We start from the raw sequence: 113,313 nt of genomic DNA, 5'->3' as shown, positions 1-113,313 counted from the left end.
CCGACCGTTGCCGGGGTCTGATGACCGTTGCGGTGAGTTTCGGGAATTACCTCGTGCGAGACCACGAAAATCATCGCGCCAGCAGCCAATCCGAGACTGATCGGATACGCGACGGCTAGACCACTGGATATTCCCAGTCCCACCAACGAGCCGAGCGGCTCCATCAAGCCGGATGCTGCAGCGACCAATATCGAGCGCCCTGGGGAGAGACCGGTGGTCCGCAAAGCCAACGCGACGGCCAGCCCCTCAGGAATGTCTTGTATGGCAATCGCCGTGGTGAGCGGCAAACCGACACCCAAATCGCCATTGGCGAAACTCACTCCGATCGCCATGCCCTCCGGAACGTTGTGAAGAATGATCGCAAACACGAACAGCCAGACCCGGCTTATGCGCTGGTGATTCGGACCAAAGGCGCCCGCGCTTTCATGCTCATGCGGCGTGAAATAGTCCAACCCAAGCATCAGCAACACGCCGATCCCGAGGCCAGCCACGACGGTCAATGCGGCGGCCGGCCCACTGCCGAACAGTTCCCTGGCGGCGGCAATGCCAGGGAGAATCAGCGAGAACGAACTGGCGGCGAGCATCATGCCGGCAGCGAAGCCAAGCATGCTGTCCTGGGTGCGCGTGGAAATATTGTTCAGCACGATGGCCATCAGCGCACCCAACGCCGTGGCAACGAAGCCCGCCGTACCGCCGAGCAACGCGTAGCGGACGTTGCTCTCGTTGCCGTTCTGAAGCGCGTTATAGCCACTCGCAATCGACAACAACAGTACGACCAGAAGTGTGCCTGCCAGGCCTAATGTAACAACGGGGTTTGCCTGCGCATGCGCGATCCATACCGAGCGTAGCGTCGCTGCTGCGCTTTGAGTGCTTGCCATGATGAAGGCCCCATATGATGTCTTTGTCGCCAATGCAGCAAGTGAGATGCGCGGACGGTCAAGCTGCGAGCGACCCACGGACACCACTATGCCAAAGGCGCGACGAGCGTCTTACGGGATATGACCATAAGCGACTCGCTGAGTTTGAATGCAAGGGCCTGGCCGATGCATGGCCTCGATCCCAACGCGCACTGACCATCCACTCGCGACGCCGGGGGAACTTAAATTGATCGAGGGGGCCCTGACGATCAGGCGCAGGACACGGGAGAACGCTGGCGTGCGTGGATTTTTACCAAGCACACTTGGCCGGTGGAAACATCGTCTCGGCGGCCCAGGATTTTAGAGCGATGCGGTCAGTCAGCGGTAAATGGAAGCAGCAATCGCCGTGTTCGTGATTGAAAACAGCGCACGCCGAACCGCATTAAGAATGCGAAAACGAAAAAAGCGACCTTAAGGTCGCTTTCTCTTCGCGCTTCAGCGCCTTTTATTTAAGGCTTGAAGCAAATTTGGAGCGGGAAACGAGACTCGAACTCGCGACCCCGACCTTGGCAAGGTCGTGCTCTACCAACTGAGCTATTCCCGCATCATTTGCAACAAAAATGGCGTCCCCTAGGGGACTCGAACCCCTGTTACCGCCGTGAAAGGGCGGTGTCCTAGGCCACTAGACGAAGGGGACGCAGCCCGGAAACTACAGCTTTCATTCCGGCTTCCAGCGTCTGCGATGTGCTTCACGCTGCAAGTGGCGCGCATTCTATGGACCCCTGATAGGGTCGTCAAGCGTCATGTGAAAATTTTTTCGAGCTTGAATCTGCTGAGGTGCATTGAGCTATCAGCTTGACATCCAACGCTCTACACTCGCCATAAAACCGCCCGAAGAGAGGTGCGTCTCGTGTCCCCAGTTCTGATTGCAGGGTTGGTCATCGCTGGCCTGTTCGTACTGATAGCAATTGGCGTCATCAACCAGATCGTCGAAAAAAACAATCTGGAAAAGGCTCGCATGCGAGCCGAGCTCAGTGATCGCATGCGCCGCTGCGCCAATCTGTCCGAGAGTTTTCCAGGGCAGATGATGACACCCGCGCTCAAGCTATTGCTGGCGCGCCTGGAGCTGCATCTAGGCGAACGGCTATTGCCGCTGGACAAGAAGAACGCGACCGTCAGCACTCGCATCGACGCGCTGCGCAAAGCTGTTGCCCAGGGCGAGGAGATTCCGTTACAGAACGCGCCGGTGAAGGTGGTCACCGAGGCCCAGGCCAAGGAAATACGCCTGCTGCTGGAAGATCTGCACGCTCAGATAATATGGGCCAACAAACAGAATCAGCTGGATTCAATAGCCGCCAAACGCTGGATTCAGCAAATCCAGCGGATGATGGTGATACTGCACGTCGAGTACTTCACCAACGTCGGTCAGCAGGCTCTGCAGCAAGGCAGTGCGCACAAGGCACGCCTAGCCTTCGAACGGGGTATTCAGCACGTACGCAAGCAACCCAACCCGGCCGAGTATCAGGCCCAGCTGGCGCAGCTCGAAGCGAGCTATGCGCATGCCAATAAGCTGGAGCAGACACAACTGCAACCAAACCTTGACGAACCCAGCGAGCTGACCGAAGGTTTGAAAAACCTCGAAAGCGAAGATGACTGGAAAAAGAACAACATTTACTAGGCGTGAGCCGGGACGTGGCTTGGCAGTGATTTGAGCTGCAAGACGCACCAGCGATCTTGCGTACCTCGCCGCAATACTGACCTTCGCACCCGGCTGCCACTATCCCTGTCGCGGAGAATCTGTATGTCGCTAACCGTTTTCGGTGCTCCCCTGTCGCCATTCGTTCGCAAAGTCCGCCTTTGCCTGCTGGAGAAAGGCTTGGATTACCAGCTCGAAGTCGTCATGCCTTTCACCCCACCCGAGTGGTATCTGCAGCTCAACCCGCTTGGCCGCATTCCGGCCATGAAGGATGGAGAGTTGTGCCTCGCCGACTCCAGCGTGATCTGCCAGTACCTTGAAGAGACCTACGAACAGACCGCGCGGCTGTACGGAAACAGCTCAGTGGAGCGCGCGCAGATTCGCTGGCTGGAGAAATATGCTGATTACGAGCTGGCGCCTCTGACCACTTTCGGAGTGTTCCGCAACCGCGTACTGAAGCCGAGCGCTGGCCATCCGTGCAATGAAGAAAGCGTGCAAATCGCACTGAACCAAAAGCTGCCACCGCACTTTGACTATCTCGAACAGCAGTTGGGCCAACGATCTTATTTTGTTGGCGATCGACTCTCGATGGCCGATATCGCCCTCACCTGCCAACTGATCAATATGGAGTATGGCGGCGAGCTGATCGATGCCAATCGCTGGCCGAAGCTGGTGGAGCATTTCGCACGGGTAAAAACGATCGCCTCAGTACAGAGCCTGCTTCCCGGCGAACAGCGAATGACCGCCAAACTCATCGAAATGGGCAAAAAGGCGGTGCAGCCCAGCTGACTCCGATGCGCGCCTGCGTGGGCAAGACCACGCGTCGCTCGGAGGCAGCGACCTCACACAAGGCCACCGTACGGCTGAAACGAGCGGCCCCTTCGCGGCAAATGGCTTATCGAGCCCCGGAGCGGGCTCAAGCGCACCATGCGCTGCCCTGTCGTTCCCTCAGAGCAGGTGGATGCCCACCCATTGCCGAGCGAACTGATAGGCACAACGACCGTTTCGATTGCCCCGTGCGGTGGCCCAGCGAATCGCGTCTTTCTCCAGCGCGTCATCCCAGCGCCAACTCAGTCCGGCCTGCTCGGCCAGCGAACCGATCCAGTGCCGCACCACGTCCAAATAGTGCTCCTGACTAAAGGGATAGAACGACAACCAAAGGCCGAAGCGATCCGACAGGGCGATCTTGTCTTCCACCGCTTCGTTGGGATGCAGTTCGCCATCGATCATTTGCCAGTTTTCATTATCGCTCTGACGCTCAGGCACGAGATGCCTGCGATTCGACGTGGCGTACAGCAGAACGTTTTCCGGCGCACGCTCCAGCGAGCCGTCCAGTACGCTTTTCAGAACGCGGTAATCGCCCTCACCCGCCTCGAATGAAAGGTCATCGCAGAACACCACGAAGTGCTGAGATTGGCTGGCGAGCTGATCGACGACTTTCGGCAGATCAGCCAGATGGTCACGTTCGATTTCGATCAGGCGCAACCCTGCTGACGCATGCTCAGCCAGCAGAGCCCGAATCAGCGAAGATTTGCCTGTCCCGCGCGCGCCCCAGAGCAGGACATGGTTCGCTGGCAAGCCGGAAACGAACTGACGGGTATTGTTCGATAGCAGCTCTCGCTGTCGATCGATACCGATCAAATCCGCCAGATTCAGATCGAGCGACACGCTCAGCGCCTGCAGATAACCGCCCTGCCCCTCGCGGTGCCAGCGCGCCGCCAAGCTACGGCTCCAATCCACTGGCTCACGTGGCGCAGGCAGCAGGGGTTCAAGGCGCGCCATCAGTGCATCGGCGCGCTGCAGAAAGGCCTTCAGCTCGGCATCCATTTCAACGACTCCATTATGGGCATGCAGACACGCCTCTTCAGGCGCTGCTGCGAAGGGTTACAGATGAGCTTCGATGTGCGCTGTCAACGCCTCCGGCGGAGTGCGCGAAGAGAAACGCTCAACCGAGCGTCCATCATCAGCGATCAGAAACTTGGTGAAATTCCACTTGATTGCCTTACTGCCGAGCAAGCCCGGGGCGCGCTTCTTGAGCTGCACGAACAACGGGTGGGCCTCGCCGCCATTGACCTTAACCTTGGCAAACAGGGGAAAACTGACGCCGAAGTTGCGCTCGCAGAAAGCAGCGATCTGTTCCTCGTCATCCGGCTCCTGGTGGCCGAACTGATCACAGGGGAAGCCGAGCACCACCAAACCTTGCTGGCGATAGCGATCCCAGAGCGCCTCCAGCCCCTTGTACTGGGGCGTGAAACCACACTTGCTGGCCGTATTGACCACCAACAACAGCTTCGCATCGAAGTCGGCAAGGGTCTTCTGCTGACCGTCAATGGTGACGCATGGAATTTCGAACAACGGATCGCGCATGGCGGTATCTCGTGGAGGCGTTGCGAAACGCCGTCAGACGACGCGCGGCTTGTGGTTGAGCGAAGCAGAATTGATGCAGTAACGCATACCGGTCGGCGCTGGGCCGTCGGGGAACACGTGACCAAGATGAGCATCGCACCGCGCGCATTTGACCTCGATACGATGCATGCCGTGGCTGAAATCATCGACGCTGGCAATCGCCGTGTAACTGACGGGCTGGAAGTAGCTCGGCCAACCACAGCCGGAATCGAATTTGGCATCCGAGTCGAACAACGGCGCATCGCAACAGGCGCAATGATAGGTGCCGGGCGTCTTGGTATCGTTGTACTTGCCGGTGAATGGGCGCTCGGTGGCTCCCAGTCGGCAGACTTGAAACTGCTCGTCGGAGAGCTCTTCACGCCAGATTTCAAGCGGTTTTTCAAGCTTGTCCATCGGTACACCTCTTAAGGGTCTGTTTCCGTTTCGTTCGCAAGCCGCGTTGCTGCAGGTAAATGGTTGTTCCTTGTCAAATCCCGCAACGCGGCATGGCGAAACTTGCCGCGCAACCCGAAGAGCCGGAGCCTGTTTTTGCGCGCTGCGGCGTTATTCGTCGTTCATTTGGAATAACCAAACTTCCCTCCTCATGCCTTGCCTCGCGCAAAAACAGGCTCCGGCGCGACCGCAAACGAAGCGGAAACAGACCCTCTCTTAAAAAGGGCGGATCTGTACCTTTTCCGGTGGTCGGGCCGCACGTATGATGCGTTGCTCTTAGACGCCTAGTCTGGCAGCGAGGTTGCAGGCTGCCAAGGCGCCGGGGTTCATGCCAAACGCCGCCTGTCATCCACAAGCCAGGCGCGTCTTCACTTCGGGACACTCAGGATCATGCAGGTCAGCAAATCGAACAAGCTCGCCAATGTCTGCTACGACATCCGTGGGCCAGTGCTCAAGCACGCCAAACGCCTGGAAGAGGAAGGCCATCGCATCCTCAAGCTGAACATCGGCAACCCGGCGCCGTTCGGTTTCGAAGCGCCGGAGGAAATCCTTCAGGACGTGATCCGCAACCTGCCAACGGCGCAAGGTTACAGCGATTCCAAAGGCTTGTTCAGCGCCCGCAAGGCGATCATGCAGTACTACCAGCAGAAGCAGGTGGAAGGCGTGACCATCGAGGATATCTACCTCGGCAATGGCGTGTCGGAGCTGATCGTGATGTCCATGCAGGCGCTGCTCAACAACGGGGACGAGGTGCTCATTCCGGCACCCGATTACCCGCTATGGACCGCAGCAGTGAGCCTGGCGGGCGGTAAACCGGTGCACTACCTGTGCGACGAGCAAGCCAACTGGTGGCCGGATCTGGCCGACATCAAGGCCAAGATCACGCCTAATACCAAGGCGCTGGTGCTGATCAATCCGAACAACCCAACCGGGGCCGTCTATCCGCGCGAAGTACTGGAGGGCATGGTCGAACTGGCTCGTCAGCACAAGCTGGTGCTGTTCTCCGACGAGATCTACGACAAGATTCTCTACGACGATGCGGTGCACGTCTGCACGGCGTCCCTGGCGCCTGACGTTCTCTGTTTGACGTTCAATGGCCTGTCCAAGTCCTACAGAATCGCCGGCTTCCGCTCCGGCTGGGTGGTGATCACAGGGCCCAAGCACAAGGCGCAGAGCTACATCGAGGGCATCGATATCCTCGCCAACATGCGCCTGTGCGCCAACGTGCCGTCGCAACATGCCATCCAGACAGCCCTCGGCGGCTATCAGAGCATCAACGACCTGGTGCTGCCGCCGGGCCGGCTGCTCGAGCAACGCAACCGAACCTGGGAACTGCTCAACGACATTCCCGGCGTCAGCTGCGTGAAGCCGATGGGCGCGCTCTATGCCTTCCCTCGGATCGACCCAAAGATCTGCCCGATTCACAACGATGAGAAGTTCGTGCTCGATTTGTTGCTCTCCGAGAAGCTATTGATCGTTCAGGGCACCGCCTTCAACTGGCCATGGCCGGATCATTTCCGCGTGGTCACCCTGCCCCGGGTCGATGATCTCGAGCAGGCGATCGGTCGCATTGGCAGCTTCCTCAAAACTTACAGCCAGTAGCTTCGATGGATTTGCAGATCGATGACTTCTACCGGGACGCTGCGGCCGGCCTCCTGATGCTCTATCAGGCCTTCCCACGGAAGATAACCCTGTATGTAGAAGACCTCATCGGTCACGAAGAGCCCGACGAGTTCGGCCTACCCAGCAAGCGGCATCAGAGTTGTCTGGGCGCGCTGCTGTGGCTGGCCGAAGAAGGCTATGTGCGATTCGAAAGCACTATTCAGTTTCTCGCTGTCGACCAGGCCGTGCTGACCGAAAAGGCATTCCTGTGCTTGACCCGTACGCTCGACGACACCGCGAATGGTGTCGAATCCCTTCCCCCCAGCGTACGCCGGGTTCACTCGAGCCTGGCTTACCAGCTCCGCCAAGCACTACAAGAGGGGCATGGCGAACGGCTCGCTCAACTGACCCGCCAGCTATTCACCAGCACCCTATCCAGCCAGCCCTGAGCGCATCGGCGGTACAGGCGACATAGCTTGAAATAGTCGCCCGGTTGAATAGCGCCGGCCCGCCCCTTATATAGCCTATCGTTCCTTATTGTTCCCCTTGGAGTCTGCCGCAACATGATGCGCATTTTCTTGTTCTTGGCCACTAACCTGGCTGTATTGGTCGTTGCCAGCATCACCCTGAAGCTACTCGGAGTGGATCGTTACACGGGTCAGAACTACGGCAGCCTGTTAGCATTCTGTGCCGTCTTCGGATTCGCCGGTGCACTGATTTCGCTGTTCATCTCCAAGTGGATGGCGAAGATGAGCACGCGCACCGAGATCATCAGCCAACCCCGCACGCGCCATGAGCAATGGCTGTTGCAAACCGTCGAGCAGCTTTCCCGCGACGCCGGCATCAAAATGCCGGAAGTGGGTATTTTCCCCGCCTACGAAGCCAACGCGTTCGCCACCGGCTGGAATAAGAACGACGCACTGGTCGCCGTCAGCCAGGGCTTGCTCGAGCGCTTTTCGCCGGACGAGGTCAAAGCCGTACTGGCTCATGAGATCGGTCATGTATCCAACGGCGACATGGTGACCCTGGCACTGATTCAGGGCGTGGTGAACACATTCGTCATGTTCTTCGCGCGGATCTTCGGTAGCTTCGTCGACCGTGTGATCCTGAAGAACGAAGATGGTCACGGTATCGGCTACTTCATTGCGACCATCTTTGCGGAACTGGTGCTGGGCATTCTTGCCAGCATCGTTGTCATGTGGTTCTCGCGCAAGCGTGAATTCCGTGCTGACGAAGCAGGCGCACAGCTGGCCGGCACTAGCGCGATGATCGGCGCGCTGCAGCGGCTGCGCGCGGAACAGGGCGTGCCGGTGGATATGCCGGACAGCCTCAAGGCTTTCAGCATCAACGGTGCCCTGCGTAACGGCCTGGCGGGATTGCTGATGACGCACCCGTCGCTGGAAGACCGCATCGAGGCCCTGCGCCAGCGCGGTTGAACGAACGGATAGAAAAAAACGAGGGCGGCGCCAGCCGCCCTCAGCCCTGGAATGCAAAAGCGACGCCCTCCTCTCAACGCTCGTACTCAGCCGGTGCCGTTCCAGTAGATGCCAACCAGGCGAATATCGAATTCAGGCTCGTGAAGCACCCAAAGCTTCTGCGAAGCGTTCGAGAACACCTCGCCAACATAGCGGGGGCGTTCTATTGCCGGCCGCCGAGCCGATAGCAACTTTCATCCAGGCGCGTTAGCCCGCGTTGGAGAAATTTCCAGTTGCCGTCGTCGTCCAGCACGTTTGCCCGTTCCTGAAGGTTCCAATGCAAGCCAAGGGACTGCCGAACTTCGGCGTCACTCACAGCGAATGGCGGGCCAGCCATTTGTTCCTGTTCGTAATCCAGGGTAATCAGCAAACCCTGACAGCTCGGCGCAAGGATATCCGTCAGGTGTTCGACGTAGCGCTGACGCATGTCTGGGGGCAACGCAATCAACGCAGCACGATCGTACAGTCCCTGGCAGTCGGCCACGTCTTGATGGCTTAGCGAGAAGAAATCGCCACAGCGGATTTCCAGCGCGCCGGCGCGATAGACCTTGAACTCGCCCTGGATGCTCACCTCGGCTGGCAGCTGTTGCTCGGCGAAAAAGTCTTCGACCGCGCGCTCGCTCAGCTCGATGCCAAGCACCGCAAAGCCCTGCTCGGACAACCAGGCCATGTCGAGACTCTTGCCGCACAGCGGCACCAGCACCCGGGCACCTTCGGCCAGCTGCAAACCGGGCCAGTGGCGGCGTAGATAAGGATTGACCTCGTTCAGGTGAAAACCGATTTCGTTGCGTGCCCAGCGTCGTTTCCAGAACCCTTCATCCATACCCAGCCCCTCATAAGCGATGATGATGGCTGGAGCTTATCAGAGCCGCCGGTAGCGATCGCATCGAAGCGGTTCAGCCGGTTCGTAAGGCTGTTTCCGGGTCCATGCCAGCATCACGCATTTGAGCCAATTTATAGCGCAGGGTGCGTGCGCTGATCCCCAGCCGGTCAGCGGTCTCCTTGCGGCGACCGCGCTCTGCTCGCAAGGTCTCGAGAATCACCTCGAACTCGCGACGACGCAGATCTTCACCCAGCGCACCAGCCGTCTCGGCAGATCCTGTCGAGGCAGCCTGAGATGGGTACACCGGCGCGATGCTGGCTGCGGAACTTCTGGCCAGCGCAGCGAAGCCGGCCGTGGACGTCAGACATAAATCCTCGGGGCGGATCAGGCCGCCTTGCTGCAGAATCAATGCGCGCTGAATGGCGTTGTCCAACTCGCGGACATTGCCCGGCCAGGCGTGACGGAGAAGACAATCACACGCCTCGGCCGTAAGCATGGCGCTTGGCTGACGCATTTTCCGCGCATGATTGGCCAGCAATCGCTCGGCCAGCGGCACGATGTCCGCCGGTCGGTCCCGCAGCGCCGGCCAGGCGAGCGGAAACACGGAGAGCCGATAGAAAAGATCCTCACGGAAACGCCCGTTACGAACCTCATCAGCCAGGTCACGGTTGGTCGTAGCGACGATACGGATATCCAACGGTATAGGTTTACGACCGCCGACACGTTCGACCTCGCGCTCCTGCAGCACGCGCAGCAACTTGGCCTGAAGCGCCAGCGGCATCTCGGAAATCTCGTCGAGCAGCAGCGTGCCGCCTTCGGCCAGCTCGAACTTGCCCGGCTGCGTGGCGATGGCGCCAGTGAAAGCACCTTTCTCGTGACCGAACAGAGTCGCCTCGAGCATATTGTCCGGTATTGCCGCACAGTTGATCGCAATGAAAGGCTTGTCGGCGCGCGCTGATTGCTGATGGATATAGCGGGCCAACACCTCTTTGCCGGTACCGGACTCACCGGAAACCAGCACGGTCGAATCGCTACGCGCGACTCGGGCCGCCAGAGCCAACAGCTGCTGACTTGTCGGTTCGACGGCCACCGGGCCATCCTCGTCGGCTGAACCAAGTTGGCCACAAGCATGGCGAGCGACCAGTCCGAGCAGAACGTGCGGCTCAAACGGCTTGACCAAATAATCCACCGCCCCCTGACGCATCGCCTCGACCGCTCGCTCCACAGCACCAAACGCCGTCATCAGCAGGACCGGTAGCTGCGGGTATCGCTGGCGGACCAGCCCCTGCAAGGCATGACCGTCCATACCAGGCATGTTCACGTCACTGACGATCAGGCCGAAGCCACCCTGCTCCAGCGCCCGAAGCGCGGCCTCGGCGCTATCGACCGCGTGATAGGAATAGCCACCGAGCTCGAGCGTATCGCCTAGCGCCTCGCGTAGAGCACGGTCGTCTTCGACCAGCAGAATCTTCGCAGCCATGGGCTTCACTCCGAAATTGCCGGCAAGGACGCCGGAAGCAACGGCAGCTGAAGGGTCGCACAGGTTCCTCTACCCGGCCGGGAACGCAACTCAAGCGCACCTGAGTGAGCCCGCGCCACCGATTTGACCACCGCCACACCCAGCCCGGTTCCAGTCGCTCGGGTGGTAAAAAAGGGTTCCCCGAGTCGGGACAGGGTTGCCGCATCCATTCCTGCACCATTGTCGCTGATGCTGATACGCAGCACTGCGTCACGCGCATAGAGATGCACTTTCAGTCTTGGCTGCTTGCCACAAGCCTGCAGCGCGTTCTCCATCAAGTTGAGCAGCGCACCGACCAGCGTGTCGCGATTACACAGAAGCGCGCCGCTCGAGACATCGCATTGCCAGCGAACAGCAACACCCTCCACTTTCGCTGCGGCCGCTGCACGCAGCGCAGCCAGCAGTTCGGTCGGAGCCAGCCGATCCTCCAGAGGCAGGTCGCCGCGAGCAAACACCAGCATGTCGCGGACCTGATGCTCCAGTTCGTTCAGGCGGTCTTTCAGGCGGCCGGCGAAGCGCTGTTGCTGCTCGATGGACAAGCCGCCCTGCTCCAGGTGGCTGGCATAAAGCAACGCGGTGGAAAGCGGCGTGCGGATCTGGTGAGCCAACGATGCCACCATCCGCCCCAGCGCCGACAAACGTTCGTGACGCGCCAGCTGTTCCTGCAATCGTCGCGTCTCGGTCAGGTCGGTCAGCAACACCAACTGTCCAGGCTCGCCATTCAACGAACGCGTAGAGATGGACACGCGACGTCCATCCTTCAGCGAGATTTCATGGCCGTCGTCCTTACGCGGAGCGAAGCTGCGGGTGATCACCTCGCGCCAGAGCGCCCCTTCGAGCGGCCCGCCTAGCAGCTCCAGCGCTACCGGATTGGCTTCGCGGACCACGCCCTGGCCGTCAATGACGATGACGCCGCCAGGCAATAGGTCCAGCAGACTCTGCAGACGATTGGCCAGGCGTTCTTTCTCTTCGAACTCGCGCCGGCGCTGCGCACTGGTTTCAGCCAGTTGGTCTTTCAATTCGGCCACACGCGTCTGCAGGAATTGCTGGGACGCGCCCAACCGACCTGACATGCGGGTAAACAGCTCAAGCGATTGCTCGAGCTCACCGCTTGCCGAGGTCTCGCTCGGGCACTGGTTTAACGCTGATGAGGAGAACGCTGAAGGCACTGGCACTCGTATCCGTCAAAAGATGGTCGGTGAAGTGACGACAGCAAGGATCATGCCCAGGGCCTGTTGCTGCCACGTCGTGCGCAGCAGAACGGAAACAAACTCTAGCGGTATTGAAGAAGGATCGGCGGGAATATCACGCCGCCGCGGTTAGCGGCGTGGGGGAAACGTTATTCGTCCGTGTCGTCTTCGCGGCGATTCATGCCGTACTTGCGCATTTTTTCGACGAGGGTCGTCCGCCGAATACGCAGGCGCTCGGCAGCGCGTGCAACCACTCCACCCGCATCCTCGAGCGCTTGCTGGATGAGCCCCTGCTCCAGATTACCCAGATAATCCTTTAGGTCGAGGCCTTCCACCGGGAGCATGGCGTGGGCGTCGGCGGCGACAATGGGCGCATTGATTGCAGCACGCTCCTCCATTTCGTCATGAACGCTGATGGCGTACTGCTCGTCATCGTCATCGACATGGCGAAACTTCTTCGGCAACTCCATCACGCCGATCACGCCATAGGGATGCATGATTGCCATGCGCTCGACGAGGTTGGCGAGCTCGCGCACGTTGCCCGGCCAATCGTGACGACAGAGCGACATGATCGCAGCCGAGTTGAAGCGAATGGAACCACGCTTTTCATGTTCCATGCGTGAGATCAGCTCGTTCATCAGCAGCGGGATGTCCTCGATGCGCTCGCGCAGCGGGGCCATTTCGATGGGGAAAACGTTAAGGCGATAATAGAGATCCTCGCGGAAGCTACCGTCCACAATCATCTTTTCCAGATCCTTGTGGGTCGCCGCGATTATCCGGACATCGGCATTCTGCGTACGATTGCTGCCCACACGTTCGAAGGTGCGCTCCTGCAGAACCCGTAGCAGCTTGACCTGCATAGGCAGCGGCATGTCACCAATTTCGTCGAGGAACAGCGTTCCGCCTTCTGCCAGTTCGAAACGACCGGCACGGGACGTGATCGCCCCGGTAAATGCGCCCTTCTCATGGCCGAACAGTTCGCTTTCCAGCAACTCGGCCGGAATCGCCCCGCAGTTGACGGGAACGAAAGGTCCACCACGGCGTTTGGAATGGTAATGAAGGTTACGCGCAACCACTTCTTTACCGGTTCCCGACTCGCCGAGGATCAATACGCTCGCTTCGGTATCGGCGACCTGTTGCATCATTTGGCGGACGTGCTGGACCGCGCGGCTCGTGCCCACCAGGCTGCGGAACAGGTTGGGCTCGCGTTGCCGTCCTCGCGCCTTCGCCTGGTCATACATTTCTCGATAGACCTGGGCCCGATGAAGCGAATCGAGCAGCTTGTTATAGCTCGGCGGCATCTCGAGGCTGGTCAACACGCGCCGACGAATCTCGTCCGGCCAGTCCGTCGGTACGGGCTCACCAATCAACATTAGCGGCAGATTTTCGTCCCACTTGCTGAGCTGCTTGAGCAACTCTACCGCGCCGCCCCTGGCCGAAACGTCACCGAGCATCACGCCGAGAATGCTGCGGCTCGACTCCAATGCCTCGACCGTACCCTGCCACTCGTTGCTGGCGCAGGCCAGATGGTCCTCGCTCAGAAAATTAAGAATGACCGCCAAATCGCGGCGACGATCCCGGTCGTCATCTATCAACAAAATTTTGGTTTCACGCCACATCTTGTTTATAGCTCTAGAGGCTGAAAGGGGGCCGCGCTCGTCTTTGTTAAAAACGGTTACGCCATCGGCAGATAGCCAGTAGTTAATTAAAAAAAACCCGCCGAGTCAAATTTATGACGTGATTCAACGACAAAAGATCAAAAATCGACTGATTGTAGGCAAGGCAGAGGGGAGCGAAGTGCAGCGATCAGCGGAGCGGTCGTTCGCCTAGTCCACGGACACGTTTCGAATGCCGTGGCCACCAAGACGAGTTGCCGGATTAAAGTTGCCGGACGTATGCGGCCACGCTGATGTTCCCCACCGACTTCTGTTCTGATGAGCAGAAGTCATCCTGATCTCAACCAAACAGCTTATATACGTTGGCGTTGCGTTGAGATTGATTGAGCTGTAGCAGTTCGTCCGCGACGCGCCGCTGCTCGGTCTGGCAGGTGACGACCAGCTCCTGGTAGAGATTTACCAGCTCTTGCAGCCGCTGCCGAAGTGCCGGCTCGTCCTCACGAGGCTCAACCATCGCTGCCTCAACGACCTGCCGGCACTGCAGATCCAGGACGCTGATCGCCGTCCAGTCCTGCTGTGCCATCGCATCGCGTAACGCGCTGCGGGTTTCTTCAAGACGTTTGACTGCTGCACTCATGAATCCGCTCCGGATGAACTGGTTACAAGGCCGAACCTACACGGCCACACGGCACTGCTGGCGGTGTCTGAACCTTTATCGGCAACCTGCGAAACGTCTTTAACGTTCTCATTGGAAATCGAGGCTGCGGCGCATCAGTGCAAGCCACGCAGCCCCGTAGGAACGCTTGGAGGCGCGACCGGCTCCCAAGGCCCATCGGGCCGGCCAGCACAATACCAGTCGCCGTCCCAGCGGTAGTAGAGCCGCTCACGGTAGAACATGTCCCGCCCTTCCACGACATAGACCCCTAGGCGATTGTCCCAATGCGCAGCGGCATGTGGCGGCGGCGCATAACGTGGATGGCTTTTTTGCGTAGCGGGCGGGCGCGGGGCCGGAGGCGTACGCACCGGCGGTGGACTCGTGACCGGTTCGCGAGGCTCCGACACCGGCGGGGTCGGTCGGCGTGCCGGCTCAGATGTTTGATAGGGATTACCCGCGCAGGCTCCCAACAGCAATGCCAGCATCACTACGCCGCCAGCCCTGGGCAAGCGATATACCGCTGTCGAAACCAAATCCGTCATTGTCACTGGCCTCCTGAACCCTGGCGATCAGGGCGTTTCAGGTTGATCGATGGTCAGCTTGACCGAGCCGCCGGTGCTCGGTGCCAGCGGTTCGCTGCTGCCCTGCCATTCGCCCTGTGTGGCGTTTCCATTTCTGGAAATACGGGCAAACAGTTTGACCTGTTCGAAGTTGGACAAGCGAAGTTGCGGAGTCATTGCATCGGCATCGCTCAAACTGACCGTAGCGGGCAGATCGGCCACGGTCAGGCGCTTCACAGCCAATGGCATTGGCGGGCCGGACAGTGCGCGAGCAAAAACGAACACGGTGTCAGTGGGCCGCACCTTATCACTCAACGCGGCGCCCAGCTGCACATCGACTGTCAGTTCGGGACCGACAGCGGCAGTGGTTTCGCTTGCCGGTTTCTTCGCGCTTGGCGAAGCCGGTTCGCCGAGCTGTTCTCGGGCTCGGGCAATGCCACTCTGAATAGCTTCACGCGAGGGGTCCTCGGCGGGCAGCGTTGCGACCAGGCGCTCCCAGAACCCTATCGCCTCATCGAAACGCTGCTCTTCGTAGGCTGCAATGCCCAGCAACCCGAGGCTGGTGACTTCGTGAGGATCGCCCTTGAGCGCTTCGTCAGTCAGCTGCTGCATCTGCGTCGACCATTGGCGGTCTTCGGCAAAATAGAGCGCCTGCGCCCATTGGCCCAAAAGCTCCGGCTGGCGACCCGCGCGCTTGATGAGCTGCTCATAGGCTGCGGCCGCATCGGCGGGACGATCCTGGCGCATATAAGTTCTAGCCAGGAAATACCAGGCCTCGGTGGACTCGGGCTGTGCCTTCACTGCGCGCTCCAGCCTCGTCGTCATTTCTTCCATGGTTCTAGGTTGCTCGGCGAATTCGCGCGCCAGCTCCAGCTTGTCGCTCGCCCCCCAATGCAAGTACAGGCCGTACCCCAGCAACGGCATGAGAATCGCCGCAATCAGCGGCACCGCTCGGCCCAGGTTGCTGCGCCGAGAAGTATCGTCACCCTCGGTGTCGTCTAGCAGCTCACGCGCCGCATCGGCTCGTCCCACCTCGAACTGCTCCGGGGTGAGCGTCCCTGCCGACTGCTGTGCGGCCAGCTCAGCGAGCCGCTCTTCGTAGAGCGCGACATTCAGGGCCGTCCGGTCCTCTTCCGCCTGTATCCGACGCCCCCGCATCAGGGGAAGCAACAGGAACGCCAGGGCGGCCAACAACAGCAGGCCTGCACCTATCCAGAAATCGATCATGGTTCTTTTTTATCCAACAACATGGCGAGACGCGCACGCTCGGCCTCGGAAAGAGTGTTCGACACCGAGCCGGCAGAGTTTCGACGGCGGCGGATCAAGATGAACGCCAGCACGCCGAAACCGAGTACCAGCAAAGCAATAGGGCCATACCAGAGCAAGAGCGTCTTGGCATTGACGGGCGGCTTGTAGCGGACGAAATCGCCGTAACGGGCGACGAGGTAATCCACTATCTGCTCGTTGCTCTGCCCCTCCTCCACCATGCGGTAGATTTCGCGACGCAGGTCCATAGCGATCGGCGCGTTGGAGTCGGCAATGTTCTGGTTCTGGCACTTGGGGCAACGCAGCTCCTCGACCAACGTGCGGTAACGCTCCCGCTCAGCATCGCTCTTGAATTCATAGGAGTCGATTGCCGCCTGCACGCCGCCAACCAGACACAGCGCCAGCACAATCCCCTGGATCAGCTGCTTCATTCGTCCACCAGTTCTTGATACAGCGCGGCGAGTTGCTCGCGCCAGACGCGCTCATCGATGACGCCGACGTATTTGTGGCGAATGATTCCCTGCTTGTCGACGATGAAGGTCTCGGGGGCGCCATACACGCCCAAGTCCAAGCCCAGACTGCCCTGCTCGTCACTGATGTTCAGCTGGTAGGGGTCGTGAAAGTCCTTAAGCCATTTCTGCGCCGCGGCATTGTCGTCCTTGTAGTTGACGCCATGAATGACCACGCCCTGCTCCGCAAGCTTGTTCAGTACCGGATGTTCGACCTTGCAGGCGACGCACCAGGTCGCCCAGACATTGACCAGTGCTGGCTTGCCCTTGATATCCGCGGCGCTGATCAGCCGCTGTGGATCCTCGACCGAAGGCAGCGTGAACGACGGTATCGGTTTACCAATCAACGCCGACGGCAGCTCGGTCGGATCGAGGAACAGCCCACGATATAGAAACACGGCGACCAGCAGGAAGATCGCCAACGGCAGCAACATCAATACTCGTTTCATTAATTAGGCTCCTTGCCGGGCCAAGCCGAGCGCGTCGCGGACGCGGGTCCTGACCTTCACCCGGTAGCGCTTGTCGCTGACCGACAGCACGCCCCCCAGCGACATCAGCAATGCGCCCATCCAGATCCAGCGAACGAACGGCTTGATATGCACCCTCACCGCCCAGGCGCCGTTATCCAGGGGCTCGCCGAGAGCCACATAGAGATCGCGAGTGAAGCCTGCATCGATGCCCGCCTCGGTCATCGGCATCTGCTGCACGGTGTAGAGACGTTTCTCCGGATGCAGCGTCGCCACCTGCTTGTCGCCCTCGAAGACGCGAATGGTGCCCTTATCGGAGGTGAAGTTGGGACCTTCGAAATGTTCGGCACCATCGAAAACGAAGCTGTAACCACCCAACTGCAGCGACTCTCCGGGAGCCAGACGCAAATCTCGCTCGTCGCTCTGCTGGCTCGTCAGCACCACTCCCAGCGCACAGACCACCAGACCGAAATGCGCCAACTGCATACCCCAGTAGCTCGGCGCCAGGCTTCTGATCCCCTTCAACAGGCCTTTATGACGGGTCTTGTCGAGTATGTCGCGCACCCCGGCGGCTACCACCCAGGCAGCCAGCAGACATACTGCCAGTACGGCCCAGTGGAAATCGCCGAATAGCATCGAGCCCAGCCCACCGAGGACGGCGCTGGTGATCAGCACCGGGATCAGCATGCCGACCAGCCATTTCACCGGCGTGTCCTTCCAACGCACCAGCACACCTACGGCGAGCGCGAGCATCAACGCGCCGATGAGCGGCAGGAACATCGCATTGAAATAAGGGGGACCGACCGAAAGCTTGGTATTCGACAGCGCATCGAGCAGCAGTGGATACAAGGTACCCAGCAAGATCATCGAGGTGGCGACGACCAGCAACAGGTTATTGACCAATAGCAGCGTTTCCCGCGACCACAGGCCGAAACCGATCTGGCTCTTTACCACCGGCGCGCGCAGGGCGAACAGCGTCAGCGAACCACCGATCACAATCAGCAGGAACGCCAGAATGAAAACACCACGCGCTGGATCGGTCGCAAACGCATGCACTGAAGTCAGCACGCCGGAGCGAACCAGGAAAGTACCCAGCAGACTGAGCGAGAAGGCTGCGATGGCCAACAGAACCGTCCAGCTCTTGAAGACACCACGCTTCTCCGTCACCGCCAGCGAATGAATCAACGCCGTGCCCACCAGCCAAGGCATGAAGGACGCATTCTCCACTGGATCCCAGAACCACCAACCGCCCCAGCCCAGTTCGTAATAGGCCCACCAGGAGCCGAGGGCGATACCGATGCCCAGGAATGCCCAGGCGATCAGCGTCCAGGGGCGCGACCAGCGTGCCCAGGCGGCATCCAGGCGACCTCCAAGCAGTGCGGCAATGGCAAACGCAAAGGCTACCGAGAAACCGACATAGCCCATGTAGAGCATCGGCGGATGAACCACCAGACCGAAATCCTGAAGCAACGGATTGAGGTCCCGTCCGTCCATCGGTGCCTGCGGTAGCAGCCGTTCGAAGGGGTTTGACGTGACAATCAGGAACAGCAGGAAGCCGATGCTGATGAGCCCCATGACGCCCAGTACCCGAGCCAGCATGTCTTCCGGCAACTGGCGCGAGAAGATCGATACCGCGAAGGTCCAGCCCGCCAGGATGAAGGCCCATAACAGCAGCGACCCCTCGTGTGCCCCCCACACCGCGCTGAATTTGTAGTACCAGGGCAAGGCGCTGTTGGAGTTCTGCGCAACATAGGCCACGGAGAAATCATCCACCATGAAAGCGTAAGTGAGGCAAGCGAAAGAGAACGCCAGGAACGAGAACTGTCCCCACGCGGCCGGTTGCGCCAGCCCCATCCATTGCTGATCACCCCGCCAGGCACCGATCAATGGAAGCGTGCCTTGTACCAAGGCCAGGCACAGCGCCAGGATCATCGCCAGATGACCGAGTTCGGGGATCATTTCGCGTACTCCTGCTCGCCACCCGCGTAAGGCTTGCTCTTGCCGCTTTTCTCAAGTGCTGCCGTGACTTCTGGCGGCATGTAATTTTCGTCATGCTTGGCCAACACCTCGTCAGCGACCAGCATGCCGTCCGCATTCATGCGCCCCAAGGCGACGATTCCTTGCCCCTCACGAAACAGGTCAGGAAGAATCCCTTGGTATTGAATGGTGACTGACTGAGCGTAGTCAGTGACACGAAAGGTCACCGTCAGCGAATCGTTGCTGCGTTGTACCGATCCCTCTTCGACCATTCCGCCCGCACGGATCCGCGTGCCTTCCGGCGCTTCGCCCGCGGCGATCTGCGTCGGCGTATAGAAGAGGTTGATGTTCTCTTGCAGAGCAGACAATGCCAGCGCCACCGCGATACCGACGCCAGCCAGAATGGCCAGTACGATGTACAGACGCTTCTTGCGCACAGGATTCACTTCATTTCCTCCCGGCGCAAACGACGCGCCTCGTCTTGCAAATAACGCCGACGCGCCATTACCGGCAACGCCACGTTGAGAATCAGGACCGCCAGGCTGATGCCATAAGAAGTCCAGACATACAGGCCATGGTTGCCCATGGCAATGAAGTCGGAAAACGAGGAAAAATTCATAAAGCTTTACCCGCCAACGCTTTCACCTCGGCTTTTACCCAGCTGCTTCGCGACTCGCGGCGCAGCACTTCCAGGCGCATGCGCATCAGTAGCACCACGGTGAAGAAGCAATAGAAGCCCAGCACCATAACCAGCAGTGGCAGCCACATCTCGGCCGGCATGGCCGGCTTCTCGGTAACGGTGAAGGTCGCCGGCTGATGGAGCGTGTTCCACCATTCCACCGAATATTTGATGATCGGAATGTTGACCACCCCGACGATGGCGAGCACCGCGCAGGCCTTGGCTGCGCTGTCACGATTGCTGATCGCCTGCCCCAGCGCAATGATGCCGAAGTACAGGAACAGAAGGATGAGCATCGAAGTAAGCCGGGCGTCCCATACCCACCAGGCGCCCCAGGTCGGCTTGCCCCACACCGCACCGGTGAGAAGCGCGATAAAGGTCATCCAGGCGCCGATCGGCGCGGCCTGCTGCAGGGCGACGTCGGCGAGTTTCATCTTCCAGACCAGGCCGACAATGCCGGCGACGGCGAGCATTACGTAGATAGATTGCGCCAGGAAAGCGGCGGGCACGTGGATATAGATGATGCGAAAGCTGTTGCCTTGTTGGTAATCCTGCGGCGCAAAGGCCAGGCCCCAGACGACACCGACACCGATCAGCAGCAACGCGGCCCAACCCAGCCAGGGCATCCAGCGGCTGCTGATCTCGTAAAACCATTTGGGTGAACCCAGTTTGTGGAACCACGTCCAGTTCATAGAACCCGCCTCACATCCACCACACAGGGCGATACTGCCTTGAAAACGGGCAGCCGCCTCTTGCCCGCGATCAGTAAACTCATCGTTATCGAAACCACTCGTCTCGCATCGGCGACTCGCGCTCCGCTATCGGATAGATCCATGGTGCAGTCCGTCATTCGCCAACGCTGATTTTCAGGCCGGCCGCTATTGCAAAGGGTGTCAGGGTAACTGCCAGAGCAGTCAGGCTGGAAAGCCATAATAGGTGTCCGAGCGCAGGTAGCCCCTGCAACGCTGCCTGCAGCGCCCCGCTGCCGAGGATCAGCACGGGGATATAGAGTGGGAGAATAAGTAGTGCCAACAGCAAGCCGCCACGCTTGAGTCCCACGGTCAACGCCGCCCCCACCGCTCCTAGCAGGCTGAGCACTGGTGTGCCCAGCAGCAACGAAATCAGCAGGACCGGCAGCGCACTGGCCGGCATTCCCAGCATGAGACCCAGTAACGGGGCGAGCAGCACCAGCGCCAGCCCGGAAAACAGCCAGTGTGCCAGCACCTTGGCGAGAACCAGAAGCGCCAACGGGTGCGGCGAAACGACCCACTGCTCGAGCGAACCATCCTCGAAATCGCTGCGAAACAGTCCGTCCAACGAGAGCAGCACCGCCAACAGCGCAGCGACCCAAATCAATCCAGGTGAAATCGTTTGCAGCAATTGCGATTCGGGGCCGACCGCCAACGGAAACAGGGCGATGACGATGGCGAAGAAAACCAGCGGGTTGGCCAGTTCCGCCGGCCGACGGAACAGCAGACGCGTTTCGCGAGCCAGCAGCAGGGTAAAAACGTTACTCATGCGGCTCGCTGCCCCAGATCTATTTCGCGGAAGCCTGCCGGCATCTCGGCGAGCGAATGATGCGTCGTCAGTACGACCATGCCGCCCTGCTCGCAGTGGGTCGCCAGATAGCGTTCGAGCTGCGCCACGCCATGCTTGTCCAGCGCTGTGAAGGGCTCATCGAGAATCCACAAGGGTGGGGGCGACAGATACAACCGAGCCAGGCCGACGCGGCGCTGCTGTCCTGCGGAAAGCGTGTGACAGGGCACATCTTCGAAACCGCGCAAGCCTACCGAATCAAGCGCTTGCCAGATCGCATCGCGCGTCGCAGGCTGATGCAATGCGCACAACCAGGAGAGATTCTCCTCGGCAGTGAGCAGCCCCTTGATACCCGCTGCATGGCCGATCCACAACAGGTTGCGGGCCAATTCATCGCGCTGGCTTTCGAGGTCTCGCCCGTTGAGCAGCACCTTGCCTGAGGTCGGCTGCATCAGACCGGAGAGCAACCGAAGCAGGCTGGTCTTGCCACTACCGTTGGGGCCGGCGATCTGCAACATTTCCCCTTTGGCGATCCGCAGGTCTAACCTCTCGAACAGAAGACGCCAGTCCCGCTCACAGGAAAGCGCTACAGCTTCTAGAAAGGGACTGGACACGCTAGGGCTACCTCAAGATGGAAGAAACCCGGCCGCTACATCGATAGCGAGCCGGGCGGCCGGAATTATACATGCCGAGCCCCTGCACCAAAGGCCACAACGGCGAAAGGTTGTAAGAGCATTTAAGTAAAAATGACCGAGATCAAGAGTACCCAGGCAATCCCCTCTTCCGGCCCGTCTCGTCCGGTAACGACTTCGGCCGAGATGGCACTGAAGCTGTTGCAGCCGATGCAGGGGTTGCTTGTCGCGGGGGAAAGTGCCGACGCCGAGGTCATCAGCATCAAGGAGGCGCTGCAAAGCTTTCAGCTGACGCTGCGACTTACACTGACCAACGGACGACAGGCGACGGTCGAAACCAGCAGTCCCAGGACCGCTGTACCCGGGACAGCCATGCTCATTACCGCCGTGTCCGACACCCGCCTGATGGCCGCGCTGCAACCCGGTAATCGCCAGCCGCAGAGCAGTATCGATCTCACTCAGCTGCCGGTAGGGAGCGTGGTGCAAGGCAAGGTGACGGCCAGCCAGCAGGCACAGCAGGACGGGAAGGCGGTATTCAAGGTCGTGATCAGCCTGCTCAACTCGCCGCTTGCCGGGCAGAAACTGAACGTCGAGTCGGCGATCCCGCTGGCGCCGGGCAATTTGGTAACGGCCCGAGTCCAGGGGGACCAGTCGCTGGCGTTCATGCCGCTGAGCGGTCGCCTCGATCAGTTGGTGCTGGGGCAGCAATTGACTGCGCAACATAGTCGTCAGGGGTCGATCGAAGGATTGCTGGGCGCACTGGGATCCGGCAGTGGACTGCCCGAACGGTTGCGCGGTGCGGCCGAACGTCTGCTCGGCCTGGTCCCAGACATGCAACAGCTCGGTGACGCCAAAACCGTTGCCCAGGCGCTGGCGCGCAGCGGTGTCTTTCTCGAAGGAAGCCTGTTGAGCAGCCACGAGAGCAGCCTGCCGACGGACATGAAGGCGGCCCTGCTGCGCCTGATCGCCCAGCTGCCCGGACTACCCGGCGGCGGACCTGTGACGGCGGCACAGGCCGGTGCCGCATTCGGACAGGCATTACCGGCCTTCGCCCGCAATGCGTTGGGTGCCTTAGGACAACCGAACACCCGCCAGATGGCGCAGACCTTTCCGTTACCGAGCCGGTTATTACCCAACGCCGAGGACGAGCCCGACCTGGAGCTGCTGCTGAAGCTCGCCGCTGCCGCCGTGTCGCGATTGCAGACTCACCAGCTGTCCAGCCTCGCCCAGACCCAGACCAGCCCGGACGGCACGCAGGTCACGACCTGGCAGATCGAGGTGCCGATGCGCGATCAGCGCGATATCGTGCCGTTGCAGGTGAAATTCCAGCGCGAAGAAGAGCCCCAGCACAACCGCAAGGAAAAGCCGGACATCCTCTGGAAAGTCGAGCTTGCGTTCGACGTAGCGCCCTTGGGCCCGCTACAGGTTCAAGCGCAACTACTCCAGGGCAGCCTGTCTAGCCAGATATGGGCAGAACGCAGCGGTACCGCAGAACTGATCTCGGCAGAACTCGATCATTTGCGTCAGCGGCTGGTCTCGGCCGGACTGAATATCGGCGAGCTCGCCTGCAGACAGGGCACGCCGCCCCAGGGGCCTCGCACATCACTGGATCAACGCTTCGTGGACGAAACCGCATGACCGCCAACACACCGCGCCAAGCCATCGCCCTTACCTACGATGGCGCCACCACGCCAACGCTGTCCGCCAAGGGCGACGACGAGCTGGCCGAAGCGATACTGGCAATAGCACGTGAGCATGAAGTGCCGATCTACGAAAATGCAGAGCTGGTGAAACTGCTGGCGCGTCTGGAGCTGGGGGATGCCATTCCAGAAGCGCTCTATCGCACCATCGCCGAAATCATCGCATTTGCCTGGTACCTGAAAGGCAAATGCCCACCAGGATTTACCGAGCGACAGGACTCTTCATCCACCCTGCGCCTCAATGGGCCTGAGCGTTAAGGGTCCTGGCATCGTCGAACCGACCCTTTTCCTGGGGGAAATCTGCCAAGGTCCAGGCGAAGTAACCCTGACGGAAATAAAACACCTGCTGGTAGCCCCACGCCACGGCCAGCCGTGCCGCCTCGGCGCTGGCTGGACAGACTTCACTGTCGCAATAGACCACCAGCGGCACGCTTCTTGGCCACTGGTTCTGCGACAACCCGAAGAATTCTCGCGCGAGCTCCATATGCACTGCGCCCTCGATATGCCCCCACTCCCATTCACGGCTCGGACGCACATCGACGAATACCGCCCCAAGCGCATGGAGCTGCCTGGCCTGGTAGACATTGACGGTCATTGCACCTTCGACTTCGATCGGTGCTTCCCCCGCGTAAAGCCAGGTAGGACTCACCAGCAGACACAGCATTAGAATGCGCAGCATCACATCCTCCTCGCCCGCCGTCGGGCACGGGCCCGCACCAGACACGGCGAAGCCTTGTCCAAATTGGAGGAAGCAATGGTCATATCGTTCACTGCCACGGCCTGACGGCCGGACAGAGGTCACGAAACCGCGAACAGACGAACGCTAGCCCGGATTGCGGCGCGACTCATGCAGCTTGCGCATCAGTTCGGCTTCGGACTGAGAAAGGCCACAGGATTGCGTCAGATCGTCGATGCTGGCCCCCATACCGACCAGCTTGGCGGCCTGGGAGAAGGTGAAATTATTCAGATCGCGTTGTTCGAGTTGGCTGAGCTTTTCCGGCAGTGGCGTAACGATCCGAGACAACTCCTGCAGGTCGTTGCCCATGCGTACGCTGCTTTCCAGATAGTTTTCCAGACGAGCCCCGAGCGCTTTGATGCGTTTGTCCCGGGCAGCATCCTCCCGCGCTTGCAGCTCGGCCTGCTGTCGCTGGCGACGGAACAGCCAGATGCAGCAGCCCAGCAGTGCCAGGCAACACAGCGCAAGCGCGACGACCGCCGCGACCAGCGACGCGATCATGTGTCAGATGCTCTCAAGTTCCGCCCATTCTTCTTCGCTCATCATCTTGTCCAACTCGACCAGAATCAGCAGCTCGTTGTTCTTGTTGCACACGCCCTGGATGAATTTCGCAGACTCATCGTTACCGACGTTGGGGGCGGTTTCGATCTCCGACTGCCGCAGGTAAACCACCTCGGCCACGCTATCGACCAGAATGCCGACCACCTGGCGATCCGCCTCGATGATGACGATGCGCGTGTTGTCGGAAACGGGCGCGGTGTCCAGGCCGAAGCGCTGACGCGTATCGATCACGGTGACCACGTTGCCACGCAGGTTGATGATGCCAAGCACGTAGCTTGGAGCGCCCGGCACCGGCGCAATTTCGGTATAGCGCAACACTTCCTGAACCTGCATCACGTTGATGCCATAGGTTTCGTTATCCAGACGGAAGGTTACCCACTGCAGGACCGGATCATCGGAACCCTGTGCGGAAGTCATCTTCATAGCCCCACCTCTTCATATACCGCTGTGGCGGTCGATTCTATCGGTTACTGGGGCGCTTGCGCGCACCCTCGGTTGTTCAATTACGACGGGACGCCCTTGAGCTGACGAGTCGCGCCGCTGGCGATCAGCTCCGCAAGTGCGGCCACGTCTACCAGCGCGCACATATGATCGATCACCGTCCCGGCCAGCCATGGCCGCTGGGTACGCTGCGAACGCCATTTGACTTCTTTCGGGTCGAGGCGGATCGAACGACTGACTTGATGCACCGCCAGTCCCCACTCATACCCTTGTACCGAAATCACGTACTGAAGGCCCTCGCGGAAATCATCGCGATAGCGCTCCGCCATGACCCAACGCGCGGTATCCAGCACTTTCAGATTGCCAGCCTGGCACGGCAATATGCCGAGAAACCAGGAGGGCTGACCGAACAGCGGGGTCAGATCGTGCCCGTCGAGCGGATAGATCGAACCGAGACTGACCAGCGGCACCGCCAGCGTCAGACCGGCCACATCGAACAATAGGCACTCGAACGGCTCCTCTCCCCATTCCGGCTGGCTGTTCCGGGCCGCCGGCGGGCCGCCTGGCGCCTGCCCCTGCAATCTGAAATTGGCAATCGGCTCGACCGGTGCCGACGATGGCTGCGCTGGTGCTTCGGGCGGTAACTCAAGCAACGCTTCCGGCTCGACTATTACCGGCACAGGAGTCACCGCCACAGGAGCCGGCGCTGGCTCAAATGCTGGTTCAGGCATCGCAACGTGCCGCAGCGGAACCACCCGCTGAATGTCGCGCTGCTGCTCTTCGAGCACTGCGGCCTGAAACTCGTCGAGGCTGACCGAATCGGCCAATTCCATGACGGCATCCTGCAAGAGCGCGTCGAGATAAGACTGCAGCGTCTGTTGCGAACGGCTTTCTGTAAGAACGGTACGGCTCATGAAACCAACTCGTGCAAACCCACTGGATAGGCTATCGGCCGCCGCCACGGCGAACTTGAACCACAATCTGATCCGTACGTCGCCATCAGGCCACCTGCGGCGAAGCTTGTGCCGCCAATAACGTCTTGAGTAGCGCCCGATAGGCGAGCACCGCGCGACTGTTGGGGTCATATTGCGAAGGTGTGACGCCTGCGCGACTGGCATCGCGCAAGCGCGTGTCGATCGGGATGAAGGCTTGCCACAGATTGGCCTGGTAGCCGTTACGCAGCACTTTCAGGGTGTTCATCGAAGCCTGGGTACGCCGGTCGAACATGGTCGGCACGATGGTGTAGGGCAATGCCTGCTTGCGCGATCGATTTATCATGCTCAACGTGCTGACCATCCGCTCCAGGCCCTTCATCGCCAAAAACTCCGTCTGCACAGGGATGATCAGTTGCTGGCTGGCCGCCAATGCATTGACCATCAATACTCCGAGCAGCGGCGGGCTATCGATGATGGCGTAATCGAAATCCTGCCAGAGCTGCGAAAGACTCTTGGCAACGACCAGGCCGAGGCCGTTCTGCCCAGGCGACTGGCGTTCCAGGGTCGCCAGCACCGTGCTCGACGGCAACAGTGACACCCGCTCATGGCTCGTCGGGAGCAGCAATTGCCACGGCAGCCCTTCGGGCACGACGCCGTGATGCTGAAACAGATCGAACACGCTGCGATCAAGATTATCCGGATCGTGACCGAAATAACTGGTCATCGAGCCATGCGGGTCGAGATCCAGCGCCACGACCCGTTTGCCTGAATCGGCCAGCAATCCGGCAAGTGCGATTGAGGTGGTGGTCTTACCCACTCCGCCTTTTTGATTGGCTACAGCCCAGACTCTCATAACTCTCTTTCCATCCGGATCGAACCAGACCGGGAACGGCCGTGTCGGCTTGGCCGACGACGGAGAATTGACGACACCGCGAGCGGCACCTAATGACCAGGAGCGGTTGCAGATTGTGTGCCAGAGTGCAAAGCCGCGCCGACTGCCTGGGCGTTGCCACTGCCGACACCACTTACGCTGCGGCGTACATCAAGGTTACGCGAGATAACCAGAATCACTCGACGATTGCGCGCCCTGCCCTCTGCGGTCGAGTTGTCCGCGATAGGTTGGAACTCACCATAGCCCACCGCCGCCAGGCGTGACGCATCGACGCCATCGGCGGCCAGCATTCGCACCACACTACCGGCGCGCGCAGCAGAAAGCTCCCAGTTGGTGGGAAACTTGTCCGTATTGATCGGCAGGTTATCGGTGAAACCTTCGACGTGGATCGGGTTATCGAAGGGCGCCAGAATCCCGGCGACTCGCTCCAGCAGGGCGAATGCATGGTCGTTGGGCAACGCATCGCCGCTGGGGAACAACAGGCTGGAATTCAGCTCAATTTCGACCCAAAGCTCATTGCCCCGAATGGTGAGCTGATTCGAGTCGATCAGATCGGCAAAAGCGGTCTGCATACTCTGCATGATGCTTTGCAGCGGATCGATCGGCTCTTGCGACGCTTGCGGGTCGTCGACTTCGGATACGTTCGGCTGGGTGGTACGAGGCCGCTCTTCGCCGACCGGAATCGGCTTGACGGCGCGGTCGGCCTGATTGAACACGCCTACCAGCGAATCGGACAGGATTTTGTACTTGCCCTCGTTAAGCGATGAGATCGAATACATCACCACGAAGAAAGCGAACAGCAAAGTGATGAAATCCGCGTAGGAAACCAGCCAGCGCTCGTAATTCTCCGGTTCCTCGTGAATTCTGCGTCTAGCCATGATCAGACGATTCCCGACAAGGACAGACACGCTGCCACGACGACCCGTGCGCTCGGCGCGCCAGCGCAGTGACGGATTGTGATGGTGACCTGAGCATTTGCCATGTTCGTTCTCGTATCCACAGCGGCGAACGTGCGCGCTGTCGGCTTGCGTCACTCAGTCTACGAAGCCCTGCAACTTCATTTCGATCGAGCGAGGATTCTCCCCTTCGGCGATCGACAGGACGCCTTCGAGCAGCATTTCACGGTAGACGGTCTGCTTCTGCACCACGCTTTTCAGCTTGTTGCCGATCGGCAGAACCAGCAGGTTCGCAAAAGCAACGCCGTAAATGGTGGCAACGAATGCAACGGCAATGCCACTGCCCAACTGACTGGGATCGGCGAGGTTGCCCATCACGTGTATCAGCCCCATCACGGCACCGATAATGCCCACCGTCGGTGAATAACCGCCCATGCTCTCGAACACCTTCGCGGCGCGCAGATCGCGGGCTTCCTGGGTATACAGATCGACCTCGAGGATGCTGCGGATCACTTCCGGCTCAGCACCATCGACCAGCAGCTGCAAGCCTTTGCGCGCGTAGGGATCAGGTTCGGTTTCTGCGATCGGCTCGAGCCCCAGCAGTCCCTCTTTGCGCGCCGTGGCACTCCAACCGGTAACCAGGCTGATGCCGTGAGCCATATCGACCCGCGGCGGGAAAAGGATCCAGCCGACCACCGACATAGCGCGCATGAACACCGCCATCGGCGTCTGCAGCAGCACGGCGCCCAGCGTCCCGCCCAGCACAATCAAGGCGGCTGGTCCATTGAGCAAGGCCGAGACATGACCGCCCTCGAGGAAGTTGCCCCCGACGATGGCGACGAACGCAAGAACCAGCCCGATTAGGCTGAGCACATCCATCAGAGGCACGCCTCACTCAGGTGGCGGCCGATCTCATCGAGGTCATAGACGGCGTCGCTGAGGTTGGCTTTCACTACCGCCATCGGCATCCCGTAGATGACACAACTGGCCTCATCCTGGGTCCAAACCTGGCTGCCGCTCTGCTTGAGCATCCGCGCGCCTTCGCGGCCATCAGCGCCCATACCGGTGAGCACCACCGCCAGCACCTTGTCGCTAAACGCCTTGGCCGCAGAGCCGAAGGTCACGTCCACGCATGGCCGATAATGCAATCGCTCGTCGCCAGGCAGGATGCGCACCGCGCCACGCCCGTCGACCATCATCTGTTTTCCACCGGGCGCCAACAGCGCAAGGCCTGGGCGCAACAGATCCCCATCCTCGGCTTCCTTGACGCGAATCTTGCAGAGTTTGTCCAATCGTTCGGCGAATGCCTTGGTGAAAGCTGCGGGCATGTGCTGAATCAATACGATGGGAGCCGGAAAATTGGCGGGAAGCTGGGTAAGCACGCGCTGGAGCGCGACCGGCCCCCCCGTCGAAGTGCCAATCGCGACCAGCCGATACGATTTGCGGCGGGGTGCCGGTGCCGCTGGCGCGGGTGCCGCCGCACGCGGCGTAGCCGTTGTCAGCCCCGCCGGAGCGGAGACGCTACGAGTCGGTGCCGCAGAAGATGTAACGCTGGGCGTACTGCCGTAGCGGCGGTTGCTGCGCGAGATCGTATTGATCTTCTCGCAGAGCAGTTGCTTGACCTTGGCTGGATTGCGGGAAATGTCCTCAAAATTCTTCGGCAAAAAGTCCACAGCCCCGGCATCCAGCGCATCGAGCGTCACTCGGGCGCCTTCGTGGGTAAGCGATGAGAACATCAGCACGGGCGTTGGACAACGCTGCATGATCTGCCGCACGGCGGTGATGCCGTCCATCATCGGCATCTCGTAATCCATGGTGATGACATCGGGCTTCAATGCCAATGCCTGATCGATTGCCTCACGCCCGTTGGTAGCGGTTCCAATCACCTGGATATTGGGGTCTGACGAAAGAATCTCCGATACACGGCGGCGGAAGAAGCCGGAATCGTCCACCACCAGGACCTTGACTGCCATAAAACACTCCTAGCGACAGCGGTCCGTATAAAACCGCTTGCTACTGATCAGATCCGGCGCGCGTAGCGCTTGAGCATGCTCGGAACATCCAGGATCAAGGCGATACGCCCGTCCCCGGTAATGGTTGCGCCGGACATGCCGGGCGTGCCCTGCAGCATCTTGCCCAATGGTTTGATCACCACCTCCTCCTGCCCCACCAGTTGATCGACGACGAAGCCGATGCTCTGGTTGCCGACGTTCAGGATCACCACATGACCCTCGCGCTGCTCCTCATGCTCGGCACCACATACCAGCCAGCGCTTGAGATAGAACAGTGGCAGCGCCTTGTCGCGCACGATGACCACTTCCTGACCGTCCACCACGTTGGTGCGGGAAAGATCGAGGTGGAATATCTCGTTGACGCTGACCAGCGGGAAGGCGAAGGCCTGGTTGCCCAGCATCACCATCAGCGTGGGCATGATCGCCAGCGTCAGCGGCACCTTGATGACCACCCGGGAGCCCTGGCCCTTGCTGGAAAAGACGTTGACCGTGCCGTTGAGTTGCGAAATCTTAGTCTTGACCACATCCATGCCGACACCGCGGCCGGACACATCGGAGATCTCCGATTTGGTGGAGAAGCCTGGTGCAAAGATCAGGTTGTAGCACTCCAGATCGCTGAGGCGATCGGCGGCATCCTTCTCCAAGAGACCCTTTTCGACCGCCTTGGCGCGTAGGATGTCGGCGTCCATTCCCTTGCCGTCATCGGTGATCAGCAGCAGGATGTGATCGCCTTCCTGTTCGGCCGAAAGCACCACCTTGCCGGTGCGCGGCTTGCCAGCGGCTTCGCGCTCCTCCGGCGTCTCGATACCGTGATCGACCGCGTTGCGCACCAAATGCACCAGCGGGTCGGCCAAGGCCTCGACGAGGTTCTTGTCCAGATCGGTCTCTTCGCCGACCAGCTCCAGGTTGATCTCTTTCTTGAGACTGCGCGCCAGATCGCGAACCAGACGCGGGAAACGACCGAACACCTTCTTGATTGGCTGCATGCGCGTTTTCATCACCGCGCTCTGCAGGTCGGCCGTCACCACATCCAGGTTGGACACGGCCTTGGACATGGCCTCGTCGCCGCTGTTGGAGCCAAGGCGGACCAGGCGGTTTCGCACCAGTACCAGCTCGCCGACCATGTTCATGATCTCGTCGAGCCGCGCCGTATCGACCCGTACGGTGGTCTCGGCTTCGCTCGCGGGTTTCTCGGGCCCCGTGGCGGCCTTGGACGCCGCTTCCGCTTTTGCCGGTGCCGCTGGCTTGCTGGGTGTCGGTGCAGCTGCAGGCTTGGCAGGTGCGCTTTTGTTCGCTGCGGGTGCGACCGCCGGCGCGGGCTTTGCTGCGGGAGTCGGCGCCGCCGCTACAGGTGCGGCCGTTTCCGGCTCGAACTTTCCTTTGCCGTGGAGTTGGTCCAACAGCGCTTCGAATTCGTCGTCGGTAATTTCATCGCCACCCGGCGCGGCAGGTTTGACCTCAGCCTCAACCTTGGCGGCGGAAGCAGCAGTCGGTTCGGCGAACTGACCTTTGCCGTGCAGCTGATCAAGCAATGCTTCGAACTCGTCGTCGGTGATCTCGTCACTGACAGGCGTTTCGGCAGCTGGCTGGGCAGGTGCCGGCTCAGCAGCAAACTGCCCTTTGCCGTGGAGTTGATCGAGCAGCGACTCGAATTCTTCGTCGGTAATCTCGTCAGAAGCCCCGACAGGCGGCGTTTCGGCGGACTGATCCAGCGCGCCGAGAAACTCCTCGAATTCATTGTCCGCCGTCACGACTTCGGGCTCGGGCTCGGCTGGCGCTTCGGCCACCGGATCTTGTGCGTCAGCCGGCTCGGCCAAACGCGCCAGTGCCGCCAGCAGCTCGGGGGTCGCAGGGGTAACAGTGGTGCGTTCGCGCACCTGGGCGAACATTTCGTTGACGGAGTCCAGTGCTTGCAGCACGACATCCATCAACTCCGAGTCGACGCGACGCTCACCCTTGCGCAGGATGTCGAAGACGTTCTCCGCGATGTGGCAGCACTCGACCAGCTCATGCAGCTGGAGAAAACCGGCACCGCCTTTTACCGTATGGAAACCGCGAAAAATCGCATTGAGCAAGGCTGTGTCATCGGGGCTGCTTTCCAGCTCCACCAGTTGCTCTGACAATAGTTCGAGAATCTCGCCGGCCTCTACCAGGAAGTCCTGGAGGATTTCTTCATCGGCGTCGAAGCTCATATTCACCTTCCCCTAAAAGCCCAGGCTCGAAAGCAGATCATCGACATCGTCCTGCCCGGATACGACATCCTCACGTATATCGGCATGCATCTGCGGACCTTCACCGTTGGAAGGCTCTTTTTCGTGTTTTTTCTTTTCCTGCTCGGCGCGCATCGCTTCACGGTCATGCTGGATGCCCGCCACACGATCGACCTGCCCGGCCATCAGCACGAGATTCAGCAGGTTGTTCTCAAGGTCGGTGATCAGCCGAGTGACACGTTTGATGACCTGACCGGTCAGATCCTGGAAGTCCTGGGCGAGCATGATCTCGCTGAGATTCTGCGACAGCTGGCTGCTGTCGTTCATCGAGCGCTGCAGGTACTGGTCAATGCGACGGACCAGATCCCTGAACTGTTCGGCATTCATCTCGCGGCGCATGAAGCGCTGCCAGTCGGCCGTCAGACTCTGGGCTTCGTAGCTGACGTAGTTCACCAGGGGCGCCGACTCTTCCACCAGATCCATCGTGCGGTTGGCGGCCTTTTCGGTCATCTCCACCACATAGGAAAGCCGATCGGTGGCGTCGGTAATCGGTGACGGATCGCCACCCGTTGCGCAGGTATCCATCTCGAGCTTGACGATGGCGTTATGCAGCTCGCGGGTGAGCTTGCCAACCTCTCGATAAAGTCCGTTATTTCGCGCCTGATTGAGCTCGTTGAACATCTGGGTCGCTTCGTCGAAGCGGCCTTGTTGCAGACTCTCGATCAACTGGGGTGCATGAGCCTTCAGAGTCGCTTCGAACTCTGCCAGGCTTTGCTCTGCTTGCGTCATAGTGCCCTCGCGGCGTTACTGCTTCAGCCGTTGACGCGCTCGAAGATTTTTTCAATCTTCTCTTTGAGCACTTGAGCCGTGAATGGCTTGACCACGTAACCGTTTACGCCTGCTTGCGCGGCCTCGATGATCTGGTCGCGCTTCGCTTCGGCAGTAACCATCAGTACCGGAAGGTGCTTCAAGCGTTCGTCGGCTCGCACGGCACGCAGCAAATCGATGCCGCTCATGCCCGGCATGTTCCAGTCGGTGACGAGGAAATCGAAACTGCCGCTTTTCAGCATCGGCAACGCGGTGGTGCCGTCGTCCGCTTCAGCGGTGTTGGTAAAGCCCAGATCGCGCAAGAGGTTCTTGATGATCCGTCTCATGGTCGAGAAGTCATCGACGATGAGGATTTTCATGTTCTTGTCCAAGTACACCTCCGTAGATCCCGAAATCCCAGAACCGGCTCACGGTCTGTTGCGGGCCTCATGAATGAAGCTCGTAAGCGGCCTCTAATACTGTTTTGCGAACCGCCCGTCAGCGGGCGCGCCACTCGCCGAGGCGAGCCCGCAGACGTGCCGCGCACTGACTGTGCAGCTGACTCACCCGCGATTCACTGACGCCCAGCACCTGGCCGATTTCCTTCAAATTCAACTCTTCGTCGTAATACAGCGAAAGCACCAGCTTCTCACGTTCGGGCAAGTTGCCGATGGCCTCGGCCAGCGCCTGTTGAAAACGCTCGTCTTCAAGATCGCGGGACGGTTCCGGATGGGTGCTGGCAGCATCCTCCTCGAACTCCCCATGCTCGCCTTCCTGCAACAGATCATCGAAGCTAAACAGGCGGCTGCCCAGGGTGTCGCCCAGAATGCCGTAGTACTCATCGAGACTCAATTTAAGTTCGGCCGCAACGTCCTGATCTTTAGCATCTCGGCCCGTTCTGGCTTCGATTGCCCGGATCGCCTCGCTGACCATACGAGAGTTGCGATGCACCGAGCGCGGCGCCCAGTCACCCTTACGGACCTCATCGAGCATGGCGCCGCGGATGCGAATGCCGGCATAGGTCTCGAAACTCGCGCCCTTGCCCGCATCGTATTTTTTTGACGCTTCCAGCAAACCGATCATCCCGGCCTGCATCAGATCATCAACCTGCACGCTCGCCGGCAAACGCGCCAGGAGGTGATAGGCGATGCGCTTGACCAACGGCGCGTACTGATCGATGAGCTGATACTGCGAATCTTTAGCCTGAGCTTTGCTGTTATACATACCGAGTCCAGCCGCTGTTATTCATGAGGCTCTGCGGCGGGCCTGACCAGGCGCTCCACAAAGAATTCCAAATGACCACGTGGCGATGCCGGCAGCGGCCAGGTGTCCACTTTCTGCGCGATGGCCTTGAAGGCCAGCGAGCACTTGGCTCGCGGATAAGCCTCGTACACGGCGCGCTGCTTCTGTACTGCCTTGCGCACCGCCTCGTCATAAGGAATGGCGCCGACGTACTGCAACGCTACATCAAGGAAGCGCTCGGTCACCTTGGTTAGCTTCGCAAACAGATTGCGGCCTTCCTGCGGCGCGTGCGCCATGTTCGCCAGCACACGGAAGCGGCTGATCCCGTAGTCGCGATTGAGGAGCTTGATCAGCGCGTAGGCATCGGTGATCGAAGTGGGTTCGTCGGTCACCACCAACAACACTTCTTGCGCGGCACGCACAAAGCTCACTACGCCGTCACCGATACCCGCCGCGGTGTCGATGATCAGCACGTCGATATCGTTGCCGATTTCGCTGAACGCCTGAATCAACCCCGAATGTTGCAGAGTAGACAACTGCACCATGCTCTGAGTGCCGGAGGCCGCGGGTACGACACGGATGCCGCCCGGCCCTTGAATCATTACGTCACGCAGATCGCACTCGCCGGCAATGACGTCTGCCAGGGTGCGCTTGGTGGTCAAACCCAGCAGTACGTCGACATTGGCCAGTCCAAGGTCGGCGTCGAGCAACACCACTCGGCGACCGAGTTCGGCCAGGGCCAGCGACAGATTGACCGACACGTTGGTCTTGCCGACGCCACCCTTGCCGCCAGTCACTGCAATAACCTGTACGGGATGAATACCCATTTTCACACGCCTATCTCTTGCTGGAGCCCTTGGGCCATCGATGCGTTCAGCCCGAACGCGCCATCTTTGTATGTGTCACGGAGCAAAGCGTTCACCCGACCTTCCGTGAAGAACCGTTGTACAGACCGGAGAACATGTCGGCCATGGTTTCCTCGCTGGGATTGTCTTCGGATTGCAGACTCACTGCACGGCTAACCAGCTGGTGGCTACGCGGCAGGTGCAGATCATCGGGGATACGCGGCCCGTCGGCGAGGTAGGCGATGGGCAGATGCTGGCTGATGGTCAGACCAAGCACATCACCCAGGCTCCCGGCTTCATCCAGTTTAGTCAGAATACAGCCCGCCAGCCCGCAACGGCGGTAGTGGTGCCAGGTCGCCTTGAGCACCTGGCTCTGGCTGGTGGCCGGCAGTACCAGGTAGTTTTTCGATTTGATGCCGCGGTCAGCCAGCGCTTCGAGCTGCACATTCATCATCGGATCACTGGCAGGCAGGCCGGCGGTATCGACGAGGATCAGACGCTTGCGAGCCATCGGTGCCAGCGTCTTGCTCAGCGGCTGGGTAGGATCGATTTGAATAACCGGTACATCGAGAATGCGGCCCAGCGTCTTCAATTGCTCATGCGCACCGATACGATAGTTGTCCATGCTCGCCAGCGCGATGCTCTGCGCGCCGTGCTTGAGCACGTAGCGCGCCGCGAGCTTGGCCAGCGTAGTGGTCTTGCCCGCACCGGCCGGACCGACCAGCGCGATGATACCGCCCTCTTCCAGCGGCTCGACCTTGCTGACCTTGATCGCTTGCGCCAGGTACGCCAGCACCATACGCCAGGCCTGGCGCGGCTCGGACACGGTCGCAACCTTCTCCAGCAAGGTACGCGACAGCTCGGCCGGCAGCCCGATACGCTGCAAACGGCGCCAGAGGCTGGCCTGCTGCGGACGACGATTCTGCTCTTGCCCCCAGGCGATGGAACCCAGCTGCATTTCGATCAGCTCACGCAGCCCCTGCAGTTCGGACTGCATGGCTTCCATCGCACGCGAATCGGCAGCTGCCGGAGCGGCGGCCGGCTTGGGCTGCGCCATTGCGGCAGGTTTCTCGTCAAGCAGTTGACGATCCTGGCCTGACTGGACGCGCGACGGTGCGCTCAATTCGGCATGAGCGTCAGCGATTCGCGCCTGAGTTTTGCGCAACTCGGCTTCGAGGGCAGGGTTTGGCTGCTTGGGCGCGGTATCCATCGGGTAATCAAGCACAGCGGTCAGCTCGACGCCGCCAGCAACACGACGGTTGCCCGTGATCACGGCATCGGCGCCCAACTCGTCACGAATCATTTTCATGGCGATACGCATGTCGGCTGCGAAGAAACGTTTGACCTGCATGGCCTATAACCCTCGGTTAATTCTGACCCACCGTGGAAACGATGGTGACCTGCTTGTTATCCGGTATTTCCTGATAGGCCAGGACATGAATGTTCGGTACCGCCAGCCGGGCGAATCGCGACAACATCGCGCGGACCGGACCCGCTACCAGCAGAATCGCCGGCTTACCTAACATTTCTTGACGCTGTGCCGCTTCTACCAGGGACCTCTGCAACTTTTCGGCCATTCCGGGCTCGAGGAGAATGCCATCTTCCGAGCCTTGTCCTGCCTTCTGAAGGCTATTGAGCAATATCTGTTCCAATCTTGGCTCAAGGGTGATCACAGGCAGCTGCGGCTCTAGTCCCACAACGTTTTGCACGATTGCACGAGAGAGCGCGACACGTACCGCCGCCACCATCGCGGCGGGATCTTGACTCTTGACGGCGACGTTGGCGATGGCCTCGGCAATGGTCCGGATGTCACGCACCGGCACCTGTTCCTGCAGCAAGGCTTGTAGCACCTTGAGCAACGTGGAAAGCGAAATCATCCCCGGCACCAGCTCTTCGGCAAGCTTCGGCGAACTCTTGGCCAGCAGTTGCATCAGTTGCTGGACTTCCTCATGACCGAGCAGCTCATGGGCGTGCTTGTGCAGCACCTGGTTCAGGTGCGTCGCCACCACGGTACTGGCGTCCACCACGGTATAGCCAAGGGACTGCGCCTGATCGCGCTGGCTGGCCTCAATCCATACCGCCTCCAGGCCGAACGCCGGATCCTTGGCTGCGATACCGTTAAGCGGGCCGAATACCTGCCCCGGATTGATCGCCAGCTCGCGATCCGGATACACCTCAGCCTCGGCCAGGCTCACCCCCATCAGCGTCAAGCGATAGGCATTGGGCAGCAGGTCGAGGTTGTCACGGATGTGAACCGATGGCATCAGGAAGCCGAGGTCTTGCGACAGCTTCTTGCGCACACCCTTGATCCGCGCCAGCAGCTGTCCACCCTGGTTGCGATCGACCAGCGGTATCAACCGATAACCGACCTCCAGACCTACCATGTCCACCGGCGTCACGTCGTCCCAGCCCAACTCCTTGGTCTCGGCGGCACGCTGAGCAGGCAGCATTTCCTGTTGCTTCTGCACCTCCTGCTCGGCTTGTTGCTTGACTTGTTTCTGACGATGCCAGATCCAATAGGCGCCACCGGCCGCAACGGCACCAAGACCGAGAAACGACATGTGCGGCATGCCAGGGACCAGGCCCATGGCGATCATGATGCCCGCCGATACCGCCAACGCCTTCGGCGAGGCGAACATCTGCCGGTTGACCTGCTGGCCCATGTCCTCGGAGCTGGTAACGCGAGTCACCATGATGGCAGCAGACGTGGACAGCAGCAGCGAAGGGATCTGTGCAACGAGGCCGTCACCGATGGTCAGCAGCGCGTAAACCTGACCAGCCTCGCTGAAGCTCATGCCATGCTGCGCCATGCCGATACCAACACCGCCAATGAGGTTGATGAACAGGATCAGCAGACCGGCAATGGCATCACCGCGGACGAACTTGCTCGCACCATCCATCGAGCCGTAGAAGTCCGCCTCGGAGGCCACTTCGACACGGCGGAGCTTGGCTTCGGCCTGATCGATCAGACCGGCGTTGAGATCGGCATCGATTGCCATCTGTTTGCCGGGCATGGCATCCAGGGTGAAGCGCGCACTGACCTCCGAGATCCGCCCGGCACCCTTAGTGACGACGACGAAGTTGATGATCATCAAAATCGCGAAGACCACGATACCCACGACGTAGTTGCCGCCAATGACCACGTTGCCGAAGGCCTCGATCACGTGACCGGCAGCAGAACCTCCTTCGTGACCATTGATCAGCACGACCCGCGTCGAGGCCACGTTCAGCGCCAGGCGCATCAGGGTGGCGACTAGCAGGATCGTCGGGAACACTGCGAAATCCAGCGGCCGCAATGCGTAGACGCTGACCAGCAACACCACGATCGAAAGGGCGATGTTGAAGGTGAACAGCAAGTCCAACAGGAACGGCGGCACCGACAACATCATCATGCCCATCATCACGAGCAACAGCAGCGGAACGCCGAGGTTGCCGCGTCCCGCGCCGGTCAGGCCGTTACGAATATTGATGAGTTGCGTGCGATCCACGTACACCCCGTCAGAACAGAACAAAGAATTGACGCAAAACGCGCCCTGCCGAGGCTATAGCAAGAAGAGGTCCAACTTCGCCGAGGGCTTACAGCTGCCGATCCAGACGCCTGCAGTGAGGCAGTGTTCGAACCGACCGGGCGCTGGGCAGTCTCACGGGAAGCATGTCGTCGCGACGTCATCGCACGACACCCCTGACGGCCACGGCCGTCGCAGACAACACAGGAGTTTTGCCATGAAACAGTGGATCATCGCGGTCTTGGCCGGCTGCACGGCCATGAGCCTACAAGCCGAAACCCTCAGCGTGCCGATGAAGGCGGTCACAGCCGAGGGTGTTGGCGAGTCCGTCGGCACCGTCAAGATCGAGAGCAGCCAGTACGGACTGGTGTTACGCCCGGAGCTGTCCGGCCTGGACTCCGGCGCGCATGGTTTCCATATCCACGCCAAGGGCAGCTGCGAACCCGCGCAGAAAGATGGCGAAACCATTGCCGCCGGGGCCGCTGGCGGTCACTGGGATCCGAAGAACACCGGCAAACATGGCGAGCCCTGGGGTGAAGGGCATATGGGCGATTTACCCGCGTTGATGGTCGACGGCGACGGCAAGGCCAATCAGCCGGTGCTGGCACCACGCCTGAAAAGCCTCGGCGACATCAAGGGCCTGGCGTTGATGGTTCACAAGGGCGGCGACAACCATTCCGACCATCCGCAGCCGCTCGGCGGCGGCGGTGCGCGGGTTGCCTGCGGGGTGATTGAATAAGAGCAGGTGAAGGCTGGAAGGCTGGAAGGCTGGAAGGCTGGAAACAGCTTCGACCGTGGGGCAAAGCCTGACGCACTGCTTTTTGTGGGAGGCCCGACCCGGGCCGAAGCTTTTGGCCTTTCAGCAGCCAGCAAGCCCGCATTCGCCGCGGGGCGCGCCTCCCACACTCAAGCTTCGGCTTCCGCTTCGGCATTAAGCCTCCGGCCTCCAGCCTCCAGCGCTTTTTTCGGCTACTCGTCCCGCCGCAGGTCCGGCGGAATCGGCAGGCTACCCAGCGGATCGGGGCGCTTGCCCTTGCCGGAACGGTACTGGCGTAGCTGATAGACGTACGCCAATACCTGCGCCACCGCCAAGTAGAGTCCCGCCGGGATTTCGTGCTCGAGCTCGGTGGAGTAGTACACCGCTCGTGCCAATGCCGGGGATTCGAGCACCGTCACCTGGTGTTCCCTGGCGATCTCACGAATTTTCAACGCGACGAAATCGCCGCCCTTGGCCACCAGCATCGGCGCACCACCTTTGGCGCCGTCATATTTCAACGCCACGGCAAAGTGGGTCGGGTTGGTGATGACCACATCGGCGTCCGGCACCGCCTGCATCATCCGTCGCTGAGCGGCATCGCGCTGCAACTGACGAATCCGCGATTTGACTTCGGGTTTACCTTCGCTGTCCTTGTATTCGTCGCGCACTTCCTGCTTGGTCATCATCAGCTTCTGCTTGTTGTCCCAAAGCTGGAATGGCACGTCCACTGCCGCGATAAGAATCAGCCCGCAGGCCATCCACAGCGCGCACCAGCCCACCACATTGACGCTGTGCATGATGGCCAGATCCAGCGGTTGCTTGGCGATCGACAACAGATCGTCCTGGTAGGCGCTGAGCACCGCCAACGCCACCAACAACACCACCAGAAACTTGCCCAACGCTTTCAGCAGTTCGACCAGCGCCTTGGTCGAAAACATGCGCTTCAAGCCGGGACCGGGATTCATCCGGCTGAACTTGGGCGCCATCGCCTTGGCCGAAAACAGCCATCCACCCAACGAAATCGGACCGACAATTGAGACGATGAGCAACACGATCAGCAGCGGCATGACCGCTTCGAGCGCGATCATGCCGCTGCTCATCAGCAGTCTCACCATAGCGGCCTCATCCAGCAGCGTCTCGCGACTGAGCTCGAAGCTGTCCTGCATCATCGCCATCAGACTCCCCGCCAGCCCACCGCCGGAGGCCAGCAGCCCGCCAATCCCTCCCAGCGTCACCGCCACGGTGCTCAATTCGCGGGAACGGGCAAGCTGGCCCTTTTCTCGGGATTCACGGATGCGTTTCTCCGTGGGTTCCTCGCTTTTATCGGCACCGCTTTCGCTTTCAGCCATGCGAGGCCTCCGGACACGGTTGAGAAGGCAATAGCATCAGCGTAGCCCGATGAGTTCGCGCAACATGCCCAGCGCTTCGCTGACGAAGGTCTGGTATTGCGCGAGGATGTCAGCCATGCCGATCCAGACGATGATCAGACCGAGCACCAGGGTCAACGGAAACCCGATGGAGAAAATATTCAGTTGAGGCGCCGCACGAGTCATCAAGCCGAACGCCAGGTTCACCACCAGCAATGCGGTGATCGCCGGCAAAACCAGCAACAATCCCGCCCCCAGCACCCAACCGAGCTTGCCCGCCACTTCCCAGAAATGGTTGGTGCCGACCAGCCAACCGCCAATCGGCAGCGTGGTGAAGCTTTCGGTGAGGATCTCCAGCACCACCAGGTGCCCGTTCATGGACAGGAAAAGCAGGATCACCAGCATGTTGAAAAACTGGCCGATCACTGGCACCGAGACGCCGTTTGCCGGATCGACCATCGACGCGAAGCCCAAGCCCATCTGCATGGCCAGCATCTGACCGGACACGATGAAAACCTGGAAGAAAAGCTGCAGGACGAACCCCAGCATCACGCCAATCAAAATCTGTTCGGCGATCAATACCAAGGCCTGCGCACTCAGTGCCTCGACGACCGGCACCGATGGCAGTGCTGGCACCAGCACCACCGCGATGGCAATCGCGAGGTACAACCGCACACGCATCGGCACCAGCTGGGTGCCGATGATCGGCATGCTCATCAACAGCGCCGCGATGCGAAACAACGGCAGCAGGAACTGCCCAACCCAGGCGCCGATCTGCGCATCGCTGAGTTCAAGCACAGGCGTGCGCCTTGCTGGATGCACTGATCATCATGACTACCCGATGATCAGCGGAATGTTCTGAATCAGGCCCTGCGTGTACTCCATCAGCTCGCGTACCAGCCAGGGGCCCGCCCAGATCAGGGTCATCAGCATGACCAGCAGACGCGGCAGAAAACTCAGGGTTTGTTCGTTGATCTGCGTGGCCGCCTGAAACATCGCTACCACCAAGCCGACCAGCAGACTCGGCACCACCAGCACGCCGACGATCATCGCAGTCATCCACAGGCCTTCTCGAAACAGGTCAACCGCGACTTCGGGTGTCATCCTGCCCTCCCCCTATAGCGTGCCGAAACTGCTGGCGAGCGTGCCGATGATCAAGCCCCAGCCATCGACCAGCACGAAGAGCATGATTTTGAACGGCAACGAGATGATCAGTGGCGACAGCATCATCATGCCCATCGCCATCAGCACGCTGGCCACCACCATATCGATGATCAGGAACGGGATGAAGATCATGAAACCGATCTGGAACGCGGTTTTCAGCTCAGAGGTTACGAACGCCGGCACCAGGATGGTCAGCGGCGCGGCGTCCGGCGTCTGGATGTCAGTCCGCCGCGAAAGCCGCACGAACAATTCGAGATCGCTTTCACGGGTCTGCGCGAGCATGAAGTTTTTCAACGGCACCTCGGCCCGCGCGATCGCATCCGGCGCCGACAGTTGCTCATTCAAATAGGGTTGCAGCGCGTCGTTGTTTATCCGCTCGAACACCGGCGCCATGATGAACAGCGTGAGGAAAATCGTTAGACCGACTAGGAGTTGGTTTGAAGGCGTCTGTTGCAGACCCAACGCCTGACGCAAGATTGAAAAGACGATGATGATCCGGGTAAAGCTGGTCATCAGCATGACGAACGCCGGGATGAAGCTCAGCGCCGTCATGATCAGCAGGATCTGCAGGCTGACCGAATATTCCTGCTGGCCCTGCGCATCGGTACTCAAGGTAATCGCCGGTATCGACAGCGGGTTATCGCCCTGAGTGATCACACCTGCGGCATCCTGGCCCAAGGCAAACGGCGCGGCCAATACCAGCAGGACCGTCAGCAACAATCGAAGCATCAGTGCTTATCCTTCTGGTCCCTGCCGAGCAGCTCCATCAGGCGCTGGGCAAACTCCGGATTGGCTGGTTCGGCGTCCGGCAGATGAACCGGCTCTTCAAGCACGTGCAGCGGCGTGATGCGACCCGCACTCAAGCCGAGCAGCACCTGTTCGCTGCCGACCTGGACCAGCACCAGACGCTCGCGGGGGCCGAGCGCGTGGCTGGAGATCAGCTTGATGGCCTGGTTGCCGCGCGGGTTGAGTTGTTGCATCCGACGCAGCAACCAGGCGAGCAGAAAGATCAGACCTATCACCAGCAACAGACCGAGCAGCAGCTTGGTCATCTGCGTGCCCATTCCGGTAGTGCTCATGCTTGTCGTGGGTTCGGCGGCCATCACCGGCAAGGCCAGCAGCAGCGAAAGGAAGGACAGGATTCGCATGTCAGCGCAACTTCTTGATGCGTTCGCTCGGACTGATCACGTCAGTCAGACGGATGCCGAACTTCTCGTTCACCACCACCACCTCGCCGTGGGCGATCAGGGTGCCGTTGACCAGTACGTCCAGTGGCTCGCCCGCCAGCCGGTCAAGTTCGACCACCGAGCCCTGGTTGAGCTGCAACAGGTTGCGAATACTGATCTCGGTGCTGCCGACCTCCATAGAGATGGACACCGGGATGTCCAGGATCACATCCAGATTAGGGCCGTCGAGACCGGCCGTTGCGGCCGCCTTCGGGCTGCTACCGAACTCCTCCAGTGGCGCACGTGGTGGCGCCGGAGCCGCTGCCGGCCCTTGATTCAGCAGCGCGTCGATGTCGTCCTGGTTGGCATCGCCGGCCTCGGCCAACGCCGAAGCCCACTCATCGGCAAGCGCCTGTTCTTCGGCTGAAGTGTTTTCATGTTCGTCTGCCATCGCTAATCCTCGACCGGCTGATAATAGTTAGGAGTTGAATCAACGGGGTCGCAATACGGACTCAAGCACCTGCAGCGCCAGGTTGCCCTTGTGCGCGCCCAGCTTGACCTTGAAGGCGGGCATGCCATTGGCACGCATGATCATGTCTTCGGGCATTTCCACCGGAATCACGTCGCCCGGTTGCATATTCAGAATGTCGCGCAATTTGAGTTGGCGCCGTACGACCGTCGCACCGAGCGGCACGTTCACATCGAGCACGTCCTCGCGCAGGGCATTCACCCAGCGCTCGTCCTGATCGCTGACGTCCGATTGGAAGCCGGCGTCGAGCATTTCGCGGATCGGCTCGATCATCGAGTACGGCATCGTCACATGGAAATCGCCACCGCCGCTTTCGAGTTCGATATGGAAAGTCGACACCACGACCACTTCGCTGGGGCTGACGATGTTGGCCAGCGCCGGATTCACTTCCGAATGCACGTATTCGAAGTTGACGTCGAGCACCGCATGCCACGCCTCTTTCAGATCGACGAACGCCTGGTCCAATACCATGCGTACGACGCGCAATTCGGTGGGTGTGAACTCGCGACCTTCGATCTTGGCGTGCCGACCGTCACCGCCGAAGAAGTTGTCCACCAGCTTGAACACCAGCTTGGCATCGAGAATGAACAGCGAGGTGCCACGCAACGGCTTGATCTTGACCAGGTTTAGGCTGGTCGGCACATACAGCGAATGCACGTACTCACCGAACTTCATCACCTGCACCCCACCCACCGACACATCGGCCGAGCGGCGTAGCAGGTTGAACATGCTGATGCGGGTATAACGGGCGAAACGCTCGTTAACCATTTCCAGGGTGGGCATGCGCCCGCGGACGATGCGGTCCTGGCTGGTCAGGTCGTAACTTTTGATGCTGCCCGGCTCGGCGTCGCTTTCGGTATCGACCAGACCGTCATCGACCCCGTGCAGGAGCGCGTCGATCTCGTCTTGCGAGAGCAGGTCTTGAACAGCCATCTACAACGCCCCCTATTGCAATACGAAGTTGGTGAACAGCACTTGCTCGATCGCAAGCTTGCCGATTTCCTTCTGCGCCATCTCCTGGACGCTAGCAGTCGCCTGCTGTCGAAGCATCTCCTGCCCGACCGGCGTGGCCAGGGTGGCGAATTCCTGGCTGGAAAACAGCATAACCAGTTGATTGCGCAACAACGGCATGTGTTCCTTCAACGCGTCGAGCGCAGCCTGATCACGTGACATCAACGCCACGCTGACCTGCATGTAATGCTGGCGGCCGCCGACATTTGCGAAGTTGACGATGAAGGCCGGCGCCAGCACTTCATAGGTCGCTGCCTGCCGCTGCGGCGCCGCCTGGGAATGCTTGGCCTCGTCCGTGTGCGCCGGTTCGGATGCGCCACGGGACATGAAGTAGATCGTTCCGCCTATCGACAGTCCGACCGCCAGCAGCACGCCGAGTACGATCAGGATAATCAGCTTCAGCTTGCCCTTCCCCTCGGTTGGAGCTGCAGGACTCGCTACGTCTGGGGGTCCTTGTTTCTTAGCCATGCCAAATATCCGTCATCACAAGTGTTTTCACTCGCATCAAAGCGTTACGAGCAACTGCTGTGCCAAAGTATCGGCCAGGCAGCGCGCGCCGTAAACGATTGCCATGCGCCGCTCGCCAATTTGCGACCAAGAGCCCACCGCCCCACTGATACAAAAAAACCGGGCGCGAAGCCCGGTTCTCTGTGACTAGCGGTCTGTACGGCTAGTTGGTTCCACTCAAGTTCGGATGACCGAGGTTCCGAGACAAGCGCTGCGATAAGTCATAGTGAGGGAGCAGCAACGCAGTACCTGGGCCTTAAGCGCAGAAACCGACTCGCTGAACTAGCCACACCCACGCCAACGGTCATGCGTAGTAATCAACCAGACCGCGGTCGCCACCGGTGCGACCGGTGCTGATTTCCATCGTGCCGCGAACGCTCTCCTCGTCCCCGCCAGCGGCTGAGCCGGTCACGCTCCTGCCCCGCGATTCGCCGCCGCGATCGCCCTGCCAGCCGCGGGACTGGTCGGAAACGTTCACGTCCATGGTCATGCCCTGCTGTGCAAACATTTCCCTTAGCCGGTGCATCTGCCCTTCCAGTGCGTCACGGACACCCGCATGAGGACTGAGGAAGGTCACCTGGGTCTGGTCCTTGTGCATGTCGATACGAACCTCCATACGCCCCAATTCCGCCGGATCGAGCTGGATTTCGGCCGATTTGAGGTTCTGGCTGGACAACCACATCACCCTGTCGACCACTGCCTCGCTCCAGCCGGATTGCTGCATCTGCACTGGCTGTCCCGGCACCATGGCTGGCCGCTGTGCCTGCATCTGATTCTGCTGAGCAATCGCCTGTGTCAGTGGATTGAGCCGGTTAATCGCAGCGTCGCTGGCGCTAGTGCGGCTTTCCTTCGGCACATCAAGCTTGTCGAGTAGCTCGCTGAAGCCCTCTTCGAGCGAGGGCTCGTCAGAATCTTCACCGAGCTCCTCACCCGCAATCAAGCTCGCCGGAAGCGCATCATCGACGTCTGCGGACGCTTCATCCGGCAGGAGGAGATTCGAGAAGGGGCTCTTCTGGGCGGCAGATTGGAGTTCCACCGAACGCTGCCCGGCCAGTGCCGTATCACCTTCCCCTTCGCTCTCCTCCGTTGTCGCCGTAGCCGCTGCCGTCGCTTGTGCCAGGCCAACCAGGAACTCATTGCCGGTCAGGGGCGGCGCGGCCGGCTCCGCGCTGATATCCCCTTGCCCGCCCATGCCGAACAGCAGGAGCGGATCGAGTTCGGTCTCAGCATTTTGCAAGTCCCCGTCCTCGGACTCGACAGGCAATTCGTTGCCGGCCTCAGCCGTGACCGGCTTTTCGGTGCCGCTAGCCTCGGCGGTTTCCTGACTCGGCTTTTCGCCTGCCGGCTTGTCACGGACAGGCTTCGCTGCGCTTTCGTGACGTTCGACCGGCTTGGCCTGACGCTCCTTGGCATAGACGTTGGCGAAGCTGGAAGGCTCGTCCCGACTGGCTTGAGGGGCAGCTTTGGTGGAGGCATTCGCGGCCTTGACGGCAGCGGGGGGTGCCTTGATATTGAGTAACAGATCGGGGGAAACGGCCATGGGTCTTTCCGCTCAGGATGATGACGTGCATCTCCTAAAGCAAAACCCAGGCCAGCGACATAGCTGATCAATTACGAAAGAGCTCGATAGCTTCCCTGAAGGCTTTCATGGAGCGCGTCAGCGCGCCACGACATCAGCCAGACCCGCCATAACGCTGGCGTTCGGCTCGGTAGAGGATTCGTACGATGGCGAACTCGCGCTCAATACGTTCGATCAGCTCGCACGCAGCATCGAGCAGTTCGAGCCGTGCGGTTTCTTCCAGCTCGCGACAAAGTTCCGCCAGCAGCGCCGCACCCATATTGCTGCAACTGCCCTTGAAGCTGTGGGCAGCCTGACGCAGATTTTCCGCATCACCGCTCCGGCCGGCGCTCTGCAACAGACGCAGCCGCTCTTCCGAGTCGGCGAGAAAAGTATCCAGCAGTACCGGATACTCCGCTTCCATCACATCCTGGAGGGACGCCAGTACGCGGCTGTCGAGGTGATCGACCACGGATATGCTCCTGGCTGGAAAAACGACGAATTATGCATGACCGGACCAGTGAAACTCCACGTTCAAAGCCTTACCATCCGGTTGCCAACAGAAGTGATCGCTCAGTCGGCTAATCATGCGCAAACCCCGCCCTCCCAGGCATTCGGCGCAGTACTGCTTGTTCAGTACTCCCTGCACGTCGAACCCCGGACCGCTGTCACGCACGCCGATGCGTAGACAGCCCTTCGCGTCTTCGGATTTGACGCTCAGGTCGATGGACACGAAGCCGTCGGTAAGCGCGTCCAGTCGCCGTTGACGCTCTTGATAGTAGCTTGCAAAACCGTTGGCATCGCACTTCAACGATGAGTCTAGCAACAGCACGCCGTGCTCCAGCGCATTGGCGTAGAGTTCGGTCAACACGGTGTATATGGTGCCGGCACGATGACGCAGGGGTGAGATCTGCAGCAGCAGTTGCATCGTCATCGGCAAAGGATTGGCCGTGCGCAAGCTGCTCGGGCGAAGTTCGAAGCTGACCGACCAATCCTTGGCCCGCAGCTGTTGCGAACCTAGCGGATAAATATCGAGCGGCTGAAACGCAACCTGGACGGCCTGATCGATCATGCTCACTTCGACCAGGCTCATATCGTCAAGTATTTGACCGTGAAAGGCGAGCAGCGCCTCCTCAATTTCATCGAACAGTGCGCAGGGCTCCAGGTTCGCGTCCATGACGGCCAGCAGCCGCTGCTCACCGAACAACTCATCATCAGCATTGCAGCTTTCCAGAATCCCGTCGGACATCAGCAGCAGGCGGTCGCCAATCGCCAGCGGCAAAGTCTCGAAGCTGTCATCGAAAGAGGATGCGTCCAGCACCCCAAGCGGCAGATGTCGGGAGCGCAGCGGCAAGCGTTCGCCGCCCGAAGCCCTGAGCAGATAGCCGTCCGGCAATCCGCCATTCCATACCCGCAGCGAGCCTTGCTCGAGGTTGATATCCAGCAACGTGGCACAGCAGAACATTTCCACGGGCAGGATCAGTTTCAGTTTGGTATTGATCTCGCGAAGGATCTCGTTGCTGGAATAGCCCTTGGCGGTCATCCCGTAAAAGGTCTCGGCCAGCGGCATGGCACCGATCGCGGCAGGCAGTCCATGGCCGGTGAAATCGCCCAGCAGCACGAACATCCTGCCGGCCGGCGCGTGCGCAGCCAGCAACAGATCGCCGTTGAACAGGGCGCGCGGCGACTGCCGGTAGCGGATGTTTGGGGCATTCAGGCAGCCGGCATGAGCCACCTTGTCGAAGATCGCCTTGGCCGCGTTCTGCTCGTCGAGCAGTTGCTGGTTACGCCGAGCGATGAGATCACGCTGTTCCAGCACCGTGGCCTGCAAACGACGCAGGCGATGCATGGCCTGGATCTTCGCTTCGAGGATGATCGGGTTGTAGGGCTTTGCGATGAAGTCGTCGCCGCCTGCTTCGAGGCAACGCACCAAGGCCTCGTTTTCCGTCAGTGAGGTGAGAAAGATGATCGGCACCAGCTCGTTGCCGGCCAGGCGCTTGATCTGCCGAGCAGCCTCGAACCCGTCCATCACCGGCATCAGTGCATCCATCAACACCAGTTGCGGCCGTTCGCCTTCGAAGCGCCGTACCGCTTCGGCGCCATTGGATGCGGTGGTCACGCGATGCCCTTGGCGACCGACGATGGCGGCGAGCAGCATGCGATCGGCCGCGCCATCCTCGGCGATGAGTATGGAGAGCCGGCGAGGCATTCAGGCGATCGCGAACAATTGTTCGAAGTTGGAAACTGAAAGAACCTTTCGCACATCCGGATTGCAGTTGATCAGGCGAATGTCGGCTTTGTCGCTGCCGCCATGGTCGCGTAGCAACAACAACATGCCGAGTGCTGAACTGTCGAGATAGGTCGCGCCGCTGAGGTCGACTACATAACGGTTGGGCGTGTTGCCGGTACGCTGATAGGCGTCGCGAAAGGCCTGATGAGTGTTGAAATCGAAGCGCCCTTGAATGGTGATAGTCAGCTCCTGTCCATCTGCCGATAGCTGTGAACTGATGGTCATGTAGCGCTCCTGATCCAATGCGAGAACTTGACTGCCATATTGGCTGGACGGCGCTGGTGCATCGTCAAAACGGCACCTCGACCGTTGGTGCCGGCGACATCAGTAACCAGGCGTGCTGTAGCAAACAGGCTGATGAAGATGTAGCACCCAAACCCCCGCTCAGCAAGCTTCAATCCTGTTTAGGTCGGCCCGCCAGCCGTTGCGAAAATTCATCGAGGAGTTTCTGCTCACGCTTGTCGGCCGCCGTTCGTGCTTCCTGCAGGTAGCGTTCGACCAGTTTGCGCAAACCATCCAGACGTGCACGGCGCTGCTGCCATTGCTCGCGGAGCTTGTCGAGGTTGTTGCGATGCCAGTCGACGCTGCGCTGCTGTTGGCCTATGGCCGACTCGAGCTGCGAAAGGAATCGCTGGTAATTCATCAGCCACTGACCGGAGACACCCTGACTGCCCTGACTCAGCCACTGCTGCTGGTAGTCACCGAAATACTGGCGCAACTCGCCCAGCTTGGCTTCGGCCTGGGACAGTTGCGCCTGACCTTGCCCGAACAGTCTCGCGGCGTCGCGCTCGGCGCGCTCAGCCATGTCGATTACGGGCGCCAGGCGCGCGGCACGGCTCGCCGACAAGGTTTAGCTCGCCGCCTTGGCGTTGAATACGCTGGCCAGCAGTGCCTCGCTATGGGCCAAGTGTTCGGCCTCGTCCAAACCCTGTCGAAGATAGCGAACCATCTCCGCCTGCCGGGCGATGGCCAGGTCGGTTTCCGGATCGCCGCCGGGCACGTAGGCGCCGACGCTGATCAGATCGCGGCTCTGCTGATAGCGCGACCACAGCTGTTTGAAGCGCTGCGAGTGACGGACATGTTCGGGACTGACCACCTGTGGCATGACCCGACTGATGGACGCTTCGATGTCGATCGCTGGATAGTGCCCTTCCTCCGCCAGCCGACGTGACAACACGATGTGCCCGTCGAGCACGCCTCGCGCCGCATCGGCGATCGGGTCCTGCTGATCGTCGCCCTCGGACAGTACGGTGTAGAACGCGGTGATCGAGCCACCGCCCTCCTCCGCGTTTCCGGCGCGTTCCACCAGGCTGGGCAGCTTGGCGAAGACCGAGGGCGGATAGCCCTTGGTCGCCGGCGGCTCGCCGATGGCCAAGGCAATTTCGCGCTGGGCCTGGGCGAAACGGGTCAGCGAATCCATCAGCAGCAATACGTTCTTGCCCTTGTCGCGGAAATATTCAGCGATGCGCGTGCAGTACATCGCCGCGCGCAAACGCATCAAGGGCGCATCGTCGGCAGGCGATGCCACCACCACCGAGCGCTTGATGCTCTCTTCGGTGAGGATGTTCTCGATGAACTCCTTGACCTCACGGCCCCGCTCGCCGATCAGCCCGACCACAATGACATCGGCCTCGGTGAAGCGCGTCATCATCCCAAGCAGCACCGATTTACCCACACCGGTACCGGCGAACAAGCCGAGACGCTGTCCGCGGCCGACAGTCAGCAAACCGTTGATGCTACGAATGCCGACGTCCAGCGGCTCGCTGATCGGGTGGCGCTTGAGCGGGTTGATCACCGGGCCGTCCATCGGTACCCAGTCCTCGGCTTTCATCCCACCCTTGCCGTCCAGCGCGCGGCCGGCACCGTCGAGCACGCGGCCGAGCATCGAGGTGCCCATGGGCAGACGGCCGGTATTGGCCAGCGGCACGACCCGCGCACCGGGAGCGATGCCGGCGAGGCTGCCGACCGGCATCAGATACAGCTTGCCGCTGGAGAAGCCCATCACCTCCGCCTCGACCTGCGTCGGGTGATAGCTGTCTTCGTTGATCACCAGGCAACGGCTGCCAACGGCGGCGCGCAGCCCTTCGGCCTCCAATGTCAGGCCGACCATGCGCAACAACCGACCCTCGAGGATCGGTTGGCTGGGGAGCTTGATCGCTTCGCCGTACGCTTCGAAACGCTTGGCAAAGCTGGTTCGTTCAAGGCGCATCAGCGCTCTCCGAATCCGTATCCAGGTTCAGATGCAGGTCAGCTTCCGGTGGGCTGGTGGCGTTTTCGCGCTGTTGCTCGAACAGCTGCTTGATGGCCTGAGCCAGGCGCGTTTCGACACTGGCATCGATCCGGCTCTGCTCGGTCTCGATCCGGCAGCCGCCGGGCAGCAGGTCGCTGTCCTCGACGATCTTCCACGTCTCTTCATGGCGTTCGCGAAGCGCTTTGACCAGCTCGAAATCCTGCGGATTGATGGCGATGCGCACATTGCTGGCGCCCATGGGCAGCAGCTTCAGAGCCTCGCGCAGCACCTGCCGGATCTGGCTCGAATCGATCAGCAAGTCGCGCTGAATCACCTCGCGAGCAAGCTGGCTGACCAGCGTGACCATGGCGTGTTCGAGATTACGATCCTGGTCGGCGATGGGCTCGAGCAACTGCGTCATCAATTGCTCGAGGCTGCCCAGCTTGGGCGCCAGCGCCGCTTCGGCTTCCTGCCTAGCTTTAAGCTGGCCGGCATGAAAGCCATCTTTCTCACCCGTGCTGAAACCTTCGTTATAGGCCTCCTGACGGATCGCCTCAAGTTCGTCGAGTGTCAAGGGTTTGACTTCCTCGACGGGGACATCCTCGCTGCGCGACAGGTCTTCGGCGGCCGGTTCGACAGTCGCCTCAGGCTCTTGCGGCTCCGCACCCAGCGGATCGAAGCTTGGCAGCGCCCAGCGATCGAAGACATTGACGTCCTTCGCGCGGATTACGTCGCTGGGGTTTTCCTTGGACATTGCAGCTCACTTAGATTTAGATCATTTCTTCGCCACCCTTGCCACCGAGGACGATCTCTCCGGCTTCGGCCATGCGGCGGGCAATGGTGAGTATTTCCTTCTGTGCGCCTTCGACTTCGCTGATGCGTACAGGCCCCTTGGCTTCCAAGTCGTCGCGCAGCAATTCGCCCGCGCGTTTCGACATGTTCTTGAAGATTTTCTCCTTGATCGCTTCGTCGGCGCCTTTGAGCGCCATGACCAGCACATCCGAGGATACTTCGCGCAGCAACACCTGGATGCCCCGGTCGTCGACATCGGCCAGGTTGTCGAAGACGAACATCAGGTCTTCGATTTGCGAAGACAGATCTTCGTCGACATCTCGGATGGCGTCCATCAGTTGGCCTTCGACCGAGCTGTCGAGGTAGTTCATGATATCCGCGGCGCGCTTGACCCCACCCAGCGTAGCGCGAGTGGTATTGGCGTTGCCGGAAAACTGTTTCTCCAGGATCAAGTTGAGTTCTTTCAGCGCCGCCGGCTGGACGGTATTGAGCGAGGATACGCGCAGAACGATATCGAGCCGCACCTTGTGGTCGAAATGCGACAGCACCTCGCCCGCCTGGTCGGGGTCCAGATAGGCCACCACGATCGCCTGGATCTGCGGGTGCTCGTAGCGGATCACGTCGGCGACCGCACGCGGCTCCATCCATTTCAGACTGTCCAGACCGCTGGTGTTGCCGCCCAGCAGGATGCGATCGATCAAGCCACCAGCCTTGTCCTCACCCAGCGCCTGGGTGAGCATCTTGCGTATGTAACCATCCGAACCAACCCCAAGGCTGGTCTGATCGCCAACGATCTCGACGAACTCACCCATGACCTGTTCGATCTGGTTCTTCTGCACGTTGCGCAGCTGCGCCATCGCAGTACCGACCTTTTGCACTTCCTTTGGACCGAGATGACGCAGGACCTGCGCCGCATCGGCTTCGCCCAGCGAGAGCAGCAGGATCGCGGCCTTGTCGACCTTGTTCAGCTTGTTGGCGGGAACTCGTGCATCACTCATCGGCGTTGATCCACTCTTTGACGACCTGAGCCACCCGGCCCGGATCTTCAGCTACCAAATTCTTGATGGCATTCAATTGCGCATCGTACCCCTCGGTCGGGCTCGGGAGCATGATGCTCTGTGGCCCGCTCAGACTGACCCGATCACTGGACAGCGCACCATCCATACCGTCCATTTCGCCTAGCGCGGCATCGCCGCCAACAGCCTGAAGCTCCTTGCCTTTCCCGGCTTGGGTCAGATTGTTCAGGACTGGCCGCAGTACCCCGAATACCAGCACCAGTATGAAAAGCACCCCGAGTACTTGTTTGACGATGTCCCAGAACCACGGCTGCGAATAGAACGGGACGTCGATAAAAGTTTCATCCAGCGAGTCGGTAGCGAACGGCGCGTTGATCACGCTGACGCTGTCGCCACGGCTGGCGTCGAAACCGACGGCGTCCTGAACCAGCCGGGTGAGGCGCGCCAATTCTTCGGCGGTCCGCGGAACACGTGTAGTCTGCCCATCAGCAGAGACCGTCACCTGGTCGTCGAGTACCACGGCAACCGACAGACGGCGCAGGCGGCCTTGCTGCTGTTTGGTGTGACTGATCGAACGGTCCAGCTCGTAGTTGCGGGTCGCCTGCTCGCGCTTGTCGGCCGGATACGGCGCCAGCATGGGCTGGCCGGTCGCAGGGTCCATGATCTGCTGACCATTGGCGTCGAGCAACGGTTGTCCAGAGGCGATGGCGCCGGCAGCGGCGGCCTGTCCGGCTAGTGCATTTTCCGGTGCGGTCGCCGGGCCTGGCGGCTGGTTGCTCAGCGCGCCCGGAACACCCTGCGGCCCGAGACTGCTCTGCCGTTGCTCGCTGACGCTCTGCTCGCTGCGCAGCGCCGGTTGATCCGGATTGAAGGTTTCTGAAGTCGACTCGACGGCGCTGAAGTCGACGTCGGCGGACACTTCGGCCTTGTACCGACCGTTGCCCAGCACCGGCTGCAGAATGCTCTGTACGCGTTGGGTATAGAGACTCTCGATCCGACGGCTATAGTCGAACTGCTTGCCGGCCATGCTCAGCTCGGTGAGCTCCTGCTGGTCCGACAGCAGATTGCCCTTCTGGTCCACTACGGTGATCTGCGACTTGGTCAGCTCAGGCACGCTGGTGGCGACCAGGTTGATGATCGCCATGACCTGGCTCGGCTCAAGGCTGCGGCCCGGATAGAGCTCTACCAGCACCGACGCGCTGGGCTTGCGCTCGTCACGCACGAACACCGAGCTTTTCGGGATCGCCAGGTGCACGCGGGCGCCCTTGACGTTATTGAGGCTGGACACGGTGCGGCCCAATTCGCCTTCGAGGCCACGGCGGTAGCGGGTGGCTTCCATGAACTGGCTGGTGCCGAGGCCCTGCTCCTTGTCGAGAATCTCGAAGCCGATATTGCTATCGGTCGGCGCAATGCCGGCGCTGGCGAGCTTCAGCCGCGCACGGGCAAGATCATCGGCCTTGACCAGCAAAGCACCGGAGGTGGGCTCGATGGTGTAGGAAATATCGGCCGCAGCCAGCGTCTCCATGACCTGATTGGCATCCATCCCGGCGAGGCTACCGAGCAACGGGCGATAGTCCGGCTGCTGCGACCAGAGCACCACGGCGAAGCCGATGGCGACACTCGCAGCCAGCCCGACCAGCAGGCCGATCTGTCGCAGCATCGACATTTCGGAAAGATTTTCCAGGAAAGACAGACCCAGCAGGGGCTTTTTCGGAGCGTCCGAATCAACCGGCACTGGAACCTTGCTAAGCGCTTCAGCCATTATTCAAACCCTGCCTTAAACCGGCATCTGCATGATGTCTTGATACGCCTGGACCAGCTTGTTACGCACCTGGGTCATGGCCTGAAAGGAAACGCTGGCTTTCTGCGACGCGATCATGACGTCGGTCAGGTCGATACCGCCCTGCCCCATCTCGAACGCGGTCGCCAACTGACTGGAGGCTTGCTGGGTTTCGTTCACCTTGTTGACGGCCTGGCCGAGCATGTCGGAAAAGCTCGGAGCGCCCACTTCTGGAGTGGCGGTCACGGGCTTTGAGCGTGCCATTGCATCGGTCTGCATGGCCCGCATTTCCAGCATCAAGCGATTGAATTCAATACCCTGGCTCATCTCTTCCTCCAACAGCTGCGGTTTTTTTGACGCTTCGCAGCAAGCACCATGTGAATAGCAACATCGATGCCAGTGTTCGGATCAGCAGCCAGGCCGGTACGAAAACGGGAGACAAACGGTATTCGGCACGGCGGCACTGTTACGCTGATCCCGCTTACGGCTGTATCGCGACGCCGTGCGTTGCCTGTCATAGCCTGCGCGTCAAGCAAAGATCGTGCGCAACGGCCTCCGCCCTTGCTCCAGATACACAGCGTCTTTTCGCCCCTGAACCGGATCCAGACCCGATGACCGTCACCGCTACCACGCCCTTGCTTCGGCCTTTCAAGGACAGCTCAGCCTCAACCGTCGTGGCCGGCTTCATTGCCATGCTCACCGGCTATACCAGCTCGCTGGTGCTGATGTTTCAGGCCGGCCAAGCGGCGGGCCTCAGCAGCGCACAAATCTCATCCTGGATCTGGGCCCTATCGATCGGTATGGCGCTGTGCAGCATCGGCTTGTCGCTGCGCTATCGGACGCCGGTGGTGATCGCCTGGTCAACGCCCGGCGCGGCGCTGCTGATCAGCAGCCTACCCGGCGTTCCCTATGGCGAAGCGATCGGCGCGTTCATCTTCAGTTCGGCACTGATAGCGCTGTGCGGACTCACCGGCAGCTTCGAACGCCTGATGCGCAAGGTGCCCGCGTCGCTGGCGGCAGCACTGTTGGCCGGCGTGCTGTTCAATATCGGCAGCGAGATTTTCCGCGCGGTGAACGTACAGCCCGTGCTCGTACTCGGGATGTTCTTCAGCTATTTGCTGGCCAAGCGCCTGCTGCCGCGCTACGCGGTGCTCTCGGCGCTGATTGTCGGCTGTGTGCTGTCCGGTGGGTTGGGCCTGCTCGACTTCAGTGGCCTGAGCCTGGAGGTTGCGATACCGGTGTGGACCACGCCTGCGTTGTCCTTCGCCGCGGTATTCAGCATCGGCATACCATTGTTTGTTATTGCCATGGCGTCGCAGAACATGCCGGGGCTGGCCGTATTACGCGCCGAGGGCTATCAGGCGCCCGCCTCGCCGCTGATTTCCGTCACGGGTATCGCGTCGGTTCTGCTCGCCCCCTTCGGTTCCCATGGCATCCACTTGGCTGCGATCACCATGGCCATCTGCGCCGGGCCGGGGGCCCATCCGGATCCGTCCCGACGTTACACTGCGGCGGTCTGGTGCGGTCTGTTCTACGGTATTGCCGGCATTTTCGGCGCAACCCTGGCCGCATTGTTCGCCGCCTTCCCGCCGGCGCTGGTGCTATCCATCGCGGCGCTGGCATTGCTCGGCTCGATCGGCAGCGGTTTGACCCAGGCGATGCAACTGCCGCGTGAGCGCGAGGCAGCGTTGATCACGTTCATGGTCACGGCATCGGGCCTGACCCTGTTCGGCATCGGCTCCGCCTTGTGGGGACTGGTGGCGGGCGTGTTGACGCTGCTGATCGTCAATGGGCGCAAAACTGCGGGCTGAGCGCTGCGGTCAACGGGTTCAGATAGCGGTCGCACCGCCGTCGACCGCCAACGCATGGCCGGTGGTGAACGCGGCGCCATCACTGCAGAGGTAAAGCACCGCCGCAGCGATTTCCTCGACCTTGCCGATACGCCCGACCGGATGCATCGCCGCGGCAAATTCGGCCTTGCGCGGATCCGCTTCATAGGCGCGGCGGAACATGTCGGTGTCGATGACGGCAGGACAGACAGCATTGACCCTGATCTTCTTCTTGGCGTATTCGATCGCCGCCGATTTGGTCAAACCGATGACGGCATGCTTGGATGCCGAATAAATGCTCATCTTCGGTGCCGCTCCCAGACCCGCAACCGAGGCGGTATTGACGATGGCGCCGCCACCCTGAGCCAGCATCAGCGGTAACTGGTGCTTCATGCATAGCCAGACACCTTTGACATTGACGCCCATGATGGCGTCGAACTCGGCTTCGCTGCCTTCGGCCAGGCGACCCTGTTCGATCTCGATGCCCGCATTGTTGAAGGCATAGTCGATACGACCGTAAGCAGCCACCGCTTGCTCGGTCATCGCTTTGACATCGTCATCGCGGGTCACGTCGCAGCGCACGAACACTGCCTCTCCCCCCGCCTTGCGGATGGCTTCGGCACAGGCTGCGCCACCCGCCTCGTCCAGATCTGCCACGACCACCTTCAGCCCCTGCTCGGCGAACGCCAGCGCCGTCGCGCGGCCAATTCCCGCAGCAGCTCCAGTAACCAACGCAACCTGACCGGAAAAACACATGCTCATGCTGGATACCCTATCGATTTAAAGAAGGCGTCGAGTCCAAAAGTGACTACAAGCCAAACGCTGGTCATGGTTATACCGCCATCCTCTGCTCCGATTAAGCCCAGGCTGGCTATATCACTCAGGCAGATGCCACTGCATTCCAACATTCCCGCCTTGCTTGCAGTGATGACCTCTGCGAGCTACACCAAGCTTTTGCACACACCAGAGGCTTCCATGGACCAGACCAACCGCCAGTTTCTACTGGCCAAGCGCCCCGTCGGGGCGCCCACCCGCGACACCTTCGAGTTCGTTGAACAACCGCTGGGCGAACCCGGCCCGAACCAGATCCTGGTCAAGAACGAATACCTGTCGCTGGATCCTGCCATGCGCGGCTGGATGAACGATGCCAAGTCCTATATCCCGCCGGTGGGTATTGGTGAGGTAATGCGTGCGCTTGGTGTGGGCAAGGTAATCGCGTCTCAGCATCCCGGCTTTGCGAAAGGTGATTACGTCAACGGCGCGCTCGGCGTACAGGACTATTTCCTCGGCGAGCCTAAAGGCTTCTACAAGGTCGATCCGAACCAGGCGCCGCTGCCGCGCTATCTGTCTGCGCTGGGCATGACCGGTATGACTGCTTACTTCGGCCTGCTGGCGGTGGGCGAACCCAAGGCAGGAGAAACCGTGGTGCTGTCGGGAGCCGCCGGTGCCGTAGGCAGCGTTGCGGGGCAGATTGCCAAGATCAAGGGTTGTCGCGTGGTAGGGATCGCAGGAGGGGCCGACAAATGCCGTTTCCTCACCGACGAGCTGGGCTTCGACGCCGCAATTGACTACAAGAGCGAAGACGTCGCGGCGGGGCTTAAACGTGAATGCCCGAAAGGCGTCGACGTTTACTTCGACAACGTCGGTGGCGATATCCTCGACGCGGTACTGACGCGCATCACCGTTGGTGCCCGCATCGTGATTTGCGGCGCGATCAGCCAGTACAACAATAAGGAAGCGGTCAAGGGACCTGCCAACTACCTTTCCCTGTTGGTCAATCGGGCGCGCATGCAGGGCATGGTGGTGATGGATTACGTGCCACGCTATCCGGAGGCCATGAAAGAAATGGCTGGCTGGATGCAGAGCGGCGAGCTGAAGAGCAAGGAGGACATCGTCGAAGGGCTGGAGACGTTCCCCGATACCCTGATGAAACTGTTCACCGGCGGCAACTTCGGCAAGCTGGTATTGAAGGTCAGCTGACTCGCTTGGATAGCGGACGGGCACCGTACTTCGGCGACCATCCGCTATCCAGGGTTCAGGCCAATTCCGCAACCACTGCCGCCAGCGCCTGGGACGGATCCGCCGCCTGTGCGATGGGCCTGCCGATCACCAGATAATCCGACCCCGCCGCCATCGCCTCGGCAGGCGTGAGAATACGCCGCTGATCATCTGCCTTGCTGCCGGCCGGACGAATGCCCGGTGTCACCAGTTGCAACTGTGCAAAGTGCGCTTTCAAGGATTGCGCCTCCAGCGCCGAGCAAACCAGCCCATCCAGTCCGGCCTCTGCTGCCAGCCCGGCCAGTCGCAGCACCTGCTGCTGCGGCTGCACATCGAGACCGATATCGGCCAGGTCCGTCTGCTCCATGCTGGTCAGCACTGTGACGCCGATCAGTAGCGGTTTGTGCCCTCCTACCTTATCCAGGGTCTCGCGGCAGGCCGCCATCATCCGCAGACCTCCAGAGCAGTGCACATTGACCATCCACACGCCCAGTTCCGCCGCTGCCTTGACCGCCATCGCCGTGGTATTGGGTATGTCATGGAATTTCAGATCCAGAAATACCTCAAATCCTTTACTCTGCAGCGCCTCGACGATCTGCGGACCGCAGCGGGTGAACAGCTCCTTGCCGACCTTGACACGGCAAAGCGCCGGATCGAGCTGTCCGGCCAGGGCCAGCGCAGCATCACGGGAGGGAAAATCGAGCGCAACGATGAGGGGAGTCTGGCAAGTCATGGCGATTCCTCGGCAAATTTCGGCGCGCATTGTCGCAGAAAAACCATCATCGAAGCGGACCGGATGCCGTTGACGGTATGGTCGCGCAATGGCGCAGCTACATGCGCAAGCCTAAGGTTAAACGCAGTCCCGCCACCATCAGGAGATAAACATGCCTTGGTACATCTGGTTATTGCTGGTCCTGGTGATCGGTATCATCGTCGGAGGGCTGATGACCCTACGCGCCAGCGCTCACAAGATTCCGCTGACCGAGGAGCAGAAACAGCGGATCGCCCAGCGAAACGCCGAGGCGGACGCCAAGGACGCGCGCGATAAATAGCCGTCGGCGCGCTGGACAGCCGGCCGAACCGGCGCCTTTGCCCCCTCACATCAGGCGATTAATTGACTCGGCAGTCAGTGATGGCTTTCCGCCTTCATTCGAGCAATCATTCTGCCTCCTACAAGGAAGCATCGATGCCATCAGATTCCGCTTCGGCCCAGGCCGGAAGTCCCAAAGCCCACGCCGCGTTTTCGAGGCGGATCCTCCCCGGTTTTGCCTGCCTGTTGGCCGCTGCACTGCTGGCTGCGGCGATCGCCGTCATACATATCGCCCAGACCATTGATCGCGACGCACTGACCCAGGAGCATTTTCTCGCCGGCAAGGCATTCGAATCGCATATGCGCGGCATGTCTCGTCATGTCGCGGACAACGGGTTCTGGGGCGACGCCTATGCCAATCTAAGCAAGCGGACCAATCTCAACTGGGCTTATGACCAGGCGAACCTCGGCCCTTCTTTATACGACGACTTCGGCTATGAAGCGGTCCTGGTGGTCAACGCCGACGGCGAAACGACCTATTCGGTGATCCGCGGGGAACTGGTGCAGGTCGATGCACGGCGCTGGCTTGGCAACGGGCTGGAAATTCTGCTCGCGCAGGCCCGTGAGGCGGTCGAGGAGGAAGAAACCTCTGCCGGCCTGCTTTCGGCTGAAGGTCTCCCGGCTATGGTGGCCGCTGCGGTAATGACCCCAGGCGGCAGCGATATCGATGAGATGGACGGCCCCGCCTCGGTTCTGCTTTTTGTCGATGTGATGGATTCTGACTGGCTGCTCCAACTCGGCCGTGAATATGCGATCGAAGGTTTGCGTATCGACGACGAAAACCCTCGCCCGCAAAACGCCGTTGTCTCTCTGAATATGCTCGATGGAACATTCCAAGGATTTACCTGGAACGTCTCCCAGCCAGGCCGCTACCTGTTATGGATGACTCTGCCGGTGCTTGCCGCGGTCACCCTTGGACTCGGAGTCCTTGCCTGGCTGCTCCTGCGTCAGGCGCTGAAAACCGTACGGCTGATGGATGCCAGCTACAAGCGGCTGTCGAAAAGCCGCACGGCATTGGCCGCCAGTGAAGAACGCTTCCGCGATGTGGCAGAAGCCGCATCCGATTGGATCTGGGAAACCGACCAGAATGCTCGACTGACTTACCTATCGAGTCGCTTCGAAGAAATCACCGGCCATGAACCCGCCGCCTGGATTGGCCGTCCCTTGATCGATCTGCTGATTACCGATCATGCCGCACTCCAGGACTGGCTGGCTGCGCCACATAGGACGCCGTTGCGCTGCAGCTACCAGGCGGCGAATGGCTGCGAACGGCATTGCCGGCTCTCCGCTCGCGCGATTTATCGAGAGGACGAGCTATTGGGCTATCGGGGTACCGCAAGCGACATCACCGAAGAGACCCGGGCCCAGGCACGCGTGCAGTACCTCTCGCAGCACGACGCCCTGACCGGCCTGCCGAATCGCAACCGGCTGCGCGACTATCTGGAAGCCAAACTCGCCTCGCTTAGCAGCGGATCTCGGCTGACGGTCCTGTACATCGATCTGGATCGCTTCAAGCCGGTAAACGACACCCTGGGCCACGGTGCCGGGGACGAGGTGTTGATCGGCGTATCCAACCGACTCAAGCAGTGCATCAGAGGCGACGACCTGGTCGCTCGCCTGGGTGGCGACGAGTTCCTCATGGTCATGAGCCGTCTACAGCTCAACGAAGATGTGGACAAGCTTTGCGCCCGGGTTGTCGCCGCGGTCAGCGAACCCTTCATTTACGAAGGCCAGCAGATCTACATTGGCGCCAGTATTGGCATCGCCATGGCGCCCACCGACGCGACGCAGGCCAACGAACTCCTGCGCTGCGCGGATATCGCCCTGTATCAGGCCAAGGCCGACGGACGTGGAACCTGGCGATTCTATGGCAGCGAGATGGACAAGCGGCTGTTGGAACGGCGTCGCCAGGAAGACGAACTGCGCCAGGCGATTGCCGAAGGCCAGTTCGAGGTTCATTACCAGCCTCGGTATTTCAGCGAGGACATGAGCATTAACGGCGCCGAAGCCTTGCTGCGCTGGCGGCACCCTGCTCGAGGCCTTCTGCTACCCGAGCACTTCATCCCGCTGGCGGAAGAGACCGGGCTGATAGTCCCGCTCGGCGAGTGGGTCCTGCGCCAGGCCTGCATCGAAGCCACAGGCTGGGCGAGCACGCTCATGATCGCGGTCAACCTGTCGCCGCTGCAGCTACGCAACGACGAGTTATCCGAAATGGTTCGGACCGTTCTGGAAGAAAGCGGGCTCCCGGCCAACCGTCTTGAACTGGAAATAACCGAAACGGCATTGCTCCAGGAAAATCAGCGCACCCTGGACGTGCTCAACGAACTGAAGGCCATCGGTGTCCGGCTCGCCATGGACGATTTCGGTACCGGCTATTCTTCCCTGAGCAATCTGCGTAGCTATCCGTTCGACACGATCAAGATCGACGGCAGCTTTGTCTCCGGCATGGAACGTTCGACCGCGGACCATTCCATCGTCAAGGCGCTCATCGATCTCGGCCGAGGCTTGCGCATGCGTGTCACGGCCGAAGGCGTGGAAACCTCGGAGCAACTGACGCAATTGCTCGCCGATGGCTGTAGCGAGATTCAGGGCTTCCACATGAGCCATCCGCTTCCGGCCCAAGAGTTGCGCGCCTTGCTGGCCGGTGTCGGCGGGACCTTGAGCCGAAGCCCTGCGTGACAGCGTCCGCGCGGGTTACCGTTTGAGCTCGATGTTGATCTGGGCCCCGTCGATCAGCGCTTCGTCCTCATTCAAGCCCTGCAGCAGGCGTCCGCTCATCTGCACCGAGCGTGAACTCTCAGCTGAATCGAATAATGGCGGCAATAAACGTATCGACGCCGTATCCGCGTCCGGCTCGAGCTCCTCGGCCCAATCCTCGGGAAGGCTCAAATCCAGCTCCGGCTCGGGCAGCTCGACGCGTTCGATCGCGACGTCCTTCTTCGGCGCTGGCGGGGCGACCGGTTTGGGCTCAGGCGTCGGCACGACACGCTCGGATGGCAGCGTTTCAGGGTCACCGGCGGTCACCGGCTCGACTTCAATCTCGATTTTCGGGGGCTTACCCACTTCACTTTCGACACGCCCGAGCGCGGGATCGGGCGCGGGCTCGAGCGGCGCTGCGGGCCCGCGATCAACCACGCCAGACCGAACTTCGGGTTTCGCCGGTGCACCGGGTTGAGAAGGTAACTTATCGCCGTCGCAAGCGCCGAGAAACGGTAATGCAAGCAGCAAACTCAACCATCTCATAGGACCACGTCCTCCTTCGGTCCGATCAGTTCGATTGCCGGCACAGCCCTCCTGCCAGCTCACCCAGGGTTTTCAATGCTCGCTCTGCCTCGGACGTCCAGGGCAGACCGCAATTGAGCCGCACGCAGTGATTGAACTGCTCGGTGTTGCTGAAAATCAGCCCCGGCGCGATGCTGATTCCTCGCTTCAGCGCCTGTAAGTGCAGCTCCTTGGTATTCACCCGGGCCGGCAAGCTGACCCAGAGAATGAAGCCGCCGGTGGGCCGGGTCATCTGCGTTCCTTCCGGAAAATAACGCTGCACTGCCAACTGGAAGGCACTGAGGTTACTGCGATACTCATGCCGGATGTAGCGTAGATGCCGATCATATCCACCGTTCTCCAGATAGGCTGCTACGCCCATCTGGGTAACACTGCAGGCCGAATGCGTGCTGAAGGTCTGCAGGCGCTGAATCTCCTCTCGATAGCGTCCCGGCAGAATCCAACCAATGCGCACACCCGGCGAGATGGTCTTGGAGAAGCTCGAGCAATAGATCACTCGCCCCTCATCATCGTTGGACTTGAGCGCCTTGATGGACCCCGCATCGAACATGAGTTCGCCGTAGATATCATCTTCGACAATCTGAATGTCGAAATTCGCCGCCAACTTGAGCAATTGCTTTTGCCGTACGTCCGGCATGCTGCCACCCAAGGGGTTGCTCAGCCGCGCGGTGAGCACCAGCGCCTTGATCGGCCACTGGCTAGCAGCCAGTTGCAGCGCTTCGAGACTTAGTCCGGTGTCCGGGTCGCACGGAATTTCGATGACTTTGAGCCCTAGCAGATCGGCCAGTTGCAGCAAGCCGTAGTAGCTGGGTGACTCAGCTGCGATCAGGTCGCCCGGTTTGGTCAATACGCGCAAGGACATCTGTAGAGCATCGACACAGCCGTGGGTGATCACCACTTCGTCCGGGCCGACGATCACGCCGGCATCGCGCATGCGGATCGCCACCTGTCGACGCAGGGGCTCATAGCCGGGGCTGAACATATAGCTGAACGCCCGCTGGCTCTGGAAGCGAGTGATCTTGGCGAGTTGCTGGTGCAAGGCGCGCGCTGGCAAATAGTCCACATGAGGCACGGCAGCGCCCAACGGGATAAGCCCGTCGCGGCGCGATTCGCTGAGGACCTGGTTGATGATGCTGCTGCGCGTGACCAGCGTCGGCCGCTCGACCTGCGCGATATCCGGGGTCGGGGCGGTCAGCGCCGGCGTGTGGTGCACATAGAAGCCCGATTGCGGACGCGCCCGGATCATGCCTTGGTCTTCTAGGTTGGCATAGGCTTGCAGGACCGTCGCATGGCTGACGTTCAACTGCATGCTCATCTTGCGCACCGAAGGCACACGCTCACCGGGCCGGTAGACGCCGCGCCGGATATCTTCAGCGAGCTGGTGTGCAATGCGCTGATAAAGCAACAGATTGGTCATATCGTCCGTCTCCGCCAACTGGACCATAACAGTAGTACAACACCGTTATGTACGACCAATACAGTTACTCGCAAACTCGCCGACACAGTCTGTTACAGCCCTGGCACGGATGCTGTCAGCGAGGGCTACTGAGTCGCCCTTGCTCGTCGGAAAACAGAATCTCGACCCGCCGATTCTGTGCTCGGCCACGCACCGATGCGTTTTCGGCGACCCGATATTGCTCACCGTAGCCAATCACCTCCATACGCCGCGGATCGATACCCAGGCTCTGCATGAAGTCGCCCACCGCCTGCGCTCGGGCCTTGGACAGGGCAAGGTTTTCGGCGGCATCACCCCGATTGTCGGTGTAGCCCTCGATGCGGACTCTGCGGTTGGGATTGAGCTGCAGGAAATGCACGACCTTGAGTAGCGTGCGATTGGCCGAGGGCTCCAGGTCGGCGCTGGCCGCCTTGAACAACACGTCCCCTAAGGTCATCACCAGACCGCGATCTGTTTCGGACGCCGCCAGACTGATCAGCTGATCCTCCATCCATCGACCCTGGTGCTGCAGGTCGAGCAGCCGGGCTTCCTGCAGAGCCTGACGCAAGCGCTCGTGCTCAATGGCGAGCTGGGTAGCGCGCCGCTGATTCTGCATCTGCTCGCTGTGCTGGCGAGCGATCTCGCTATACCGTTTGCTGAGATAGGCGTAGTGATCAACGTCTTCTGCGCTGCCCCAGTAGCCGGCGAAACGCTGGGCTCGCTCCAGCGATTCGGCCGCGCGCATCATGTCCTTCGGCGCATCGCGCAGGATCTGCGGATCGTCACCGACGCTCTGAAATGCAACAACCGCTTGTTCCAGTTGTTGCTGCGATTGCTGCGTTGCGCATCCCTGGAGCCCGGCAAGCGTCACCAGCAATACGGACGTGAGAACAGGCTTCACTGCAAATCCCCCAACTGATCGCGTAGCCGTGCAATACGGCGAGCCAGCTCTGCCAGCTCCTGCTGACTCTTGTCATTCAGAACGCTGGCCTCCGCCAGCCTAGCGTCCAGCTCCGCTTTTTCGGCGAGCCGACGGGCCTGCCGGTAGTCCTCGTCCTTCATTGCTGCAACCGCAGCCATGAGTTGTTCTTCGGCCAGCGCCAGCTCTGGCGTCTGATCCGACGCGCCCACTGAGCGCGCCTGGGTCAGCGCCTGCTCGGTGAGACGCAGCTGTTCGGTAGGTGCCGGGTCGTTGGCGCAGCCGACCATCGCCGACAGCATGAGCATGTAGGAAAGATGCTTTATCAAAAGAGAGATCCTAGCGTTGCGAATTGCTTGTCGGCGCCGGCTGTTGCTTCCAACGCTCGAGATTTTCCACCAGCAGTTGCTGCGGCACACCGGCAGCGCGCAATTCTGTCATTTTTATCGCGAGCTGTCCGCGCAACCACGGGCCGTTGCAGGCGGAGTCGTGCGCCACTGCGAGATGCATATCACGACTGAAGACCGGAGGTTCCAACCGCTGAATATCAGCAAGCAGCCCTCGCGGGTCGGCTTGGGCGACAGCGCTGTACCGCTCGTGCAACACGTAATCGGCTTTGCCCGCCAGCAGCCTTTGCACGGCTTCCGTCAGGCTGGGCGACGAGCGCAAGCGAAGATGATCCTTGGCATATGCCTGAAACTCACCACCGAAGCGGATCGATGCGACGTAGGCACCCGAGCGACCCGTCAGATCTTCACGACTGGCGTAAAGGAAGCCAGGCTCATTGCGTACCCAGGCAGACATTTGCAACGTAACGATCGACGGGTGGATGAAATCCAGATGCGCCAGCTCCCGCAGGTCGAGCACCGCATCGGCCAGCAGATCCACCCGGCCGCTACGCACCTCCTCGAGCGCCTTGGCGGCATCGCCCGTATAGAGAAGCTCGAGCTTCAGATCGAGTGAATCGGTAATTTTCTTCAGTAAATCGGCATTCGCACCGATCAGGCGCTTGGGATTCTGCGGATCGCGCCACAGGAACGGCGGATTATCCGCGCCACCTGTTGCGATCAGCCGATCACACTTGGCAGCCGCCGCGTTCGCCACCAGAGGAGTTGCCAGCAGCAAGGCGATCAAGGCGGATTTCAGCGGAACGGCACAGCGCATGGAAAACCTCATCATGGGGAATCGAACAGGCACTGTCGGTGCCAGTTCGGGATATTACCATCGGCCAGCGCAGCCGAGCTGCCATAAAAAAACCCGCTGCAAGAGCGGGTTTTTTCCGAAGCGGCTCGATCAGACGAGTCGCTCGAGTTCGGGCACGATCTCGAACAGATCGCCCACCAGGCCGTAATCAGCCACCTGGAAGATCGGCGCTTCCTCGTCCTTGTTGATCGCCACGATCACTTTGGAGTCCTTCATGCCTGCCAGATGCTGGATCGCACCGGAGATGCCGACGGCGATGTACAGCTGCGGCGCGACGATCTTGCCGGTCTGACCAACCTGCATATCGTTGGGCACGAAGCCAGCGTCGACCGCCGCGCGCGAAGCGCCGACAGCAGCGCCGAGCTTGTCGGCCAGCGCATACAGATGCTTGAAGTTGTCACCGTTCTGCATGCCACGACCACCGGAAATGACGATCTTGGCAGCGGTCAGTTCGGGACGGTCGGACTTGGCCAGTTCTTCGCCAACGAAAGCGGAAACGCCCGCGTCACCGGAGCCGGAAACCTGCTCGACACTGGCCGAGCCGCCTTCGGCATTGACCGGATCGAAACCGGTGGAACGCACGGTGATGACCTTGATCGGTGCGCTCGACTGCACGGTGGCGATGGCATTACCGGCATAGATCGGGCGCTTGAAGGTGTCGGCGCTTTCGACGGCGATGATTTCGGAGATCTGATCAACGTCCAGCAGCGCCGCAACGCGTGGCAGAAAGTTCTTGCCGTTGGTGGTGGCAGCGGCGAGCACATGGCTGTAGCTCTTGGCCAGATCGGCGATCAGCGGCGCGACGTTTTCCGGCAGCTGATGGGCGTAGGCGGCGTTGTCGGCAACCAGCACCTTGGACACGCCTTCGATCTTCGACGCTGCTTCGCCGATGGCTGCGCAGTCGCTACCGGCGACCAGCACATGGATGTCGCCACCGATGGCTTTGGCGGCCGCAACGGTATTGAGCGTAGCGGCCGCCAGGACGGCATTGTTGTGTTCAGCGATAACCAGGATAGTCATTTAGATTACCTTCGCCTCGTTTTTCAGTTTCTCGACCAGTTCAGCCACGGACTTGACCTTGATACCGGCGCTGCGAGCAGCCGGCGCTTCGACTTTCAGGGTCTTCACGGTGGAGGTGGTGGACACACCCAGCGCGTCTGGCGTCAGGACTTCCAGCGGCTTTTTCTTGGCCTTCATGATGTTTGGCAGCGACGCGTAGCGAGGCTCGTTCAAACGCAGATCGGTAGTCACGATTGCCGGCAAGTTCAGCGCAACGGTCTGTGCGCCGCCATCGATTTCACGCTCGACCTTGACCTTGTCGCCTTCCACTTCGACCTTCGAGGCGAACGTGCCTTGGGCGTATCCGGTCAGCGCGCCAAGCATCTGGCCGGTCTGGTTGTTGTCGCTGTCGATGGCTTGCTTGCCGAGAATGACCAGCTGCGGCTGCTCCTTGTCGACGACGGCTTTCAGCAACTTGGCCACGGCCAGCGAGTTGAGCTCTTCGGTCGATTCGACCAGCACGGCGCGATCAGCACCCAGTGCCAGCGCAGTACGCAGCTGCTCTTGAGCGGCGGTCGGACCGATGGACACCACGACGATTTCGCTCGCAACGCCCTTTTCTTTAAGGCGCACGGCTTCTTCCACGGCGATTTCGCAGAAGGGGTTCATCGACATCTTGACGTTGGCGAGGTCGACGCCGGAGTTGTCCGCCTTGACGCGAACCTTGACGTTGTAATCGACCACTCGTTTGACAGCTACAAGAATCTTCATGGATTCCTCGTTACTCTCCGGTGAATAGGATATCGCCGAGGCGAACCGAGCCATGCTCGAGGTCCGGACCGTCAATTCAGCCGCGGAACCAGTTCGGCGAGCGCAAAACTGCCCGTATCTTGACTGCTGGCAACGGGCGGGGTCAACAACGCATATACCCCGCTATAAGCCGCAGTTTCGCGATTCTAACAGCCTTGAAGAAAATTCAAACAAACGTTTGTATTGGACCCTTACCGACGTCTATATATAATGCGGCAGCTCGGCTTGGTCAGGGAAACGATCCAGCCCTCCACTATCTACATAACAATCAAGCCTTGAGTAGGAGATAGCCAATGGAACGCGAATACATGGAATTCGACGTAGTGATCGTCGGCGCCGGCCCCGCGGGCCTGTCCGCTGCCTGCCGGCTGAAGCAGAGAGCGGCCGATGCTGGTAAGGAAATCAGTGTCTGCGTCGTCGAGAAGGGTTCCGAGGTAGGCGCCCACATTCTATCCGGCGCGGTGTTCGAGCCTCGCGCACTCAACGAACTCTTTCCCAATTGGAAGGAGCTCGAAGCGCCATTGAACACCCCGGTCAAGCGCGACGACATCTACTTGCTCAAGAGCGCGGAAGCCGCTCGCAAGCTGCCCAATGCACTGGTTCCGAAAACCATGCATAACGAAGGCAATTACATCATCTCCCTAGGCAACCTATGCCGCTGGCTGGCACAGCAGGCCGAAAACCTCGGCGTCGAGATTTATCCCGGTTTCGCAGCTCAGGAAGCGCTCATCGATGAACAGGGCGTGGTTCGCGGCATCCTCACCGGCGACCTTGGCGTGGACCGCGAAGGCAATCCGAAGGAAGGCATGTACACGCCGGGCATGGAGCTGCGCGCCAAGTACACTCTGTTCGCCGAAGGCTGCCGTGGCCATATCGGCAAGCAACTGATCAACCGTTTTCAGCTCAATGCCAATGTCGACCCGCAGCACTACGGCATCGGTATCAAAGAGCTCTGGGACATCGACCCGGCCAAGCACGAGCAGGGCCTGGTGGTGCACACCGCAGGCTGGCCACTGAACGATGCCAACACCGGTGGCTCGTTCCTTTATCACCTCGAAAACAATCAGGTCGTGGTCGGGCTGATCGTCGACCTGTCCTATAGCAACCCGTTCCTCTCGCCGTTCGATGAGTTTCAGCGCTACAAGCATCACCCGGTGATCAAACAGTATCTCGAAGGCGGCAAGCGAGTTTCCTACGGTGCGCGCGCCATCGCCAAGGGCGGCATCAACTCGCTACCGAAGATGGTCTTCAATGGCGGCGCATTGATCGGTTGCGATGCCGGCACGCTCAACTTCGCCAAGATCAAGGGCAGCCATACCGCGATGAAGTCCGGCATGCTGGCCGCCGAAGCGGTGGCCGATGCCTTGTTCGCAGGCCGTGAAGGCGGTGACGAGCTGACCGGCTATGAAGAGGGCTTCAAGGCCAGCTGGCTTTACCAGGAACTCTATGCCAGCCGCAACTTCGGCGCAGCGATTCACAAGTGGGGTGCGGTCAAAGGCGGGGCGTTCAACTTCATCGATCAGAACATCTTCGGCGGCAAGATTCCGTTCACGCTGCACGACACCAAGCCGGACTACGCCTGCCTGAAGACTGCGGCTGAGTCGAAGAAGATCGATTATCCCAAGCCCGACGGCAAGCTCAGCTTCGACAAGCTCAGCTCGGTATTCCTTTCCAATACCAACCATGAAGAGGAGCAGCCCGTCCATCTCAAACTGACCGATCCGAGCATCCCGATCGAGAAGAATCTGCCCCTGTACGACGAGCCCGCCCAGCGCTACTGCCCGGCTGGCGTCTACGAGGTGGTGGACAATGACGACGGCAGCAAACGCTTCCAGATCAACGCGCAGAACTGCGTGCACTGCAAGACCTGTGACATCAAGGACCCGGCCCAGAACATCACCTGGGTCGCACCGGAAGGCACCGGCGGGCCTAACTACCCCAACATGTAACGACGTCCCTGAAACAACGAACCCCGCCTCTATGGCGGGGTTCGCGTTTTGGGGCTCGACATATTCGCAGTACGCACAGCCTGGATTAAGAGGCTGGACATCGACGATCTTCGCGAGCGACAGCCCATCAAACAAAAGCCCCGGCCGATGGCCAGGGCTTTGTCAGCAATGGGCCTGCCTACCGACAGGCTTGCATTTATGCAAGCGGCTATCAGAGCCCTGCCACGTCCTCGGCCTGCAGGCCCTTCTGGCCTTGGGTGACCGAGAATTCCACTTGCTGACCTTCGGTCAGAGAGCGGTGGCCTTCGCCACGAATAGCCTGGTAGTGAACAAACACATCCGCACCACTGCCACGCTGGATGAATCCATAACCCTTGGCATCATTGAACCACTTGACGGTTCCGGTTTCGCGCTCAGCCATTACTACTTCTCCAACTCGATTCTTATTATTCCCCGTTCGGGAAGGGACTCTCAGGCCTGCCCCGCTGAGGACACCTGCCAGCGGCAATATACCGGAGCAGGCATGACAAGCGCGTTGCAGGCCATCGACGGACGAGTATAGAACAGGAAAATTCTCGTCTTCGAGTTTTTACAGTCGTTCATAGCGATGACGCCTCACGCATGAACCGCCATCGCAAATCAACACCGAGCCCGCACTGATCAACCCGCTCTGCGCCGACGCCACAACCACCGCAGCAGCACGCCCACCGTCAACAGCAACGGCACCAAGGCGATATTGAAGAACTTCAACGTGCGGCCCAGCGCATCGATATCGGCGTTGAGCTGATAGCGAACCTCGCGCAGTTCCTTGCGAATACGCAGTTTCTCTTTTAAGTAACCCTGCAGAGCGGCTTGTTGCTCATTCGTAAGCTCTATCGCGCCTTCGGCGTTCGGGCCCTGCAATTCGGCGAGTTGCGCTTCGGTAGCGGCCAGCCGCTGCTGTAGCACCTCTTCCTTCTCCCGGAAGCGATTCTCGGCCTGTCGCTGCAATTCCTCGACCACCACGAACGGCCTGGCGAAGCGACCGCGTGAGCGCACACTGATCAGCGCATCGGTACCAGACAGGTTGTCCAATGCATTGACCACGAAGGTGCCGTTGTCGGCCCAGGGCTGCGGCATACGCTGCCCGAAGAAATCCTGCACCTGCACCCACATGCGATCGGCCAGCAGATCTGTGTCCGCGACGGCGATAACGTTGATGCTGGCACTTTCCTTCAATCCATCTTTACGGCCTTCGATGCCATCGGGATAGGCCGACTGCGCCGGCCCCTGAATACGCGCCGCAAGCGTGTAACGCTCACCCGTGGGCTCCAGATCACGCAGGAGTTCCTCGGGATTTTCCAGCGTCGCGAAGCGTCCTGCCTCGATCGGCATGGCATAACTGGAGCTCTGGATCAACGGGATAAAACGGGTCGTGGCGCCCTCCAGCGGTTCGAGGAAGCCGGCGGTCGCCATATTCAGGCTTTCCAGCGAGGCAGTGGTCACATCCTCGGTATCCATGGTGCGCTGCGGCAGGCTCAGCCAGCCCGGATGGCGGACCGGCCGGCGCTCGGCACCCACCCCGACCGACATCGCATAGGACGCATCGGCGACAACCTCGCCGGGCGCCATGCGCACGCCCCACGCCTTGAACAGCGGTTCCAGATCCGAGGTCTTGCCCTCGCCGAACTCGCCCGGCCCGATACCCATGCCCGGATCGGCTTCGCTATAGGGATCGAGGAACACCAGCAACTTGCCGCCGCGCATGACGAACTGGTCGATCGCATAGAGCGTCTGCTCCGGCAGCTCCTTGGGATGCACCAGCATCAGCACCGATACGCTGGCCGGGATCATGTCGACGTCGCGCTTGAGACGCTCGATATGGAACTGCTGACGAATGTCCTCCAGCACCATCCAGGGCGGTGTCGCCTGCTGGGTGCGCATATCGAAACCGCCCGTGATCGGCAGTCCGGAGAGCACCCCGACAACCGGCATCTGCGCCGACGCCAGGCTCTGCACCAGGCGACTGATTTCGTACTCGAGGACCTCCTCCTGATCCAGCGGGAAGAAGGGGATGCTCTGCGTTTGCCCATCGGCGTTGGTGCCGGCCAAACCGAAGTAGACCTTGTCGCCACCCTGATTCAGCGGTACGGCCTGCAGGCCTAGCTCAGCGGCGCGATCCTCCTCTTCGGAGAACGGTTCGGGGTCAATCACATGCAGCTTGAGCTTGCCATCAGCGGCGCGCTCATACGCCCGCAGCATTTCCTCGACGCGCCGGGCATAGTTGCGCAACGCTACGAGATCTTTGGTCGCCTCGTCCGAATAGAAGAAATTCAGTTCGATGGGCTTCTCAAGCCCCTCGAGAATGGTCTCGGTACCTTCGGATATGGTGTAGAGCTTCTGCTCGGTCAGGTCCAGCCGCGCGTCGGTGAACACCAGGCCGGAAAATACGTTGAATGCCAGGAAGGCCAATGCGATCAGCAGCAGCCCAGCACCCGAATACATCACTCGTTTCATGTGGGCTTCCTTACGCCGCTTTCTTCAGATCGACGACCACAGCGGTAGCCGCCAGCCAGGCGATGATCAGCGTGACGAAATACAGCAGGTCACGCAGGTCGATAACCCCCTTGCTAAGAGAATCGAAGCGGATCAGGAAGCTCAGCGAAGCCACCGCATCGACCAACCACTGCGGCGCCCAGGCGAAGGTATCGAGCACCATCGGCAAACCGCTGACGATGAACAGGAAGCACGCGCTCACCGCGAGGATGAAGGCGATCACCTGATTCTTCGCCAGCGCCGACATGCACGAACCGATCGCCAGAAACGCCCCAGCCAACAGCCAGCTACCGAAATAGCCGGCGGCGATCGCACCGTTGTCCGGTTCGCCGAGGTAATTGACGGTAATAACCATCGGGAACGTCAGCAGCAACGCGATTCCGGCGAAGACCCAGGCCGCGAGAAACTTGCCGGTGACCGCCTCGAAACGGGTGATCGGCAACGTCATCAACAGCTCGATGGAGCCGGATTTGCGCTCCTCGGCCCACAACCGCATAGCGATGGCCGGGATCAGGAACAGATAGAGCCAGGTATGGAAGCTGAAGAACGGAACGAGATCCGCCTGGCCGCGCTCGTAGAAACCACCCAGATAGAAGGTGAAGACCCCGGACAGCACCAGGAAGATCAGGATGAACACATAGGCGAGCGGTGTCGCGAAATAGCTGCCCAGCTCGCGCTTGAAGACCACTGGCAACTGACTCATAGCGCCTCCCCACGGGTCAATGTACGGAACACCTCGTCCAGTCGGCCGCGCTCCACGTTCAGCTCCTTCACCGCCCATCCCTGTTGGCTAACCAGTGCATTGATCTGCGGAAAGATCACCTGTCCCGGTTTGGCCAGTACCGTGATGCTGTGATCCGATTCGTTGTGCTCGACGCCCGCCACGCCGGACAGCGCGGCCAACGCGATGTCATCCAGCGGGCCGTCGCTGACCAGCGTAACCGCCTGGTGATATTTCGATCGGCTTTCCAACTCGAAAGGCGTGTCATCGGCAACCAATCGTCCACTGGCGATCACCACCGCACGGGTGCACACCGCGGCGACCTCCTCGAGAATATGGGTGGAAATGATCACGATCTTGTCGTACGCCAGTCCCTTTATCAGTTCGCGTACCTGATGCTTCTGGTTAGGGTCCAGGCCATCTGTGGGCTCGTCGAGGATCAGCACCCGGGGATCGTGAAGGATCGCCTGGGCCAACCCGACGCGCCGCTTGAAGCCCTTGGACAGGGTCTCGATCGACTGGTCCAGCACCGATTCCAGCTCCACCTGCCCCGCCGCGGTATCGACCCGTACGCGCTTGTCGGCGCCCCGGTAGCCGCGCACTTCGGCGATAAAATCAAGAAAGCCGCGTACGCTCATATCGCCGTAGCACGGTGCGCCCTCCGGCAGATAGCCGATCTGCCGCTGGGCCTGAAGCGTCTGGGTTTGAATATCACAACCGAAAATGCTCGCCGTGCCGGAAGTCGGCGCAAGAAAACCCGTCAGCATCTTCATGGTGGTGGACTTGCCAGCCCCGTTGGGACCCAGAAAGCCGAGCACTTCGCCTGGCTGGACGTTGAATGACAGGGCATCCACCGCCGTGTGTTGAGCAAATCTTTTTGTCAGGTTTTTCAGTTCGATCATCGTTCTCACCCATGACGGACCCACGGCCGAACTCGGCAAGACGGGGCCAATGCGGGCCGGACTATAAAAAGAGCGTGGCGGACATTGCAACCAGCAAGAAGGGTGTTGCTGGTACCTCACAGCGCAGCGCGTGGGTTCTACTATTCTCGAGCCAGCCCGTAGCTCGCGAGACACGCAACACCAACGGCCGACCGGGCAAGCTCGTGCGATGGCGTCTGACGGGATCGACAAGTAGCGAAACCCAAGCAAGATTCGCTTCGTCCCTGGGATCGGCTACTGTCCGCGCTTTAACCTCAACGTTGGATCGACAAACGAATGGAAGACGCCGCGCTCTTGGTGATCGATCAGCAGAAAGGCATCGATCATCCCAAGTTGGGCCAACGAAACAACCCACACGCAGAAGCGGTGATGCTCGCCCTGCTCGTCCACTGGCAGGAGCACGGGCGGCCAGTGATTCATATCAGGCATCGGTCTTCGGATCCGGACTCGGTGTTCTGGCCCCACCAGGACGGCTTCGAATTCAAGCCCGCGTTTCAGCCAGGCGAGAACGAAACAGTCATCGAAAAATCCACGCCTTGCGCATTCACCAGAACCGATCTCGAAGCGCTTCTGGCGCAATTGGGTGTTAGCTCGATCGTCATTACCGGCGTCGCAACAAACAATTCGGTCGAGGCAACGGCAAGAACGGCGGGCTGCAAAGGCATCGATGCCTACGTGGTCGAAGATGCCTGTTTCACCTTTGCCAAACGCGATTACCGGGGCCAGATGCGCAGTGCTGAAGCGGTGCATGACATGTCGCTGGCAAACCTGGACGGTGAATATGCGAAGGTCGTCAGCTCGGCGAAAATACTGTCGCACCGAGCCAATACCATCAAGGACGGCGCCCCGTAACAGCCCGAACGAGCTAGCGGATGTATGCCGGGTGATTGGCACGAAGCTCATCCGCGAGCAGGCGCAAGCATCCCCCGCCCTTTTGCCTACAAGCCGCTTACGGCACACTTGCGTGCTTCGAGGGTATTAACCCCTTTCACAGTCGAATCTGCCGTATGACCCGTTCCCCAATCCACCGTCTGATCTTCTCCCTCGTGCGCCGCGTGCTGTACTTCTGGGTGCGCTCCGAAACCATCAACCAGTCCGCCTTCACGCTCAAGCTGGACCGCAGCAAGCCGGTGTTCTACGTGCTGCAACGCGCATCGCTTAGCGATCTGGCGGTGCTCGATCACGAGTGCAGCAAGGCTGGGTTGCCGCGTCCGGTGGCCGAGGTGGCGGTGGGCGATCATATCGAGCCGGCAGCGTTCATCTTTCTCAGCCCAGCGGCCAGCTGGTTCGGTCGGCGGCCGCGGATTGCCGCGCCTGCGCCGCTGGTTCGGCTGGTCGGTGCGCTGGAACAGAACGCGGTGGACAACGCGCAGATCATCCCAGTGAGCGTGTTCTGGGGGCAAAATCCGGCACGCGAAACCAGTCCCTGGAAGCTGCTGTTCGCTGACAGCTGGGCCGTGACCGGACGTCTGCGCAAGCTGATGAGCATCGTCATCCTCGGCCGCAAGACCCGCGTGCAGTTCTCCGCGCCGATCCAACTCAACGAACTGGTGGCACAGAACAAGGGCCACGAGCGCACCCTGCGCATGGCCCACCGCATGCTGCGGGTGCATTTCCGTAATCAGAGGACGGCGGTGATCGGCCCAGATCTGTCGCACCGTCGCAATCTGGTCAAGGGGCTGGTGCACGCACCGCAAGTACGCCAGGCGATCAAAGACGAAGCCGAGCGCGAGAACATTCCTCTGGAGAAGGCCGAAGCCCGCGCCCTGCGTTACGGCAACGAGATCGCCTCGGATTACGCCTACACCGCCGTGCGCTTTCTCGAGGTGGTGCTGTCCTGGTTCTGGAACAAGATCTACGACGGCATTCGCATCAATCATCTGGAGCCGTTGCAAGATGCGGTTCACGGCTACGAAGTCATCTATGTACCCTGCCATCGCAGCCATATCGACTATCTGCTGCTGTCCTACCTGCTGTTTCGCAACGGTCTGACACCGCCGCACATCGCCGCCGGCATCAACCTCAACATGCCGGTGATCGGTGGCCTGCTGCGCCGCGGTGGCGCCTTCTTCATGCGTCGCTCGTTCAAGGGCAACCCGCTCTATACCTCGGTGTTCAACGAATACCTGCACACCCTGTTCAGCCGCGGCTTTCCGGTGGAGTACTTCGTCGAGGGCGGCCGCTCGCGGACCGGGCGGATGCTGCAGCCGAAAACCGGCATGCTCGCCATTACCCTGCGTAGCTATCTGCGCTCCTCGCGGCTGCCGATTCTCTTCGTGCCGGTGTACATCGGTTACGAGCGGGTACTCGAAGGGCGTACCTATCTGGGCGAATTACGCGGTGCAGCGAAGAAGAAGGAATCGATCTTCGACATCTTCAAGGTCATCGGCGCGCTGAAGCAGCGCTTCGGCCAGGTCTGGGTGAACTTCGGCGAGCCGCTGAAGCTCAACGAATTCCTCGACCGCGAGCAACCCGGTTGGCGCCAGCAGAACCTGGGACCAGGTTATCGCCCGGAATGGCTCAACGAGACCACCAACAAACTGTCCGAACGCATCGCCCAGCGCCTCAACGAAGCCGCCGCGGTCAATCCGGTCAACCTGGTGGCGCTGGCCATGCTGTCCACTAGCCGCCAGGCGCTGGACCGGCGCTCGCTGGGGCGCATTCTCGATCTGTACCAATGTCTTCTACGCGCGGTGCCCTACTCGCCCCACGTCACCCTGCCAGACGGCAACGGCGACACGCTGATCGACTATGTAAAAGACCTCGACCTGCTGGCCGAACAGAAGGACGCGCTGGGCAACATCCTCTATCTGGACGAGCAAAACGCCGTCCTGATGACCTATTACCGCAACAACGTGATGCATATCTTCGCCCTTCCGGCACTGCTGGCGAGCTTCTTCCAGAGCAGTTCGAGGATCAGCCGCGATCAGATCCTGCGCTTCACCGAGGCACTCTACCCCTACCTGCGCGCCGAGCTGTTCATGCGCTGGGAGCCGGAAGAACTGGAAGCGGTGATCGATCAGTGGCTGGCAGCCTTCGTCGAACAGGGCCTGCTCAAGCTCGACGGTGAGACTTACCTGCGACCGGCGCCCAGCTCGCGTCAGTTCGTGCTGTTGACGCTGCTGGCGCGGGTCATCGTGCAAACATTGCAGCGCTTCTACATGGCGATTTCGTTGTTGCTCAACAGCGGACAGAACACGCTCGACGCCGAGGAATTGGAAACGCTGTGCACGATCATGGCCCAGCGTCTGTCGATCCTGCATGGCCTGAACGCGCCGGAGTTCTTCGACAAAAGCCTGTTTCGGCATTTCATCAAAAGTTTGCAGGACCAGGATGTTCTGCGCCTGGACGAGGCCGGCAAGCTCGGCTACCACGACAAGCTCGGAGAACTGGCCGAGGGTGTCGCCAAGCGCGTGCTGCCGGCAGAGATTCGCCTTTCGATTCGCCAGGTGGCGCTGGAGCGGCACGATGAGGAACGGCTGACGAACTGATTTCTGTCGCGGACGCTCAAGCACGGGCGTCCCGCAGCGAGGCCATCAGTGAAAATCACGCTAACGACGCTAAGGCTTAATGCCGAAACGTTCGTTCGCCGACAAGCACGACGCCCATACTCAGCAGGCAGTCCAATAAAAATGCTTCGGACGCCTACCGAAAGGGGCCTGTATGACACGCACCGGCGTTATCGCATTGTCTCTGGTCATTGGACTGGCGGGCTGCGCCACCCCCAGCCTGACCAACCTCACGCCCTCCTCCGTTGCTCGCTCACCAGTGCCGCTCTACCCGTTGCGAGCACAGGTTGACGGTCGTGGCAACCGCATCGCGCACGTTAACGCGGTCATCCATGGCACCCCTTGGGCCATGATGCCGTTGCCAAGTGGTCAACACGCGGTGGGCTATTTCGCCGACACCTGCGAAACCAACATCCCATATCACTTCAGTGTTGGTTATCAGCGCCGCAACTGGCTCGGCTCCGGCTACTCGAGCACCGTCCATGAGAAGCGCTTCCCGGAAGCCTCCGGTTACGTCATGAATGTGACCGGCGAACCGGTGCCGGACGATTGTTCGGCACCCGTTGGCCTGACCTTAAGCGTGAACAGTACGGCTGATGAGGTGGATACGGAACCGGGGGACGGCATTTGCCGATCCGTTTCCAATCGCTGCACGCTCAGAGCGGCGGTGATGGAAAGCAACGCGCACCAGGGCCACGATCTGATAGAGGTGCCATCGGGGCACTACGTGCTGTCGTTAACCGGTAGCGAGACCGCGGACATACCGAACGATGCGATCGGCGACCTGGACATCACTGATGGATTGACGCTGACGGGACTTGGACGTGCGGCGAGGAACGCCGATCTCCAGGTCATCGTCGACGCAGGGGCCATCGACCGGATCTTCGATATCTATGCCAGCTCGCCGCGGGCGGTGACACTCAGCTATCTGCGACTGGAAAACGGCCGGCCCATGGGCAGCGGCGGCGGCGCGATCTGGAATCGCGGCAACCTGCGTATGGACCGGATGCTGTTGCGCGGCAACACCATCGATCATGAGCTGGAAACCTCCTGCGCGGCCTTTCCAAGCCGACGCCTGTGCAACCGTGGCGCGGGCCTGTTCAACGAGGGCCAGGCGCTGGTTGCGCGCTCGACCATCGAACAGAACTCGACCGGACGCGAGTCCGGGCACGCTGGCGGCATTTCCAACATGGGCCCGACGGCGCAGCTGTATGTGCGCGACAGTCTTATCACCGGAAATGACGCGCGCTTCTGGGGCGGGCTGCTGAACTATCAGGGCACCGTCGACATCCTGAATAGCACTTTCATCGACAATCGCAGCACCACCGGTGGTGTCCGAGCCGCAGAGATCGGCAATGTCGACGGCAAGATATCGGTCCGCAACGCGACGTTCAGCAATCACTCGCAGTTGTTCAGTCATACCGGTACCGGCGAGTTCCGCCTGGCCAACAGCCTGGTCGAAATACGCGCCTTCAACGATATGCCGTTCTGCAGTGGCACGCTGATCAGCGGCAGCTTCAATGCCATCGGTGGCTCCGGAGGCGGACTTTACGATTTCCTCGGTGGCTGCGGCTTCACCCCCACTACCGCAGACGAAGCCGGGGTACGCCTGTACCTCGGCGCACTGCAGGACAACGGAGGCCCGACTCGCACCGTCGCGCTGCGTGAACCGCTCGAAGACAGCCCCTACTTCGACCCCATCGACATGGGCGGCGTGCTTTGCCCTGACACCGATCAGCGCGGCAGCCCGCGTGATGATCGACAGTGCGATCCGGGTGCGTTCGAGTTCTGACCGGCATGGGGCGGCTTGTCATGATTTAGATCGTCGTCGGTCATGTGCAGGCTGCGGCGCGAACTGGCGAGATGAGTTTTCATCGGGCCCATAGCGGCACTCAGCTGCCAAGCACGTTCAGTTTGGTGCGTATGAACTCTGAATGCGGCACATACAGCAGCTCGGCGATACGGCGAATCAGGTGGTCTTCATACTTGTGAATGTCGCCATCGGCGGCAGCGACGCGCCACAGTGCCTCGATCAGCGCGACTCTATCCTCCATCGAATACTGCGCATTGATCAGCGTTGTGAATTCGTACAGCGATGTCGATCGCTTGGCCGATTCCTGCGCGGCGGCGACCAGGGATGCGAGCTCGGCATCTTCCAGCCCCGAGCCCTGGCGAATGGCTTCGATGATAGCTTTCTGTTCTTCGGCCTCGCTTTCATAGTCCGCACGGCCGACCTCGATCAGCAGCGCCGCCGCAGCCACTTCGACGCCGGGCGGCGTACGGTCATCGTCCTCGCTGCGATCGAACAGCGCCTTGAGTGTTTTCAGCATGGTCATCCTCTCTGCACAGGTTGGTGTTCGACTGCGCGGCCTCGGCGAGTTTCGCGGATCCCGCGGCACGTTTCAGGTCACCACTGAAGAAGTTGTAGATCAGCAGGACCGTGATGATGCCACCATGACTGCGATCGAACACGCGTCGAGCATCGCCTCGACGCAGCCACGGTCAACGCCGGTCGACGATTTCGCAGGCTTGCGTCAACGATACGGTCGGTACAAGCTGCGGCCATCGTTTGGCACGCCGCGTCTGGCGCTTTAAGCTCTGCGGCCTGCCCGTTGCATCACTCAGAGGATTCCCCATGTTGCGCACCACTACCCTCATCGCCGGTCTGATGCTGTCCGCTGGCGCTTACGCCCTTTCGCTATCCGACCTCAGCCAAGGCGACGCCAACGCCGGCCTCAAGGATGCCCTCAGCCAGGGCGCGAAGGTGGCGGTGCAGCAGCTCGGGCGACCGGGCGGCTTCAGCAACGATCCGGATGTGCGCATCGAGCTGCCGGGGAATATCGGCAAGGCCTCTCGCATGCTGAAGATGATGGGCATGGGTGCCCAGGTCGAAGAGCTGGAAAACGGCATGAACAAGGCCGCCGAAGCTGCCGTACCACAGGCACAGGCGTTGCTGCTTGATGCGGTGAAGAAGATGACCGTGGCCGACGCCAAGGCGATCCTGGCTGGTGGCAATGACTCGGCAACTCAGTATCTGAACAAGACCAGTCGCGAGGAGATCCGCGCCAAGTTCCTGCCCATCATCAAGCAGGCCACTGACAAGGTCGGCGTCGCCCAGCAATACAATGCACTGGCCAGCAAGGCGTCCGGCCTCGGAGCGGTCGATGCCAAGTACGGCACGGTCGAAGGCTACGTGGCCGAACAGGCCCTCGATGGACTGTTCACCGTCATTGCCGAACAGGAAGCGAACATCCGTCAGAACCCTGCACAGGCGGCTACCAGCGTGGCGAAGAAGGTCTTCGGCGTGCTGATGGGCAATTGATCGCTGGAGCAGGTCGGGGCTGAACACCGATGTATCACGGAGAAAAATTCAACGCCTGGACGCATCTGGCCGGCGGCGTGCTGGCTCTGATCGGCACCGTCTGGTTGTTGGTATTGGCTGCCATGGATGGCGACCTGGCCAAGATCGTCAGCGTGGCCATTTACGGATTCACCCTGGTGCTGCTGTACAGCACCTCGACGATCTATCACAGCGTCCGGGGCCGCGCCAAAGCGGTCATGCAGAAGCTCGATCACCTGTCGATCTACCTGCTGATCGCGGGCAGTTACACACCCTTCTGCCTGGTTACGCTACGTGGCGCCTGGGGCTGGTGGCTGTTCGGCATCGTCTGGTCGCTGGCGGTGATCGGCATGCTGCAGGAAATCAAACCGCGTTCGGAGGCGCGGGTATTGTCCATTGTCATCTACGCAGTCATGGGCTGGATCGTGCTGGTGGCAGTCAAGCCGTTGCTTGCCGCACTGGGCACCGCCGGCTTCAGTTGGCTGGTGGCTGGTGGCGTGTCGTACACCGCTGGCATCGTATTCTTCGCTTACGATGAGCGTTTCCGCCACTGGCACGGCATCTGGCACCTGTTCGTCATGGTCGGCAGCCTGCTGCATTTCGTGGCGATCTTGCGCTACGTGGTCTGACGCCCGGTCGGCCAACCGAAACCCCGTCCAGTCGTTCAGAGTTCGTGCATGCGATTGACCTGCTGCGCCAGGCGCATGGTTTCGTGCTCTTCCAACTGCAGCATTTCCTCCAGCAGCTCGCGTGCCCGGTCAAGGCCGGGGCGGGTTTCCAGCGAACGGTACAGATCGATGATCTGATTGTGGATAGCGAAGATCTCCCGCGAGATCTCGTCGACACTCATCTGTCCGTAGGCCTCGCCGTCAAGATCAAGCGCCAGCCTGTCGCCCTCGACGGCATCGTGCAGTCGAGTGTGTAACGCACGCGGGTCGGCATGCTCCTTGATCCGGGCGATGGTGCTGGTCAGGCCCTGCTCATGTTGCGCCAGATAGACCAGCAGCATCTTGGCCAACGAGTCGCTGCGTTCATTCGCCCCGTCGCTCATGCAGGTGGACAGCCGCGCATGGGCCTGGCTGGTCCAGTCGATAAGGTCTTCGCATCGTTCGATGTTCATGATTCCTCCCTGCGCCGCGGTAAGGTTGCCCGGCATCATCTCCGGACAGGTTGTCGAGCAGGACGGCAGCACAACGATGCAATCATGCTCGGCAGTAATTGAACAGTGCTGAGCGTCGGCGGAGGAAAATAACTCGGCGCCGAGCGCGATCAGGCACGACGGCGGAACCGCCTTTGCGCGCTATCTTCGAACAAACGCCATGTGAAGATTACTTGACCTTGCCATAAGGGAAAGCTTGAGGATTCAGCCAAAGCCGGATGGGCCGGCCGCTGGGGAGGACTTTCCGTGAGTTCCATCGATATTCAGGTACAGGGCATGACGTGCGGCGCTTGTGTTCGCCACGTCACTCAGGCGTTGAATCCCATTTCCGGTGTCGACGCGATCAACGTCGACCTCGAGAGCGGCCTGGTTCGCGTCGAAGGCGACCCGGACAGCACCGCGCTGCTTGCCGCACTGAATGACGCCGGCTACCCGGCGCAACTTTCCAGCCAGGCAAGCCCCGCCGCAGCACCCACCAAGGGTTGCGGCAGCGGCTGCGGTTGTCGCTGATTTCCATTAACTGGAGTGCTTTCATGGCTATCACCCAATCCAAACTTGCTGTCATCGCCGCCCTGTTCATGGTCGGTAGCGCCCAGGCCGCCCAGGTCATTGACGTTCACCGCGACGCCAACTGCGGCTGCTGCAAAGACTGGGTCAAATATCTGCAGGCCAACGGCTTCGAGGTTCGCGATCATGTCGAGACCAACATGAGCGCGGTCAAGCAGAAGCTGGGCGTGGTGCCCCGGCTGGGTTCCTGCCACACCGGCGTGATCGACGGGAAGTTCGTCGAAGGTCACGTGCCGGTGGCACAGATTCACGAGCTGCAACGTCGCCAGGATCTGCGCGGCGTAGCGGCGCCGGGCATGCCGGCCGGCTCGCCCGGTATGGATTACGGCCAACCCGCCCAGGCCTACCAGGTTATTGGCTTGACCACAGACGGCAAGGACGTGGTGATGGCGGACTATCCGGCAGATTGAAGCAGGCCGACCGCAGAAACCTGACAGCCTGCCAACGCCTGCCGTCGGCAGCGCGTTCGACTACGTCTGATGGAATGGAAAACCATGCGCTGCACCTCTTCACGCCGCACCTTCGTCAAAGGCCTGGCCGCCAGCGGCATCGCCGCCGGGCTGGGCATCTGGCGCCAGCCGGTGTGGGCCGTTGCACGCCCCGATCAGCTGAGTGATCAGGGTGTGCTGGCTGGCACCGAGTTCGACCTGACCATCGATTCGATGACGGTCGACTTCACCGGCAAACGCCGCACCGCCATGGCCATCAACGGCAGCATCCCCGGCCCGCTGCTGCGCTGGCGCGAAGGCGACACCGTGACGCTGCGGGTGCGCAATCGGCTGCCACAGGACACCTCGATCCACTGGCACGGCATTCTGCTGCCGGCCAACATGGACGGCGTGCCCGGCTTCAGCTTTGCCGGCATCGCCCCGGACGGCCTGTACGAATACCGCTTCAAAGTGAAGCAGAGCGGCACCTACTGGTATCACAGCCACTCGGCCTTCCAGGAACAGCTCGGCGTCTATGGCCCGTTGATCATCGATCCAAAGGAGCCCGAGCCGTTCACCTACGATCGCGACTATGTGGTGATGCTCAGCGACTGGAGCGACGAAAGCCCGGCCCGGGTGCTGGCCAAACTGAAAAAACAGGCCGATTACTACAATCGCGGGCGGCGCACGCTGGGTGATTTCATCAATGACGTGGCCGAACAGGGCTGGAGCGAAACCCTGAGCAACCGCTGGGCCTGGGCGAAGATGAACATGTCGCCGACCGATCTCGCCGATGTCAGCGGCGAAACCTACACCTACTTGCTCAACGGCCAAGCGCCGGACGGCAACTGGACCGGTCTGTTCGAAACCGGCGAGCGCATTCGCCTACGGCTGATCAACGGCTCGGCGATGACCTACTTCGACTTCCGTATTCCGGGGCTCAAGCTTACCGTGGTCGCGGTGGACGGTCAGAACGTCGCGCCGGTGGAAGTCGAAGAACTGCGCCTGGCCGTGGCCGAAACGGTCGACATCATCGTCGCCCCGGTTGGCCACCAGGACGCCTATACCCTGTTCGCCCAATCCATGGACCGCAGCGGTTATGCCCGCGGGACTCTAGCCACGCGCCAAGGGCTGAGCGCCCCGGTACCGCAACCCGATCCCCGCCCCGAACTGAGCATGAGCGACATGGGCCATGGCGATCACGGCTCGCATGGCGCTGGCGGCTCACAGCAGCCGATGTCCCCTGGCGCCACCAGGCACGACGCGATGAATCATGGCGAAATAGAACACGGGCAGATGGATCAGGAACAAATGAATCATGCGGGAATGACCGGCATGGGTCCTTCAGCGATGGGCCATGGCAGCGCCCACCCCATGAGCGGCAGCCAGATGCAGACCCACCCGGCCAGCGAAACCGACAATCCCCTCGTGGATATGCAGACCATGATGCCCGTTGCCAAGCTGGACGATCCCGGCATCGGACTGCGCGACAGCGGTCGCCGTGTATTGACCTATGCCGACCTGCGCAGCGTCTTCCCCGACCCGGATGGCCGCGAGCCGACACGCACCATCGAGCTGCACCTGACCGGCCACATGGAGCGTTTCGCCTGGTCATTCGATGGCGTCCCCTTCGCCAATGCCGAACCGGTTCGCCTGACGTACGGCGAGCGGGTGCGCTTCGTGTTGGTCAACGACACCATGATGCACCACCCCATCCATTTGCACGGGATGTGGAGCGACCTGGAAGACGAGCACGGCAACTTCAAGCTTCGCAAACACACCATCGACATGCCACCCGGTTCCAGGCGCAGCTACCGCGTCACCGCCGATGCTCTCGGTCGCTGGGCCTATCACTGCCACATGCTGATGCACATGGACCTCGGAATGTTCCGTGAAGTCCGCGTAGAAGAATGAAGGAGAACCCCATGATCAGGCTCAAACAAAACACCCTGCTCGCCTTCGGCCTGTTCGCCGCCCTGCAACTGGGCGTCGCCCATGCACAGCGCGAACACGAAGGGCATCACTCCGAGAATGCACCGCAAGCAACCCAACCCAGGTCGCAGCAAGGCGGCATGAGTCAGGGCATTGATCACGACAAGATGATGCAGATGCATGACGAGCACATGGGCGACGGTCACATGGACCACGGCAACATGGACAATGGCCAGATGAACCAGAACATGCCCAGGGGAGCCGAACAGGGCCAGCAGCATGACCACTGACAGGCCGCGCACCACCATCATCCAGGCGAGGCAAAAGGCCTTCCGGTCGCCTGTTCGGCTGTCGCTTGCCATCGCCCTTGGGCTGGTCGCTGGAGCGAGCCAGGCCCAGGAGACCATGGGCCATGCCGGTCACGGAGCGCCGATGGACCACAGCCAGATGAATCACGAAGCTATGGATCATGGCGGCATGCACCACGGCTCCACATCACAGGACGCCGGCGCGCATCCGCCGACAACCGGAATTCCGCCAGGACAGGAAACCCGTTCGCCGGTACCGACGATTAGCGATACGGACCGCGCTGAGGCATTCCCCAACTTGCCGCCACACCAGATGCACCAAGGTGGGTCGAATTTTTTTGTCCTCGCCGATCAGGTGGAATGGCAGGATGCCGGCGACGGCAGCGCGCTGGCCTGGGACCTGTCCGGCTGGCTCGGCGGCGACATCGACCGCATAGCCTGGCGCTCCGAAGGCGAACGCACCAACGGCCACACCGACGAAGCTGAACAGCAGCTGCTCTGGAGTCATGCCATCAGCCCTTGGTGGGAGACTGTCGCCGGCATTCGCCAGGACTTCGAGCCCGGCTCGGCGCAAACCTGGGCGGCTCTCGGCATACAGGGAATGCCGCTGTATGGGTTGGAGACCGAAGTCACCGCTTTCATCGGCGAAGGCGGCCAGAGCGCGCTGCGCCTGGAGGCCGAATACGACATGCTGCTGACTCAGCGCTGGGTGCTGCAGCCCACTGTCGAAATCAATCTGCATGGGCGCAATGACGAATCTCGCGGCGTCGGTTCGGGCCTCAGCGAAGCCAGCGCTGGATTGCGCCTGCGCTACGAGATCAGCCGGCAATTCGCACCATATGTGGGTGTAAGCTGGAACCGTGCTTATGGCAACAGCGCTGACCTGCAGCGTGCCGAAGGTGAAGATGCAAATGAAGCCCGCCTGGTGGCGGGTATCCGATTCTGGTTCTGAGACTGCCGGTCCATGCTTAAAACCCTGACAATATTGCTGCTGGCTGCCCTCGCGATCCTTCTGATCGGAGCAGGTGTGCTGTACTCCGGCGCGATCAACATCGCCGCAGACAGTCCTCACACCTCACCGGTTCACGCACTGCTGGAAATCGCTCGCGAACGCGCCATTACGATTCGTGCCCGCAACATCGAGGTGCCGGATCTCACTGACGCGGAGCTGATCCGATCGGGCGCTGGCAACTATGACGCCATGTGCGTCGCCTGCCACCTGGCACCCGGTATAGAGGCCACCGAACTGAGCAATGGGCTCAACCCGGCGCCCCCGGCCCTCACCGATACCAATCGGACGCATGATCCGGCCAGCGATTTCTGGATCATCAAGCACGGGATCAAGGCCACCGGCATGCCCGCCTGGGGCAAGAGCATGGAGGACCCGTACATCTGGGGTCTGGTCGCGCTTTTGGAGCAACTGCCGTCCCTGACTGCCATGGAGTACCGCACGCTGGTGACCACCAGCGCCGGCCATCAACATGGTGGAGGCGAGACGCTCGATCACCATGGCAGGCAGCCTGATTCGAACGATCAGGGGCAGGGCGACCTGCCACACGACGCCAACGGTCAGCGGTCCGTGCCGGCACCTGGCAGCAATGTCCACCACCACGCCGATGGCACCAAGCACGTGCATTGACGGGCCTGCTGCGACGCCTGGAGGCGTCGCAGCAGGCTGTGCGGTGTCAGCTGGGCGGGGTTTCAGGCAGCGCCTGGTTCTGGCTGGACTGACGGTAGGCATCGCGCCAACCCTGATAGCGCTGCTCCTGCCAGACGAGATGGTGCAGTCGCGCCATACCGTCCGGATCGTTGAGCAGGCGCCAGCGTGCCGCTTCGACTAAACCGTTGGGGCCGGCCTCGAGAATCTGCTGCAGGCGCTGCTCTCGCAGCAGTTCGGCACCGGGTACTACCTTGGCGTGACGCGCCCGTGCCATTGCACACACCAGCGCGTTGTAGATCGGATCAACCGTCGCGGCGAGGAAGCCGTCGTGCAAGGCGTTGTCCTGGTTCTGCCGAGTGTAGCGATCGGTCGAAGCCAACTCCTGCGGCGGATTGAACTCCTCCGGAATCAGAAACAACTTGCGGCGAAAGGCTGCGAGTCCCAGGCCGGTGCGACTGGTGATCACCGACACCGGAGCCGAGAGGATCAGCGACACCACGATCGGTGCCAACCACCACAGGAACGCCGGATCGAGCCAGGCGACCAGACCCGTCCAGAGCACGCCCAGGAGCATCTGCGAACCATGCCGACGTAGGGCCTCGCTCCAGGGCGTGGCGTTGTCGGCGCGCTGCGGTGAGTTCCACTGCACCGACCAACCGAGAAACGCAGCGGTGACGAATACCGTGTGAAACAGCATGCGCACCGGTGCCGCCAGCATCGAAAACAGGGTTTCCAACAGCATCGACAGCAACAGGCGAATGCGCCCGCCATACTCGTGGGCGCCCTGAATCCAAATCAGCAGCACGCTGAGCAGCTTCGGCAGGAAGAGCAGCGTCAAGGTCGCCGAGAACAGCGCAATGGCTTCCTCCGGATGCCATTGTGGCCACAGCGGGTAAAGTTGGTTCGGCTGCAGAAAGTACTCCGGCACCATCAGCGTGTGGATCGCCAGCAGCCCGGTCGACAAGGCCAGGAAGACGAACCAGAGCGGGGCCGACAGGTAAGACATGACACCCGTGAGGAACACGAAACGATGCACGGTGTGCATGCCCTTGACCAGAAACAGCCGGAAGTTCATCAGGTTGCCGTGGCACCAACGGCGGTCGCGCTTCAACTCATCGAGCAGGTTCGGTGGCAGCTCTTCGTAGCTGCCCGGCAGATCGTAGGCGATCCATACCCCCCAGCCAGCCCGCCGCATCAATGCGGCCTCGACGAAATCGTGGGACAGGATGTCGCCGGCGAAGGCGCCTTTGCCCGGCAGCGGCGCCAAGGCGCAATGCTCGATGAAGGGTTTGACCCGAATGATCGCGTTGTGCCCCCAGTAATGGGACTCGCCCAACTGCCAGAAATTGAGCCCGGCAGTGAACAGCGGGCCGTATACCCGCGTCGCGAACTGCTGCATCCGTGCATAGAGGGTATCCATGCCCGACGCCTTCGGAGCGGTCTGGATGATACCCGCACCTGGATTGGCTTCCATCAGCCGCACCAGGCTGGTCAGGCAGTCGCCGCTCATCACGCTGTCGGCGTCGAGCACCACCATATAGCGATAGCTGCTGCCCCAGCGACGGCAGAAGTCGTCGATGTTGCCGCTCTTGCGCTTCACTCGGCGACGGCGACGGCGATAGAAGATGTGGCCGAAGCCGCCGACATCCCGGCAAACCTCCAGCCAGGCCTTCTGCTCCGCGACGCAGGTGTCCGGATCGTTGCTGTCGCTGAGCACGAAGATATCGAAATGCTCGATTTGCCCGGTCGCCTTGAGCGACTCGTAGGTCGCCCGCAAACCGGCGAACACCCTTGGGACGTCTTCGTTGGCGATCGGCATCACCAGCGCGGTGCGCGCCTCGCGCGGAATCGGTTCGTCACCCAGAGTATTGGCCGAGATGTTGTATCGGTCATGACCTTTAAGCAGCTGGAAGAAGCCCATCAGCGCCGTCCAGAAACCCACCGATACCCAGCAGAACAACAACGCGAACAGCATCAGAATGCTGGTTTGAACCACGTAGGGGAGGATCTGCCTCGCAGACTCCTGCCATGGCTGCTGGAACACTTCCTGTAGATCCACCAGCGCCCAACCCTGGTACGGCAGCACTGATTTCATGTGCCAGGTGGCGATGACGGTCTGTACCAGCATCAACACGAGCAAGGTCGTGCGTCGGAAGGCTGCGACCTGACGCCAGCCCGAGCGATCAACGGACTGAGCGGGGGGCAGCTCAACCGTGCGGTTCTTCTTGCGTAGAAAACGCCACCAGCTCAGACGCAACACGTTGGTATGCCAGGGCTCTGGCACCATTCGAGTACGCACGATAGGCGGCGTCGAATGAATGCAGACACGCCCTTGATGATCGAGCCCGAGCGCCCTGGCACGCTCCAGAACGCTCCCCCAGCCGAGCTTCAACCGTGCGGCGACCGAGCCCAGCGGTTCGTCTGCCTGCGCCTCACCGTCACTGGAGGCAGGCAGCGTGCGCGCCAGAACCCGGTGCACATCCTCCAGCCCACCGCCGGCCTGCTCCACCTCGTGAAGCAAGACCTGACGTTGCTCGACATCGAGCGGTAGCTGGCTGACATAGCGGCCTGCTATCGAAGGTTCCCCAGGGTTATTCATGAGTAGGAATCTGGTAGCTCCAGGTTTCGGACAGCGTCTTCTCGCCATCCACCAGCGCGGCGCGCAGCTCGACCGGCCGTTTGGGATCGCGCACCTTCAACCGCAATGTCAGACGCCAGCCCTTGGTCACCGGGTTATGCCGAAGGTTGTTCTCCACCAGCTCGGCATTGTCGCCGATGCTCACCCGTGTGCTGACCGGCGCATCCGCCGCCAGCTCGGCCAGGTTGGGGCCGACAAAATCGACGATCAAGGCGGTACTGCCATCGGGTTGGCGGATCAGGTTGGATTGCTTCACATCGCCGGTGGACAGACGCGTCTGGTGGACCCAGGCCAGCGCGGGATCATGCAGCGCCGGCTCGTCCATGGTGAAGTGCAGGCGATAGTCGAGGTTCAGCGGCTCACCTGGCTCCGGCCGTTGTTCGGGCACCCAGAAGGCAACGATGTTGTCGTTGGTTTCGTCCGGTGTGGGGATCTCTATGAGCTCCACACGCCCTTTGCCCCAGTCGCCCCGGGGCTCCACCCAGCCGCTCGGGCGCAGATCGTAACGATCGTCCAGATCCTCGTAACGGCCGAAGTCCCGAGTGCGCTGAAGCAGTCCGAAACCACGGGGATTTTCAACGCTGTAGCTGCTGATCGACAGCCGCTTGGGGTTATTAAGCGGTCGCCAGATCCACTCGTCAGCGCCGGTATGGATCGCCAGCCCTTCGGAGTCATGCAGCTGCGGACGGTAATTGAGCAAGGCGCTGGGTTGGTTGGCGCCGAACAGATACATGCTGGTGAGCGCAGCGATACCGAGCTTCTGCACCGGCTCGCGCAGATAGACCCGTGCCTGGACGTCGACGGTGCTGTCCTTGCCGGGCGTGACCACCATTCGGTAGGCCCCGGTGGCACGAGGCGAATCCAACAGCGCATAGATCACCAGATTGCGCCGATCGGCTTGCGGGCGCTCGACCCAGAACTCGCGGAAGCGCGGAAATTCCTCACCGCTCGGCAGCGCCGTGTCGATCGCCAGACCGCGGGCCGACAGGCCATACACCTGCCCCTTGCCGATAACGCGGAAATAGCTGGCGCCGAGCAGCGTCATCAGCTCATCCGCCTTGTCCGCCTTGTTCAGCGGATAGAGCACCTTGAAACCGGCGAAGCCGAGATTCTTCAATGATGCAGGGTCGATCTGCACCTTGCCGAAGTCGAACATTTCCGGCTCGTAGCGGACCTCTTCGACCCCCGCAGCGGTGATCTCGTTGATCTTCACTGGCACGTTGAAGTGCATGCCCTGATGGTAGAACTGCACCTCGAACGGCGTCGGCTCGTCGTGCCAGAGTGCCTTGTCGCCCCGAAAGCGAAGTTGCTGATAATCGGCGAACGCCATGTCGCGAAACACCGGCGGCAGATTGCTCTGCGGCGCTGCGTAATCCTGCGCCGCCAGTTTTTCAGCTTTTTTCGCTACATCGTCGAGGTTGAATGCCCAGCCATGGCTGGCAAACAGACTCATGCACAGACTCAACGCCATTCCCAGCGCCCGCCCTTTGCGAGCGCCTGTTCCGAAATGAAAGGTACGTGACACATCGCCTCCTGAGCTATCACGATTACCGCCGACCGTTTTCCGGCCCGGTTTGCTCTCGTTGGTCTACCGCAACGGGAAATGATTCCCTGCGTAAACAAGCGAAGCGGCGAATCATCCCATGCCGCACAAGCGCCGGATAGCTACCTGAAGAAGACTTTTTGCGGTCGCCGAGCAGCTCTGCATCGCCAGTCCGAGAGGGCCAGGCGCGCGACGCCCAACGGCGACCGCGACACCTCACTGCAACCTGAAACGCCCTTGCGTCACGTGTTGCGAATCCAGCCCGACCTGCACCTCGAACTCGCCTGGTTCGGCGACACGTTGCAGCTGCGCATTGACGAATTTCAGGTCGTCTTCGTCCAGGCTGAAACGGATCTCTCGCGCCTCTCCCGCTTTGAGGGCGACCTTGCGAAAGGCCTTGAGTTCCTTCACCGGACGAATCACCGAAGCCACCTCATCGCGGATATACAGCTGCACCACGGTGGCGCCGTCACGCTGCCCGATGTTCTTCACCATTACGCTGGCTTCGAGGCTACCTCCACGTGGCATGGTTGGGCTCGACAAACGCACCTCGGACAGCTCGAAATCGGTGTAGCTCAGGCCATAACCGAAGGGATAAAGCGGTCCATTGGGCTCTTCGAAATACTGCGACGTGTAGTTGCCAGGCTTGCCCTCTACGTAGGGTCGGCCGACTCGCAGGTGGTTGTAATAGGTCGGGATCTGTCCCACCGAGCGCGGGAAGGAGATCGGCAGCTTGCCGGAGGGGTTGTAATCGCCGAACAGTACGTCGGCGATGGCATTGCCGCCTTCGGTGCCGGTGAACCAGGTTTCCAGGATTGCATCGGCATTCGCCTTCGCCCAGTTGAGGTCCAGCGGTCGGCCATTCATCAGCACCAGCACCAGCGGCTTACCGGTTTCCTTGAGTGCCTTCAGGAGCGCCTGTTGGCTTGGTGGGATCTGCAGGCTGGTACGGCTCGAAGCCTCGTGGGACATGCCACGCGATTCGCCCACCGCAGCGACGATCACGTCGGCCTGCTTCGCGACCGCTATCGCCTCATCGATCATCGCCTCGGGCGAGCGCGAGTCCTGCACCACCTCGGGGTTATCCCAGTTGAGAAAGTTCAGATATTCGACCATATGCGGGTCGTCCGTGATGTTAGCGCCCCGTGCATGGAGCAAATTCTCCTCCTCTCCCAGTGCATCGAGCAGGCCTTGGCGCAGCGTCACCGATTGTTTAGCGACCCCCGCTGCGGACCAGCTGCCCATCATGTCGATAGGCGAATCGGCCAGCGGGCCGACCAACGCGACGGTGCTGCGCTTGGTCAGCGGCAGCGTCTGGGCATGGTTTTCCAGCAATACGATCGACTGGCGCGCAACCTCCCTCGCCGCCTGACGGTGCAGCCGGCTTTCCGCATTGACGTCTTTCGGGTCGTCCTTGGCCGCGCCGATACGCCGAAACGGATCGTGAAACAGGCCCATGTCGTACTTGGCGCCGAGCACTTCGCGCACCGCCGTGTCGATTTCACCGATTCCGACCTCGCCCGACTCCACCAGGCCTGGCAGCTCCTGGCGATACAACGAGTCGGCCATGCTCATGTCAATGCCAGCCTTGATCGCCAACCGGGCGGCCTCGCGTCCATCGCTCGCCACGCCATGACGCAGCAGCTCGCTGATCGCGCCGTGGTCGCTGATGGCGATGCCATCGAATCCCCAATCGCGCCGCAGCAGATCCTGCAACAACCAGGTATTGGCGCTGGCTGGCACGCCGTTGATGGAGTTCAGCGCAACCATCACCCCACCCGCCCCTGCGTCGATGGCGGCGTGATAGGGCGGCAGGAAATCCTGATGCATGCGCATCGGACTCATGTCCACCACGTTGTAGTCGCGTCCGCCTTCGACCGCACCGTAAAGGGCGAAGTGCTTGACGCTGGCAGTCACGCTATCAGGCGCGGCCGGTGATTCGCCTTGATAGGCATGAACCACGGTGCGAGCAATTTCAGAGACCAGATAAGGGTCTTCGCCAAAGCCTTCGGACGTCCGCCCCCAACGTGGATCGCGGGAAATATCGACCATGGGCGCGAAAGTCATGTCCAGCCCGTCAGCACTGGCTTCGATGGCCGATACGCGTCCGCTGGTAGCGATGGCATCTAAGTCCCAGCTCGACGCCAGTCCCAACCCGATGGGGAAAATTGTCCGATGGCCGTGCACCACGTCGTAGGCGAAGAAGATCGGGATCTTCAACCGGCTGCGCAGGGCTGCTTCCTGCATCGGGCGGTTGTCGGCACGCGTGACCGTATTGAAGGTGCCACCGATATGGCCGCCTGCCAGCTCTTCGAGGATGCGCTCACGCGGCATGTCTGCGCCGATGCTGATCAACCGCAATTGACCGATCTTCTCTTCCAGCGTCATCTGCTCGATAAGACTGGCGATGAATGCCGGCTTGTTGTCCAACAACGAAGATGGTGGCTCGGCAGCGGCCGATTGCAACGAAAGACCGGCGATCAGACCGAGCAGATAAAGCCTTTTCATTATTTGGATATTCCTTGGCCTGCGAGGCGTATGGACGAACCACTGGGGGCCGGTATGGACCGGCTGGAACAACTGCTGAGTATGGATACTCCACGAGCGCGCAACCAGTGATATACGAGCGCAACACGCCCGCGTTCCCGCATCGGGGTCGACTTGCCCAGCGCGCGGCTCAGCGGAAACCCGCTCGCACGGTATTCGATCAGCTGTTATTTCACCGCGGCGAAACGCTTCACCGAGCCGAGCCAGGCGTCGTCCAGCGCCTGCTGATCGGGATCCAGCCCGCGTGCCTCCATCAACTGGCGGTGCCGCTCGATGTCGCCCCTGACTTCACCAAGCGATGCACTGTTGCCGTCCAACTGATGCATCTGCGTCAGGCCGAGGTGATAAAAACGCAGCAGCTTGATCGCCTCCGGATCGTCCGCCGCGATGCCTGCGGTCACGTGGTGCATGAGGTTGGTCACGCTCATCAGGCTGCGCTTGAGCCGCCAGCCATAGGCGGCAGCCGTCATCCAGGGCTGTTTCCAGTAGACGAAACGCACCAGAGCGGCGGTCAGAAAGAGTCCGAGCGCGACGCCGGCGATGTTCCAGCGCAAGTTATCCGTGCCCGGATCGCCGAACAGCGCGACGGCCAATGCGGCCAGCCCCATCGCCAGCACCGCGAAGGTCGCCACTATCACCAGCGTGCTGCGACGTGTCTGCTGCCGATAGGCCTCAGGATTGAGAGGCTTGATTTCGAATACCACCATGTTCGCGATCCCTTGGTTGAGCAGGCTGAGCAAGGCAGCAGCCGGGGCCACATTATCACCCAGCTCACCGCCGGACAGCTGACGCCGGACAGCGATTGCATCAGTTGACAGCGAACGATGGGGCTGTGTCTGAATCTCCTTCCATCCAAAGGCGTGACGCCGCTACCGAAGCGGGCACATCGACTTTCACGCACCCACCGCAGCCTCTATGATCAGCGAATCGCCGCCGCCCAGAAAAAGGACCACCATCATGAGCCGCTACGAGATCTCGTTTTCCGGTGAGCTCGCACCGGGCGCTACGCTCGAACAGGTCGAGGCCAACCTGGCCCGTCTGTTCCAGGCCGATGCCCAACGGATCGCCGTGCTGTTTTCCGGTCGCCGCATCGTGATCAAGCAGGACCTCGACCATGCCAGCGTGGAGAAATACCGCACGGCCATGGCCCGCGCCGGTGCCGTCGCCGAGGTCAGACCGATGCCGGTGGAGGTTGAGGAAATCGAGCTCGCCCCGCCACCAGTAGAGACGCCGCCAACGGCCACACAACCGACCGCTTCCACACAGACCGGCACGACCCCAGGTCCGCTGAAAGTGGCGCCACGTGACGAATACATGGCCGCGTTCGCCGATGTCGAGGCGCCGGATTTCGGCATCGCGCCCGTCGGTGCCGACCTGCAGGATGCCCGCCCCGCTGCCGAGCCTCCGGCTGTCGATCTGTCACAGTTCAGCCTCGCCCCGGTGGGCAGCGACATGGGCGAACGGCGCCGCGCCAGCGACGCGCCCGTGCCGGACACCTCGCATCTCAAATTGCAGGACTGATCGCCCGTACCCCAGCCGTCCCTTAGATGCTCACCTTGGTGAGCACACCTTCGTTAGGTGGGCTTTAGCCCACCAGTGTCCCCGCGAGCGAACTCGCAGCGCTGCGCCGTGCTCCAACCCTACAAGCCCGCCAAGTGCCTGTATTCATGGATCTCGTCGTTGCCCGCCCCGAAGGTCTCTACTGTCCACTCGGTGATTTCTACATCGATCCCTGGCGGCCGGTAGAGCGCGCCGTCATCACCCATGCCCACGGCGATCACGCGCGTTGGGGCATGGACCATTACCTGGCCTCCAGCGACAGCGAAGGCATCCTGCGCTCGCGCATCGCCGCCGACATGCCGCTACAGACGCTGGCCTACGGCGAATCCATCGAGCATCACGGAGTGAAGCTCAGCTTCCACCCAGCCGGCCACGTGCTCGGCTCGGCCCAGGTGCGGTTGGAGCACAAGGGCGAAGTCTGGGTCGCCTCGGGCGATTACAAGGTGGAGCCGGACGGGACCTGCGCGCCCTTCGAGCCGGTGCGCTGCCATACGTTCATCACCGAATCGACCTTCGGCCTGCCGATCTACAAATGGCCCGCGCAAGCCGAAGTATTCCGCGAGATCAACGACTGGTGGCGCGCCAACGCCGCCGCGGGCCGGCCGAGCGTGCTGTTCTGCTACGCCTTCGGCAAGGCGCAACGGATCCTTCATGGGCTGGATGAAACCATCGGCACCATCGTCGTCCATGGCGCCGTCGAGCCGCTGAACAAGGTATACCGCGAGGGCGGCGTCTATCTGCCACCCACCGTGTATGCCGGCGACCTGAAAAAAGGCGATCCGCGGCTCAAGCAGGCGCTCGTCCTCGCCCCGCCCTCTGCCGGTGGCAGTACCTGGATGCGCCGTTTCGGCGACTACGCCGATGCCTTCGCCAGCGGCTGGATGATGCTGCGTGGCACCCGCCGCCGGCGCGGCGTGGATCGCGGCTTCGTGCTGTCCGACCATGCCGACTGGCCCGGCCTGCTCTGGGCCATCGAGCAGACCGGCGCCGAGCGGGTGATGGTGACCCACGGCTCGGTGCCGGTGCTGGTGCGCTATCTGCGTGAGATACGAGGGCTCGATGCCCTGGCCTTCGAGACCGAATACGGGGAAGAAGACGACGCGAATACCCAGGAGGCTGAATGACCCACCTGCTCTATTCGCGCTATCCGCATAGCGAGTCCGCTCAGGCGTCCCCTGAAGGCGGCTGCCGATGAAAGCCTTCGCCACCCTCTACAGCCGTCTCGATGCCACCACCTCGAGCAACGCCAAGCTGGCGGCCATGCGCGACTACTTCCGCGAAGCCGACCCCGCCGATGCGGCCTGGGCCGTCTATTTCCTGGCCGGCGGCCGGCCGCGTCAGCTGGTGCCGACCCGCGTGCTGCGCGAGACCGCGATGCAGGCCTCGGGGTTGCCGGAGTGGTTGTTCGAGGAGAGTTACCAGGCAGTCGGCGACATGGCCGAAACCATTTCGCTGTTGATTCCCGAAACCCAGCACAGCTCGGACGACGGACTCGCGGTGTGGATGCAGGACAAATTACTGCCCCTACGCGGCCTGCCGCCGGAGCAATTGGCGGAGCGCCTGCCAATGCTCTGGGCGCAGCTGGACCGACTTAGCTTGATGGTCTGCATCAAGCTGATCACCGGCGCGTTCCGTGTCGGCGTTTCCAAGCTGCTGGTGACGCGGGCGCTCGCCTCGCTGGTCGATCTCGATCCTAAACGCGTGGCGCAGCGGCTGGTGGGCTACACCGACCTGTCTCACCGCCCTAGCGCCGAGGGCTACCTGGCGCTGATCGCCGACGAGTCCGAACACGAACATGCGCAACGCGGCGGCCAACCCTATCCCTTCTTTCTCGCTCATTCGCTGCAGGCACCGGTCGAAGAGTTCGACACCCTACTCGGCCCGCCGGAGAACTGGCTCGTCGAGTGGAAGTGGGACGGCATCCGCGCCCAGTTGGTCAAACGCGACGGGCCGATCTGGATCTGGTCGCGCGGCGAGGAGCTGGTCAGCGATCGCTTTCCGGAACTGTGCGAGCTGGCCGACGGCCTGCCGGACGGCACGGTGATCGACGGGGAAATCCTGGTCTGGAAGCATGCCCCCGACGCGTCGCCGAATGAGTTGTTCGACGTCCACCAAGGCCAGCCAGCAGGTGGCTCAGAGCGATTCGGCGTGCAGCCGTTCGCCCTGCTGCAACAACGCATCGGCCGCAAGAACCTCACCGCCAAGGTGCTGCAAGACGCGCCGGTCGCCGTGCTCGCCTACGACCTGCTGGAATGGCAGGGCGATGACTGGCGACAACGCCCGCTGCGCGAGCGCCGACAGCGACTCGAGGCGGTGGTTGAGCAATGCCCCAGCCCGCGCCTGATGACCTCACCGCGGGTGGAGGGAAACGACTGGCCAGACCTGGCCCGCCAGCGCGAGGCCTCACGCGCCCTGGGCGTCGAAGGCATGATGATCAAGGCGCTCGCGGCGCAGTACGGTGTCGGCCGTACCAAGGACGTCGGCGTCTGGTTGAAATGGAAGATCGATCCCTATTCCATCGATGCCGTGTTGATCTACGCCCAGCGCGGTCATGGGCGTCGCGCCAGCCTTTATACCGATTACACCTTTGCCGTGTGGGACGGCGAGCCGGGCGATCCCGAGCGCAAGCTGGTACCGTTCGCCAAGGCCTATTCGGGTCTCACCGACGAAGAGATGCGCAAGGTCGACGCCATCGTGCGCAAGACCACCGTGGAGAAATTCGGCCCGGTACGCAGCGTGACGCCGACCTTGGTGTTCGAACTCGGCTTCGAAGGCATTGCCGCCAGCAGCCGTCATAAGAGCGGCATCGCCGTCCGCTTTCCACGCATGCTGCGCTGGCGCCTGGACAAGCCGGTGGACGAGGCGGATAGCCTGGAGACGTTGAAGGAATTGCTCGGATGAGCAACTGCCGGCAATGCTCGCCTAGGTCTGCGAACCGTGCTTCGATGGGTTTCACCCATCGCCGCGCGCCAATTGAGCGTCCCCACGCTCCCGTACGGGAGCAATTACCAACCGTACCCTTTGCGCGGCGCCACCCATGCCGTTAAAAGCACCAACCCTGCCCGAATTCTGGTTCGGCAGCCGAGGCTGGCAGCCTTTCGCGTTCCAGCAGGAGGTATGGCAGGCCGTGCAGAACGGCGAATCCGGTCTGCTCCACGCCACGACCGGGTCCGGAAAAACCTACGCGGTCTGGCTCGGTGCGCTGAATAGATTCGCCGCCGCGCCGAATGCTAAAAACGAACCGCTGAAGAAGACCGCACCTTCGGACCAGCCCGCGCCCCTGACCGTTCTTTGGATCACGCCAATGCGGGCGCTGGCGGCCGACACCGCCCGCGCGCTGCAAGCGCCGCTGGACGATCTGGGCATCAATTGGCGCGTGGGCCTGCGCACCGGTGATACCTCCAGCACCGAGCGTGCACGCCAGAGCCGACGGCTACCCAGCGCACTGGTCACCACGCCGGAAAGCCTGACGCTGTTGCTCACCCGCGCTGATGCCCGTCAGGCCTTTGCCGGCTTGCGCATGCTGGTGGTGGACGAGTGGCACGAGCTACTCGGCAACAAACGCGGCGTCCAGCTGCAACTGGCGCTGGCCCGGCTGCGCCGCTGGATGCCGGAGCTGATCGTCTGGGGCCTCTCCGCGACGCTGGGCAATCAGCCGCACGCGCTGGACGTCCTGCTGCACCCCGGGAAGGGTCGGCTGGTGCAGGGCAAGGTCGACAAGGAGCTGCACGTCGACACCCTGCTTCCGCCGAGCATCGAGCGCTTCCCCTGGGCCGGCCATCTCGGCCTGCGCATGCTACCGCAGGTGGTTGAGGAGATTGACTCGGCCGCCACCTCCTTGGTCTTCACCAATACCCGTTCGCAGTCGGAGCTCTGGTACCAGGCAATTCTCGATGCGCGCCCGGACTGGGCCGGGTTGATCGCCCTGCACCACGGCTCGCTGGCACGCGAGGTACGCGACTGGGTCGAGCAGGGCCTCAAGCAGGGCGCGTTGAAGGCCGTGGTCTGCACCTCCAGCTTGGATTTGGGCGTGGATTTCTTGCCGGTCGAGCGAGTGCTGCAGATCGGCTCTCCCAAAGGAGTAGCGCGGCTGATGCAACGCGCCGGCCGTTCCGGTCACGCGCCGGGACGGGCCTCTCGAGTCACCCTGGTGCCGACCCACAGCTTCGAGGTGGTGGAGGCCGCTGCGGCCAAGGTCGCGGTTGCCGAACGACGGATCGAGGCACGCAGCGCGCCGCATCGGCCGCTGGACGTGCTGGTGCAACACCTGGTCAGCATGGCGCTGGGCGGCGGTTTTCGTCCCGACGACTTATTCGCCGAAGTCCGACAAGCCTGGTCCTATCGCGAACTGGACGACTCGCAATGGCAATGGGCACTGGCCTTCGTCCGCCACGGCGGGCACTCGCTAACGGCTTACCCGGACTATCAACGGGTCGAACCGGACGAAACGGGCCTATGGAAGGTCCCCAGTCGGCGTGTCGCGCTCCGCCATCGGATGAGCATCGGCACCATCGTCAGCGATGCCAGCCTGACGGTGAAATTCTGGGCCAAGGGTGGCAGCGGTCGCGCCTTGGGGACCATCGAAGAGGGCTTCATTGCCCGCCTGCGCCCCGGCGACAACTTCCTGTTTGCCGGCCGGCTGTTGGAGTTGGTGCGGGTCGAGAACATGACCGCCTACGTCAGCCGCGCCACGGGCAGGAAAGCCGCCGTGCCGCGCTGGAATGGTGGCCGCATGCCTCTATCCAGCGAACTCGCCGATGCCGTGGTCGAGCAGCTCGGCGCCGCCTCGCGTGGCGAGTTTGCCGGCGATGAAATGCACCTGGTAGAGCCGTTGCTGCGGGTTCAGATGGGCTGGTCGACGCTGCCGACCGAAACCACGCTGCTGGCTGAGGTAATGAAGTCCCGCGAGGGCTGGCACCTGTTTCTTTACCCGTTCGCGGGACGTCACGTGCATCTGGGGCTTGCCAGTTTGCTGGCCTGGCGCATGGGTCAGCGGCAGCCCGTGACCTTTTCCATCGCGGTGAACGACTATGGCTTCGAGTTGCTCTCGGCGACCGAAGTGGACTGGCAGCACTGGCTGACCCCGACCTTGTTCAGTCGGGACGATCTGCTGCATGACGTACTCGCCAGCCTCAACGCCGGCGAACTGGCGCGCCGGCGTTTTCGCGAAATCGCCCGCATCGCCGGGCTGGTGTTTTCCGGTTATCCCGGCGCGCAGAAAAGCGCGCGGCAACTGCAGGCTTCCAGCGGACTGTTCTTCGATGTGTTCCGTCAGTACGACCCAAGCAATCTGCTACTGACCCAGGCCGAGGAAGAAGTGCTGCGCCAGGAACTGGAAGTCGAGCGACTGGAACACACACTAACGCGGCTGCAGCAGCGCCGGCTGGATATTCATCCGGTCAGGCGCACCACACCCTTGGCGTTCCCGCTGATGGTCGAGCGGTTCCGCGAAAGCATGAGCTCGGAGAAGCTGGCCGATCGCATTCGGCGGATGGTCGCCGAGCTGGACAAGGCCGCAGGGCCAGGCGGCTATCAGCCGGAAGCGAATGCCCAGATCGCGGTTGAACGCGAAACCAACCCGAAGCGCAAGCCGCGCAAGACCAAGGACGGAACGCCCCGATTGAAAAAGGCGAAACCATAGTCTGCCGCGAAAACAGCCCTGCACCCGGATTGGTGGGAGGCGCGCCCGTGCCGCAGATGCATGGGAACACGCGCAAGCCCGCGATAGACTTGCTTGCATGACCCCACACCTGCCCATTGAGCTGGAACAGACCGAGCTCTGGTTGCTCGCCGACAAGGCCATCTACTGGCCAGAACGCCAGACGCTGCTGATCGCCGACATCCACTTCGGCAAGGCCGCCGCGTATCGTCGTCTCGGACAGCCAGTGCCGCATGGCACCACACAAACCAATCTGCTGCGGCTCGACGCGCTGCTGGCGCGCTACCCATGCCATCAGCTGATATTTCTCGGCGACTTCCTGCACGCGCCGGAATCCCAGACGCCCGCCGTCCTGACGCAACTCCAGCATTGGCGCGCCAGTCATCCTGAACTCGCTATCACGCTGATTCGCGGCAACCATGATCGGCGTGCCGGTGATCCGCCAGCGTATCTCGACCTGACCGTCGTCCCCGAACCGCTGCTGCTCGGCCCTTTCGCGCTGCAGCATGAGCCCGACCCGCACGCCACTCACCACGTGCTGGCCGGTCATCTGCACCCGGCTTTCCGCCTCACTGGGCGTGGGCGCCAGCACCTGCGCCTGCCCTGCTTCTGCATCGGCGAGCGAGTGAGCCTGCTTCCCGCGTTTGGCGATTTCACCGGAATGATGGAAGTCGGCGCAAACGCGGGTCGGCGTCTGTTTGTGGTTGGGGATAACAGCGTGTGGCGAGTGGCTTGACCGGCAATCAGGCCTGCGAAATACCGGTTACGGTGATACCAAAGCGCTCGGCCAAGCGTGTGGCCGGTGTTTCCTCTATATCCGGATCATGCTCGTAAGCATCGTCCTCTCCGGCATAGTCCAATTCGGCCTTTTGCGTAACCAGCGCTACCGCCTCGTCGATATCCGGCTGGTGATCGGATTCGGTTCGGAGGATGGAAGTGTTGCCGTCTTTGCTGTACGCGATGATCCAAGTTGTCATGGATGCCCCCTCTTCTAGCGCCTTCGGCAATTCGTTCGCCGATATCGGCGTCGCTTTGTTTAGAGACTAGCCCGTCGTGTTCGGTTCTGCCGCTTATGCTTGATTCGGACGACCTGCTGAACGGTCTGAACAGGGCCTTAGAGCGTAGGTCATCGGTAGAGAGGAGAACAGGAGACGAGGCCATGATTCGATCACGCCCAAGGTCTACCGAGACGACCGAGGAACAACTGGTTGAACTGCTGCGTCACCATGCGACGCCGCTGCCTGCGATCGACGACCCGGCGTTTGCGGCACACTTCGACGCGTTCTCCGACGCCCGGGTCGTACTGATCGGTGAGGCCAGCCACGGCACTTCGGAGTTTTACCGCGCCCGAGCCGCCATTACCCGACGGCTGGTCGAGCACCACGGTTTCAACATCATCGCCGCCGAAGCGGACTGGCCGGATGCGGCGAAGATCGACCGCTACGTACGCCACCAACAGCCACCGAGCTGGGTTGAGGAAGGTTTCAAGCGCTTCCCGACCTGGATGTGGCGCAACCAGGAAGTCGCCAATTTCGCCGGTTGGTTGCGCAGTCACAACGAAGCCCTGGCACTCGAGCGACGCGTGGAGTTTCGCGGCCTGGACGTTTACAGCCTCGGCTCCTCGATCCGGGAAGTGCTGGACTACCTCGACCGCGTCGATCCGCAGGCTGCCAGCGCTGCGCGCCGCCGCTATGGTTGCCTCAGCCCCTGGCATGAAGAGCCGGCCATCTACGGCCATCAGGTGATGCTCGGCGAGCCGTCCTGTGAGGACGCGGTGGTCGAGCAATTGCGTGCGCTGCTCGATCAGCGGCTGCAATACCTTGAACGGGACGGCGCCAGCTTCTTCAATGCCGAGCGCAACGCCCGCGTGGTACTCGCTGCGGAGCAGTACTACCGGGCCATGTACCAGGGCTCGGCAGAATCCTGGAACCTGCGCGACCGGCACATGTTCGACACCCTCCGCGCATTGCTGGAGCACCGTGGCGCCGATGCCAAGGCTGTGGTCTGGGCGCACAACTCGCATATAGGCAATGCCGCCGCAACATCCATGGGCTGGGGCGGCGAGTTCAATATCGGTGAGCTGTGCCGTACGGCCTTCGGGCGCGACGCGGTGCTGATCGGCATGGCCACCGATCGCGGCGAGGTGGCGGCTGCGGACAACTGGGACGAGCCGATGCAACTCAAGCAGGTCCGCCCGTCGCGCCCGGATAGTTGGGAGCAGCTGTTCCTGCGCACCGGTATCGCAGCGTCACTGACCAGCTGGCGCGACGATGCGCCGTTGCGCCAGGCCCTAGCCAGGCCGCGTCTGGAGCGAGCCATCGGCGTGATCTACCGTCCGGCGACCGAACGCCAGAGTCATTATTTCCAGGCCATACTGTCTGAACAGTTCGACGCCCTGATCTGGCTAGAGCAGACCACCGCGGTGACGCCGATCGGCCCTCAGCAGATCGACGATGAAATCGTTCCGGATACCTACCCATTCGGAGAGTGAGTCATGCGTGCGTACATGTCTGAATCCCATCTATTTCGCGACCGCAGCCATGCCGGCCAGGAACTGGCCGAAGCACTGCAGCACTTGGCCGACCTGAAACCGCTGGTGCTCGCCCTACCCCGAGGCGGCGTCCCAGTTGCCTTCGAGGTGGCGCGTATCCTCCAGGCACCGCTCGATCTGGTGCTGGTGCGAAAGATTGGTGCGCCCGGCAATGAGGAGTTGGCACTGGGCGCCGTGGTCGACGGCGCAGAACCGAAATGGGTCATCAATCAGGAGTTGTTCAACCAGATCGCACCACCCCCCAACTGGTTCGAGAAGGAAATGCAGCACCAACTCGCGGAACTGGAGCGCCGTCGCCAACGTTACTGTGGCGAGCGAGCCGCACCTGCGCTTAACGGCCGCTGCGTGATAGTCATCGACGACGGCGTCGCCACGGGCGCGACCGTGAGAGCTGCGCTGAAGGGACTGAAGCAATCGAGCCCCAGCAGAATCGTGCTCGCCGTGCCCGTGGGGCCGCGTGAGGAAATCGAGATGCTGAGAACGGAGGTGGACGAATTGGTCTGCCTGGCGATGCCCGAACCATTCATCGGTGTCGGCCGCCATTACGGTGACTTCGATCAGACGAGTGACGAGCAGGTCGTCGACCTGCTCGCGCGCGCTCAGGCCTTCGCTACCGACACGCCGGAGGCAAGTACGGGAAGTCAAGCCACCGGAGCGGGCGGCGGCTGATCCGGAATGGTCGGCTCGCCCGGCTCACTCGGTAGATCCGGTACACCGGGCTCTTCCGGATCGCCTGGCACGCCATTGGCCTGCAGGTCGAACCCGTCCAACGGGTCCGCATAATGGATGTTTCCCATGTCGTTGCCCTCCACTACATTTGGCCGGCAGTTCCGGCTGGTCTATATCAGTAGAGGGCGCGTCATCGGGTTCGATCCGTCCATCTGTCGGACGTGATGGCCAGGTATTACCACATCAGATCATCAGGGATCTGGTAGGCGGCGTAAGGATCGTCCGCATCCGGGGCTTCGGTCTGGGTATTGAGCTGCACGATGCGGCGCGGGTCGCGCTCTTGAATCTTCAGCGCCGCCTCGCGCGGGATCACCTCGTAACCACCTCCGTGGCGGACGATGGCCAGCGAGCCGCTGGACAGCTTGTCACGCATCAGTTTGTTCACCGAGAGGCGTTTGACCTTCTTGTCGTCAACGAAGTTGTAGTAATCCTCGGTGGTCAGCTTGGGCAGGCGGCTGGTTTCGATCAGTTGCTTGATCTGCGCGGTACGGGCTTTCTGCGCGGCTTTTTCCTGCTGCTGACGGTTCAGCTCTTGATCGCGGGCGAGCTTTTCAGCCTGGGCCTTGAGTGCCGCTTCACGCTGAGAGTCATCCTTTTCGATCTGGCCTTTCTTCACCAGGCGTTGCTGTTTCTGCTGCTGCTTGCCGGCCTGCTTGGCCTGCTTCTCATTGACCAGCCCGGCTTTGAGCAGCTGATCGCGAAGGGAAAGACTCATGTGTCGGCTCGTCTCGTGATGAATTCAAAATGGACGCAGGTAAACATGCGTAATGGCGCTGGAGCGCATTGTGGTGGATGTGAAAAGCGACATCCACCCTCGCGGCTAGCCGCAGGACGATGAGCGCTCGGCTTTCTTGGCCTCGCCCCACAGCGCGTCGAGTGTTTCAAGGTCGCAATTTTCGATGGCCCGTCCGCTGTCTCGCAAGGCTTGCTCGATGAAACGGAAGCGACGTTCGAACTTGCCGTTGGCCGCACGCAGGGCGTTTTCCGGATCGACCTTCAGGTGCCGCGCCAGATTCACCACGACGAACAGCAGGTCGCCAATCTCCTCGGCGATCGCCTCGGGATCGTTCTCGCTCATGGCTTCGAGCACTTCGTCCAGCTCCTCGCGGACCTTGTCCACTACCGGCAGTGCGTCCGGCCAGTCGAAACCGACCTGGGCGGTGCGCTTCTGCAGCTTGGCAGCGCGGCTCAAGGCAGGCAGCGCGTTCGGCACATCGTCGAGTAGCGACAACTGCTCCGGCGCGGCGGATTTCTCCGCGCGTTCCTCGGCCTTGATTTCTTCCCAGCGCGCTTTGATGGCTGCCTCATCGAGACGGGGCAGCTCGGGCGAGCCGTAGAGATCGCCGTCAGGGAAGACATGCGGATGCCGACGCAGCAGCTTGCGGGTGATCCCGTCGACCACCGCATCGAACTCGAAACGTCCTTCTTCTTTCGCCAGCTGGCTGTAATAGACGACCTGGAACAGCAGATCACCCAGCTCACCGGGCAAATGATCGAAGTCACCGCTCTCGATGGCATCCGCCACCTCGTAGGCCTCTTCGAGGGTATGCGGCACGATGCTGGCGTAATCCTGCTGCAAGTCCCATGGGCAGCCGTGCTGCGGATCGCGCAGCCGGGCCATCAGGTGCAGTAGGTCATTGAGCTGGTACATGGGAGTCCTCGGGCAAGCGGCAGCCGTTGCGGCAATTCGGTGGATGTAAAAAGCGACATCCACCCTACGGAGTCAAGCCGATTGTAGGGTGGATCGGGGCGCGTAGCTGACGCGTCACCCATCCACCGTGACGCGACCGGCGATTCCGCCGGCCTTGTACCTTACGCAGCTCTTTGGCGCTTGGCTTCGATGATATTGGGCAGCTGAGAAATACGGCTCAGCAGCCTTCCCAGCGCATCCAGCCCCGGTATTTCAATGGTCAGGGTCATCTGCGCGGTGCTGTCTTCCTTGTTCGAACGCGTATTGACGGCGAGCACGTTGATCCGCTCGTTGAGCAGAATCTGCGACACATCTCGCAGCAGGCCAGAACGATCGTAAGCACGGATGACGATATCGACCGGGTAGGTTTTCTCCGGGATCGGCCCCCAGCTGACCTGGATGATCCGCTCCGGCTCGCGCCCAGCCAGTTGCAGCACCGAGGCGCAATCCTGGCGGTGGATGCTGACACCACGGCCCAGCGTGATATAGCCGACGATGGGGTCGCCCGGCAGCGGCTGGCAGCAGCCTGCCATCTGCGTGAGCAGATTGCCGACGCCCTGGATCTGTACATCACCACGCTTGCCCGGTCGGGTGCTGGTCGGGCGCCGGGGAATCAGTTCGAGCTGATCGGCGACGTGGCCATCCGGCTCCACCAATTGCTGCGCATGATTGACCAGTTGGGACAGACGCAGGTCGCCTGCACCGAGCGCGGCGAACATGTCCTCGGCGGTCTTCAGGTTGGCTTTTTCCGCCAGCTTGTCGAAGTCCACCGGGGGTAGATCCAGGCGTCCGAGCTCACGCTCGAGCAGCGCCTTGCCGGCCGCGACGTTCTGATCACGGGCCTGCAACTTGAACCAATGGACGATCTTCGCCCGCGAGCGCGAGGTAGTGATGTAGCCCAGGTTCGGGTTCAGCCAGTCACGACTCGGCGAGCCGTGCTTGCTGGTAATGATTTCGACCTGTTCGCCGGTTTGCAGGCTGTAGGTCAGCGGTACGATGCGCCCGTTGATCTTGGCGCCACGGCAGTTATGGCCGATCTCGGTGTGCACGCGGTAAGCGAAATCCAGCGGCGTCGCGCCCTTGGGCAGGTCGATCGCATGGCCATCCGGGGTAAATACATAGACCCGGTCCGGCTCGATATCCACTCGCAACTGATCGGCCAGACCACCGATATCGCCCAGTTCCTCGTGCCACTCGAGCACCTGACGCAACCAGGAAATTTTCTCTTCGTAGTGGTTGGAGCCGGAATTGACGTCAGTGCCCTTGTAGCGCCAGTGCGCACATACGCCCAGTTCGGCTTCCTCGTGCATGGCCTGGGTACGGATTTGCACCTCAAGCACCTTACCTTCCGGGCCGAGCACGGCGGTATGCAGCGAACGGTAGCCATTTTCCTTCGGATTGGCGATATAGTCGTCGAACTCCCTGGGAATGTGTCGCCACAGGGTATGCACGATACCCAGCGCGGTGTAGCAGTCGCGGACTTCCGGCACCAGCACGCGCACGGCGCGAACGTCATAGATCTGGCTGAACTGCAGGCCCTTTTTCTGCATCTTCCGCCAGATCGAATAGATGTGCTTGGCGCGACCGTCGATTTCGGGGTGAATACCGGTAGCGGTCAGTTCATCCTTGAGTTGCTGGACAACGTTCTGGATGTACTGCTCTCGATCCAGCCGGCGCTCATGCAGCAGCTGGGCGATCTGCTTGTATTGCTCGGGCTCGAGGTAGCGGAAGGACAGATCCTCCAGCTCCCACTTGATATGCCCGATGCCCAGGCGATGAGCCAGCGGCGCATAGATATCGAAGACTTCACGAGCAACGCGGTGGCGCTTGTCGTCATCGGCGTTCTTCACCGCGCGAATGGCGCAGGTGCGCTCGGCCAGCTTGATCAGCGCGACGCGAACGTCATCGACCATGGCCACCAGCATCTTGCGCAGGTTTTCTACCTGGGTCTGGGTCCCCAGCACCAACGACTCACGCGGGTTGAGACTGGCGCTGATGGCAGCCATGCGCAGCACGCCTTCGATCAGCTTGGCCACCACCGGGCCGAACTTCTGGTGCACCTCCGCCAGCTGAATCTTGCCCTCGCGTACGCCGCGGTAGATCACCGCGGCCACCAGACTGTCCTGGTCGAGCTTGAGGTCGGCAAGTATTTCAGCGATCTCGAGGCCGGTCTGGTAGCTGGAGGTGCCTTCGCTCCACAGATTCTGTGCCGCGTTGGCCTGCTGTTCGGCTGCGCGAGCGAACTCGCAGGCTTGCTTGAGTGCGTCGCGGTCGAGTGCCGGGTCCATCCCCAACACATGATCGAGCCAGCCATCGAGATTGATACTGCCGTCGGTGTTGATCGGCTGAAGCGCTCTGACCTGGACCATCTTTCTACTTTCCTCTACGCAGTTTCTGCGTCGAATACGCCGACTTTCTGGGAGTCGGTCGGTTGAACCACAGGCCGCTTGCCTGTCGAAAAAAATCCGCTGTTATTCCGGTCGCTCGAACAACGCCATGGCCTCGACGTGTGCGGTTTGCGGGAACATGTCCAGCACGCCGGCCCGTTTCAGCCGATAACCCTGGCCGATCAACTCGGCTGCGTCGCGCGCCAGCGTCGCAGGGTTGCATGAAACATAGACCACACGCCTTGCGCCTAAAGTCGTCATCTGCCGCACCATTTCCAACGCGCCGTCGCGCGGCGGGTCGAGCAGCACCCCGGCAAAGCCGCCTTCGGCCCACTGCGCCTCGACAAGCGGCTTCGACAGGTCCGCTTGATAAAAGTGCATACCGTTCAGGCCGTTGTGCGCTGCATTGGTGCGTGCGCGCTCGACCATCTCCTCGCCCCCCTCCACCGCGACCACCTGCGCCCCGGCACGGGCCAGAGGCAGGGCGAAGTTGCCGAGCCCACAGAACAGATCCAGTACCCGCTCGCCCGCTTCGGGCGCCAGCCATTCCAGTGCCTGCACCACCATCGCCTCATTCACCGGGGCGTTGACCTGAACGAAATCACCGGGCCGCCAGGCCAGTTCCAGGTCCCACGCCGGCAGCCTGTAGCCCAGGGCATACGCGGTGTCCAACGGTTGCGGCGCGCCCTCGCCTTGCAGCCAGAGCTGTACGCTCTGTTCGTGTGCGAAGGCGGTCAGGCGCTGCAGATCCGCTTCGGCCAGCGCAACCGTATGGCGCACCAGCACGGCTTCGGCGGTGCCGCTGAACAGTTCCACATGGCCGATCGCCTGCGGCTTGTCCAGCGCATGCAACACGGCCAGCAGAGCCGGCAATAGCGTCTGCAAGGCCTGTACCAGCACAGGGCATTCATGAATGGCGACGATGTCCTGACTGGCGCTGGCACGGAAACCAACGTCCAGCCGCCGGGCCTTGTTGTCCCAGCGCACGGCCAGCCTGGCGCGCCGGCGATAACAGAACTCGGGCCCGCTCAGCGGTGCCGCCCATTCCTGCGGTTCGATTCCTGCCAGCCGCGACAACTGCTCGGCGAGGCTGCGCTGCTTCAGCGCCAGCTGCTCGGTCGCCGGCAGGTGCTGCAGCGTGCAACCGCCGCAGACGCGCGCATGTGCGCAGGGCTCGATACGGCGCTGCGTGCTGGCGGTCAGCACCCGCTCGCTGCGCGCTTCGACGATCTGGCTGCGCGCCGTCAGGACACGCGCTTCGACCTCTTCGCCGGGCAAGGCTCCCTCGACGAACCAGGTGCGGCCGTCGACGAAGGCGATGCCGCGACCGTCATTGGCCAGCCGCTGCACGCTCAGCCGCTGCTTCTTGCCGGTCGGGATCTGCTGCTTCTTCTGGCCACCGCTGGGCTGGAAGCGCAAGCCGCCACTGCGTTTGGCCATCAGCAGGTTCCGCCTTGGGCCCGCACGGTGCGATCAGTTGGGCTGGTCATAAACGCCCGTCGACAGATAGCGGTCGCCACGATCGCAGATGATCGCGACGATCACCGCATTCTCGACTTCCTGCGACAACCGCAGTGCAGCCGCCACCGCGCCGCCAGACGACACACCGCAAAAGATGCCTTCTTCGCGGGCCAGGCGGCGCATCACGCGCTCAGCCTCTTCCTGGGCCATGTCGACGATGCGGTCAACGCGCTCGGCCTGGTAGATCTTCGGCAGGTATTCCTGCGGCCAGCGGCGGATACCGGGGATCGATGCGCCCTCCATGGGTTGCAGGCCGATGATCTGGATCTCCGGGTTCTGCTCTTTGAGGTAGCGCGAAACGCCCATGATGGTGCCGGTGGTACCCATGGAACTGACGAAGTGAGTGATGCCGCCCTGGGTCTGCTGCCAGAGCTCGGGCCCGGTGCTGCTGTAATGCGCCTCGGGGTTGTCGCCGTTGGCAAACTGATCGAGCACTTTGCCACGGCCCTCAGCGGCCATTTTCACGGCAAGGTCACGGGCGCCTTCCATGCCTTCGTCCTTGCTCACCAGAATCAGCTCGGCGCCGTAGGCGGTCATCGCCGCCTTGCGTTCAGCACTGGAGTTATCGGGCATGATCAGAATGAATTTGTAGCCTTTGATTGCCGCGGCCATGGCCAGGGCGATGCCGGTATTGCCGGAAGTGGCCTCGATCAGCGTGTCGCCGGGCTTGATGTCGCCGCGTGCCTCGGCGCGCGCAATCATCGACAGAGCCGGGCGATCCTTCACCGAGCCGGCAGGATTGTTGCCTTCGAGCTTGACCAGAATGGTATTGCTGGTTTCGCCGGGCAGACGCTGCAGGCGAACCAGTGGGGTTTTGCCGACGCAATCGGCGATGGTCGGGTACTGAATTGTCATGGCGTCGATGAACCGAGCGGCATTTGGGAAGGCGCACATGATACCGGCAACTATCGGACACGGGCAGACCGCTTGGCCTCGATCGACAATTGCCCACCGCCAGCTCCGTTAGCACCGCGGACTCAGCGGACGAAACGCTGAAGAAACGCAACGATCGGGCTTGGCAGATAGTTACCAGTGGTCTAGGTCTATAAGCAGCACTTCTAAACAGCGTTTCCCACAAGGAATCCCCCCATGTCCGTCAGACCTGACGCCCTGGTCTTCACGTTTCTCCTCACCAGCCTGACCGCCTGCACCAACCCGGACACGTCCAGCCAGACGCCGCCAGCCCCGGAGCGCGCCAGCGGTTACACCGCCAAGCCGGGCTGGGCCACCGAGCGCTTCGCCGTCGCTGCCGCCAACCCGCTGGCCACCGAGGCGGGCTACAGGATCCTCAAGGCCGGCGGCAGCGCGATGGATGCGGCCGTTGCCGTCCAGATGGTGCTGAGCCTGGTAGAGCCGCAGTCCAGCGGCCTCGGCGGCGGCGCCTTTCTGCTGTATTGGGATGGCGCGCATGTGACGGCATTGGACGGGCGCGAAACCGCCCCGGCGGCGGTCGACGAAACACTCTTCCTGAAGCCTGACGGCAAACCGATGGACTTCCAGCAGGCCGTCGTCGGCGGCCGCTCGGTGGGCGTTCCGGGCACCGTGAAAATGCTCGAACAGGCCCACCAGCAGTACGGCAAACTCCCCTGGCGGGAGCTGATGCAGCCGGCCATCCGTCTCGCCGAGGACGGTTTCGAAATCAGCCCGCGATTGCATGGACTGCTCGAGAGCGATCCGGCGCTGCGCGACAACCCGCCGGCGGCCGCGTTCTACTACCAGCCCGATGGGTCGCCGTGGCCGGTGGGCCATCGTCTGCGCAACCCGGCCCTGGCCCAGCTGCTGCGCAACATCGCCGAGCGCGGCAGCGATGCCTTCTACCGAGGCGCCAACGCCCAGGCGTTGGTCCGCCAGGTAAACGAGCACTACAACGCCGGCGCAATAACCCTCAGCGATCTGGAGGTCTACAAGCCGCGTCAGCGCGATCCGCTCTGCAACCTCTGGCAGCAGCGCTATCAGGTATGCGGTTTTCCGCCGCCCTCTTCCGGACACATCACGCAGATGCAGATCCTCGGCATCCTCGAGCAGCTGTCGCCGCTGCCGGCGCTAGACCAGGGCGTACCATCGGCCGAATTCCTGCACCACTACACCGAAGCGTCGCGGCTGGCCTACGCGGACCGCGCCAAGTACCTGGCCGACCCCGATTTCGTACCGGTACCGGGGCGAACCTGGAACAGCATGCTCGCACCCAAGTACCTCAAACAGCGCGCCGAGCTGATCAAGTCACGCAGCATGGGGACCGCCGAACCAGGTAACCCAGGCGAGATGCCCGTCACGTTCGCCTCCCAGCCCACGCAGCCGGAATACGGCACCAGCCACATCAGCATCGTCGATGAACAGGGCAATGCGCTGGCGATGACCACCACCATCGAACAGGCCTTCGGCTCACGCCTGCTCAACGACGGCGGTACCGGCTTGCCTGGCGGTTATCTATTGAACAACGAGCTCACGGATTTCTCTTTCGAGCCGCGTGACGCTCAGGGTCAGCCGATCGCCAACCGGGTCGAGTCGAACAAGCGCCCCCGTTCGAGCATGAGCCCGACGCTGGTATTCAATGCCGCTGGCGACCAGCTGCTCGCCAGCGTCGGCTCACCCGGCGGTGCGGCGATCATCCACTTCACGGCGAAGACCCTGCTGGGCATGTACGGTTGGGGGCTGGATGCGCAACGGGCGATCGACCTGCCGAACTTCGGCAGTTTCAACGGGCCCACCGTGCTCGAAGCCGGACGTTTCCCTGAAGCCACGGTGGAGTCGCTTGAGGCCCGCGGGCATCAGGTCAACGAAGTCGAGATGACCAGCGGATTGCAGGCGATACAGCGCACCAGCAGCGGTTGGTTCGGCGGCGCCGACCCAAGGCGCGAAGGCGTAGTGATGGGCGAATAGCCCAGCCAAAAGCGGCGTTCAGCGAAGCTCTGTGGGAGACCCGACCTCGGACCGAATGAGGTCGAGCACGCCTGACCGGATCACCCCAGGCCTCGAATTCGCGCCAACCGAATTCGCCGCGGGGGCGCGGCTCCCACAAGAGCGGCG

Annotated in this window: 110 protein-coding genes and 2 tRNA genes (1 of these 112 only partly in view); 32 read left to right on the top strand and 80 right to left on the bottom strand. The window is 61.2% G+C overall.

The window, feature by feature from the left end; translation table 11 throughout:
* The 3 genes from MCB86_RS19415 to MCB86_RS19405 form a co-directional block, all read right to left on the bottom strand.
* Window positions 1–878, bottom strand: the 5' portion of a protein-coding gene (locus MCB86_RS19415; protein WP_045162691.1) for a ZIP family metal transporter. Its footprint begins 52 nt before the window's first position; only the first 878 of its 930 coding nucleotides appear in the window; it begins with the start codon at window positions 876–878; its stop codon lies off the left edge, out of view.
* 507 nt (window positions 879–1,385) lie between these two features.
* Window positions 1,386–1,461 (bottom strand) — tRNA-Gly (locus tag MCB86_RS19410).
* Between the two features lie 17 nt (window positions 1,462–1,478).
* Window positions 1,479–1,554, bottom strand: a tRNA-Glu gene (locus MCB86_RS19405).
* A 213-nt stretch (window positions 1,555–1,767) separates the two neighbouring features.
* Between MCB86_RS19405 and MCB86_RS19400 the strand changes: the two genes are divergently transcribed.
* The gene (locus MCB86_RS19400) at window positions 1,768–2,535 is read left to right on the top strand and encodes a hypothetical protein (protein ID WP_196298668.1); all 768 of its coding nucleotides are present in this window, start codon (window positions 1,768–1,770) and stop codon (window positions 2,533–2,535) included.
* Window positions 2,536–2,658: 123 nt separating this feature from the next.
* Window positions 2,659–3,342, top strand: coding sequence for a glutathione S-transferase family protein (locus MCB86_RS19395; RefSeq protein WP_045162692.1), 684 nt, complete (start codon window positions 2,659–2,661; stop codon window positions 3,340–3,342).
* A gap of 159 nt (window positions 3,343–3,501) precedes the next feature.
* Here MCB86_RS19395 and MCB86_RS19390 read toward each other — a convergent pair whose 3' ends face one another.
* The 3 genes from MCB86_RS19390 to msrB are packed head-to-tail and all read right to left on the bottom strand — an operon-like array spanning window position 3,502 to window position 5,352.
* On the bottom strand, window positions 3,502–4,380 hold the full coding sequence (locus MCB86_RS19390; RefSeq protein WP_045162693.1) for an ATP-binding protein: 879 nt from the start codon (window positions 4,378–4,380) through the stop codon (window positions 3,502–3,504).
* A 57-nt stretch (window positions 4,381–4,437) separates the two neighbouring features.
* A complete protein-coding gene (locus MCB86_RS19385) occupies window positions 4,438–4,920 on the bottom strand; it encodes a glutathione peroxidase (RefSeq protein ID WP_239611900.1) in 483 nt (160 codons plus the stop codon).
* Window positions 4,921–4,953: 33 nt separating this feature from the next.
* A complete protein-coding gene (msrB, locus tag MCB86_RS19380) occupies window positions 4,954–5,352 on the bottom strand; it encodes a peptide-methionine (R)-S-oxide reductase MsrB (RefSeq protein WP_239611899.1) in 399 nt (132 codons plus the stop codon).
* A gap of 429 nt (window positions 5,353–5,781) precedes the next feature.
* Between msrB and MCB86_RS19375 the strand changes: the two genes are divergently transcribed.
* The 3 genes from MCB86_RS19375 to htpX all read left to right on the top strand — a co-directional run bounded on the left by MCB86_RS19375 (window position 5,782) and on the right by htpX (window position 8,429).
* A complete protein-coding gene (locus MCB86_RS19375) occupies window positions 5,782–6,993 on the top strand; it encodes a pyridoxal phosphate-dependent aminotransferase (RefSeq protein WP_045162696.1) in 1,212 nt (403 codons plus the stop codon).
* 5 nt (window positions 6,994–6,998) lie between these two features.
* Complete coding sequence (locus MCB86_RS19370; RefSeq protein WP_045162697.1) at window positions 6,999–7,442, top strand: hypothetical protein; 444 nt, start codon at window positions 6,999–7,001, stop codon at window positions 7,440–7,442.
* Window positions 7,443–7,556: 114 nt separating this feature from the next.
* Window positions 7,557–8,429, top strand: a complete 873-nt coding sequence (gene htpX / locus MCB86_RS19365) for a protease HtpX (RefSeq protein WP_045162698.1) — start codon at window positions 7,557–7,559, stop codon at window positions 8,427–8,429.
* Window positions 8,430–8,631: 202 nt separating this feature from the next.
* Here htpX and MCB86_RS19360 read toward each other — a convergent pair whose 3' ends face one another.
* The 15 genes from MCB86_RS19360 to ccmA form a co-directional block, all read right to left on the bottom strand.
* The gene (locus MCB86_RS19360; RefSeq protein ID WP_239611898.1) at window positions 8,632–9,291 is read right to left on the bottom strand and encodes a thiopurine S-methyltransferase; all 660 of its coding nucleotides are present in this window, start codon (window positions 9,289–9,291) and stop codon (window positions 8,632–8,634) included.
* A gap of 73 nt (window positions 9,292–9,364) precedes the next feature.
* Window positions 9,365–10,771: a sigma-54 dependent transcriptional regulator gene (locus tag MCB86_RS19355; protein WP_239611897.1), complete on the bottom strand. Its 1,407-nt coding sequence runs from the start codon at window positions 10,769–10,771 to the stop codon at window positions 9,365–9,367.
* 5 nt (window positions 10,772–10,776) lie between these two features.
* Window positions 10,777–11,883: an ATP-binding protein gene (locus MCB86_RS19350; protein WP_239611935.1), complete on the bottom strand. Its 1,107-nt coding sequence runs from the start codon at window positions 11,881–11,883 to the stop codon at window positions 10,777–10,779.
* Window positions 11,884–12,149: 266 nt separating this feature from the next.
* On the bottom strand, window positions 12,150–13,619 hold the full coding sequence (locus tag MCB86_RS19345; RefSeq protein WP_239611896.1) for a sigma-54 dependent transcriptional regulator: 1,470 nt from the start codon (window positions 13,617–13,619) through the stop codon (window positions 12,150–12,152).
* Between the two features lie 337 nt (window positions 13,620–13,956).
* A complete protein-coding gene (locus MCB86_RS19340) occupies window positions 13,957–14,253 on the bottom strand; it encodes a hypothetical protein (protein WP_045162703.1) in 297 nt (98 codons plus the stop codon).
* Window positions 14,254–14,387: 134 nt separating this feature from the next.
* Entirely contained in the window at window positions 14,388–14,813 is a 426-nt protein-coding gene (locus tag MCB86_RS19335; RefSeq protein WP_155397646.1) for a hypothetical protein, read from the bottom strand.
* Between the two features lie 27 nt (window positions 14,814–14,840).
* Window positions 14,841–16,058, bottom strand: coding sequence for a c-type cytochrome biogenesis protein CcmI (gene ccmI / locus MCB86_RS19330; RefSeq protein WP_239611895.1), 1,218 nt, complete (start codon window positions 16,056–16,058; stop codon window positions 14,841–14,843).
* On the bottom strand, window positions 16,055–16,528 hold the full coding sequence (locus tag MCB86_RS19325; protein WP_045162705.1) for a cytochrome c-type biogenesis protein: 474 nt from the start codon (window positions 16,526–16,528) through the stop codon (window positions 16,055–16,057). Before MCB86_RS19325 ends, ccmI begins: the two co-directional genes overlap by 4 nt.
* Window positions 16,525–17,055 carry a DsbE family thiol:disulfide interchange protein gene (locus MCB86_RS19320; protein ID WP_045162706.1) on the bottom strand — a complete coding sequence of 177 codons (531 nt, stop codon included), beginning with the start codon at window positions 17,053–17,055 and terminating at the stop codon, window positions 16,525–16,527. The genes MCB86_RS19325 and MCB86_RS19320 overlap by 4 nt, the downstream gene beginning before the upstream one ends.
* A gap of 3 nt (window positions 17,056–17,058) precedes the next feature.
* On the bottom strand, window positions 17,059–19,032 hold the full coding sequence (locus MCB86_RS19315) for a heme lyase CcmF/NrfE family subunit (protein ID WP_239611894.1): 1,974 nt from the start codon (window positions 19,030–19,032) through the stop codon (window positions 17,059–17,061).
* A complete protein-coding gene (gene ccmE, locus MCB86_RS19310) occupies window positions 19,029–19,496 on the bottom strand; it encodes a cytochrome c maturation protein CcmE (RefSeq protein WP_045162708.1) in 468 nt (155 codons plus the stop codon). Before ccmE ends, MCB86_RS19315 begins: the two co-directional genes overlap by 4 nt.
* Window positions 19,493–19,669, bottom strand: a complete 177-nt coding sequence (gene ccmD / locus MCB86_RS19305) for a heme exporter protein CcmD (protein WP_045162709.1) — start codon at window positions 19,667–19,669, stop codon at window positions 19,493–19,495. Before ccmD ends, ccmE begins: the two co-directional genes overlap by 4 nt.
* A complete protein-coding gene (locus MCB86_RS19300) occupies window positions 19,666–20,421 on the bottom strand; it encodes a heme ABC transporter permease (protein ID WP_239611893.1) in 756 nt (251 codons plus the stop codon). Before MCB86_RS19300 ends, ccmD begins: the two co-directional genes overlap by 4 nt.
* Window positions 20,422–20,575: 154 nt before the next feature.
* Entirely contained in the window at window positions 20,576–21,247 is a 672-nt protein-coding gene (gene ccmB / locus MCB86_RS19295) for a heme exporter protein CcmB (RefSeq protein ID WP_045162711.1), read from the bottom strand.
* Window positions 21,244–21,879 carry a cytochrome c biogenesis heme-transporting ATPase CcmA gene (gene ccmA, locus MCB86_RS19290; RefSeq protein ID WP_045162712.1) on the bottom strand — a complete coding sequence of 212 codons (636 nt, stop codon included), beginning with the start codon at window positions 21,877–21,879 and terminating at the stop codon, window positions 21,244–21,246. The genes ccmB and ccmA overlap by 4 nt, the downstream gene beginning before the upstream one ends.
* A 132-nt stretch (window positions 21,880–22,011) precedes the next feature.
* On the opposite strand from ccmA, the gene MCB86_RS19285 reads away from it, so the two are divergent.
* Both MCB86_RS19285 and MCB86_RS19280 read left to right on the top strand, forming a co-directional pair.
* A complete protein-coding gene (locus MCB86_RS19285) occupies window positions 22,012–23,535 on the top strand; it encodes a flagellar hook-length control protein FliK (RefSeq protein ID WP_239611892.1) in 1,524 nt (507 codons plus the stop codon).
* Window positions 23,532–23,855, top strand: a complete 324-nt coding sequence (locus MCB86_RS19280; protein ID WP_239611891.1) for an EscU/YscU/HrcU family type III secretion system export apparatus switch protein — start codon at window positions 23,532–23,534, stop codon at window positions 23,853–23,855. The genes MCB86_RS19285 and MCB86_RS19280 overlap by 4 nt, the downstream gene beginning before the upstream one ends.
* Here MCB86_RS19280 and MCB86_RS19275 read toward each other — a convergent pair.
* From MCB86_RS19275 to flhA, 15 genes are all read right to left on the bottom strand, one after another.
* Window positions 23,836–24,276, bottom strand: a complete 441-nt coding sequence (locus MCB86_RS19275) for a rhodanese-like domain-containing protein (protein WP_045162715.1) — start codon at window positions 24,274–24,276, stop codon at window positions 23,836–23,838. The genes MCB86_RS19280 and MCB86_RS19275 overlap by 20 nt on opposite strands.
* 144 nt (window positions 24,277–24,420) lie before the next feature.
* Complete coding sequence (locus MCB86_RS19270; RefSeq protein ID WP_239611890.1) at window positions 24,421–24,834, bottom strand: DUF2802 domain-containing protein; 414 nt, start codon at window positions 24,832–24,834, stop codon at window positions 24,421–24,423.
* Between the two features lie 3 nt (window positions 24,835–24,837).
* Entirely contained in the window at window positions 24,838–25,317 is a 480-nt protein-coding gene (locus MCB86_RS19265) for a chemotaxis protein CheW (protein ID WP_019340623.1), read from the bottom strand.
* A gap of 80 nt (window positions 25,318–25,397) precedes the next feature.
* Window positions 25,398–26,249, bottom strand: coding sequence for a chemotaxis protein CheW (locus MCB86_RS19260; protein WP_045162717.1), 852 nt, complete (start codon window positions 26,247–26,249; stop codon window positions 25,398–25,400).
* Window positions 26,250–26,334: 85 nt separating this feature from the next.
* Complete coding sequence (locus tag MCB86_RS19255) at window positions 26,335–27,123, bottom strand: ParA family protein (RefSeq protein ID WP_239611889.1); 789 nt, start codon at window positions 27,121–27,123, stop codon at window positions 26,335–26,337.
* An 89-nt stretch (window positions 27,124–27,212) separates the two neighbouring features.
* On the bottom strand, window positions 27,213–28,040 hold the full coding sequence (motD, locus tag MCB86_RS19250) for a flagellar motor protein MotD (protein ID WP_239611888.1): 828 nt from the start codon (window positions 28,038–28,040) through the stop codon (window positions 27,213–27,215).
* Between the two features lie 156 nt (window positions 28,041–28,196).
* Window positions 28,197–28,937, bottom strand: a complete 741-nt coding sequence (locus MCB86_RS19245) for a flagellar motor protein (RefSeq protein ID WP_045162719.1) — start codon at window positions 28,935–28,937, stop codon at window positions 28,197–28,199.
* Window positions 28,937–30,031 (bottom strand): chemotaxis response regulator protein-glutamate methylesterase, encoded by a 1,095-nt coding sequence (locus MCB86_RS19240; RefSeq protein ID WP_045162720.1) that lies wholly within the window; start codon window positions 30,029–30,031, stop codon window positions 28,937–28,939. The genes MCB86_RS19245 and MCB86_RS19240 overlap by 1 nt, the downstream gene beginning before the upstream one ends.
* A gap of 47 nt (window positions 30,032–30,078) precedes the next feature.
* Window positions 30,079–32,262: a chemotaxis protein CheA gene (locus tag MCB86_RS19235; protein WP_239611887.1), complete on the bottom strand. Its 2,184-nt coding sequence runs from the start codon at window positions 32,260–32,262 to the stop codon at window positions 30,079–30,081.
* A gap of 12 nt (window positions 32,263–32,274) precedes the next feature.
* The gene (locus MCB86_RS19230) at window positions 32,275–33,069 is read right to left on the bottom strand and encodes a protein phosphatase CheZ (protein WP_239611886.1); all 795 of its coding nucleotides are present in this window, start codon (window positions 33,067–33,069) and stop codon (window positions 32,275–32,277) included.
* Between the two features lie 23 nt (window positions 33,070–33,092).
* Window positions 33,093–33,467: a chemotaxis response regulator CheY gene (locus tag MCB86_RS19225; protein ID WP_172830728.1), complete on the bottom strand. Its 375-nt coding sequence runs from the start codon at window positions 33,465–33,467 to the stop codon at window positions 33,093–33,095.
* A gap of 118 nt (window positions 33,468–33,585) precedes the next feature.
* Window positions 33,586–34,332, bottom strand: coding sequence for an RNA polymerase sigma factor FliA (gene fliA / locus MCB86_RS19220; protein ID WP_196298670.1), 747 nt, complete (start codon window positions 34,330–34,332; stop codon window positions 33,586–33,588).
* Window positions 34,329–35,156 carry a flagellar synthesis regulator FleN gene (fleN, locus tag MCB86_RS19215; protein ID WP_045162724.1) on the bottom strand — a complete coding sequence of 276 codons (828 nt, stop codon included), beginning with the start codon at window positions 35,154–35,156 and terminating at the stop codon, window positions 34,329–34,331. The genes fliA and fleN overlap by 4 nt, the downstream gene beginning before the upstream one ends.
* A 91-nt stretch (window positions 35,157–35,247) precedes the next feature.
* Window positions 35,248–36,525, bottom strand: a complete 1,278-nt coding sequence (gene flhF / locus MCB86_RS19210) for a flagellar biosynthesis protein FlhF (protein WP_239611885.1) — start codon at window positions 36,523–36,525, stop codon at window positions 35,248–35,250.
* 16 nt (window positions 36,526–36,541) lie between these two features.
* Window positions 36,542–38,662, bottom strand: coding sequence for a flagellar biosynthesis protein FlhA (flhA, locus tag MCB86_RS19205; RefSeq protein ID WP_239611884.1), 2,121 nt, complete (start codon window positions 38,660–38,662; stop codon window positions 36,542–36,544).
* A 235-nt stretch (window positions 38,663–38,897) separates the two neighbouring features.
* Between flhA and sodC the strand changes: the two genes are divergently transcribed.
* Window positions 38,898–39,419 (top strand): superoxide dismutase [Cu-Zn] SodC, encoded by a 522-nt coding sequence (gene sodC, locus MCB86_RS19200; RefSeq protein WP_239611883.1) that lies wholly within the window; start codon window positions 38,898–38,900, stop codon window positions 39,417–39,419.
* 230 nt (window positions 39,420–39,649) lie between these two features.
* Here sodC and flhB read toward each other — a convergent pair whose 3' ends face one another.
* The 18 genes from flhB to fliE all read right to left on the bottom strand — a co-directional run bounded on the left by flhB (window position 39,650) and on the right by fliE (window position 55,174).
* A complete protein-coding gene (gene flhB, locus MCB86_RS19195; protein WP_239611882.1) occupies window positions 39,650–40,786 on the bottom strand; it encodes a flagellar biosynthesis protein FlhB in 1,137 nt (378 codons plus the stop codon).
* A gap of 36 nt (window positions 40,787–40,822) precedes the next feature.
* The gene (gene fliR / locus MCB86_RS19190; RefSeq protein ID WP_045162729.1) at window positions 40,823–41,602 is read right to left on the bottom strand and encodes a flagellar biosynthetic protein FliR; all 780 of its coding nucleotides are present in this window, start codon (window positions 41,600–41,602) and stop codon (window positions 40,823–40,825) included.
* Window positions 41,603–41,638: 36 nt separating this feature from the next.
* Window positions 41,639–41,908: a flagellar biosynthesis protein FliQ gene (fliQ, locus tag MCB86_RS19185; protein ID WP_019340606.1), complete on the bottom strand. Its 270-nt coding sequence runs from the start codon at window positions 41,906–41,908 to the stop codon at window positions 41,639–41,641.
* Window positions 41,909–41,920: 12 nt separating this feature from the next.
* Window positions 41,921–42,697: a flagellar type III secretion system pore protein FliP gene (gene fliP, locus MCB86_RS19180; RefSeq protein ID WP_239611881.1), complete on the bottom strand. Its 777-nt coding sequence runs from the start codon at window positions 42,695–42,697 to the stop codon at window positions 41,921–41,923.
* The gene (fliO, locus tag MCB86_RS19175) at window positions 42,697–43,116 is read right to left on the bottom strand and encodes a flagellar biosynthetic protein FliO (RefSeq protein WP_045162731.1); all 420 of its coding nucleotides are present in this window, start codon (window positions 43,114–43,116) and stop codon (window positions 42,697–42,699) included. The genes fliP and fliO overlap by 1 nt, the downstream gene beginning before the upstream one ends.
* A 1-nt stretch (window position 43,117) precedes the next feature.
* Window positions 43,118–43,585, bottom strand: a complete 468-nt coding sequence (gene fliN, locus MCB86_RS19170) for a flagellar motor switch protein FliN (RefSeq protein WP_045162732.1) — start codon at window positions 43,583–43,585, stop codon at window positions 43,118–43,120.
* A 39-nt stretch (window positions 43,586–43,624) separates the two neighbouring features.
* On the bottom strand, window positions 43,625–44,596 hold the full coding sequence (gene fliM, locus MCB86_RS19165; protein ID WP_045162733.1) for a flagellar motor switch protein FliM: 972 nt from the start codon (window positions 44,594–44,596) through the stop codon (window positions 43,625–43,627).
* 12 nt (window positions 44,597–44,608) lie between these two features.
* Complete coding sequence (gene fliL / locus MCB86_RS19160) at window positions 44,609–45,142, bottom strand: flagellar basal body-associated protein FliL (RefSeq protein ID WP_239611880.1); 534 nt, start codon at window positions 45,140–45,142, stop codon at window positions 44,609–44,611.
* Window positions 45,143–45,485: 343 nt separating this feature from the next.
* A complete protein-coding gene (locus tag MCB86_RS19155; protein ID WP_045162735.1) occupies window positions 45,486–46,721 on the bottom strand; it encodes a flagellar hook-length control protein FliK in 1,236 nt (411 codons plus the stop codon).
* A gap of 133 nt (window positions 46,722–46,854) precedes the next feature.
* On the bottom strand, window positions 46,855–47,163 hold the full coding sequence (locus MCB86_RS19150) for an Hpt domain-containing protein (protein ID WP_045162791.1): 309 nt from the start codon (window positions 47,161–47,163) through the stop codon (window positions 46,855–46,857).
* 78 nt (window positions 47,164–47,241) lie between these two features.
* Window positions 47,242–48,948 carry a fused response regulator/phosphatase gene (locus MCB86_RS19145; protein ID WP_045162736.1) on the bottom strand — a complete coding sequence of 569 codons (1,707 nt, stop codon included), beginning with the start codon at window positions 48,946–48,948 and terminating at the stop codon, window positions 47,242–47,244.
* Window positions 48,949–49,254 carry an STAS domain-containing protein gene (locus tag MCB86_RS19140; protein ID WP_045162737.1) on the bottom strand — a complete coding sequence of 102 codons (306 nt, stop codon included), beginning with the start codon at window positions 49,252–49,254 and terminating at the stop codon, window positions 48,949–48,951.
* Between the two features lie 169 nt (window positions 49,255–49,423).
* Window positions 49,424–49,876 (bottom strand): flagellar export protein FliJ, encoded by a 453-nt coding sequence (gene fliJ / locus MCB86_RS19135; RefSeq protein WP_025242397.1) that lies wholly within the window; start codon window positions 49,874–49,876, stop codon window positions 49,424–49,426.
* A 3-nt stretch (window positions 49,877–49,879) separates the two neighbouring features.
* Window positions 49,880–51,238 carry a flagellar protein export ATPase FliI gene (gene fliI, locus MCB86_RS19130; protein ID WP_045162739.1) on the bottom strand — a complete coding sequence of 453 codons (1,359 nt, stop codon included), beginning with the start codon at window positions 51,236–51,238 and terminating at the stop codon, window positions 49,880–49,882.
* On the bottom strand, window positions 51,228–52,013 hold the full coding sequence (gene fliH, locus MCB86_RS19125) for a flagellar assembly protein FliH (protein WP_239611879.1): 786 nt from the start codon (window positions 52,011–52,013) through the stop codon (window positions 51,228–51,230). Before fliH ends, fliI begins: the two co-directional genes overlap by 11 nt.
* A 16-nt stretch (window positions 52,014–52,029) precedes the next feature.
* Window positions 52,030–53,049 carry a flagellar motor switch protein FliG gene (gene fliG, locus MCB86_RS19120; RefSeq protein WP_045162741.1) on the bottom strand — a complete coding sequence of 340 codons (1,020 nt, stop codon included), beginning with the start codon at window positions 53,047–53,049 and terminating at the stop codon, window positions 52,030–52,032.
* On the bottom strand, window positions 53,042–54,829 hold the full coding sequence (gene fliF, locus MCB86_RS19115; protein WP_045162742.1) for a flagellar basal-body MS-ring/collar protein FliF: 1,788 nt from the start codon (window positions 54,827–54,829) through the stop codon (window positions 53,042–53,044). Before fliF ends, fliG begins: the two co-directional genes overlap by 8 nt.
* A 15-nt stretch (window positions 54,830–54,844) precedes the next feature.
* Entirely contained in the window at window positions 54,845–55,174 is a 330-nt protein-coding gene (gene fliE, locus MCB86_RS19110) for a flagellar hook-basal body complex protein FliE (protein ID WP_045162743.1), read from the bottom strand.
* Between the two features lie 284 nt (window positions 55,175–55,458).
* Between fliE and MCB86_RS19105 the strand changes: the two genes are divergently transcribed.
* Window positions 55,459–56,658 carry a benzoate/H(+) symporter BenE family transporter gene (locus MCB86_RS19105; protein ID WP_239611878.1) on the top strand — a complete coding sequence of 400 codons (1,200 nt, stop codon included), beginning with the start codon at window positions 55,459–55,461 and terminating at the stop codon, window positions 56,656–56,658.
* An 18-nt stretch (window positions 56,659–56,676) separates the two neighbouring features.
* Here MCB86_RS19105 and MCB86_RS19100 read toward each other — a convergent pair whose 3' ends face one another.
* The gene (locus MCB86_RS19100; protein WP_045162745.1) at window positions 56,677–57,438 is read right to left on the bottom strand and encodes an SDR family oxidoreductase; all 762 of its coding nucleotides are present in this window, start codon (window positions 57,436–57,438) and stop codon (window positions 56,677–56,679) included.
* 213 nt (window positions 57,439–57,651) lie between these two features.
* Between MCB86_RS19100 and MCB86_RS19095 the strand changes: the two genes are divergently transcribed.
* A complete protein-coding gene (locus tag MCB86_RS19095) occupies window positions 57,652–58,656 on the top strand; it encodes an NADP-dependent oxidoreductase (protein ID WP_239611877.1) in 1,005 nt (334 codons plus the stop codon).
* A gap of 55 nt (window positions 58,657–58,711) precedes the next feature.
* Here MCB86_RS19095 and pyrF read toward each other — a convergent pair whose 3' ends face one another.
* Entirely contained in the window at window positions 58,712–59,407 is a 696-nt protein-coding gene (gene pyrF / locus MCB86_RS19090; protein ID WP_045162746.1) for an orotidine-5'-phosphate decarboxylase, read from the bottom strand.
* 151 nt (window positions 59,408–59,558) lie between these two features.
* Here pyrF and MCB86_RS19085 point away from each other — a divergent pair, with 151 nt between their 5' ends.
* Together MCB86_RS19085 and MCB86_RS19080 are read left to right on the top strand one after the other, a co-directional pair.
* Window positions 59,559–59,726 (top strand): DUF2897 family protein, encoded by a 168-nt coding sequence (locus MCB86_RS19085; protein ID WP_080890622.1) that lies wholly within the window; start codon window positions 59,559–59,561, stop codon window positions 59,724–59,726.
* Between the two features lie 134 nt (window positions 59,727–59,860).
* Window positions 59,861–62,443 (top strand): EAL domain-containing protein, encoded by a 2,583-nt coding sequence (locus MCB86_RS19080; RefSeq protein WP_045162747.1) that lies wholly within the window; start codon window positions 59,861–59,863, stop codon window positions 62,441–62,443.
* Between the two features lie 15 nt (window positions 62,444–62,458).
* Here the strand turns inward: MCB86_RS19080 and MCB86_RS19075 are convergent, their stop codons facing one another.
* The 7 genes from MCB86_RS19075 to MCB86_RS19045 form a co-directional block, all read right to left on the bottom strand.
* On the bottom strand, window positions 62,459–63,007 hold the full coding sequence (locus tag MCB86_RS19075) for a hypothetical protein (RefSeq protein ID WP_045162748.1): 549 nt from the start codon (window positions 63,005–63,007) through the stop codon (window positions 62,459–62,461).
* Window positions 63,008–63,032: 25 nt separating this feature from the next.
* On the bottom strand, window positions 63,033–64,463 hold the full coding sequence (locus MCB86_RS19070) for a PLP-dependent aminotransferase family protein (protein ID WP_045162749.1): 1,431 nt from the start codon (window positions 64,461–64,463) through the stop codon (window positions 63,033–63,035).
* Window positions 64,464–64,578: 115 nt separating this feature from the next.
* On the bottom strand, window positions 64,579–65,382 hold the full coding sequence (locus MCB86_RS19065; protein ID WP_045162751.1) for an OmpA family protein: 804 nt from the start codon (window positions 65,380–65,382) through the stop codon (window positions 64,579–64,581).
* On the bottom strand, window positions 65,379–65,690 hold the full coding sequence (locus MCB86_RS19060) for a DUF4398 domain-containing protein (RefSeq protein ID WP_080890626.1): 312 nt from the start codon (window positions 65,688–65,690) through the stop codon (window positions 65,379–65,381). The genes MCB86_RS19065 and MCB86_RS19060 overlap by 4 nt, the downstream gene beginning before the upstream one ends.
* A gap of 49 nt (window positions 65,691–65,739) precedes the next feature.
* Window positions 65,740–66,564, bottom strand: a complete 825-nt coding sequence (locus tag MCB86_RS19055; protein ID WP_045162753.1) for an ABC transporter substrate-binding protein — start codon at window positions 66,562–66,564, stop codon at window positions 65,740–65,742.
* A gap of 129 nt (window positions 66,565–66,693) precedes the next feature.
* Entirely contained in the window at window positions 66,694–67,623 is a 930-nt protein-coding gene (locus tag MCB86_RS19050) for an FAD-binding protein (protein ID WP_045162754.1), read from the bottom strand.
* On the bottom strand, window positions 67,624–68,373 hold the full coding sequence (locus tag MCB86_RS19045; RefSeq protein ID WP_045162755.1) for an electron transfer flavoprotein subunit beta/FixA family protein: 750 nt from the start codon (window positions 68,371–68,373) through the stop codon (window positions 67,624–67,626).
* 332 nt (window positions 68,374–68,705) lie between these two features.
* Here MCB86_RS19045 and MCB86_RS19040 point away from each other — a divergent pair, with 332 nt between their 5' ends.
* Entirely contained in the window at window positions 68,706–70,361 is a 1,656-nt protein-coding gene (locus MCB86_RS19040) for an electron transfer flavoprotein-ubiquinone oxidoreductase (RefSeq protein WP_045162756.1), read from the top strand.
* Between the two features lie 211 nt (window positions 70,362–70,572).
* On the opposite strand, the gene MCB86_RS19035 is transcribed toward MCB86_RS19040, so the two are convergent.
* The 4 genes from MCB86_RS19035 to MCB86_RS19020 form a co-directional block, all read right to left on the bottom strand.
* Window positions 70,573–70,782: a cold-shock protein gene (locus MCB86_RS19035; protein ID WP_045162757.1), complete on the bottom strand. Its 210-nt coding sequence runs from the start codon at window positions 70,780–70,782 to the stop codon at window positions 70,573–70,575.
* 239 nt (window positions 70,783–71,021) lie between these two features.
* Entirely contained in the window at window positions 71,022–72,857 is a 1,836-nt protein-coding gene (locus tag MCB86_RS19030; protein WP_239611876.1) for a Gldg family protein, read from the bottom strand.
* Window positions 72,858–72,867: 10 nt separating this feature from the next.
* Window positions 72,868–73,599: an ABC transporter permease subunit gene (locus tag MCB86_RS19025; protein ID WP_239611875.1), complete on the bottom strand. Its 732-nt coding sequence runs from the start codon at window positions 73,597–73,599 to the stop codon at window positions 72,868–72,870.
* Window positions 73,596–74,519: an ABC transporter ATP-binding protein gene (locus MCB86_RS19020; protein ID WP_045162760.1), complete on the bottom strand. Its 924-nt coding sequence runs from the start codon at window positions 74,517–74,519 to the stop codon at window positions 73,596–73,598. The genes MCB86_RS19025 and MCB86_RS19020 overlap by 4 nt, the downstream gene beginning before the upstream one ends.
* A gap of 315 nt (window positions 74,520–74,834) precedes the next feature.
* Here MCB86_RS19020 and MCB86_RS19015 point away from each other — a divergent pair, with 315 nt between their 5' ends.
* The 3 genes from MCB86_RS19015 (at window position 74,835) to MCB86_RS19005 (ending at window position 79,859) form a co-directional block, all read left to right on the top strand.
* Entirely contained in the window at window positions 74,835–75,410 is a 576-nt protein-coding gene (locus MCB86_RS19015) for a cysteine hydrolase family protein (RefSeq protein ID WP_239611874.1), read from the top strand.
* Between the two features lie 155 nt (window positions 75,411–75,565).
* Window positions 75,566–78,049 carry a glycerol-3-phosphate 1-O-acyltransferase PlsB gene (gene plsB, locus MCB86_RS19010; RefSeq protein ID WP_239611873.1) on the top strand — a complete coding sequence of 828 codons (2,484 nt, stop codon included), beginning with the start codon at window positions 75,566–75,568 and terminating at the stop codon, window positions 78,047–78,049.
* 172 nt (window positions 78,050–78,221) lie between these two features.
* Entirely contained in the window at window positions 78,222–79,859 is a 1,638-nt protein-coding gene (locus tag MCB86_RS19005; protein WP_239611872.1) for a choice-of-anchor Q domain-containing protein, read from the top strand.
* Between the two features lie 100 nt (window positions 79,860–79,959).
* Here the strand turns inward: MCB86_RS19005 and MCB86_RS19000 are convergent, their stop codons facing one another.
* On the bottom strand, window positions 79,960–80,403 hold the full coding sequence (locus tag MCB86_RS19000; protein ID WP_080890623.1) for a TerB family tellurite resistance protein: 444 nt from the start codon (window positions 80,401–80,403) through the stop codon (window positions 79,960–79,962).
* Window positions 80,404–80,702: 299 nt separating this feature from the next.
* Between MCB86_RS19000 and MCB86_RS18995 the strand changes: the two genes are divergently transcribed.
* Both MCB86_RS18995 and MCB86_RS18990 read left to right on the top strand, forming a co-directional pair.
* Entirely contained in the window at window positions 80,703–81,389 is a 687-nt protein-coding gene (locus tag MCB86_RS18995) for a DUF4197 domain-containing protein (RefSeq protein WP_045162766.1), read from the top strand.
* Between the two features lie 29 nt (window positions 81,390–81,418).
* Complete coding sequence (locus tag MCB86_RS18990; RefSeq protein WP_045162767.1) at window positions 81,419–82,036, top strand: hemolysin III family protein; 618 nt, start codon at window positions 81,419–81,421, stop codon at window positions 82,034–82,036.
* 35 nt (window positions 82,037–82,071) lie between these two features.
* Here the strand turns inward: MCB86_RS18990 and MCB86_RS18985 are convergent, their stop codons facing one another.
* Entirely contained in the window at window positions 82,072–82,527 is a 456-nt protein-coding gene (locus MCB86_RS18985; RefSeq protein ID WP_045162768.1) for a hypothetical protein, read from the bottom strand.
* Between the two features lie 285 nt (window positions 82,528–82,812).
* On the opposite strand from MCB86_RS18985, the gene MCB86_RS18980 reads away from it, so the two are divergent.
* The 6 genes from MCB86_RS18980 to MCB86_RS18955 all read left to right on the top strand — a co-directional run bounded on the left by MCB86_RS18980 (window position 82,813) and on the right by MCB86_RS18955 (window position 87,440).
* Complete coding sequence (locus MCB86_RS18980; protein WP_045162769.1) at window positions 82,813–83,076, top strand: heavy metal-associated domain-containing protein; 264 nt, start codon at window positions 82,813–82,815, stop codon at window positions 83,074–83,076.
* Between the two features lie 23 nt (window positions 83,077–83,099).
* Window positions 83,100–83,543, top strand: coding sequence for a DUF411 domain-containing protein (locus tag MCB86_RS18975; RefSeq protein ID WP_045162770.1), 444 nt, complete (start codon window positions 83,100–83,102; stop codon window positions 83,541–83,543).
* Window positions 83,544–83,627: 84 nt separating this feature from the next.
* Window positions 83,628–85,475 carry a copper resistance system multicopper oxidase gene (locus MCB86_RS18970; protein WP_239611934.1) on the top strand — a complete coding sequence of 616 codons (1,848 nt, stop codon included), beginning with the start codon at window positions 83,628–83,630 and terminating at the stop codon, window positions 85,473–85,475.
* A gap of 11 nt (window positions 85,476–85,486) precedes the next feature.
* Entirely contained in the window at window positions 85,487–85,783 is a 297-nt protein-coding gene (locus MCB86_RS18965; RefSeq protein ID WP_239611871.1) for a hypothetical protein, read from the top strand.
* Between the two features lie 115 nt (window positions 85,784–85,898).
* Window positions 85,899–86,753: a copper resistance protein B gene (locus MCB86_RS18960; protein ID WP_239611933.1), complete on the top strand. Its 855-nt coding sequence runs from the start codon at window positions 85,899–85,901 to the stop codon at window positions 86,751–86,753.
* Between the two features lie 12 nt (window positions 86,754–86,765).
* Entirely contained in the window at window positions 86,766–87,440 is a 675-nt protein-coding gene (locus MCB86_RS18955) for a cytochrome c (RefSeq protein ID WP_239611870.1), read from the top strand.
* Between the two features lie 46 nt (window positions 87,441–87,486).
* On the opposite strand, the gene mdoH is transcribed toward MCB86_RS18955, so the two are convergent.
* The 4 genes from mdoH to MCB86_RS18935 all read right to left on the bottom strand — a co-directional run bounded on the left by mdoH (window position 87,487) and on the right by MCB86_RS18935 (window position 94,896).
* Complete coding sequence (mdoH, locus tag MCB86_RS18950; RefSeq protein ID WP_239611869.1) at window positions 87,487–90,060, bottom strand: glucans biosynthesis glucosyltransferase MdoH; 2,574 nt, start codon at window positions 90,058–90,060, stop codon at window positions 87,487–87,489.
* Window positions 90,053–91,570 (bottom strand): glucan biosynthesis protein G, encoded by a 1,518-nt coding sequence (locus tag MCB86_RS18945; protein ID WP_239611932.1) that lies wholly within the window; start codon window positions 91,568–91,570, stop codon window positions 90,053–90,055. The genes mdoH and MCB86_RS18945 overlap by 8 nt, the downstream gene beginning before the upstream one ends.
* Before the next feature lie 288 nt (window positions 91,571–91,858).
* The gene (gene bglX / locus MCB86_RS18940) at window positions 91,859–94,150 is read right to left on the bottom strand and encodes a beta-glucosidase BglX (RefSeq protein ID WP_239611868.1); all 2,292 of its coding nucleotides are present in this window, start codon (window positions 94,148–94,150) and stop codon (window positions 91,859–91,861) included.
* A gap of 206 nt (window positions 94,151–94,356) precedes the next feature.
* Entirely contained in the window at window positions 94,357–94,896 is a 540-nt protein-coding gene (locus MCB86_RS18935; protein ID WP_045162794.1) for a DUF3087 domain-containing protein, read from the bottom strand.
* A gap of 250 nt (window positions 94,897–95,146) precedes the next feature.
* On the opposite strand from MCB86_RS18935, the gene MCB86_RS18930 reads away from it, so the two are divergent.
* The 5 genes from MCB86_RS18930 (at window position 95,147) to pdeM (ending at window position 102,144) form a co-directional block, all read left to right on the top strand.
* Window positions 95,147–95,710 carry a hypothetical protein gene (locus MCB86_RS18930; protein ID WP_239611867.1) on the top strand — a complete coding sequence of 188 codons (564 nt, stop codon included), beginning with the start codon at window positions 95,147–95,149 and terminating at the stop codon, window positions 95,708–95,710.
* A 146-nt stretch (window positions 95,711–95,856) separates the two neighbouring features.
* Window positions 95,857–96,873, top strand: a complete 1,017-nt coding sequence (locus MCB86_RS18925; protein ID WP_239611866.1) for a ligase-associated DNA damage response exonuclease — start codon at window positions 95,857–95,859, stop codon at window positions 96,871–96,873.
* A gap of 67 nt (window positions 96,874–96,940) precedes the next feature.
* Window positions 96,941–98,650 (top strand): ATP-dependent DNA ligase, encoded by a 1,710-nt coding sequence (locus tag MCB86_RS18920; protein ID WP_239611865.1) that lies wholly within the window; start codon window positions 96,941–96,943, stop codon window positions 98,648–98,650.
* Window positions 98,651–98,786: 136 nt separating this feature from the next.
* Window positions 98,787–101,390 (top strand): ligase-associated DNA damage response DEXH box helicase, encoded by a 2,604-nt coding sequence (locus MCB86_RS18915; RefSeq protein ID WP_239611864.1) that lies wholly within the window; start codon window positions 98,787–98,789, stop codon window positions 101,388–101,390.
* A 97-nt stretch (window positions 101,391–101,487) separates the two neighbouring features.
* On the top strand, window positions 101,488–102,144 hold the full coding sequence (pdeM, locus tag MCB86_RS18910; RefSeq protein WP_239611863.1) for a ligase-associated DNA damage response endonuclease PdeM: 657 nt from the start codon (window positions 101,488–101,490) through the stop codon (window positions 102,142–102,144).
* Between the two features lie 7 nt (window positions 102,145–102,151).
* Here pdeM and MCB86_RS18905 read toward each other — a convergent pair whose 3' ends face one another.
* Window positions 102,152–102,385 (bottom strand): hypothetical protein, encoded by a 234-nt coding sequence (locus MCB86_RS18905; protein ID WP_045162782.1) that lies wholly within the window; start codon window positions 102,383–102,385, stop codon window positions 102,152–102,154.
* Window positions 102,386–102,567: 182 nt separating this feature from the next.
* On the opposite strand from MCB86_RS18905, the gene MCB86_RS18900 reads away from it, so the two are divergent.
* Window positions 102,568–103,899: an erythromycin esterase family protein gene (locus MCB86_RS18900; protein WP_239611862.1), complete on the top strand. Its 1,332-nt coding sequence runs from the start codon at window positions 102,568–102,570 to the stop codon at window positions 103,897–103,899.
* 3 nt (window positions 103,900–103,902) lie between these two features.
* Window positions 103,903–104,628: a phosphoribosyltransferase gene (locus MCB86_RS18895; protein ID WP_239611861.1), complete on the top strand. Its 726-nt coding sequence runs from the start codon at window positions 103,903–103,905 to the stop codon at window positions 104,626–104,628.
* Here MCB86_RS18895 and MCB86_RS18890 read toward each other — a convergent pair.
* The 6 genes from MCB86_RS18890 to cysM all read right to left on the bottom strand — a co-directional run bounded on the left by MCB86_RS18890 (window position 104,601) and on the right by cysM (window position 111,141).
* Window positions 104,601–104,756, bottom strand: coding sequence for a hypothetical protein (locus MCB86_RS18890; protein WP_239611860.1), 156 nt, complete (start codon window positions 104,754–104,756; stop codon window positions 104,601–104,603). The two genes, MCB86_RS18895 and MCB86_RS18890, sit on opposite strands and share 28 nt — an antisense overlap.
* 107 nt (window positions 104,757–104,863) lie before the next feature.
* A complete protein-coding gene (locus MCB86_RS18885; RefSeq protein WP_021207675.1) occupies window positions 104,864–105,403 on the bottom strand; it encodes a DUF2058 domain-containing protein in 540 nt (179 codons plus the stop codon).
* Between the two features lie 105 nt (window positions 105,404–105,508).
* Window positions 105,509–106,339 carry a nucleoside triphosphate pyrophosphohydrolase gene (gene mazG / locus MCB86_RS18880; protein WP_045162785.1) on the bottom strand — a complete coding sequence of 277 codons (831 nt, stop codon included), beginning with the start codon at window positions 106,337–106,339 and terminating at the stop codon, window positions 105,509–105,511.
* A 161-nt stretch (window positions 106,340–106,500) separates the two neighbouring features.
* Complete coding sequence (relA, locus tag MCB86_RS18875; RefSeq protein WP_045162786.1) at window positions 106,501–108,747, bottom strand: GTP diphosphokinase; 2,247 nt, start codon at window positions 108,745–108,747, stop codon at window positions 106,501–106,503.
* Window positions 108,748–108,849: 102 nt separating this feature from the next.
* On the bottom strand, window positions 108,850–110,205 hold the full coding sequence (rlmD, locus tag MCB86_RS18870; RefSeq protein ID WP_239611859.1) for a 23S rRNA (uracil(1939)-C(5))-methyltransferase RlmD: 1,356 nt from the start codon (window positions 110,203–110,205) through the stop codon (window positions 108,850–108,852).
* A gap of 33 nt (window positions 110,206–110,238) precedes the next feature.
* Entirely contained in the window at window positions 110,239–111,141 is a 903-nt protein-coding gene (gene cysM, locus MCB86_RS18865; RefSeq protein ID WP_239611858.1) for a cysteine synthase CysM, read from the bottom strand.
* Window positions 111,142–111,375: 234 nt separating this feature from the next.
* Here cysM and ggt point away from each other — a divergent pair, with 234 nt between their 5' ends.
* Complete coding sequence (ggt, locus tag MCB86_RS18860; protein ID WP_239611857.1) at window positions 111,376–113,166, top strand: gamma-glutamyltransferase; 1,791 nt, start codon at window positions 111,376–111,378, stop codon at window positions 113,164–113,166.
* Window positions 113,167–113,313 lie beyond the last annotated feature (147 nt).

The organism is Pseudomonas sp. KSR10 (genome assembly GCF_022355455.1).
Classification (GTDB): Bacteria; Pseudomonadota; Gammaproteobacteria; order Pseudomonadales; family Pseudomonadaceae; genus Stutzerimonas; species Stutzerimonas stutzeri_E.
This window is presented reverse-complemented; position numbering and strand designations above follow the sequence as displayed.

What these genes read in the sequence shown, in the direction of transcription:
- MCB86_RS19005 (WP_239611872.1), top strand. Translation starts at nt 78,222, where the DNA reads ATGACACGCACCGGCGTTATCGCATTGTCTCTGGTCATTGGACTGGCG.
- MCB86_RS18945 (WP_239611932.1), bottom strand. Translation starts at nt 91,570, where the DNA reads ATGGCGTTGAGTCTGTGCATGAGTCTGTTTGCCAGCCATGGCTGGGCA.
- relA (WP_045162786.1), bottom strand. Translation starts at nt 108,747, where the DNA reads ATGGTCCAGGTCAGAGCGCTTCAGCCGATCAACACCGACGGCAGTATC.
- MCB86_RS19225 (WP_172830728.1), bottom strand. Translation starts at nt 33,467, where the DNA reads ATGAAAATCCTCATCGTCGATGACTTCTCGACCATGAGACGGATCATC.
- MCB86_RS19235 (WP_239611887.1), bottom strand. Translation starts at nt 32,262, where the DNA reads ATGAGCTTCGACGCCGATGAAGAAATCCTCCAGGACTTCCTGGTAGAG.
- ggt (WP_239611857.1), top strand. Translation starts at nt 111,376, where the DNA reads ATGTCCGTCAGACCTGACGCCCTGGTCTTCACGTTTCTCCTCACCAGC.
- MCB86_RS19395 (WP_045162692.1), top strand. Translation starts at nt 2,659, where the DNA reads ATGTCGCTAACCGTTTTCGGTGCTCCCCTGTCGCCATTCGTTCGCAAA.
- MCB86_RS18905 (WP_045162782.1), bottom strand. Translation starts at nt 102,385, where the DNA reads ATGACAACTTGGATCATCGCGTACAGCAAAGACGGCAACACTTCCATC.
- fliH (WP_239611879.1), bottom strand. Translation starts at nt 52,013, where the DNA reads ATGTCCAAGGAAAACCCCAGCGACGTAATCCGCGCGAAGGACGTCAAT.
- MCB86_RS19390 (WP_045162693.1), bottom strand. Translation starts at nt 4,380, where the DNA reads ATGGATGCCGAGCTGAAGGCCTTTCTGCAGCGCGCCGATGCACTGATG.
- MCB86_RS19035 (WP_045162757.1), bottom strand. Translation starts at nt 70,782, where the DNA reads ATGGCTGAGCGCGAAACCGGAACCGTCAAGTGGTTCAATGATGCCAAG.
- MCB86_RS19320 (WP_045162706.1), bottom strand. Translation starts at nt 17,055, where the DNA reads ATGAAACGAGTATTGATGTTGCTGCCGTTGGCGATCTTCCTGCTGGTC.
- MCB86_RS18930 (WP_239611867.1), top strand. Translation starts at nt 95,147, where the DNA reads ATGAGCCGCTACGAGATCTCGTTTTCCGGTGAGCTCGCACCGGGCGCT.
- fliL (WP_239611880.1), bottom strand. Translation starts at nt 45,142, where the DNA reads ATGGCTAAGAAACAAGGACCCCCAGACGTAGCGAGTCCTGCAGCTCCA.
- fliG (WP_045162741.1), bottom strand. Translation starts at nt 53,049, where the DNA reads ATGAGTGATGCACGAGTTCCCGCCAACAAGCTGAACAAGGTCGACAAG.
- MCB86_RS19040 (WP_045162756.1), top strand. Translation starts at nt 68,706, where the DNA reads ATGGAACGCGAATACATGGAATTCGACGTAGTGATCGTCGGCGCCGGC.
- rlmD (WP_239611859.1), bottom strand. Translation starts at nt 110,205, where the DNA reads ATGGCCAAACGCAGTGGCGGCTTGCGCTTCCAGCCCAGCGGTGGCCAG.
- bglX (WP_239611868.1), bottom strand. Translation starts at nt 94,150, where the DNA reads ATGAAAAGGCTTTATCTGCTCGGTCTGATCGCCGGTCTTTCGTTGCAA.
- MCB86_RS18915 (WP_239611864.1), top strand. Translation starts at nt 98,787, where the DNA reads ATGCCGTTAAAAGCACCAACCCTGCCCGAATTCTGGTTCGGCAGCCGA.
- fliM (WP_045162733.1), bottom strand. Translation starts at nt 44,596, where the DNA reads ATGGCTGTTCAAGACCTGCTCTCGCAAGACGAGATCGACGCGCTCCTG.
- pyrF (WP_045162746.1), bottom strand. Translation starts at nt 59,407, where the DNA reads ATGACTTGCCAGACTCCCCTCATCGTTGCGCTCGATTTTCCCTCCCGT.
- MCB86_RS18995 (WP_045162766.1), top strand. Translation starts at nt 80,703, where the DNA reads ATGTTGCGCACCACTACCCTCATCGCCGGTCTGATGCTGTCCGCTGGC.
- htpX (WP_045162698.1), top strand. Translation starts at nt 7,557, where the DNA reads ATGATGCGCATTTTCTTGTTCTTGGCCACTAACCTGGCTGTATTGGTC.
- flhF (WP_239611885.1), bottom strand. Translation starts at nt 36,525, where the DNA reads ATGCAGGTCAAACGTTTCTTCGCAGCCGACATGCGTATCGCCATGAAA.
- ccmD (WP_045162709.1), bottom strand. Translation starts at nt 19,669, where the DNA reads ATGAATTTTTCCTCGTTTTCCGACTTCATTGCCATGGGCAACCATGGC.
- MCB86_RS18900 (WP_239611862.1), top strand. Translation starts at nt 102,568, where the DNA reads ATGATTCGATCACGCCCAAGGTCTACCGAGACGACCGAGGAACAACTG.
- cysM (WP_239611858.1), bottom strand. Translation starts at nt 111,141, where the DNA reads ATGACAATTCAGTACCCGACCATCGCCGATTGCGTCGGCAAAACCCCA.
- MCB86_RS19000 (WP_080890623.1), bottom strand. Translation starts at nt 80,403, where the DNA reads ATGACCATGCTGAAAACACTCAAGGCGCTGTTCGATCGCAGCGAGGAC.
- MCB86_RS19325 (WP_045162705.1), bottom strand. Translation starts at nt 16,528, where the DNA reads ATGAAGCAGCTGATCCAGGGGATTGTGCTGGCGCTGTGTCTGGTTGGC.
- fliE (WP_045162743.1), bottom strand. Translation starts at nt 55,174, where the DNA reads ATGAGCCAGGGTATTGAATTCAATCGCTTGATGCTGGAAATGCGGGCC.
- MCB86_RS18990 (WP_045162767.1), top strand. Translation starts at nt 81,419, where the DNA reads ATGTATCACGGAGAAAAATTCAACGCCTGGACGCATCTGGCCGGCGGC.
- ccmI (WP_239611895.1), bottom strand. Translation starts at nt 16,058, where the DNA reads ATGATCGATTTCTGGATAGGTGCAGGCCTGCTGTTGTTGGCCGCCCTG.
- MCB86_RS18890 (WP_239611860.1), bottom strand. Translation starts at nt 104,756, where the DNA reads ATGGGAAACATCCATTATGCGGACCCGTTGGACGGGTTCGACCTGCAG.
- MCB86_RS19150 (WP_045162791.1), bottom strand. Translation starts at nt 47,163, where the DNA reads ATGGAAGCGGAGTATCCGGTACTGCTGGATACTTTTCTCGCCGACTCG.
- fleN (WP_045162724.1), bottom strand. Translation starts at nt 35,156, where the DNA reads ATGGGTATTCATCCCGTACAGGTTATTGCAGTGACTGGCGGCAAGGGT.
- MCB86_RS18935 (WP_045162794.1), bottom strand. Translation starts at nt 94,896, where the DNA reads ATGGTGGTATTCGAAATCAAGCCTCTCAATCCTGAGGCCTATCGGCAG.
- mdoH (WP_239611869.1), bottom strand. Translation starts at nt 90,060, where the DNA reads ATGAATAACCCTGGGGAACCTTCGATAGCAGGCCGCTATGTCAGCCAG.
- MCB86_RS19080 (WP_045162747.1), top strand. Translation starts at nt 59,861, where the DNA reads ATGCCATCAGATTCCGCTTCGGCCCAGGCCGGAAGTCCCAAAGCCCAC.
- MCB86_RS19335 (WP_155397646.1), bottom strand. Translation starts at nt 14,813, where the DNA reads ATGACGGATTTGGTTTCGACAGCGGTATATCGCTTGCCCAGGGCTGGC.
- MCB86_RS19245 (WP_045162719.1), bottom strand. Translation starts at nt 28,937, where the DNA reads ATGGATGTGCTCAGCCTAATCGGGCTGGTTCTTGCGTTCGTCGCCATC.
- MCB86_RS19030 (WP_239611876.1), bottom strand. Translation starts at nt 72,857, where the DNA reads ATGAAACGAGTGATGTATTCGGGTGCTGGGCTGCTGCTGATCGCATTG.
- MCB86_RS19370 (WP_045162697.1), top strand. Translation starts at nt 6,999, where the DNA reads ATGGATTTGCAGATCGATGACTTCTACCGGGACGCTGCGGCCGGCCTC.
- MCB86_RS19270 (WP_239611890.1), bottom strand. Translation starts at nt 24,834, where the DNA reads ATGATCGCGTCGCTGGTCGCGGCGGTCGTCGCGCTTGCGCTGTGTTGC.
- MCB86_RS18975 (WP_045162770.1), top strand. Translation starts at nt 83,100, where the DNA reads ATGGCTATCACCCAATCCAAACTTGCTGTCATCGCCGCCCTGTTCATG.
- MCB86_RS19050 (WP_045162754.1), bottom strand. Translation starts at nt 67,623, where the DNA reads ATGACTATCCTGGTTATCGCTGAACACAACAATGCCGTCCTGGCGGCC.
- MCB86_RS18960 (WP_239611933.1), top strand. Translation starts at nt 85,899, where the DNA reads ATGGGCCATGCCGGTCACGGAGCGCCGATGGACCACAGCCAGATGAAT.
- MCB86_RS19260 (WP_045162717.1), bottom strand. Translation starts at nt 26,249, where the DNA reads ATGAGCCGTACCGTTCTTACAGAAAGCCGTTCGCAACAGACGCTGCAG.
- MCB86_RS18925 (WP_239611866.1), top strand. Translation starts at nt 95,857, where the DNA reads ATGGATCTCGTCGTTGCCCGCCCCGAAGGTCTCTACTGTCCACTCGGT.
- MCB86_RS18895 (WP_239611861.1), top strand. Translation starts at nt 103,903, where the DNA reads ATGCGTGCGTACATGTCTGAATCCCATCTATTTCGCGACCGCAGCCAT.
- MCB86_RS19105 (WP_239611878.1), top strand. Translation starts at nt 55,459, where the DNA reads ATGACCGTCACCGCTACCACGCCCTTGCTTCGGCCTTTCAAGGACAGC.
- MCB86_RS18955 (WP_239611870.1), top strand. Translation starts at nt 86,766, where the DNA reads ATGCTTAAAACCCTGACAATATTGCTGCTGGCTGCCCTCGCGATCCTT.
- MCB86_RS19275 (WP_045162715.1), bottom strand. Translation starts at nt 24,276, where the DNA reads ATGCTGCGCATTCTAATGCTGTGTCTGCTGGTGAGTCCTACCTGGCTT.
- MCB86_RS19140 (WP_045162737.1), bottom strand. Translation starts at nt 49,254, where the DNA reads ATGACCATCAGTTCACAGCTATCGGCAGATGGACAGGAGCTGACTATC.
- MCB86_RS19075 (WP_045162748.1), bottom strand. Translation starts at nt 63,007, where the DNA reads ATGAGATGGTTGAGTTTGCTGCTTGCATTACCGTTTCTCGGCGCTTGC.
- MCB86_RS19100 (WP_045162745.1), bottom strand. Translation starts at nt 57,438, where the DNA reads ATGAGCATGTGTTTTTCCGGTCAGGTTGCGTTGGTTACTGGAGCTGCT.
- MCB86_RS19015 (WP_239611874.1), top strand. Translation starts at nt 74,835, where the DNA reads ATGGAAGACGCCGCGCTCTTGGTGATCGATCAGCAGAAAGGCATCGAT.
- MCB86_RS19020 (WP_045162760.1), bottom strand. Translation starts at nt 74,519, where the DNA reads ATGATCGAACTGAAAAACCTGACAAAAAGATTTGCTCAACACACGGCG.
- MCB86_RS19085 (WP_080890622.1), top strand. Translation starts at nt 59,559, where the DNA reads ATGCCTTGGTACATCTGGTTATTGCTGGTCCTGGTGATCGGTATCATC.
- fliF (WP_045162742.1), bottom strand. Translation starts at nt 54,829, where the DNA reads ATGGCTGAAGCGCTTAGCAAGGTTCCAGTGCCGGTTGATTCGGACGCT.
- MCB86_RS19300 (WP_239611893.1), bottom strand. Translation starts at nt 20,421, where the DNA reads ATGAACTGGACGTGGTTCCACAAACTGGGTTCACCCAAATGGTTTTAC.
- MCB86_RS19345 (WP_239611896.1), bottom strand. Translation starts at nt 13,619, where the DNA reads ATGTGGCGTGAAACCAAAATTTTGTTGATAGATGACGACCGGGATCGT.
- MCB86_RS19280 (WP_239611891.1), top strand. Translation starts at nt 23,532, where the DNA reads ATGACCGCCAACACACCGCGCCAAGCCATCGCCCTTACCTACGATGGC.
- MCB86_RS19055 (WP_045162753.1), bottom strand. Translation starts at nt 66,564, where the DNA reads ATGCGCTGTGCCGTTCCGCTGAAATCCGCCTTGATCGCCTTGCTGCTG.
- fliP (WP_239611881.1), bottom strand. Translation starts at nt 42,697, where the DNA reads ATGCTTCGATTGTTGCTGACGGTCCTGCTGGTATTGGCCGCGCCGTTT.
- MCB86_RS19385 (WP_239611900.1), bottom strand. Translation starts at nt 4,920, where the DNA reads ATGCGCGATCCGTTGTTCGAAATTCCATGCGTCACCATTGACGGTCAG.
- MCB86_RS18965 (WP_239611871.1), top strand. Translation starts at nt 85,487, where the DNA reads ATGATCAGGCTCAAACAAAACACCCTGCTCGCCTTCGGCCTGTTCGCC.
- MCB86_RS19355 (WP_239611897.1), bottom strand. Translation starts at nt 10,771, where the DNA reads ATGGCTGCGAAGATTCTGCTGGTCGAAGACGACCGTGCTCTACGCGAG.
- MCB86_RS19230 (WP_239611886.1), bottom strand. Translation starts at nt 33,069, where the DNA reads ATGACGCAAGCAGAGCAAAGCCTGGCAGAGTTCGAAGCGACTCTGAAG.
- MCB86_RS19340 (WP_045162703.1), bottom strand. Translation starts at nt 14,253, where the DNA reads ATGAGTGCAGCAGTCAAACGTCTTGAAGAAACCCGCAGCGCGTTACGC.
- motD (WP_239611888.1), bottom strand. Translation starts at nt 28,040, where the DNA reads ATGGCTAGACGCAGAATTCACGAGGAACCGGAGAATTACGAGCGCTGG.
- MCB86_RS18885 (WP_021207675.1), bottom strand. Translation starts at nt 105,403, where the DNA reads ATGAGTCTTTCCCTTCGCGATCAGCTGCTCAAAGCCGGGCTGGTCAAT.
- plsB (WP_239611873.1), top strand. Translation starts at nt 75,566, where the DNA reads ATGACCCGTTCCCCAATCCACCGTCTGATCTTCTCCCTCGTGCGCCGC.
- MCB86_RS19265 (WP_019340623.1), bottom strand. Translation starts at nt 25,317, where the DNA reads ATGAAGATGACTTCCGCACAGGGTTCCGATGATCCGGTCCTGCAGTGG.
- mazG (WP_045162785.1), bottom strand. Translation starts at nt 106,339, where the DNA reads ATGTACCAGCTCAATGACCTACTGCACCTGATGGCCCGGCTGCGCGAT.
- MCB86_RS19070 (WP_045162749.1), bottom strand. Translation starts at nt 64,463, where the DNA reads ATGACCAATCTGTTGCTTTATCAGCGCATTGCACACCAGCTCGCTGAA.
- MCB86_RS19060 (WP_080890626.1), bottom strand. Translation starts at nt 65,690, where the DNA reads ATGGTCGGCTGCGCCAACGACCCGGCACCTACCGAACAGCTGCGTCTC.
- MCB86_RS19285 (WP_239611892.1), top strand. Translation starts at nt 22,012, where the DNA reads ATGACCGAGATCAAGAGTACCCAGGCAATCCCCTCTTCCGGCCCGTCT.
- MCB86_RS19375 (WP_045162696.1), top strand. Translation starts at nt 5,782, where the DNA reads ATGCAGGTCAGCAAATCGAACAAGCTCGCCAATGTCTGCTACGACATC.
- MCB86_RS18920 (WP_239611865.1), top strand. Translation starts at nt 96,941, where the DNA reads ATGAAAGCCTTCGCCACCCTCTACAGCCGTCTCGATGCCACCACCTCG.
- MCB86_RS19240 (WP_045162720.1), bottom strand. Translation starts at nt 30,031, where the DNA reads ATGGCAGTCAAGGTCCTGGTGGTGGACGATTCCGGCTTCTTCCGCCGC.
- MCB86_RS19350 (WP_239611935.1), bottom strand. Translation starts at nt 11,883, where the DNA reads ATGTCAGGTCGGTTGGGCGCGTCCCAGCAATTCCTGCAGACGCGTGTG.
- MCB86_RS19155 (WP_045162735.1), bottom strand. Translation starts at nt 46,721, where the DNA reads ATGGCCGTTTCCCCCGATCTGTTACTCAATATCAAGGCACCCCCCGCT.
- MCB86_RS19315 (WP_239611894.1), bottom strand. Translation starts at nt 19,032, where the DNA reads ATGATCCCCGAACTCGGTCATCTGGCGATGATCCTGGCGCTGTGCCTG.
- ccmB (WP_045162711.1), bottom strand. Translation starts at nt 21,247, where the DNA reads ATGAGTAACGTTTTTACCCTGCTGCTGGCTCGCGAAACGCGTCTGCTG.
- MCB86_RS19255 (WP_239611889.1), bottom strand. Translation starts at nt 27,123, where the DNA reads ATGAGAGTCTGGGCTGTAGCCAATCAAAAAGGCGGAGTGGGTAAGACC.
- MCB86_RS19360 (WP_239611898.1), bottom strand. Translation starts at nt 9,291, where the DNA reads ATGGATGAAGGGTTCTGGAAACGACGCTGGGCACGCAACGAAATCGGT.
- fliO (WP_045162731.1), bottom strand. Translation starts at nt 43,116, where the DNA reads ATGCGAATCCTGTCCTTCCTTTCGCTGCTGCTGGCCTTGCCGGTGATG.
- sodC (WP_239611883.1), top strand. Translation starts at nt 38,898, where the DNA reads ATGAAACAGTGGATCATCGCGGTCTTGGCCGGCTGCACGGCCATGAGC.
- fliQ (WP_019340606.1), bottom strand. Translation starts at nt 41,908, where the DNA reads ATGACACCCGAAGTCGCGGTTGACCTGTTTCGAGAAGGCCTGTGGATG.
- MCB86_RS18985 (WP_045162768.1), bottom strand. Translation starts at nt 82,527, where the DNA reads ATGAACATCGAACGATGCGAAGACCTTATCGACTGGACCAGCCAGGCC.
- fliN (WP_045162732.1), bottom strand. Translation starts at nt 43,585, where the DNA reads ATGGCAGACGAACATGAAAACACTTCAGCCGAAGAACAGGCGCTTGCC.
- msrB (WP_239611899.1), bottom strand. Translation starts at nt 5,352, where the DNA reads ATGGACAAGCTTGAAAAACCGCTTGAAATCTGGCGTGAAGAGCTCTCC.
- MCB86_RS19095 (WP_239611877.1), top strand. Translation starts at nt 57,652, where the DNA reads ATGGACCAGACCAACCGCCAGTTTCTACTGGCCAAGCGCCCCGTCGGG.
- MCB86_RS18970 (WP_239611934.1), top strand. Translation starts at nt 83,628, where the DNA reads ATGCGCTGCACCTCTTCACGCCGCACCTTCGTCAAAGGCCTGGCCGCC.
- flhB (WP_239611882.1), bottom strand. Translation starts at nt 40,786, where the DNA reads ATGGCTGAAAGCGAAAGCGGTGCCGATAAAAGCGAGGAACCCACGGAG.
- pdeM (WP_239611863.1), top strand. Translation starts at nt 101,488, where the DNA reads ATGACCCCACACCTGCCCATTGAGCTGGAACAGACCGAGCTCTGGTTG.
- MCB86_RS19145 (WP_045162736.1), bottom strand. Translation starts at nt 48,948, where the DNA reads ATGCCTCGCCGGCTCTCCATACTCATCGCCGAGGATGGCGCGGCCGAT.
- fliI (WP_045162739.1), bottom strand. Translation starts at nt 51,238, where the DNA reads ATGCGCCTTGAACGAACCAGCTTTGCCAAGCGTTTCGAAGCGTACGGC.
- MCB86_RS19025 (WP_239611875.1), bottom strand. Translation starts at nt 73,599, where the DNA reads ATGAGTCAGTTGCCAGTGGTCTTCAAGCGCGAGCTGGGCAGCTATTTC.
- MCB86_RS19045 (WP_045162755.1), bottom strand. Translation starts at nt 68,373, where the DNA reads ATGAAGATTCTTGTAGCTGTCAAACGAGTGGTCGATTACAACGTCAAG.